Source organism: Caulobacter sp. GW821-FHT10E02, assembly GCF_059415225.1.
This window is the reverse complement of the sequence record NZ_JBWKMV010000004.1, coordinates 109511-222391: the sequence shown is the minus strand read 5'-3', so window position 1 is coordinate 222391 and position 112881 is coordinate 109511. Positions and strand designations below refer to the sequence as shown.

Genomic DNA, 112881 nt, shown 5'->3' with positions numbered 1-112881 from the left:
AGGATCGCAGAACACCCTTCCTGAGATCAGGATGGGGCGGGGTGACATCGCAGCATGGGCAACGGCCCAGATCTGTGCTGGCGAGAAAGTTCAAGCCGGCGGTCGAGTCGCCTTCGGCGTAGAAGCCTGTCCGCCCGTCGATCCGTACGCGAGCCAGACGCTGGGGCGAGGCGGCGACCAGGTATCGTCGGGATACGGCGACCACGGGCGAGAGCTCCACCTCCCCATCTTCGGCCTCCTCGCCGAATGTCTCGTCCAACTCAAGGGTCTGCTCGAACTCGTCGTCCTTTCCGGGTTCGGTCCATTGCGCTACCCGAGCGCCGCCGTCGTACTCTTCCGCCTTCAATGCACCGTCGCCGCAATGTCCGCAGAAGGCCCACTCAAGCACCATGGATTCGCAGTGGGAGCATCGCGTCCGCTGTTCTGCGAATACGGCGCCGTAAGGCCAGTCCGAGGTATCCGACCCGGCATCGGGCCGTTCTGGACACTGCGGATTGATACAGGCCCAAAGACCCGTCAGCGTGCCGTGGAACAGATGTACCCGAACCGGCAGGATGTTGTCGGCACCAGCGAGCGCGAGCGAAGCCTCAGCATTCGGATCTTGAGCTCGCGCGCTTTCCACGAGAAGGCCGACGACCTCACCATCCGACGCCGGTCGATCCAGGATCTCCTCACAAGTCTGGGTCCAGGCCGACCACGACATCACCTCGCCGCTGCGCAGCCGCTCGCGCACCGCGCGCAGCGGTTTCGAGGCGGCGAGGTGTCGGCCAGCCTCGATTTCGGAGAGATCACGCAGCGCGATGGGTGGTTCGGTGGCGTGCGTCGCCTCGGGAGCTCGTGGAAGCGGCGCCCGGCGCCCGTTCACGACGAAGACCTGGTCGTCGGGCGCGCCCGACAGGTCCTTCAGGAATCCTCGCAGCTGTTCGTCGGCGCCGTCGCCGATGGTGGCCGACGTCGCGACGTAGCGAAGTTGATCGGGGCTCCGGCCAAAGGCCAGCGCCACCCGGCGCAACAACAGGGCGATTTCCGCAGCCTGTGCTCCGACATAGGAATGGGCTTCGTCCAGCACGATGAAATCGAGCGTGTCTTGCGACTTGCGAAGGATCGGTGCGTCCTTCTGCCGGATCAGCATGTACTCCAGCATCGTCACGTTCGTGACTAGCACCGGCGGTGGGGAATCCCGAAGCGCGCGACGATTGTCGACCTTCCAGGGAAACCGCCGCTCGCCGCTGGTCGGCGCGTCTTCGGGAGTCTCGCCGTTGTAAAGCGCGTAGCGCAGGGCACCGCCGAACGGTTCGAACCAGCGTGACAGGCGCTCTTCCTGGCTGCTGATCAAGGCGTTTAGCGGATAGAGCATGAGGGCGCGCACACCCTCCAACCTGGTCCCGCCGCCACCGGACTTCCTGACGAGACGGTCGAGGATCGGGGTGAAAAAGCACTCGGTCTTCCCCGACCCGGTGCCGCTCGATACGATGACGGAACTCGGATCGTCACGACAGAGGTGACGCCAAGCTTCCAATTGATGCTGGTAGGGCGGGCGCGAAACACTCCGCAACACCTCCAACGTTCGAGGGTGGAGAAGGCCGTCCGGAAGGCTGTCCCATCCGCCAGGATAGGGCAGCCAGGGAAAGGCGCCCTCTAGGAAGGGCTCGGACAAGACCGAACCCTCGGCGCCGGCGGGTCCGCCGAGCCGGCCCCGGAGGGTCGCGTTCAAGGTCGCGGACTTCAGGCGCGCCATGCCCACCACGGCGTCCGCGGCGTCGATCGGCACCCGTCGCAGCAATTGTTCGAGATCGATCAAGAGGTGGTCTCCAAGCGGCGAGGTGGTCCGGTCGCACCCCAGGCCACCAAGGCCGCTGCGGTCGTGGACTCGAAGTGCTCCGGATCAAACAGCCAGGCCTCGCGACAGGCGGACACCGTCGCTGCATCGGGTCCGGCCCGGTCAAAGGCGCCGCTGGCGGCAGCCAGGGGCGCTGCGATCACGTCGGCAAAGCCTTCGCCGAACCGGTCGATCAAGAGCCGCGCGCTGTGCGTCGCCGCCGCCAGACCCAGCCCCGAAGGCGGCGACGGTCCGTCCACATGACGCTGCACGAAAAGATTCGTCCGTCCGGCAAGATCGACTTCGTTGGCGTCCGAATAGATTCGGCGGAGACGATCGGCGAGTGCTGCGGTGGCCGCTAGCGAGGTTGCGCAGCCGGCCGCGACGCAGACGAGGAGAACTGATCGCACCTGAACGGCGAGACACGGCGCTAAGTCCAGGATTTGTGAAAGCGCTGCAGCGATCATGGATGGAGCCATGGCCGCGTCAATGCCGGCCTCCTCCATGCGAGCCACGAGGAACGCGGCCCGCGCCTCGAACGCCTCCACCCATAGCTCTATCGGGGTCGCCCCCCATAGGAGCGACAGATCGCGTTGAATGGCGAGAACCGCGCTCCGCTCTTCGATAGTCTCGCAAAACGCCAGCAGCCAGATAGCCGCGCCGGGATGCTGAGCCAGCATCCGCAGTGGATCCAAGGCTGCGTAGGGAAGGCCTTCGGTCGCCGCGAGTTTGACGAGATCGAGCAATCGCCGACGATCCTCCGGCGACCAGGCGGATGGTGACTTGGCCAGCTCGTCGAGACGACGCGCCCGAGCTTCCATCTGAGGGGTTCGAACCGCCGCGACCAGGGCGCTATCCATTCCGCTCGCCCCCGTCGCCGAGGCGAGCGTCCTGGGCCGTAGCACTTGCCCGGTGCGAGTTTTGCCAAAGATTAGCCAAGGTCCGCCGCCGATGGCCCGGTCCAGCTCCTGCGGGAGGGTTGCGATCTCCGCCGCGGCGACGCCGGTCACGCCATGGGCTGGATCGGCTATCGAAAACGCGCGAACGGACTCGATCCCCAGGAGCGCCAATCTCGACGCCCCGAACACTGTCCGATCGAGATTCTCATAGGGTTGCGGATCGAGGTCGTACCATCTGATCTCGCAGAGCCAGTCGCCGCCACCGATCCACGACAGTCTGACTGCGGCATCGAGGGAATCCGAGCTGCCCAGCAAATTTCGTAGGTCGTCGAGGTAGGCGATCAAGGGCACCTCGCCGTGAACACCTCGCGAGAACGATCGTAGCCGCCCGAACTTGGTGACGAGCTCGAATACGAGCCGCCCCCTTTCGGCGGTCATCAGGTGATATCCGTGCAGCCGGTCGATCGACAGCGCCAGGTGCCGTGGCGCCTGCCCACCCTCCGGCAAGATCAGGGCTTGGCGCGTCACGGGATTGCAGAGCGTGATCTCGGTGCGGGCGTCCCAGGAGAGCTTGAGCGTCACCGTCTGTCCGGGCTCGATACCTTGGAGATCGACGAAATCGCCGTCTGGCTCAAGGGAGATTCCCAGAGCTCGTCGCGCTTGCGCCAACAGCCTGGCGCCCTCGGCTCCTCGCACTATCAGGCCTGTCCTGGACCGTGATGGAACCAGTTCGAAATCCGGAGGTACAACGGTCACCCCACTGAACGCGACCAGTGCACCCGACGAGAATACACCGATCGCGATGTTGCCGAACGGCACCCCCTCCCCGAGAGGTCGCCATTGCCCCCGTCCTCGGGGTCGCCACTTGAGATCCTGGCGGGGTGCTTCTCGACAGACGTCGCCGGTTTCCAGCCAAACGCGAGGCAGGCCACGAAACACCGTTTCTCGCGTCTGACGGATCGTCGGACCGACCAACACCAGTCGAGGATTTTCGGTCGTGTCGCTTCCCGTGCGCCATCGCATGGTCGCGCCGTCCTCGGCTGCCAGGCTCGCTGTTCCCGAAAAGGCGATCAACACTCGCCCGTCGGCGCACCTTCCGAGGTCCGATCGGGTGCCGTCGAACCGGATACGCTCCAGCGTCTCCGGCGACATTGCGAGCGCCAGCCAAGGACGCTTGCTTCTGACAGGCGAAATTCCGAGTACGAGCAATTCCTCGATCTCATCCGGTTCACCGGCACCTGCCGGCTCCAGGACAACGACTCCGGAAGCGAGGCCCTCCCCGGCATAGGCTAGGAATTCGCCGAGCAACCGATCGCCAGCTACGGCGCCGAGTCTGACATCAACGTCGAGGTCCATGGCAACCTCGAAGCCGTTGAGCAACGGACGCAACGCCCAGGTGGCTTCCGCTTCCTGCTCGTCGTCTCCCAACCGTTCGAGGGCGGCGAGCGCGTTGGTCCGCCCTGCCAGATCGCCACGCGGGACGATGCGGACCCGTAGGGCGGAGGTCAGTTGCCGAGCGAGCGAGGGCGGCAATCTCCGTTGCTCTAACTCGCCCGTAAGCCCCACGGCGGCTGTAGCCCGCCAGATTCCCTTCGACAGTCGGAGGCGACGCGTGACGAAGAGGGCTGACGAGCGGTCTAGCGGCGACCTCAACACGGTTTCGACGACCGCGACGATGTCCTGCGCCTCAAGCTCGAAGGGCAGCCGCGCTCTCCAATCGGGCTCTGTCGCATCGAGCATGGCGATCGGGTCCACGGCGACGTCGCCGCGCTCCCTGATCATTGTCCTCAACCGGACCAACGCCTCGCTAAGTTCTATTGCTGCCGCAACGGTGACCTGAACGATGGAGTCGGCATGAAGGCGCCAGGCTTCGCTGCGGACCGCGTCGGCGGCGGTGAAGCCGCGTTCGATGAGGCGGACGGCGTTGCGCAGCCAGTCTGCAACCCGGCGATTGTCACGCATGGCAGCCGCAGGGAAACCCGCTTCTTTCACGATTGCCAGAATTCTCCCGCCGTCAGTGAGGGGCGGCCGTCTCCACCAGCGAAGTCCGTTTTCGACGGCCGCGCGGACTTCATCGTAGGTAATATTGGCCCGGGGTTCGTCCTGGCCGTAGGTCAGACCGATCTCCAGGAGCGGACGTTTCCAATCCCAGTGACCGCCCGTTCGATCCCGCCTGAACCATTCGGCGGCGAACGCCACGAACAGCGCGCCACCATGCAAGGTCGTCAGGGCGGAAGCGCCGGCCGCTTTCAGCGCCTCGCGCGCCAGTTCGAAATCATCGCGGTCAAACCTGTAGGCGTAGAGTGGCCGGCCGTCGGGTTGATCACCCGTCCTCGGCAAGGTCAGTCGTCCTAAAACTGCTCGCAGCGCGATGTTCGCACTGTCCATTCCGCCCCCCGGCCGCAGTTCACCCTTCGTGTTTGAAGGCGGTCCCTGTTCCCTGACTTTAGCGTGAATGCGGTTGAGGACAACACGCATCGATTGCGCGGACGGCGAGATCACATCGGTCTTGAGGTCGAGGTGGCAGCTTCATCGATCCGCGACCACGTCGCACGACTGCGACACCGTCGCCGCCCGTGCCAATCACGCGACCTAGTTGGGCTCCAACGTACACCGGACGAGCTTGCAGCGGTTTGCTGCTCTCGGGCACGGACCGTGCGCATCACCTGCGGGTCTGGCGCTCGATGTGGTGGGCGAGGTCAGCCTCCAAGAGCTCCTCGTAGCGGAGTGAGCTCTTGAGCAGGCGAGCGTGAAACCCAGTGGTTGCCTTGGCAGAGAGAGGATGCGGATTGCGTGTAAGGAATCCCGCGAGATGAGGTCCTGCCACCGCCACCGGCCACTCGGATACCTCGGATCGGCTCCGTTCGCCGCGATGACCCCAGGCTGCCGACGGCCAACTTCGGTCACGTGGAAGGCCTTCAATCGCTCTAGAGTCGAACTCGGTGACTTCAAGGGACAGTCGCTCGGCGACCCACTTCGCCATTCGCACGCTCACCGCGTTGCCGACCATCCGCCAGTGTCATATGTCGGCGGCCGACAATGCCCCGACAGCCAATCAGAAATGTCTCGATGCCTGAAATGCGCGAGGAAACAGGCTTGCGCCGCCTCGTCATCAAGTCCCTCGATCTGGCTCGCCAGGGCCAACTCCGCAGGGGGCGCGTCGATAAATGTAAGCAATCTGCCCCCCGAAGGGCCGTCGGGTCGCAGAGTGCGCGACGAGTTTGTCTTCCCACTGGGCGGAAGTCAGCAACCCATTCGCTGCGGCGCTCGGCAGCGACGACAAATGAACCTACTCCCGGCGAGCCCGGGTGCTTCCCAATCCGGTTCACATTCAACGGTTGAGCTTGCGACTGCAAGCAGCCTTTATAGCTCGGGCGGCAGTCTGGGTGACGATTTCGGGCGGGTTAGGCACCCGCAACCGGAGTGATAGGCTTCCCGCGACCACGAAACTGATGATTCGGTCCTGTCCCGATCTCTCACCGGCCTTGGAATGCTAACCGATGTCGAACCTTCTGCTGCAACTAGCCGATCCCAATGAAGTGGCGATGGTGGTCGACGACGTGCGCCGGGAGGCCCGCTACGTCGTGACGGACTTCACTGTGGAGCTGGTTGTTTCGAAGTTCCGCGACCAGGGCGAAGCCGAGGGGGACATCTATGTGCCCGACTATCAGCGCAGTCTCGCTTGGAACGATGAACAAAGCTCCTACTTCATCGAGAGCTTGATCCTGCGCGTGCCGGTTCCGCCTGTGTTCCTTTACGACGTGGATGGTCGGCTTGAGATCGTTGATGGATCACAGCGCTTCCGTACGCTCGTGCGTTTCCTGAAGAACGATTTCGGATTGAGCGGGCTGGAGAAGCTCGACATCTTGAACGGCTATCATTTCGGCGACCTTCCGCCTTCGGTCCAGCGGCGGCTAAATAACACTCCGATCCGGTCATTCGTTCTCGATCAGGGAACCGACGAGAGCACTCGGGTCGAGTTGTTTCGACGGTTAAACACCTCGGGCAAACGCCTGGAGGACGCCGAGATCCGCAAAGGCGTCTATCGCGGCGCCTTCCTAGACTTGGTCGTAGAGCAGGCCGCGTCCGACCTGTTTAAGAGCCTGACGCCGGACATGGCCAAAGGCGTTGACCCGCGCAGCGAACGGCAAGAGCTTGTCACGCGGTTCTTCGTCTACTGCGATCGTTTCATGGACTTCCGTCACGATGTGAGGAAATTCCTCGACGCCAACATGAATGAGTTCAATCGGACTCTCAGCGAATCCCAGCTCGCAGCGATGCGGGACGAGTTCATTCGAACGATGTACTTCATCAAGGCGAACTACCCGACTGCCTTCTATCGTCCGGACGGGGGACGTCGCGTCCCTCGTGTCCGCTTTGAGGCGATCGCGGTCGGTACGGCGCTAGCTCTGCGCGAGAATCCGAACCTAACGGCTCCGTCTTCAACCTGGCTCAAATCTGAGCAGTTCGAAGAGTTGGTTCGGACAGACGCGAGCAATAGCGCACCGAAGTTGCGGGGGCGTATCGGCTTCGTCCGTGACAGCCTGCTTGGGATCGGCCGTGAGCGTTGAAGGCCGCTTTCGTGTTCGTGCCCGGGAGGTTTCGGAGTATCTGAAATCACTGCAGTCGCTGGAACATCTGAATTACGATCCGGGCAGAGGTTTCTACCGTGCAGCAAGCGCGGTCACCGCCTCGCGGGCGGCAGCATTCATTATGATCTACAACTGCGTCGAGTCAGGGACGCGAGAGGCGCTGACGAGCTTGCGACAAGAAATCCTTGATAGCGGAGAGAGCTTTTCCGCGCTCAAGGACTACTGGCGCGAGGAGATCGTCCGCGCTCATTTTAAGGATCGCCTCGCCCAAGGTTCAAGCCATGACGCCCTCATTCGGGACATCGCCAGCTTTGCCCCCGGCGTGCTCGATTGGAAATCCGACTTGCATCGTCTCCCCTTCATTGGAACCGTCGATCACAGAGAACTGATGCGGTTCGTGGCGCGGATCGATAGTCAATGGCGTCCGCCACGCTCCTGTCTGGGCGGGTCAGATCTAGCGCTGGTTAGGGAGATGCGAAACGTTCTGGCGCATGGCGCCGAAACATTCGAGACTGTCGGCTCCCAGTTCAGTACTCAAGACATGGTGGAGAAATTCCGCCGCATCAGGGTCTTCATGATCTCCCTGATCAAAGGTCTAGAGCGATACCGGGCGCACCGCCAGTTCCAGCGGGTCTAGGCCGGGACCTCGGACAGGCCGCAGTGCGTTGCAAGTGCTTGTGCGAAGGCAAGGTTCTTTTTCAGATTGCTCTTCATGTATCGGCGCAGGAAGCCTTCCGCTGCGCGAACTGATAGCGGTTTTGCGGCAGCGAGCTGGAAAGCATCGACGGTCATACGCCCGCCCGGCCCCTCGCATACCGAAGGGAGGTAATGGGTCGTCTCTTTTGGTCCGCCCCATGCGGCGTTGTGCTGGCAACGGGTTGCTGTGCCAAGGCCCTGGAATGCTGGGGCGCCGCTGCCCGGCGAGACGAGACGTTGGGCGAGCCAGGTCGAGACGGGGACGCTGACCGCGTTGCCGACCAGTCTCCAGCGTAGACGATCGGCCTTGGCGACGTCCCGTGCGGCGGACGTCCAGCCGGCAGTAAAGCCCTGAAGGCGCTCGGCATCTTCGATGCCCGGCGTCCTAAAGGCACCCGTGGCGATATTCCAGATGGCGGGCGGCGACGGAATGCTCAGGCCAGACCCCCCCTTCAGGGGTGGAACGGCATCCACTGTCCAGCCGACCCCCCGATTACCCTCGGTCCAATAGAAGCCGACATCGGTCGGATCGTCTTCCTTCGAGGCTACGCCGTCGATCCCTGCAAACAAATGATCGGTCGGATCGCCGTCTAGCATCGCGACGATGAAGACGCGTCGACGCCGGTGAGGGAGCCCAAACTCGCGGGTGTCGAGCACGCGATAGGCCCACCGATAACCCCGCTGGGCGAGCTCGTCGGTGACGTATTGGATCGCCTTGCCCTTCTCCAGGCTGAGCGCGAAGGCCACGTTTTCGAGGACGACGGTGTTCGGCTTCTTCGACGAGGCGTCGATTAGCCGGAAAACATGTGACACAAGACCGGACTGACTACCGCCGAGTCCCGCGACCCGGCCTGCCTGGCTAAGATCCTGACAAGGCCAGCCGCCGACGACGATGTCGCACTCTGGCAAGCCCTTCATCTCGACCACATCATCCATGAGGGCGATGTCTGGAAAGTGGGCGCGCAAGACCGCCTGAGCCGATGGATCTTTCTCACACATCAGAGTCGTGTGCAGGCCGGATTGAGCGAAGCCGCTTTCGAAACCCCCGATGCCCGAGAACAGGCTGACGACCGTCTGATTTGCCATTGTGCGTCAGCTAGCAGGCCTTGGCGCGAAACTCGAGCGATTATTTCGGGCGTTCTTTGTTCGCATCATCGCATGTACGACCCGGTGGCAGTTTGCGCACAGACACTGAAGGTCTTCCAGGCGCGTGTTGTCTCCGATTTTCATCTCGCTCAGGGCGCGTGACGCGTGATGTACTTCGATGCAGGCGGCTCCATGATCCGGACCGTACAGGTTCGCGGGATCTAGGCCGCAACGCTCGCATCGCAGCGCGCCAAACTCCCGGATGAAGGCCGCTCGCTTCGCCGCCGCCAATCCGGGCGCGCGCTCGCGTCTAAGGTGGAGTATGCGTGCACGGCTTCCCTCGGCCCAGACACGATCCTCCTCGTACGCCGGAAAATCATCATGGCGAGACTCGTCAGTCGCAGCCAACGACATGATGGGCGTGACTATGCCGAGCTGTCCTGCCGCGACCGGAAATCCGCCCACATCTCCCAAGGCCAGGCGAACTCGTTTAACCCGGCTGCCTCCGCGAGGCGCGCCGCAGGGCCGACCATATGCCTGCATACGATCCGACATCCGTCGAAATTGGAGAATCGGGTCTAGATCGAACTCGCCTTCGAACAAAATGCGCCTATCGTCGCGCGGCGTCGCTCGGGCGTCTCGGCTATCGAGCCAGGCACCGACAAGGTGAAGCCTTGCATCCTGTATTCGCCGCAGCAGAAGGCGCAGGCCGAGGCCATAGTCCATATTGCGCGCATCTGGCCGCCCTCTAGTGCCGCCGCGGCTATGGAATATTAGTTCCGCGCCATCGAAGTCGATTGTGGTGTCTAGAAGTGTCGCGTTGTCGGCCTGCAGCCCATGCATTAATGGCTTTCCCAACTGTGACCCTGGCAGCGCTCTCAGGCCGCGAACAGAGGCATTGTGGCGTGCTCAGCAACGCGGCCACGTCCACCTTCCCTACTGTGCGGAATGATGATCACCCGATACGCTTTGAAGCACAACGGCTGGTCGCGAGCGCGGCAGGAAGGGCGTTTTCGTTAGACTCTTCAGATGCGCCGGAGGGACTCCGTAAGGGCGGCTTCGCAAGAAGAGCGAGCGGCGAAGTTTCTAAGCGCGCGCATCTACGAAAAGGCGGAAGGCCGGAGTTTCGCCAGGCAACGTATTCTTGCCATCGCGTCAGATGTTGTCGCGAGGAATTGCAGACAATTTCTGAATTTAAAATCATCTGAGATGGCCTAAATTGGGTTAACGGTCGCATATATTAGAGCATGCCTGATATGGCATAAATATACCTGCGCCACAGCATCAGCATATGTCGCGCTACGCACTTGATAAGACTCGTTTTTTCGATCTGAATAGCGATTAGCCATTTCGGCTATTCAGCTTGCGGGCCCTTAGCGCGCAGGGCGGCGAAGCTTTGCCTGATTGTCAGGCCTCGCCACCGCAGATCGAAAGGAATGAAAATGAGGCTCAGCTAAACCACACCGCCATCTGGCGGAGAAGCTGACCTCGGGAAAGCGCCAACCTTCCCGAGGTCGGTTCCGGAGCGAATCCGAAACTCGTTTCCAAGCGAGCGGAACTCTCCCCCCACAAGCCGACGGAGTCAACGGCCCCTGCCGGGCCGATCGACGAGACGCGCCTGTGCTCCGCCTTCCCAAAACAAGGAGAGACACATGAACAAGCACACAAATGACTGGGCGAGCGCACAGACGCCGCTCGCCTTTGAACGACGCTCCAAACTGCTCACGCTGCTCGATGCGATCCTCGCGCCGCTGAAGAAGCGAAAGCACGGCGACCATGGCGCCGTCACGCCAAGCTCGGCGACGATCGTCATGACACCGGACGGCAGCCCCATCCGTAGCGTGATCACCGGCCGCCGCGTCATCGTCACGGGCTTCTACAGCAGCCGCAAAGCCGGTCGAGCCTTGCCGTTCGAGAGCATGAACGAAGCGGCCATGCTCAAGCACTGCGAGGTCGATACGCGGGTGGTGGACTACCGGTCCCAACCTTTCCGCTTCGAATTCGTGCTCGACGGCACGCCACGCACCTACATCGCCGATTGTGCGAGGCTCCTCGACGACGAGACCATCGAAGTTGTCGAGGTCAAAGGCGCGCGCAATAGCCTCGGTGACGCCGACTACCTTCAGAAGCTCGACCGGGTGCGAGACATCTGCAGTGAGCTTGGTTGGCGCTTCACGGTCATGACTCAAGAGCGGCTGTTCGAACCACCTGCCACCTACGCGAACATCGACCTGATCCAGTCACGGCGGCTCGTCGCGGTCGATCTTCCGCGAGCCTACGAAGTGCTTGATCTCCTCGATCAGGAAGGAGGTGGCAGCTCGCTGGGCGCGATATCCCGGCTGTTGAGCCCTGGCCCGCTCGGGAGCGCCATGGCGCAAGCGATGATGGTCCGGCGTTGGATCAACATCGACATCACTGCCCCGCTCACCGACCTAAGCAAGGTCACGCTCGTCCCGACGGCTCGGTCCATCCGCCTAGGAGGGCTGTCATGAACCCCTCCATTCTCTTCAAGGCGGGCGATTGCTGGTCGTACTGCGGCCAGCGCATCAGGTTTGAATGCGAGATGGGGAACGGTCGCCTCTTCTTCCGCGACGAACGAACGCTCAGTGCATTCCAGGTTGAAGATGAGGAAGGCAACCCGTGTGCTCCTGATCTTGAGTGGGCTCTGCGGGCTTTTGCCGCCGGCGACCTCAAGGGGGAGCGGGATCCGAACGGTCCGCCCGAGCGTCGCCAAGCCGCCCTGCAGGAGATCGACCCTGAAACAGCCCGCCGGCGCGATCCGGAAGCGGAGATGCGCCTATTTGTCCTTAAAGCCCTGGATGCCCTTCCGGAGCTGCCCAGGAGCGATCGGGCTTTCCGTATAGCTCTATCCAAAATCTGGGGCGAAAAGCCGGAGGCTGTGGCGAAATTTCCGAAAAGGCCAGCCCCCTGCACGGTGCGGCGTTGGATCGATACGCGTGGCGCGCCAGGTGATCGACCGCTCAATCAGATGGTCTCGATGTCTGGCCGGACCGATCGCAAGAAGCGTCTTTGCTCTGAAATCCACGACGAAATCCATAGAGCAGCGCTTTGGTATTGGTCAGCAAGAAGATGGTCGATCACCGACGCGCATGCGCGCCTGCGTTCGGCCCTTGAAGGGATCAACAAGGAACGCGCTTCGTTCGAGTTGCCGCCACTCTGCCTAGCCTCGCGGGAAATACTTCGACGGACGATTCGCCGCCTGGAGTGTGCAGAGACCGTTCGGGAAAAGTTCGGCGCCCGAGTAGCTGATGCTCGGTTCAAGCCTACTGGACAGGGCCTTCGCGCAACGAGAATCCTGCAGCTTGGCGCGATGGATCATACGCTGCTGGACGGCGTAGCCGTATTCGACGCCGCCTATATGCTTCCTCTCGGGCGCCCGTGGCTTACGGCCCTTTTGGACGTCCATAGCGGCTGTATCGTCGGCTTCTTTATCTCTTTTGAGCCCCCGTCCATCTACTCAGTGATGGAGTGCATCAAGCGCGCCAATCGACCGAAAATAGAGCTGCCGAACTCTGCCAGCAAGTACCCGATCCTCATGTTCATCTTCGGCCGGTTCGACGAGATCATCACCGACAATGCGATGGAGTTCGCAGGGGTGGCGATGCAAGACAGCCTCGTCGATGCGGGCCCGTCGTTGCGGCTTCCCCCGGTCGGAGCGCCAACGTGGAAGGCGCCGATCGAGCGGTTCTTCGGCGCGCTCAATACTCTGCTAAACCAGAAACTGCCCGGTGGGACGCTCAAACCGGAACTCCTGAGAGAACTCGGCTACGACCCGTACAAGGATGCAGTTCTCACGCTCGCGGAACTTGAGACTCTCATCTGGGAGGCCCTCGTTGTCCGCCACATCACACCTAGTGAGGGGGAGAGCTCACCCCGCGCTCAAATCTGGGAAGAAAGCGCGAAGAAGCACGGCATCGCCGTCATCAAGGACGATAGCCAGCTCGACAAGATGTTGGGGAAGGCCGAATACCCGCGCGTGCTTACGCGCTCCGGCGTCGAGATGTTCGGGCTGTCGTATAGCGATGAAGCCCAGGTTGCCGGGCTACTCGAAGACCTTTTGCCATCGGAGCCGGTTCGGGCACGCCGAAAAGGGTCCGCCACCGCGCGGGTGAAGATCAAGTACAACCCCGCGAACATCTCGGAAGTACATGTCTGGAATAAAATCCGCGGCTGCTACGTCACACTCCAGTGCGTAGACGACAAATATGCCAAGGGAACTTCTCTCTGGCATCACCGCAAGATCCAGGAGTGGGCGAAGCAGAAGGGCTTCGAGTTCAGCACCGAGGCCGACCGGCTTCAGGCGAGAGTCTCGCTAATTGAAACGCTTGAAGAGGCCGCGCCTAGCCTTAGGGGCAAGGAACTGCGCGCATTCGCGCGCCTGAGCGCCTCACCGAAGATCCAGGCAAAAATCGGATCGGACGTGGGGCTTGCCTATGCGCTCTCCCGCCACGACGGGATGGCGCCGCTGATCGTGCCCTACGACACCCTGGCCGCGGAGCGAACCGACGAGGGGCAAAAGACGTCACGCCCGGCCCGAAAGAAAAAGCCTACGCCCAAACCCAAGCGAAGGAAGGAAGTTCACCAACACAGCCATCTCAAACCCGAGACAGGTCAGCTCGCGGACTTCTCCGTCGACCTCTCGTCCTGGAAGGAGGTCGAGCTGTGAGAATCGACCCGGTCATCTCGAAGCTGGCTCTGTTCGAGCGCCTCTACATTCCCTACCCGCCGCACATCGAATTCCACCAGCAGTGCGCCTACCTGGTCCAGATGGGACGTATCAGTCGCGGGCAGCCCCAGAAGGGGATGCGCGTTCTAGCGCCCTCAGGCTCTGGGAAGACGGCGGCCGCTTCAGCCTTTGTGAGGCAGTTCCAAGCCCAGAATCCCAGGACCGACGACTTCGTGCCGATCGTCCACGTGGCGCTGGAACGGGCGGCAACCGCGAAGAAGTTGATGATGTCGATCCTTGAGTATTTCGGAGATCCACACTCCTCACACGGAAACGAGCAGATGCTCAAGAAGCGGGTGAAAATCTGCTTCGAGCGATTTGGGACTGTCTTGCTGATCATCGACGAGGTTCAGCATCTCAACTACCGAAGCTACGAAAAGAACGATGTGACCGACAGCCTCAAACGGCTCTTGGATGATGGGGGCGTGCCCATCGTCTTCATGGGCACAGAAGAGGCCGAGGACCTATTCACCAGAAATATCCAGCTTGCAGGGCGCCTCATCGCGCCCTGCGACTTCCACCGGCTCGATCTTCAAAACAAGACCGACCGCAGCCTGCTGGCGGGTTATGTCGCCAAGCTCGACCAAGCCATGCTGGAAAAGAAGATCCTTCCAGAGTCTAGCGCTCTCCACGACCCGTGGACCTTGACCCGATTGCACCTGGTCACGGACGGGATCGTCGGGAGGATCTCCCGTTTGCTTGCCATCGCCCTCGAGATCGCTCTCCGGAGAGGAGCGACCAAGATCGAGCGATATGACTTGGCGCTCGCTGTCGATCGCTGGGCCATCCCGAACGGCATCACCAAGCAAAACCCCTTCCTGCAGGAGGCTGAGCAGTGAGCGGGCATGCCAGTGGCGCCGTGACGACCAGCATGGCGAGGGTTCTCTTCCCGCTAAAGCCGCATGAGGACGAAAGTTATTTCGGCTTCACGGCGCGTCTAGCGAGTTGGAATGGCTTTGAGCATCGGAGGGACCTTCTCCGAGCTCTCGGCCTCCAAATCCTGCACACGAGCGACATCTATCAAGCGGCGAACGACACCGGCCGGCTTGCGCGGCAGCTTGGGATCTCTTCGGAAGAGTTAGGGCGCCTCACGGCGCCCCAACTCGACCCAGAATACAGGAAGGAATTTCATCTCCGAAGGCGGCGGGTGTCCGCGAGGGGCTTGAACAAGAGCCTCCACCATCGCTTCAGCTGGACGATATCGCGCCTGCCATATTGTCCGCAGAATTGGGACTTTCTTGCGGGAAGATGTCCTGACTGCGGGCACGAGTTAGGTTGGTCGTTTGTCGTCGATCTGCATCTTTGTGAGAGGTGTGGATACGACATGAGGCGCCTAAAGGTGACCTCCATTCCCACCGACTACCGGCGGAATCTTCAGTTCCTCGCCGATTTGGTCACCACCAACGCTATGGGGGAGGTTTCACCGGATCTGAAACTACCCGCAGTCCTCACAGGCGAGGCGCGATTACGGGTTTTCCGACTAACATGTCTCATTGGCAGGACCCTCGCCCTCCAGAACACCAAGTTCAGGTACTCGAAGGCCTCGCCTTTAGTGCGGGTGAAGTACCTGGCGAAGGGGGTGGAGGTGCTTCTCCGGTATCCGGAGTCGTTCGACGACTTGTCCGTAGGCGGCAATGGGCCTCTGCCCAAGCAGTTGATGCAGCTGCGGGATTTCACCGGGAGCGTCCCCGAGTGCGGCCGGCTATTCAACCGGCTGCTCACCGACTGGGAGCCTTGCCGTCATGGTTTGAAACGGCTCAAGCGAGAGCGCGAGCGTACGGATTGCATGACCGTCCGAGAGACGGCGAAGGAGCTCCATGTCGAAAACCTGGCCGTTCGGTCGATCGAGGGCTTATTGAGCCGCTGGATTCCCGCGGCTCGGAACGGCGATACGATTGGCTGCGCCGAGAGGATGTCCTCCGTATCGCCGACAAGCTGGCGGGCCGCTTGTCGGTCCGCGAGTTCTCCCGCAACCACCATATCCCGCTGTATGGAGCGCTACAGTTGGTCGGCTCAGGGCTTCTTGCCCTGAATGACTGCCACTTCGTCACAGAACTGTATGGGCGGCCCCAGTTGATCCGTGCTGACGCGGACGCCTTCATCGCCAGGCTTCGGTCGGTCGTGCATTTTCCCGCCTACGATAGCGAGACCGTGTCGTTGGAAGACGCCTTCCATGGCATAGGTGATCAACCCAAGCCTTGGAGCGCGATGATCAGGGCTGCGCTTGAGCGTCGCCTAGAGCTCTATTGGAATGGCGCCCCCCACGAGACGTTGAGCGTGAAGGATCTCCACATATCCAAGCGCGTCGCGTGGGATTTGGCTGCGAAACGGCGACCGGAGTTGCTTGAGGTGCCCGCGAGCTACGAAGACTGCCTTGTTCAGGCCAATCTCAGCCGTGGCGAGGCGGAGCAGTACCTGAACTGCTTCCCTCGAGACGTGGCTTGGCTGCTGTGCAATGGCCGTATGAGCGCCGAATTTCCCTCTGACCAAATCTTGCGGCTTGGCCACGAGTTGATCTCGTCGCGGGAAATTTCGTGGAGGTGGAGGGTTTCACCAGCCCTTCGCGACGCGCTTCCCACCAAGCATGGCATCGCGCGCTGTGCCGGACCTTTCTGGCCTCGGGCGGAAATCGAAGCCTTCTTCGGTCGGAGATTTCCGTTGGGAGGACCGGCCGAGTGATAGGGCGGAGGAGCCGGGCTTTCGGTCGGGCTCCTCCGCAGCGTTGCGGATCCATGAGCGGCGCCGTTTTGGCTCGCCTACTACGCAGCTATCGCTGCGACCGCCAGTGACGTAGCCGGCGCCTATTCGCTAAGGGCGAGATGGCGAGGTCGTGACCATGGTGCGGGTGAGATCGGCTGGGCGACTACTGCTTCCACAATGGCGTTCGGTTCAGCAGGGCTCTGAGCTTCAGGCCTGGCTCCGGTGGGGTGTTGAGCGCTTGCACGAACGCGTCAAAGTGATCGGGAGCGAGCCTGAAAAGGCGTTGGTCGAGCAGCACATCGACCGCCTGCAGCCGTGCGCTCTCGACCATGAATTCTGTACGCGTTTTGCCGAGCACCGCCGCCGCACGGTCAATGAGCTGGCGGGTGTCCACGTCGATCCGCAAGCTAACGCTACGTTTGGCAACAGCCGCGTGGGCCGGGCCCGCGGGGCCTTGAGAGCGGGCAGATCCGGCCGGAAGGGAGCGTATCTTCGTCATGACTGGAAATCATGGGCCGGTGGGCAACAAGGTCAACACACAAGCGTGTCGGCAGCCCTATTCAGCTGACATGGCTCAGACCAAGCGACCACGCCAGTTTGCGTGAAGATCGAAGGACCTGGGGCGGTGTTAGATTGCGGATATACCGCTTTGGGGCGGCGTTATGTTGTCAGGCTTAAGTTGTCAAAATCGGCCGTTTGAGCGTAGTCAGCCACTTAGCCGATCGCTCCTAGCGAGCAGCGATACTAATGCACGCATTGATTGAGTCTGGGCGCTCGGGCAAGTATGGCCAAGCCTCCAAGCAGGCTAGGGGAAGGGGAACGTTATGAATTCGAAGATGGCGCTGGCGCGTAGAGCGGTGCTGGTGGCGGCGGTTCTTTCGGTCGCGGCATTCAGCGCGGGGAACGCGGCTGGCAGCGGCGTGGCGGAACTGACGGGTCCCCAGAAGAATGCCGTCAGGTCCGCGAGGCAGTATCTCAACCTGTCGGGCTTCTCGCGGGACGGCCTTATTGAACAACTCTCGTCGGATGCTGGCGATGGTTACGACGTCGCCGACGCCACCGCGGCCGTTGATAGTCTCAACGTCGATTGGAACGAGAACGCGGTCAAATCCGCGAAGCAATATCTTAGCCTCACCGGCTTCTCGTGTAAGGGGCTCATCGAGCAACTGTCTTCCGACGCCGGGGACAAATACACCGTAAGTCAAGCGACTTACGGCGCGCGGCAAGCCGGCGCTTGCTCGTGAGCTAGACCACCACCGGCATCCCCTCCAGCAACTTATCCAGCGTCACCGGATAGTCGCGCACCCGCACGCCCGTGGCGTTGTAGACCGCGTTCGCCACCGCCGCGCCCACGCCGCAGATGCCGAGCTCGCCGACGCCCTTGGCCTTCATCGGCGAGGACATCGGGTCGGTTTCGTCCAGGAAGATCACCTCCTGGTGTGGAATGTCGGCGTGGACGGGCACTTCGTAGCCGGCCAGGTCGTGGTTGACGAAGAAGCCGATGCGCTTGTCGACGACCAGTTCCTCCATCAGGGCCGCGCCGGCGCCCATGGTCATGGCCCCGATCACCTGGCTGCGGGCGGCCTTGGGGTTGAGGATGCGGCCGGCGGCGCAGACGGCCAGCATGCGGCGGATGCGGATCTCGGCCGTGGCGCTGTCGACGGCGACCTCGACGAAATGGCCGCCGAAGGTCGACTGCTGGTGGGTCTTGGTGAGGTTGCCGTACTCCATGGCGTCCTCGGCCACGACGGGCGCATCGGCGGCGGCCTGGGCCAGGGGCAGGCTCTGGTTGCCCAGCTTGACGCGGCCGTCGGTAAAGTCAGCCGTGGACGGATCAAGGCCGAGCTTGGTCGCCACCGCCTCGCGCAGCTTCACGCAGGCGGCATAGACCCCGGCGGTCGAGCTGTTGCCGCCCCACTGGCCGCCGGAGCCGGCCGAGACGGGGAAGGTCGAGTCGCCCAGCTTCACCGTCACCTGGTGCAGCGGCACGCCCATCATCTCGGCGGCGGTCTGGGCGATGATCGTGTAGCTGCCGGTGCCGATGTCGGTCATGTCGGTCTCGACGACGATCTGGCCGGTCTTCTCCAGCCGCACGCGGGCGGCGGACTTCATGACGAGGTTGTTGCGGAACGCCGCCGCCACGCCCTGGCCGATCAGGCAGCGACCCTCGCGGACCTGGCCGGGGCGGGCGCTGCGCTTTGCCCAGCCGAACTTGTCGGCCCCGGTGCGCAGGCACTGGACCAGCTGGCGCTGCGAGAACGGCCGGCCGGGCTTTTCCGGATCGACCTGGGTGTCGTTGAGGACGCGCAGCTCGATCGGGTCCATGGCCAGTTTTTCGGCCAGCTCGTCGATGGCGATCTCCAGGGCCATCAGGCCGGGCGCCTCGCCCGGCGCGCGCATGGCGTTGCCCTCGGGCAGGTCCAGAGTCGCCAGCTTCATCTTCATCAGGCGATTGGCGCCGGCATAGAGCAGGCGGGTCTGCTGGGTGGCGGTCTCGGGGCCGCCGCCGGGCAGGTCGCCGGACCAGCTCTCGTGGCCGATGGCGGTGATCTTGCCGTCGCGGTCGGCGCCCAGGCGGATGCGCTGGATGGTGGCCGGGCGGTGGGTGGTGTTGTTGAACATCAGCGGCCGGGGCAGGGCGATCTTCACCGGCCGGCCGGCGGCCTTGGCGCCCAGGGCCGCGAGAATGGCGTCGGCGCGGACGAACAGCTTCCCGCCGAAACCGCCGCCGATATAGGGCGAGACCAGGCGGACATTGTCCTTCGGGATGCCGAGCGTCTTGGCGACGTCGCCCCGGCCCCAGGCGATCATCTGATTGGCGGTCCAGACGGTCAGCTTGTCGCCCTTCCAGGCCGCGATGGTGGCGTGCGGCTCCATCATGGCGTGGGCTTGGTCGGGGGTGGTGTAGGTGGCGTCGAGTTTGACCGGCGCGTCGGCGAAGGCCTTGTCGAAGTCGCCGATCGCGGTGTCGGGATTGTCCTTGCCGGCCGGCGGGGCGTCGTCCTTGGCGAAGGCCAGGTCGAAGCGGCCTTGGGCCTTCTGGTAGTCGACCTTGATCAGGGCGGCGGCGGCGCGGGCCTGCTCGAAGGTCTCGGCGACCACGACGGCGACGGCCTGGTGGTAGTGCTGGATCTCGGGCCCGCCCAAGAGGTTGGCGGTGTTGAAGTCGCCCTTGGTCAGCTTGCCGGCGCTGGCCGCATTGACGATGGCGATCACCCCCGGCGCGGCCTTGGCGCGGTTGAGGTCCATGCCGTTGATGCGGCCCTTGGCGATCGCCGCGCCCAGCACATAGCCGTAGGCGACGTTCTCCAGGGCGTCGTGGCGCTCATAGGCGTAGGGCGCCGTGCCGGTGGTCTTCAGCGGCCCGTCGATGCGGTCGGTCGGCTTGCCGATGACCTTCAGCTGATCGATCGGGTTGGTGGTGGCGGGCGTGTCGAACTTCATCGGATCAGGCTCGCGCTTGAGTGATCGCCGCGCCCAGGGCGCGTTCGGCCAGGGTCAGCTTGAAGGCGTTCTGCGAGGTGGCCTTGGCGCCGGCCAGCAGCAGCTCGGACACCGACTTGACGCCTTGCGGCAGGTTCGCCTCGGCCGCTTCGACCCGCCAGGGCTTGTGGGCGACGCCGCCCAGGGCGACCCGGCCCGAGCCGTCCTTGTGCAGGATGGTCGCCACCGAGACGAGGGCGAAGGCGTAGGACGCCCGGTCGCGGACCTTGTGATAGGCGTGCGTCCCGCCGACGGGCTTGGGCAGAGTCACGGCGGTGATCAGCTCGCCCGGCGTCAGGGCCGTCTCGAGATGCGGCGTGCTGCCTGGCAGGCGGTGGAAGTCGGCGATCGGGATGGTGCGGACCTGGCCGTCGGGGCGGACGGTCTCGACGCCGGCGTCCAGCACCCGCATGGCCACGGCCATGTCGGACGGATGGGTGGCGATGCAGGCCTCGCTGGTCCCCAGCACCGCGTGGCCGCGCGTGAAGCCGCCGATCGCCGAGCAGCCCGCGCCGGGGGTACGTTTATTGCAGGGCATGTTGGTGTCGTAGAAGTATGGGCACCGGGTCCGCTGCAGCAGGTTGCCGGCGGTGGTGGCCTTGTTGCGCAGCTGGCCCGAGGCCCCGGCCAGCAGGGCGCGCGAGAGGACGCCGTAGTCCTTGCGCACGCGCTTGTCGGACGCCAGGTCGGTGTTGCGCACAAGGGCTCCAATGCGCAGGCCGCCGTCCTTGGTGGCTTCGATCTTGTCCAGCTTGAGCCCGTTGACGTCCACGAGGCGGCGTGGCGTCTCGATCTCCAGCTTCATCAGGTCGAGCAGATTGGTGCCGCCGGCGATGAAGCGGGCGGTGGGGTCCTTGGCGACGGCGGCAGCTGCCTCGGCGGGCGTGCGCGCTTTCTCGTAGCTGAAGGCTTTCATGCCAGGCCTCCCGCGACGTCGCCGATGGCCTCGACGATGTTGGAATAGGCCCCGCAGCGACAGATGTTGCCGCTCATCCGTTCCCTGAGTTCGGCCTCGGTCAGCTTGGGGTCCTTGGTGATGTCCTCGGTGACGTGGCTGGGGACGCCGGCCTTGATCTCGTCCAGCATGGCCTTGGCCGAGCAGATCTGGCCCGGCGTGCAGTAGCCGCACTGGTAGCCGTCGTGCTTGACGAAGGCGGCCTGCAGCGGGTGCAGCCTGTCCGGCGTGCCCAGGCCTTCGATCGTGGTGACCTTGTCGCCCTCGTGCATGACCGCCAGGGTCAGGCAGGAATTGATCCGACGGCCGTCGACGATGACCGTGCAGGCCCCGCACTGGCCGTGGTCGCAGCCCTTCTTGGTGCCGGTCAGCTTCAGGTGCTCGCGCAGGGCGTCCAGCAGGGTGGTGCGGGTGTCCAGCGTCAGGGACCGCTTGTGGCCGTTCACCTCGAAGGCGACCTTGACCAGACTTGGCGCGTCGGCCGGAGCGGCATTGGCCGCTGACGGCGCGCCCGCCAGGGTCGCGGTGGCCGCGCCGGCGGCCATCAGATCGCGCCTCGACAGGCTGAGGTCTTCCGTGTCGGCCATTGCATCCTCCGATCCTCCAACGACGCCCAGCCCTATAAAGCGTAGGAGCGCGGTGGTGGTTGCGACGCGGGCGCGTCACTTCGCAGGTTAAAGCCCCGATGGCCGTGGGATTATAGAATTTTCCTACGCGAGCTGGTGAGCTGCGTTCATCAGTCAGGTAGGGCGGCTGGGATCAGTGGAAGACGTTGTACCAGCCGACGATCGCGATCATCACCCATCCGCTCAGCAGGCTGCCCGCGAAATGACGCGACAGCCAGTTCCTGGTTTTGTTCAACGCTGACATGGAACGCCCCTGACTAAACTGAGCAGCAGGCTGACGACTGATTCTATCCACAGGCAATCTTGTTCGCGACCTGTCATCAAAGTTTTGCTGAATCTCACCGTTAGGGCGCCCGTTTTCAAAGCATAGCGGCTTGGTGATTCATGAGTTAATCGATGGTTAACGCGCAAATATAGAGTTCAACATCCGACATTTCATCAAGCTTAAGCATAAAAAGTTCTTATCGTTCAGTATTTTTGACGCCGAATTCAAAATCTTAATGCGATAACCTGACGCATTACGCTTGTCGCACGCTCCGGATACATATGGATTAACCATACGGGTCTGTATCCATCGTTCTATGGGGGCGTGCTTGAGTATCGATTTCGCCGGTCGGGCTGCGTTGCTTGCCATGGCTGCGATCTGCGGCGGTCTGCTTGCCGGGCCCGCCCAGGCCCAGGTGCTGGAGATCGGCGCCGACGGCGCGGTGACCCGTTTCGACGGTCCGGCCGTGTTCACCGCCGACGGCGCCAAGACCCTGATCGAAGAGACGCCCGTCGCCGACGCCACCCTTGGCGCGGACTCGGTGCGCCAGCAGATCTCGACCGCCGCGACCGCCTACGCCCTCGATCCGAAGCTGGTCGAGGCGGTGGCCTGGCGCGAGAGCCGCTTCCGCTCCAACGCGCTTTCGAACAAGGGCGCGATCGGCGTCATGCAGCTGATGCCGGGCACCGCCCGCGACCTGGGCGTCGATCCGCACGACCCCGCGCAGAACATTCGTGGCGGCGCGCTCTATCTGCGCCGGATGATGTCGACGTTCGGCGGCGACGTCCGCCTGGCGCTGGCCGCCTACAACGCCGGCCCCGCCGCCGTCCGCAAGCACGGCGGCGTGCCGCCCTACGCCGAAACCCAAGCCTACGTGACCTCGATCCTCGGCCGCATGGCCGCGACCGGGGCCTCCCTCTCCGTTCCCGCCCTTGGAGCTCCCCAGTGATGCGTAAGTTCTTCCAGCCGAAGGCCGCCGCGCTCGCGACCGCCCTCATGGCCGCCGCTTCCCAGGCCCACGCCCAGGCCGTCCAGTCCGACCCGCAAGGCTCCAGCGCCTTGCTGGCCGGCGTGATGTGGCTGCAAGGCTCGCTGATGGGCAATGTCGCCACCGCCGTGGCGGTGATGGCCGTGGCCGCCGTCGGCTTCATGATGCTGACGGGCCGCCTGAACTGGCGCTACGGCGCGACGGTCATCCTGGGCTGCTTCATCCTGTTCGGCGCCACGACGATCGTCAGCGGCATCCGCGCCGCCTCGGGCGCGGCGTAGGTCATGGCCGCGCCGCTGGATCGCGACGTGGTGTTCGGCGCCCTGACGCGCCCGCAGATGTTCGCGGGCGTGACCTACAGCTACTTCGTGCTGAACGGGGTGGTGACGGCCGAACTCTTCCTGATCACCAAGTCGTTCTGGGCCATCGCGGCCGCGCTGGTGATCCACGCGATCGGCTACGCGGCGTGCCTGCGTGAACCGCGCATCTTCGACCTGTGGCTGACCAAGGTCAGCCGCTGCCCCCGTGTTCCCAACTTCCGGGCCTGGCGATGCAACAGCTACAGCGCGTGAATCCTCGCAAAGAGATGACGGCCGGCAAGCGCCTGCCGTACGCCCGCCACCTGGACGACGTCACGCTGGAGACGCGCGACGGCCTTTTGATGCAGGTCATCCACCTGGCCGGCCTGCCGTTCGAGACGGCCGACAGCGAGGAGCTGAACTACCGCAAGGCCGTGCGCGACGTGATGCTGCGCGGTCTGTCCAGCTCGCGGTTCGCCATCTACCACCACGTGGTCCGCCGCCAGGTCGACGCCCGCACGCAAGGCGCGTTTCCGGACGCCTTCAGCGCCGATCTCGACGCCACTTGGAGCGAGCGCCTCGCGGCGCGGAAGCTCTACGTCAACGACCTGTTCCTGACGATCGTCCGCCGCCCGCTGCAGGGCCATGGCGGGGTGATCGACGGCTTCCTGCGCGCCCTGAAGGGCACCGGCAAGGCCGAGGCCGCCGCCGTCCAGGCCGCCGATCGCCGCGAGTTGGACAGCGCCCGCGACAGCCTGATCTCGGCGCTCACGCCCTATGGAGCGCGGGTGCTCGGGACCTATGACGGCGCGACCGGCCGCTGCTCCGAGCCGCTGGAATTCCTGTCCTGCCTGTACAACGGCGAGATGCGCCCGGTGCTGGTCCCGCAGGGCGACGCCGGCGAGTACCTGCCGTACCGCCGCGCCAGCTTCGGCCTGGAGACGCTGGAGCTCTCCCGCGCCGGCGCCCTGGCGCGCGGCTTCGGGGCCATGGTCTCGATCAAGGACTACCCCGCCCAGACCACGCCGGGGATGCTGGACGACCTGCTGCGCCTGCCGTGCGAGATGGTCGTCACCCAGAGCTTCGGCTTCGTCGACCGCCAGCCGACCCTGGAGCGGATGAACCTGGCCTTGCGCCGCATGAAGGCGGCCGACGACGACGGCATCAGCCTGCGGGCCGACCTGACCCGCGCCAAGGACGACGTCGTTTCGGGCCGCGCCGCCTTCGGCGAGCATCACCTGACCGTGCTGGTGCGCGGCGAGAGCCTCGAAGGCCTGGACCGCTCGGCCGCCGAGGTGATGTCGGCCTTCACCGAGATGGGCGCCATCGCCGTGCGCGAGGACATCAATCTGGAGCCGGCCTTCTGGGCCCAGTTCCCGGGCAACTTCAAGGACATCGCTCGCAAGGCGCTGATCTCGACCGCCAATTTCGCCGGCTTCGCCAGCGGCCACAACTTCCCGGTCGGCCAGGCGCAGGACAACCACTGGGGTCCGGCCGTGACCTTGCTGGAGACCACCTCGGCCGGTCCGTACCACTTCAACTTCCACAAGGGCGACCTGGGCAACTTCACGGTCATCGGCCCGTCGGGCTCGGGCAAGACCGTGGTGCTGAACTTCCTGCTGGCCCAGGCCCGCAAATACAGCCCGCGCATCGTGTTCTTCGACAAGGATCGCGGCGCCGAGATCTTCCTGCGCGCCATCGGCGGCCGCTACGAGGCCCTGCGCCCGGGCCAGCCGACGGGCTTCAACCCGCTGGCCCTGGCCGACAACGCCGCCAACCGCCGCTTCCTGACGGAGTGGGTCGCCAAGCTGGTCGTCGTCCCGGGCGAGACCCTGTCGGCCGACGATACGGCGCGGATCAAGGACGCTGTCGACGCCAGCTTCGACCAGGCCCCAACCCTGCGCCGTCTGCGCTATTTCGCCGAGCTGTTCCGGGGCGCGCGCCGTCCCGACGCCGCCGATCTCGCCGCGCGCCTGGCGCCCTGGCACGGCACCGGCGAGCACGCCTGGCTGTTCGACAACGAGGCCGACGGCCTGGATCTTGACGCCCTGACCCTGGGCTTCGACATGACCCAGCTGCTGGACGATCCGGCGCTGCGCACCCCGGCCATGATGTATCTGTTCCACCGCGTGGAGCAGCGCCTGGACGGCCACCCGACCCTGATCGTCATCGACGAGGGCTGGAAGGCCCTGGATGACGACGTCTTCGTCGCCCGCATCCGCGACTGGGAAAAGACCCTGCGCAAGCGCAACGGCGTGGTCGGTTTCGCCACCCAGAGCGCCCAGGACGCGCTCGAGAGCCGCATCGCCAGCGCCATCATCGAGCAGGCCGCGACCCAGATCTTCATGGCCAACCCCAAGGCCCAGGCGAAAGACTACTGCGAAGGCTTCGGCCTGACCCAGCACGAGTTCGAGCTGGTGAAGACCCTGCCGGACACCTCGCGCTGCTTCCTGATCAAGCACGGGACCGACAGCGTCGTGGCCCGCCTGAACCTTGCCGGCTCGCCCGAGCTGCTGACCGTGCTGTCGGGTCGCGAGACCAGCGTGCGCAAGCTCGACGCCCTGCGCGAACAGCTGGGCGACGATCCGCAGGCCTGGATGGCCCAGCTGGTGAAGGCCGCGTGATGGCGACCTGCGCGCAGCTTCCCGTCGACGCGCCGATGGTCCCGGGCCTGATCGGCTCGGTCGACTGCCGGGTGCACGACCTGGCGCAGAGCGGCTTCGCGGCTTTGGCCGGACCGGGCTCGCCGGTCGGCCTGCTGCTGACCGGGCTGCTGACCCTCTACATCGTGTTCATCGGCTATCGCCTGATCCTGGGCCGAGGCGGCCTGCGCGTCGGCGACGCCGCCCTGTCGATGCTGAAGATTGGCCTGGTCGTGGCCCTGGCCACCAACTGGGGCCTGTTCCAGACCCTGGTCTATGACACCCTGACCAAGGCCCCGACCGAGCTGGGCGGTATCCTGCTGGACGGCCAGGCGCCGTTCGCCCGTCTGCAGGACGCCTTCGACGGGCTGCAGCAATCGGCGACCCTGATGGCCAGCCGCGCCAGCGTCGGCGCCGCCGCCACCCAAGGCGGTCCGGGCTTCGGGGCCTTCGCGGTCAATACCGGCGGCATGACCCTGGTGCTCTCCACGCTAGGTGTGCTGCTGGCGTCCAAGGTCGTGCTGGCCATTCTGCTGGCGCTCGCGCCGCTGGTCGTGGGTCTAGCCCTGTTCGAGGCCACGCGTGGCCTGGTCGAGGGCTGGCTGAAGGCGATGATCGCCCTGGCTTTGGTACCGCTGGTCGCGACCCTGACCCTTTCGCTCGAACTGGCCATGCTGGCCCCGTCGCTACGGGCCCTGGCCGAAGCGCGGACTGCCCAGCAGTTCGCCGCCTTCGACATCAATCCGGCCGTGACGGTGCTGGTGCTGACCACGGTCTTCGCCCTGGTCATGCTGCTGGCGGTGATCGCGCTGGGCGTCATCGCCGCCGGTCTGCGGCTTCCGCGCGGCCTGGCCGGCGCGGCCTGGTCGGACAGCAACGCCGCCCCCGGCGCGACCCGCTACGCCAGCGCCCAAGTCGAGCCGATGAGCCGCGTCGCCACCATCGCCGCCGCCGCCGTGGCCATGGACCGTCGGGATACGAACGCTCCGTCGTCCGACCCGATCAGCACGCGGATGCTCACCGTCGTCTCGGATCGCAGCTCCACCTCCACCGTCCAGACCGCCGGCCCCGCCGCGCCGCTGGGCCAGACCTATCGCCGCACACCCGCCCCCCGCCGCGCCGCCTCCAGCGCCCGGAGAGACCAGTGACCTTCGCTTATCCCCGCACCCTTCTCGCCGCTTTGGCCCTGGGCGTCGCTCTCGGTGGCCCGGCCTTGGCGACCGAAACGCCGCGCCCCGGCGCGATCGACTCGCGCATCCGCACGGTCGCCTACGACCCCGACCAAGTCGTGCGCCTGACCGGCTATTTCGGCATCCAGACCATGCTGGAGTTCGCGCCCGACGAGCGGATCGAGAACGTCTCGATCGGCGACGCCATGGGCTGGCAGGTGACGCCGAACAAGAAGGCCAACCTGCTGTTCCTGAAACCCCTGGACCGCACGGCCGCCACCAACATGACCGTGGTCACCGACCGTCGACGCTATGTGTTCGAGCTGGTCGTCGCGGGCCCGAAGGCCTCGACCAAGGACCTGGCCTATGTGGTCCGCATGCTGGTCCCGGCCCCCGCGCCGGTCGCCGTGATCGCCCCGCCGCCGGCCCCACCCGCCGCGCCGGTGGCCAAGAACAGCGCCTATGCCGTGAAGGGCGACGGGGCCATCCGGCCTTCGAGCATCTTCGACGACGGTGTCGCGACCTATTTCGCCTGGCCGGCCCAGGCCGACCTGCCGGCGGTGTTCGTGGTCAACGCCGACGGCGTCGAGGGCCTGGCCAACGCCGTGGTCCGCGATGGCTACCTGGTCGTCGACCAGCTGGCCCCGCGCTTCGTCCTGCGCTCGGGCAAGTCCAGCCTGACCGTGACCAACGCCGCCTTCAGCCAGCAGGCCGCCCGATGACCGATCCCTGTCAGTCCGCCCAGGTCCAAGAGGACCTCGCCGCCGCCGACGCGCAAGTCCGCCCGGTCGTGGCCCGCACCCATGCCGGCCTGCCGACGCCCGTGATCATGGCCGGCTTCGGCGTGCTCGGCGTCGGGGTCTTCCTGTGGATGGCCGGTCATCGCGCCGACGCCCAGCCGCGCGCGCCGCGCAAGGCCGAGGTCATCGCCGCCACCGCCATGACCGCGCCCGCCGCGCCGCCGGCCGTCATTCCCGGTCCGCAGTTCACCGAAAACAACAGCCTGCCGCCGACCCCGGCCCAGGTGGCGGCGATGAACGCCGAGCCGCTGCCGCCGACCCCGCCGGCCGATCTCGATCAGCGCCGCCGCGCCCCGACCCTGGTGGTCGACTTCGGCGGCGCGCCGACCCTGATCAAGGCCAGCCTGCCGACCGACCAGGCCGCGCCGATGGCCGGCAAGACCGCCGACACCGGCCTGAACGCCGACGAGAAGTTCGCCGACCGCGTCGGGACCAGCGACGCCGAGCCGGCCAAGGCCACGGCCATGCGCAATCTCGACGCCGTCATCCCGCAAGGCGCGGTGATCCCGGCGGTGATGGAGACGGCGATCAATTCCGACCTGCCGGGCCTGGCCCGGGCCATGGTCACCCGCGACATCAAGAGCTTCGACGGCTCCACCGTGCTGATCCCGCGCGGCAGCCGGGTGATCGGTCAGTACAAGTCGGGCGTGGCCATGGGCGCGTCGCGCGTCTTCGTGGTCTGGACCCGGGTGATCCGTCCCGACGGCGTCTCGATCCAGATCGCCTCGCCCGCCGCCGACCCGCTGGGTCGTGGCGGCCTGGAGGGCAAGGTCGACCGCCACTTCTTCAGCCGCTTCGGCGGCTCGATCCTGATGTCGGTGCTGAACGCCGGCGTCGCGGCCGTGGGCAACGCCCGCTCGACCTCGCAGATCTATATCGGCTCGGCCTCCGAGGCGGCCAACCTGGCCGGTACGGTGATGAAGAGCGACCAGGTCGCCCCGACCATCCAGACTCCGCAGGGCGCGCCGGTGACGATCTTCGTGGCCCGCGACCTCGACTTCTCGGGCGTGCGCAAATGACCGCGCCCGCCAAGCTCGGTGTGTATCTCGAGGCGTACCTCGCCCCGCTAGCGCCCTGGCTGGCCGAGCCGGCGGTGACGGACCTCTATGTGAACCGTCCCGGCGAGCTGTGGGTCGAGCGCCTGGGCGGCGTCGCCGAGCGCGTCGAGGTCCCGGCCCTGGACGAGACCAACCTGTGGCGGCTGGCCCGCCAGGTCGCCAGCCTGTCCAGCCAGGGCGTCAGCCGCGAGCATCCGCTGCTGTCGGCCGTGCTGCCCGACGGCGCGCGGGTGCAGGTCGTGGCCCCGCCGGCGACGCGCGAGGGCCTAGCCCTGGCGATCCGCAAGCACGTGGTCAGCGACCTGTCCCTGACCGACTACGCCGCGTTCGGCGCCTTCGACCAGGTGCTGGCGCCGAAGACCAATTCCGACGCCGTCCTGCGCGCCTTCCTGGACGCCGGCGACATCCGCAACTTCCTGGCCGCCGCCGTGCGGGCCGGCAAGAACATCGTGGTCAGCGGTGGCACCTCCACCGGCAAGACCACCTTCCTCAACGCCCTTCTGAAGGAGGTCCCGCTCGACCAGCGCCTCGTCCTGATCGAGGACGCGCCTGAGATCCGCCTCGTCCATCCCAACGCCGTCGGCCTGGTGGCCGTGCGTGGCGAGCAGGGCGAGGCCCGGGTCACGACGGAAGACCTGCTGCAGGCCTCGCTGCGCCTGCGGCCCGACCGCATTATCCTGGGCGAACTGCGCGGGGCCGAGGCCTTCTCGTTCCTGCGCGCGGTGTCCAGCGGTCACCCGGGCTCCATGACCACCGTCCATGCCGACGATCCGGCGGGCGCGGTCGACCAGCTGGCGCTGATGGCGCTGCAGGCCGGGGCCAATCTCCGTCGCGCCGACGTCGTCGACCATGTCCGGCGCGTCGTCGACATCTTCATCCAACTTCACCGCCAGAACGGCGTCCGAGCGGTCAGGGAGGTTGTCTTCCAGGACCGCTAAACCCGCTCATCCTTTCAACTTTTCCTGGTTTTCCAGCTTAAGGCGCGCCGGCCCCTGCCGCGCGTCAGGGACCTTGTCATGCGTAAACAGTACTTTGGCTCGGCCGCGGCGCTGAGTTTGGCCTTCTTCCTCACCGCCTGTGGCGGCGGCGGCTCCAGCGGCGGAAGCGGCGGCGGAGCAGCCTCCACCCCCGCCGAGAAGTCGACCTCGATCAACACCGGCGGCCTTGGCGGCACCTCGCCGCGCGAGTTCACCCGCGAAATGGCCGCGCGGCTGGCCAAGCAGGCCAGCTTCGGCCCGACGCCGGAACTGATCGACCACATCTACGCCCTGGGCAGCGAAGAGGCCTGGCTCAACGAGCAGCTGGCGCTGTCGAGCAGCAGCTATGCAGACATGGTCGCCAACCCGGTGCTGGCCACGTTCTGCTCGACCCTGACCGGGACGGAAAAGACCAACTGCACCCGCGAGAACTTCTCGGCCACGCCGATGCAGATGCGGTTCTACGCCAACGCCATCGGCAAGGACGACCAGTTGCGCCAGCGCGTGGCCTTCGCCCTGTCGCAGATCGTCGTCGCCTCGGCGGTCGAGATCAACAACACCTCGGGCCTGGCGACCTTCAACCAGATCCTGCTGAGCAACGCCTTCGGCAACTACCGGGACATCCTGGCGGCGGTCACCCTGAACCCGTACATGGGCGACTACCTGGACATGGCTGACAGCAGCAAGGTCCAGCCCAACGAGAACTATGCGCGCGAGCTGATGCAGCTGTTCTCGGTCGGCACCGTGCTGCTGAACGCCGACGGCACGCCGCAGACCGACAACACCGGCGCGACGATCGCCACCTACAGCAACACCGACGTCAAGGAAGTGGCCCGGGCCCTGACCGGCTGGACCTATTCGCGGCTCAACACCGCCACGCCGGACTCCAACAATCGCGACTGGACCAAGCCTTTGGCCCTGTACCCCGCGCGGTACGACACCGGCGCCAAGACGTTCCTGGGCAAGACCGTCCCGGCCAACGCCACCCAGCAGGCCAGTGTCGACGCCGTCGTGGACGCGGTGTTCAACCACCCCAACACCGGCCCCTTCATCTGCAAGCGCCTGATCCAGCAGCTGACCCTGGCCAACCCGACCCCGGCCTATGTCGGGCGCGTGGCGGCCGTCTTCGCCGACAACGGCGCGGGCGTGCGCGGCGACATGAAGGCCGTGGTCCGAGCCATCTACCTGGACAGCGAGGCGCGCGTCGTCTCGCAGCTGCCGGGCAAGGTCAAGGAACCGGTGCTGCTGGCCACCTCTCTGGCCCGGGCGATCGGCTACACCACCGACGGCTACGCCTTCACGACCCGCGACGCCGGCATGGGCCAGGCCCCGTTCCGCGCGCCGTCGGTGTTCAACTACTATCCCTACGACTTCCCGCTGCCGCAGGGCGCGGGTCTGGTCAGCCCGGTCAGCAAGCTGATGACCGCGCCCACCGTCGTGGCCCGCCACAACCTGATCTACGACTGGACCGTCGGCGGCGACGGCACGCGCGGCGAGTTCCTGAAGCAGGCGACGATCACCTACGCCACCGGCACGGTCCCCAACTGGGCCAGCTGGGAAGCCAATGGGACGGACGACGGCAAGACCATCGACCGCATCAACCTCGTCCTGATGAACGGCACGATGACCACGGCCCAGCGCCAGGCGCTGCTCACGGCCATGGCCGCCATCAAGAACAACGACCCCGCCCTGCAGGCCCGCAAGCGCGCCCAGGTCGCCCTGTACATCGCGGCGTCCTCGCCGCTTTTCCAAGTGGATCGGTAAGCGTAGCCATGACCGTCTCTCGTCGTGAAATCATGCAGATGGTCGCCGGTGGCTCCGCCGCCGCGGCCCTGACCCAGCTGGGCCTCTCCAGCGCTCTCGCCGCCGATGGCGGCAACTACCGCGCCATGGTCGGCGTCTTCCTGCTGGGCGGCAACGACGCCTGGAACATGGTCGTGCCCAGCGACAGCCGCTATGCCGACTACGCCAAGCAGCGCGGCACGAGCCTCGCCCTGCCTCAGTCCAGCCTCGTGCCGCTGACCGGCACGGGCTTTGGCCTGCACGGGTCGATGACGGCCCTGAAGTCGGTCTGGGACGAGGGCGGCCTGGGTGTCGTGCTCAACACCGGCACCCTGTTCGCGCCGCTGACCAAGGCCCTCTACACCAGCCGTCCGGACCTGCGTCCGGTCAACCTGATGTCCCACGAGGACCAGCAGAACCAGTGGCAGGGCATGCGCATGCGCGCCCACAACGCCGACGGCTTCCTGGGGCGGATCAATGACCGCGCCGGCGTCCCCACCGGCCTGCCGCCGCTGATCTCGGTCGCCGGTTCCAGCCTCGCCCTGATCGGCGACCAATCCTCGCCGCTGATCCTGCCGTCCAGCGGCGGCATCGTCCGCAACGGCTACAACGCCGCCAGCACCGACGCGGCGGTCAAGGCGCGCCAGGCGGCGCTGGACGTCTTCGCCGACGGCTCGTCCTACGGCGCGCTGACCGACCTGACCGGCAAGGGCATGTCCTCGGCCTACGCCCAGGCGATCCAGGCCAATGCCGCCATCACCGCGACGACCTCGGTGGTGGACAAGTACTTCGTCAACCCGACCACGGGCGTGGCCCTGACCTCGGAGCTGTCGCGCCAACTGCTGCGCGCGGCCCGGATGATCGAGGCGCGCAACACCCTGGGTCACAACAAGCAGAGCTTCTTCGTCAGCCAGGGTGGCTACGACACCCACACCGGCCAGCTGGCGTCGCACACCAACCTCTATACCGACCTCGCCAACGCCCTGGCCGGTTTCTACAACGCCATGAAGGCCCTGGGCCTCCAGGACAACGTCACCGCCTTCACGATGTCGGACTTCGGCCGCGTCTACAAAGGCAACGCCAGCGGCGGCACCGACCACGCCTGGGGCTCCAACCACCTGGTGATCGGCGGCGCCCTGGCCGACGGCAAGGTGCACGGCCGCTATCCGGACCTGACCTTCGGCGGACCGGAAGACGCCTCCAACGACGGCCGCTGGATCCCGTCGATCGCCACCGAGGAATATATCGGGGCCATTGCCCAATGGTACGGCGTCGCCGCCGCCGATCTGCCCTACGTGTTCCCCAATTGGGGCGCCTGGAACGGCGGCGGGCGCGGACCCGTACCGTTGTTCGGCTAATCGCTTGTCAGGCCGGGACGGGCGCCCTTAAGCAAGGTGTGTGTCCCGGCCAAGCTCAGCAGCGAACGGCTTCGATCACCTCCGGCTGATCGCGGCCGCGCTGGTGCTGGTCCATCACGCGCGGGTGCTGAATGGCATGCCGCCCTGGATGATCGGATGGGGACCTGATCCTGGCGCGCTAGGCGTCGGGATCTTCTTCGTGATCAGCGGCTACCTGGTGACGGCCAGCCTGCGCCGGACGCCGGGCGTCTGGATGTTCATGGCCAAGCGGGTGCTGCGCATCGCGCCGGGCCTGCTGGCGGCCCTGCTGCTGACCGCCCTCGTGCTCGGCCCGCTGGTCAGCGGTCTGCCGGTCTCGGCGTATTTCGGCGGCGCGGCCCCGTGGCTCTATGTGCTCAAGAACCTCAGCCTCTACGCGGTCACCTACGACCTGCCGGAGGTCTTCGAGCACGCGCCGTATCCGAATGTGGTCAACGGCTCGCTGTGGAGCCTGCGGCTGGAGTTCACCGCCTATCTGGGCCTGGCGCTGCTGGGCGTCTTGCGGCTGGTCCGCGCGCCGGTGCTGGCCGGGCTGGCGCTGCTGGCGGCGGGCGCGTTCCTGGCGGTGCACTTCACGGGTCTGGACGCCCGCAGCGACCTGGCGCGGCTGGCCTCGCTGGCGACCCTGAACGGCTGGCTCTTCCTGTGCGGCGCGGCGTTGGAGGCCTTCGAGGTCAAGCCGCCGGCCTGGACGGCGGTGGCGGGGCTCGTGCTGCTGCCGACCCCGCTCTGGTTCTTAGGGACGCCGCTGGCCGTCATCGCCCTGGGCCGGATGACCGCGCCGAGGCTGCCGGCCGACGTGTCCTACGGCCTCTACATCTACAGCTTCCCGCTGCAGCAGGTGCTGGCAGAGCATGATCGCCTGAACGTGCTGACCTCGCTGGCCCTGACCCTGCCGTTCGCGGCGGCGTCCTGGTTCCTGGTCGAGAAGCCGGCCCTGAAGCTGAAGGCGCGGCTGCCCGGCGCGTTGAGCCCGGCCCCCGCGCCGATCAATCAGCCGCTTTAGGCCTTCGGCTTCTTCTTCTTCGGAGCCAGTTCTTCCGGCGTCAGCTTGCGGATCGCGGTGATGGCGTAGGGCTGAGGGCCGATCGGGCCGGGCGCGACGACCGTGGCGTCCGCGGGCTGACAGACCCAGGAGCCGGTGCGCGCCACGACGGAGATGTTCAGGGCCGTGTCGATGTCGCGGGCCTTCGAGAACAGGGTCAGACGCCACACGTCGCGCGGACCGATCGAGACGTCGACATTCCGGTTGTCGATGACGTTGAAGCCGTTGACCTCGTCGGCCCGGAAGCACGCGCTGCGGTCGGGCTGAGGCTTTTCATCGGCCAAGGCCGGGGTGGCGCTGAGGACGGCCAGCACGGCCGCCGAGGCGATCAGGATCCGCATGAACTCTTACTCCTAGGGGCGCCCGCCGCCCGTATTTTCGCGCCAAACCCGGCCAAGCTCAAGCGTCGACCGTCTCGCCCTCCAGCGCGGTGGCGCGCATCGAGGGACGCTGGCTGAAGGCGTCGTACCAGGCGGCCAGGCGAGGGCAGGTCGGACGGAAGTCGTGGACGGCGCGGAAGTCCAGCCAGCTCAGCGCCGTGGCGATGGCGATCTCGGCCAGGCCCGGTGTGTCGCGTGGCTGGAACGTGCGCTCCAGATAGGCGCAGCCCTCGGCGACCTTGGCCAACTGGCCGTCGCCGAAGGGCGGATAACGCAGCTCGGGCGGGCGACGCGTGGTCTCCCAGCGGACCAGGACGCCGGCTTCCGACAGGCCGTCGGCCACCGCCTGCAGGCGCAAGGTCGCGATGCGCTCCGCGGCCGGGATCAGGGGCCGGCCGTCGTGCAGGCCATCCAGATATTGGCAGATGACGCCGGAATCGAAGATCGCCTCGTCGTTGTCGGTGATCAGCACCGGCACCTTGCCCAGCGGATTAAGGGCGAAGACTTCGGCGTTGCGGGCGGTGGGGCTGGTCTCGTGGTGGATCACCTCGATCCGGTCGGCCAGACCCGCCTCGTGCGCGAAGACCAGGGCCTTGCGGGCGAACGGCGAATGGGTCTGGTAGAGCAGCTTCACGCGGGTCTCCTTCGCGCGGCGGACCATGCTCTAGGTGGCGCTTGGCTTGGCGACCCGCAAGATCGCCATGCCGACCAGCGCCGAGGCCAGGGACCCCACCAGCACCCCGATCTTGGTCTCGTCGATCAGCAGCGGATCCTTGAACGCCAGGCCGCCGATGAACAGGCTCATGGTGAAGCCGACGCCGCACAGCACCGCCACGCCATAGAGTTGGCCGAAGCTGGCCCCGCGCGGCAGGCGCGCCCAGCCCAGCTTGACCAGGCCGAAGGTGACGCCGAACACGCCGACCTGCTTGCCGAGGAACAGCCCCAGGGCCACGCCCAGCGGCACCGGGTCCAGCAGGGCCGAGAGCCCGACGCCGGCGAACGACAGCCCGGCGTTGGCGAAGCCGAACAGCGGCGTGATGACGAAGGCGACCGGCTTGTGCAGGGCGTGCTCCAGCCGGTGCAGCGGCGAGTGGTCGCCCTCGCGCAGCGGGATGGTCAAGGCCAGGGCGACGCCGGCCAGGGTGGCGTGGATGCCCGACTTCAGCACCAGCACCCACAGCACCGCGCCCAGCAGGAGGTAGGGCCAGAGCACCAGCACCTTCAGCCGGTTCAGGGCGATCAGGACCAGCAGTACGACCCCCGCGCCGGCCAGGGCCAGCAGGTGCAACTGCGCGGTATAGAACAGGGCGATGATCACGATGGCCGCCAGGTCGTCCATGATGGCGATGGCGGTCAGGAACACCTTCAGCGAGGTCGGCACGCGCGGGCCCATCAAGGCCAGGACCCCGAGCGCGAAGGCGATGTCGGTGGCCGACGGAATGGCCCAGCCGGCGATGCTGTCGGGATGCTTGAGATTGAAGGCCAGGTAGATCGCCGCCGGCAGGATCACCCCGCCAAGGGCCGCCGCGCCGGGCAGCAGCACGTCGGCGGGCTTGGACAGCTGGCCGTCCAGGACCTCGCGCTTGATCTCCAGCCCGACCAGCAGGAAGAACAGCGCCATCAGCCCATCATTGATCCAGTGCTGAGCGCCCATCGGCCCCAGTTTCAGGTGCAGGGCGTGGAAATAGGTCTCGGCCAGCGGCGAGTTGGCGACGATCAGCGCCAGGGCCGCGGCGGCCATCAGGACATAGCCGCCGGCCGCCTCGTCTTTCAGGAAATCCATGAGCGCGCGCCGGGCGCGAAGGCTGATGGCCCGCATGTCAGAGCGTCCTCAGGAAGCGATTGGCGAAGAATAGGCCGATCAGGCCGAGGCCGCAGGCGCCATAGGCCCCGACGGCCAGGAACTGCGCCCAGGCGATGTCGAAGTGGCCGAACGACTTCACCAGCAGCAGCGAGATGCTGCCGAGGTAGCCGAACGAGTCCGCCACATAGATCAGAAACCCCGCCGTCCCAACCTTGCCGGTGGCGGCGATCATCCGGTCGAACAGCATGGCGTTGAACGGCGTGTAGCCCATGTAGAGCCCCGCGCCGGCCAGGATCATCCACCAGACGGGGCTCAGCACATGCAGCTGGAACGCCAGGGTCGAGGCGCCCAGCAAAGCAAAGCCCAGCGCCACGAAACCGATATTGAAGGCGACCGCCCGGCGGTTGTCCTTGACCCCCATGAGAGCGGCGAGGCCCACCAGCACGATGGCCGCGACCGGCAGCTCCGACAGGGTGAAGATCGCGGCGGCGTTCTTGAAGCCCAGCTCGGCCCAGATCTCGGCCGAGAAGTTGTCGCGGAAGTCGCGCAGGGCGGTCAGCATCACATAGACCGCGATCAGCAGGATCAGGGCCGGTGCGTGGGCGGCGAACAGGGCGATGCGGTCCTGGCGGGTCATCGGGGCGCGCTTGACCCGCTCGGCCTCGTCGGCGGCGTTGGGCGGCGGCAGCTGAGCCAGGGCGACCACGGCGATCAGCATCAGCGGCGCGAACACCAGGCCCGAGATCGCCGGCATCCACTTGTCGTCGACATGGGACAGCAGCAGCATCTTGCCGACCGACTTGGCCACGCCCGACGACAGGATGAAGCTGGCGCACAGCATGGCGCCCAGCACTTCGGTCAGGCGGCGACCCTCGAGGAAGCCGAACACCAGGCCCCAGATCATCCCCAGGCACAGGCCGTTCAGGTACATGGCCATCGGCCCGATCACCGTCGGCAGGGTGCCGAACAGCAGCAGCGACATCTGCGCGCCGAAGATCAGGGTCAGGATGGCCATGGCCCGGTGGTTGGCCCGCATCTCGGAGATCACCTTGACCCCGATGAACTTGGCGGTGGCGTAGCCGGCGACCTGGGCGATCACCAGGGCGATCTTGAAGTCGATCGCGAACGGCCAGCCGTCCGGGTGGTCGTAGGCGGCGGCCGTGAACGGCTTGCGATAGCCGAACATGGCGAAATAGACGGCGAACGACGACAGGCCGCCGTACAGCGCGAACACCCAGGGCGGGGCGGTGGTGAGGAAGCGGGTGACCGCGCCTTGCCGGGCATTGGCGTCGTTCATCCGGTCTCGTCTCCTTGGACAACCTCCAGCTAAGCCGCTTCGTCCGGTCAGGGCAAACGAAGGTCATATAAGGATATCTTTATATCATTCTTGACGGGCGCGCCGTTCCAGCGCCTATTGCCTGTGTCGTGGTCTGCGGGCGTTCGCGCCCGGAGCTAAGAGGGAAGTCGGTGAGGGCGTGAAACCCCGAATCCGGCGCTGCCCCCGCAACTGTGAGCGGCGAGCCGCTGTCCGTTACGTGTCACTGACGCGCCGAGCTGGATCGGTGGCGTGTCGGGAAGGCCAGGGCAGGGGCGACGACCCGTGAGCCAGGAGACCTGCCTCGACAGATAACGTCCTCCGGCGGGGTGTCCGGTCTGGTCGCATGCTTTACGGCGTGACCGGACTTCCGTCCGTGCGCGCCCACCTGCGCGCGTCCCGATCAGCCTCGCCACAACACCGGCAGAGGCTTTTCAAGAATGACCGTCACCGTCGCCACACTCGGCTTCCCCCGCATTGGTCCCAGGCGCGAGCTGAAGACCGCCCTCGAACGCTACTGGTCCGGCCAGAGCGACCAGCCCTCGCTGCTGGCCGTCGCGGCCGAGCTGCGCGCCAAGACCTGGGCCTGCCAGGCAGCCCTGGGCGCGGACCACGTGCCGTCTGGCGACTTCTCGCTCTACGACCAGGTGCTGGACACCAGCGTCCTCGTCGGCGCGATCCCGGCCCTCTACGGCTGGACCGGCGGGTCGGTGTCGCTGGACACCTATTTCGCCATGGCGCGCGGCAGCCAGGGCGTCGAACTCGCCGCCTGCGGTCACGACCACGGGCCAAAGACGGGTGTCCCGGCGCAAGAAATGACCAAGTGGTTCGACACCAACTACCACTACCTCGCGCCCGAGGTGTCGCGCGGCCAGACCTTCGCCCTGTCCTCGACCAAGCCGGTCGATGAGTTCCTGGAAGCCAAGGCGCAAGGCATCCACACTCGCCCGGTGCTGCTGGGTCCGGTGACGTTCCTGAAGCTGGCCAAGACCAAGGACGCCGACTTCGCGCCGCTGTCGCTGCTGTCGGCCTTGCTGCCAGTGTATGCCGAAGTGCTACAGCGTCTGGCCGAAGCCGGGGCCGACTGGGTGCAGATCGACGAGCCGTGCCTGGCCCTGGACCTCACCGACTTCGAGCGCGGCGAGCTGCGCCGGGCCTATGGCGCCCTGACCCATGCCGCGCCCGACCTGCGGCTGATGCTGACCAGCTATTTCGGCGGCTATGGCGAGAACCTGTCGACCGCCGTGAACCTGCCTGTCGCTGGCGTCCACCTGGACCTCATCCGCGCGCCGCGAGAGCTGGAGTCCGCCCTGGCCGCCAGCCGCGAGAGCCTGGTCCTGTCGCTGGGCGTGATCGACGGCCGTAACGTCTGGCGCGCCGACCTGGAAAAGCTGCTCGACCGCCTGGAGCCCGTCGTCGCCCAGCGCGGCGCGGATCGGATCGTGCTAGCGCCGTCCTGCTCGCTGCTGCACACGCCGATCGACCTGGCCCTGGAGACCGCGATCGACCCCGAGGTCCGCCAGTGGCTGGCCTTCGCCGTGCAGAAGATCGAGGAGCTGGCCGTGCTGGCCAATGCGCTGAACGCCGGCCGCGCCAGCGTCGCCGCCGAACTGGAGGCTAGCGCCCAGGCCGCCCAGGCCCGCCAGGTCTCGCCGAAGATCCACGACCCCGCCGTCGCCGCGCGCCTCGCCGCCACGACCGAGGCCATGGCCAAGCGCCACGCCGCGTTCGATCGCCGCCGCGCCCAGCAACTGGACCTGCCGGCTTTCCCGACCACCACCATCGGCTCGTTCCCGCAGACCGAAGAGGTCCGCAAGGCCCGCTCGGCCCACGGCAAGGGCGAGCTGACCGACACCGCCTACGAGGCTTTCCTGCAGGAAGAGACCGAGCGCGCCATCCGCTGGCAGGAAGAGGCCGGTCTCGACGTGCTGGTCCACGGCGAGTTCGAGCGCAACGACATGGTCCAGTACTTCGGCGAGCAGCTGTCGGGCTTTGTCTTCACCAAGCACGCCTGGGTGCAGTCCTACGGCTCGCGCTGCGTGCGGCCGCCGATCCTGTTCGGCGACGTCTCGCGGCCCAAGGCGATGACGGTCGCATGGTGGCAGTACGCCCAGAGCCTGACCGGCCGGCCGGTGAAGGGCATGCTGACCGGGCCGGTGACGATCCTCAACTGGTCGTTCGTCCGTGATGACGTCCCGCGTGAGCTGGCTTGCCGGCAGATCGCCCTGGCCATCCGCGACGAGGTCGTCGACCTGGAGGCGGCCGGCGCCAAGATCATCCAGATCGACGAGGCCGCCTTGCGCGAAGGCCTGCCCCTGCGCCGCGCCGACTGGCAGGCCTATCTGGACTGGGCCGTCGAGGCCTTCCGCCTGACCGCCTCGGGCGTGGCCGACGCGACCCAGATCCACACCCACATGTGCTACTCGGAGTTCAACGACATCATCGCCGCCATCGGGGCGATGGACGCCGACGTGATCTCGATCGAGACGGCGCGCTCGAAGATGGAGCTCTTGGACGCTTTCGCCGGCTATGCCTACCCGGCCGAGATCGGCCCGGGCGTCTACGACATCCACTCCCCGCGCGTGCCCTCGGTCGAAGAGATGGCCGAGCTGCTGACGGCGGCCCGGGCGCGGCTGTCGAGCGGCCAGCTGTGGGTCAATCCCGACTGCGGCCTGAAGACCCGCAAATGGCCCGAGACCAAGGCCGCCGTGGCCAACATGGTCGAGGCGGCGCGACGGGCGCGGGTGATCCAATAGCTTCTCAGCGATAGCCAATGAGCAAATACTACCACTAGATATGTTGAGGCATGGGGTGGAGCCTGCGATTGCGAGGTATTTTGCAGTTGCAGGTTTCAGCGCAGCTTCAGCGGCGAGTATAGGGATTCAGTATTGGAGAGATATTTTGAATTTATGTAATTTTTGGAGGTGGCGTTAAATAATAAAATATGTGTTTTGGAGAATTCAACATATTAATGATTGGGAATGAAAAAATGACTGATGAGTTTAGCATCGTCACGATGATTGAAGTTCCTAATATATGGCCAGTAAAGTCTAATTTTGTATTTCTTAGCAAGAAGCTGGAAAATTTTGAGTTTAAGGCAATGTTTTCAATTTCGGGGAGAATTTGCGCATTTGTAGAAAACGATGAAGGTAAGATAATATTTGCCAAAGAAACTCCTTTAATTCGCGTGATTAGCGCTGGTCAGGTTTTGGCGATATTATCTATTCGTGTAAAAATTAGAGAAAAAATTATTCGTATTAATGTTAATGGCTCTGAAGTCGATTTTGGCAGTGATGAAATAGAATTGAAGGCGACGAATCAGTCCTATTTATACAGTAATAATACCTCCGATGGGCCGGCAATTACGAATGCGCTCAAACGGAGAGAGCTGCAAAAGGTTGAATATCTGGGGAGGGGAATATCACTTGCACAGATCCAGCAGCGTTGGGGGGATCTCGCTCGGGAATGTCGTCTTTTGCGGGGCGCTCTAGAGCGTCTATTGGGTGGCAATTTGGACGAGGTTGTAACCGTCAGTTTGCATTTGCGTAAGCTAATCGGTGGTGGTCGGGGAAATCACGTCCTTTAGGACTGTGCGGCCTTCGATGGAAAGCCGCTTATAGTTTGGGTGCGCCCGCCAATTGATCCGACTTGGTGGACGCCTGAACAGTTGAATGGTGAAGGGAAGCTTAGCCTCTGGATGGAGGGGGGATTTTCCGGAAGTCCGGGGCAGTTCCATACTCACGAAACTGATTTGGATGAGTGGTTGTCCCAGTCTGCGGGAATCTTTGGGGGCAAGAAATTGAGCAATCAGGACTTCCTGCATGCGATAGCTGACAAAATTGGCGCACACCTGGATTTGCAGGATCGGAGAACGGTTGAACTCCTCGAGGCGACAAGCTTTTCGGGCCTATCGAATTTGGCTCATGCCTTAGTGCAGCTTGGAGCCGGTGTTGAGTTCTTAGGAAAGCGCCTGATCGCTGAGCATGAAGCTTCGGAAGGCTAGTGGCGACTAGGTGAGCCAGCGTTGAGTTGGCTGTACCTTTCGGCGTGCAGGCAAACAAAAACGCCCTCCGCGGGGCGGAGGGCGTCTTCGTGTTCCGAAACCGGAAGAGGCTGCCTTAGGCGGCCTTGACCAGCGACTTGGTCAGGATGCCGATGGCGGCTTCGCGGTCGATGCGCTCGATGGCGGCGACTTCGCGGGCCATGCGGTCCAGGGCCGATTCATACAGCTGGCGTTCCGAGTAGGACTGTTCCGGCTGGTTCTCGGCGCGGTGCAGGTCGCGGACCACCTCGGCGATCGAGATCAGGTCGCCCGAGTTGATCTTGGCTTCGTATTCCTGGGCGCGACGCGACCACATGGTGCGCTTCACGCGGGCGCGGCCCTTCAGGGTGGTGAGGGCTTGGCTGACCGTGCCGCCTTCCGCCAGCGGACGCAGGCCGGCCGTCTTGGCCTTCTTGGTCGGGACGCGGAGGGTCATCTTCTCGTGGTCGAAGGTGATGACGTAGACTTCGAGCGAATAACCGGCCACTTCCTGGGTCTCGACCGCCTGAATAGTGCCCACGCCGTGCGCGGGGTAAACGACGTGATCGCCGACCGAGAATTCCAGACCAGTCTTGCTCATGTTCGTCCTCATCTATGCGGGTCCTCGGGACCCGAACGCCGTGATCATCCCCCAATCAAAAACGACAGGTCCTTGCTCCGCGAAATGATGTGCGCGGGGCTAAGCCTGTCAGGATTGGGAATAGATCTCTAAGACACCTTCGCCTTCGATCGGGCGGGCCGGCTCGAATAGCTTCTCGAACCGACTTCTTCGACAAGACGGACCGTCGCGAAGAGCCGCAACCGTCACGTCGGCAGCGACAATAGCATAAAATTCAGCCCTATGAAAGGGTTGCGTCCGGCAATGCACGGCGCACCGCCAAGCTTTCGTAGCCTGGCGGGGGATCAAGCTTGAGAAATCGCGCTAGCCCTTACGAGCCCTTGCCCGGCTTTTCGCTGAAGTACTTCTCGAACTTGCCAGTCTCGCGCTCGAACTCCTCGCGGTCGGCGGGCGGCTCGCCCTTGACCGTGATGTTCGGCCAGACCTTGGCGTAGTCGGCGTTGATCCGCAGCCACTTGCCGTCCGCCTCGTCCTCGGTGTCCGGCTTGATGGCGTCGATCGGGCACTCGGGCTCGCAGACGCCGCAGTCGATGCATTCGTCCGGATTGATGACGAGGAAGTTCTCGCCTTCGTAGAAGCAATCGACCGGGCACACCTCCACGCAATCCATGAACTTGCAGCGGACGCAGGCGTCGGTGACGATGTAGGTCATCGAAAACTCGGGAAGAGGATCGGGACGGGTTAAGCGCGGGCGTTTTCGGAGCCCCGGCCCGGCTTGTCAATGCGGCTTGGCCGCCCGCGCGCTCAGGAATTCTCTAGGCGTGGCCATTGTGGGTCGTCTTTCTGTACCCGCGCGTTCCCTAGAGGGCGACAATGCGTCCTGACGCTGTGTCGTCGTCGCAAACACTTTCTTATCGAACGAACACCAATATGTGGGATTGGAAACGCTCAATAAAAACAAAGTCGGAAAGCCGACACGCATGAAGATTGAAGCCTTGGCTATCCAACCGATCCTGGAGGCCGACACCGCCACGCGCGCCCTGTCCAAGGCGCGCGCGCGGGCGTTCGGCGAATTCATCCGCGAGATCCCGTTCGCCGCGGCCCTGCTGGACCGCGACCTGATGCTGGTGGCCGTCAGCCGCGAGTGGGCGGCGCAGGGGATCGCGCCCAGCCTGGCGATCGGCGGCGACGCCGGAGCGGGCGGCCTGGTGGCGTCCGAGGACGTGGGGGTGCTGCTCGCCTGCGCCGAGGAAGGCGTCGCCTTCTCGCGCTACCTGCCGACCCTGGACGCCGAGGGCGTCCAGCACGTCTGGCGCACCGAGTTCAGCGCCTGCCGGGACGGCGAAGAGAGCTATGCGGTGATGATCACCGCCCGCGACGTGACGGGCTATGCCGAGAGCGTGCTGCGCGCCGAGCGCGACAAGCAGCGCCTGACCATGGCCCTGGAGCTCGACGACCTGCTGGTCCGCGAATACGACCTGCGCACCAAGGAGCTCTATTTCTCGGGTCACGCGCCCGAGCTGCAGAAATACTGCGTCTTCAAGGACGATCCGCTGGAGATCGCCCATCCCGACGACCGCCAGCGCTGCGCCGACCTCGTCGCCACCCGCAAGATCGGCGAGGCCAAGGTCTTCGAGTTCAAGCTCAATCGTCCCGACGGGGTCGAGACCTGGGTCCGCTCGGTCGGCAAGGTGTTCGTCGGCGCCGACGGCAAGCCCGAGAAGCTGGTCAACCTGTTCAAGGACATCACCGATCGTCGCCGGCAGACGGAGGCGATCGAGACCCTGGCCTTCCGCGACGCGCTGACCGGCCTGCCCAACCGCGCCCTGTTCCAACACCGCTTCCAGGAGGCCGTGCTGGCGTCCGAGAGCCTGGGCGAGATGTTCGGCCTGATCATGATCGACGTCGATCACTTCAAGGACATCAACGACACCCTGGGCCACGACGCCGGCGACGAGCTGCTCAAGCGCCTGGCGGCCATGCTGCAGCACGCCTTCCGCAGCAACGACACGGTCGCGCGGCTGGGCGGCGACGAGTTCGCGGTGATCCTGCGCGGCCTGCACGGCGAGGCCGACATGCTGCGGCCGATCGCCAAGCTGCAGGACCTGCTGCGCCGGCCGATCGAGCACGGCGGCCGCAGCTTCACGGCCAGCGCCAGCATCGGAGCGGCCCTGCACGGGGACCCGGACGCCGATCCGGCCCACATGATCAAGAACGCCGACATCGCGCTCTATCGCGCCAAGGCGGCGGGCCGGAACCGCAGCATCGTGTTCGAGCCGTCGATGCGGTCAGAGGTCGAGCAGCGGATCGAGCTGCTGCGCGACGTGCGCATGGCCCTGGCCGACAACGAGTTCACGCTGTTCTACCAGCCGGTCGTCGACATCCGCGAGAACCAGGTCGCCGGCTTCGAGGCGCTGATGCGCTGGATCCATCCCGAGCAGGGCGTGCTGACCCCGGCCCGCTTCATGCCGGCCTTCGAGGACCAGGACCTCTCGCTGAAGCTGGGCGACGTCGCCTTCGAGGCGGCGCTGCGCCAGATGCGCGAATGGCTGGACCAGGGCGTCGAGTTCGGCCGCGTGGCGGTCAATATCAGCTCGGCCCAGTTCCGCTCGGGCCGCCTGGCCGAAGAGATCCAGGAGCGCCTGGCTCGCTGGAACGTGCCGTGCGAGCGGCTGACCATCGAAGTCACCGAGAACGTCTATATGGGCTGGGGCTCGGACCTGGTCAGCAGCACCGTCAAGCAGCTGCACGACGCCGGCGTGATGATCGCGCTGGACGACTTCGGCACCGGCTATGCCTCGCTGGCCAACCTGCGCCAGTTCCCGATCGACCGCCTGAAGATCGACAAGTCCTTCGTCCAGAACACCGAGGACGAGGCCATCGTGAAGGCCGTCATCACCCTGGGCACCTCGATGGGCATGAAGGTGGTGGCCGAGGGCGTCGAGGACGCGGCGCAGCTGAAGGCGCTGGAGCACTATGGCTGCGACCAGGTGCAGGGCTACCATTTCGGCCGGCCGATGCCGGCGGACCAGGTGGCGGGCTTCCTGAAGGGCTTCGGGGCCAACCCTTAGTGGCCTAGCGCCCTCCGCTTCGTTAGCCTCGCGGCATGACATTGACGGTGCGCAAGGTTCTGGGCCGGTCCCGCGGCTTCGTGGGGCGATCCATCTGGGTGGTGGTCGCCATCGTGCTGCTGCAGCTGTGCGCCAGCGTGGCCTTCTACAGCGCCATCGATCGCCAGACCCTGCGCGAGGACCACGCCCGGCGGATCGGCGAGCTGCTGGTGGTCGGCGAGCGCGTCGCCAGGCTGGGCCAGGCCGATTTCGACAAGGTGATGACCTCGCACTACATGGAGGCCGAGGTCGTGGCCCTGCCGCCGGAAGGGCCGCCGGTCACCCAGGTGCAGAAGGCCGAGGCCGACGCCATCGCCGACTATGTCCGCCGGTGGGAGCCGATCCTGGCCAACCGGCCGCTGCGTCTGTGGTCCGAGAGCCGGCCCGAGGGCGGCCGTGACCTCGTCGGGGTCATGGGGCTGGAGGACGGCCGCTGGCTGACCTTCCGCTCGCGCAACTTCCCCCGGCCCTGGCCGATCGCCCTGCGCGCGGTGGCCACGACGCTGGTGTTCTCCCTGGCCTGCGTGGCCCTGGGCGCCTACGCCCTGCGCCAGCTGGGCGAGCCGCTGCGCCGTCTGACCGAGGCCTCGCGCCACGTCGGCGAGGCGCCGCCGTCGCCGATCGTGGTCGAAGGGCCCAACGACATCGTTGAGCTGGGCCGGGCCTTCAACGACATGCAGCGCCGTATCGCTGGCCTGATCGAGGACCAGGCCAAGGCGATGGAGGCCCTCAGCCACGACCTGCGCACGCCGCTGGCCCGCATGACCCTGGCGGCGGACTATATCGAGCCGGACGACATCAAGGAGTTGGTCGCGAACAATGTCGGCGAGCTGGACGCGATGCTGAAGTCGCTGGCCGACTGGCTGCGCGCCCAGCACTCGGCCAGCACCGCCGAGGTCGTCGACCTGCCGTCCCTGATCCAGGGCGTCACCGCTCGCTGGCCTGAGGCGGTGCGCTACGAAGGCGACAAGGCTTTGGAGGTCACTACCCATCGCGGCCCGCTGGAGCAGGCGCTGATCCGGCTGATCGACAACGCCGTGCGCTTCGGCGGCCAGGCGAAGGTGCGGCTGGTGGCGGATGGTCCGGACGGTCCGCTGATCGAGGTGCTGGACCAGGGACCGGGGCTCACCGCCGACGCCATGGCGCGGATCTACGAGCCGTTTTTCCGAGGCGACGCGGCGCGGGCGCGAGACACCGGCGGCTTCGGCCTGGGCATCCCGACGGCGGAGCGACTGATCAAGCGGTTCGGCGGGAGACTAGTGATCGGCAACCGCGAAGGCGGCGGGGTGAGCGCCCGGATCTGGCCGCCGGTGGCGCTGTCGGAGGGTTAGCCCTCCACCGCCTCGTACAATCCGCGCGCCTCGGTCGCCGGTCCACGCCGCTCCCCGCAGTCCAGGACGCGGATCGAGATCAGGCGGCCGGCGAGGCCGAACACCAGCTGGTCGCCGGGCTTCACGGTGCGGGACGGCTTGTCGACGCGGCTTTCCGCGCCGGAGCGGGTCAGGCGGATGCGGCCTTCATCGACGAACTTGGCGGCTAGGGAGCGGGTCTTGAAGAACCTCGCCCGCCACAGCCAGACGTCGGCGCGGACGGCGTCACCATGAGTATCCGTCATGACGCGGCTTTCTGGGCGGCCGACTTCTTGCGGCGCGGTTTCTTCCGCCTCGGCGGCGGTTCGGTCAGCTTGGCCAGGGCCGCGAACGGCGAGTCCGGACGGGCCTTGACCGGCTTCTGGTCCAACTTGGCGGCGCCGCGGCGTTTCCAGACGATCGGCTGGTCGGGTTTGGCGCGGATGGCGGGGGTGTAGTCGAGGGCGCGCAGGACGTTGGAGGCCTGCTTGGCCGTCCAGCCCAGTTTCTCCAGCGCCTTGTCCGTCAGGATCACGCCGCCGTGGTGCTGCTCGGCGCGCAACAGGGCGTCCAGCTCTTCCAGCGCGTCCACCGGGATGCTGAAGCCGGCCACGGCGCGCAGGCCGCTGGCCGACAACTCGCGGGCCGAGGGTTCGGGCGAGGGCAGGGGCTCCAGGGTGGTCAGCGCCCCGCGCCAGCCGGTCGGGTTCAGGGCGCGGGCGCAGGCGATGGCCTCGGCCTTGATCGCGCCGGGGCAGTAGAGGCTGAACGCGCCGATGCGCACACCAAGTCCCTTGAGGGTGCGACGCTCGGCCTGGCTCAGGGCCTTCAGCTCCGGATCGACGGGACGCTTGTCCAGAACCCCACCGGCTTCCAGCAGGCGGTGGGCGATGCCGCGCGGCAGGCCCTTCAGCTCGCCGCCGCCCAGGGCGCGCTCAAGCTTGCGCAGCGGGGCCAGCTGGGTGTCGACCTGGCTGGCCAGGAAGGCGTCCAGCCGCCGCTCGGCCCGCTCGCGCACGGCGGCGGGACCCAGCTCGCCCAGCAGGCGGGCGCGAGGGGAGAGGAGGGGCAGGTCGCGGCGCACGGCTCCGGCCGCCTCGCCGCGCCACAGGATCGCGCCGTCGGGCGTCAGGGCGAAAGCGTCGTCGGCTTCGCTGGCCAGCAGGCCCAGGCGCTTGGCGATCTCGGGCCCGACCGCGCGCTGGGCGGCGTTGCGCAGGGCCTTCTCCTCCAGCGGCGAGGCGGCCTTGACCGGGGTGAAGGCCACGCCCGCCAGGTGGCCGACGATATGGCCCTCGACCGTGACCTCGCCGTCCTGGCCGACGCCGGCATAGAGGGTCTCGCGTTCGCCCAGCTGCTTCATCAGCACGCTGGTGCGGCGGTCGATGAACCGCGCCATCAGCTTTTCGTGCAGGGTGTCGCTGATCCGGTCCTCCAGCTGGCGGGTCAGGCCCTGCCAGTGGGCGGGATTGGCGACCCAGTCGGGACGGTTGGCGATGTAGCTGAGCGTGCGCACGCCCGAGAGGCGGCCGGCCAGGCTGTCGATCTCGCCATCGACGCGGTCCAGCGCCTTGTATTGGCTGTTGATCCAGTCCTCGGGCAGGCGCTTGCGGCCGGTGGTCAGGTCATCGAACAGGGTGCGCGCCATGCGCTGGTGGTCGTCGTCGGTGGTCTTGCGGAAGTCCGGCGTCTGGCAGACGTCCCACAGGCGCAGCAGGGCCGAGCGGTCGGTCTTGCAGCGCTTGATGACGTCCTCCTGCTGGGCCAGGGCTCGCAGGGTGCGTTCGTCCAGGGCTTCCTGCGACAGCGACAGGCCGTTGCGCTTGGGCGTCTCGTTCAGCGAGCGCAGCAGGCCGGGCAGCGAGCCGAAGTCCAGGCGGGGGTTGCGCCACTCGGCCTGGGTGATCGGCTCGAAGGTGTGGCTCTCGACGGCCTCGACCAGGTCGTCGTCGATCTCCTCGCAGTCGCCGGTGACGCCAAAAGTGCCGTCGCGGGTGTAGCGGCCCGCCCGGCCGGCGATCTGGCCGACCTCCTGCGGATAGAGCCAGCGGGTGCGCTTGCCGTCGAACTTGCGCAGGCCGGCGAAGGCCACGTGGTCGACGTCCATGTTCAGGCCCATGCCGATGGCGTCGGTGGCCACCAGGAAGTCGACCTCGCCCGACTGGTAGAGCGCGACCTGGGCGTTGCGGGTGCGGGGGCTCAAGCTGCCCATCACAACCGCCGCGCCACCGCGCTGGCGACGGATCAGCTCGGCAATCGCGTAGACCGCGTCGGTGGAGAAGGCGACGATGGCGCTGCGGCGGGGCAGGCGGGTCAGCTTCTTGGAGCCGGCATAGGACAGGTTGCTGAACCGCTCGCGCGAGACGATCTCGCCGTCGGGCAGCAGGCGTCGGACCAGCGGGGCCATGGTGCCCGCGCCCAGGAACATGGTCTCGAACTTGCCGCGCGCATGCAGCAGGCGGTGGGTGAAGATGTGGCCGCGCTCGGGATCGGCGCACAGCTGGATCTCGTCGACGGCCAGGAACTCGACCTCGCGGGCCAGCGGCATGGCCTCGACCGTGCAGACGAAATAGGCCGCGCGCGGCGGGGTGATCTTCTCCTCGCCGGTGATCAGGGCGACCGAGGCTTTGCCGCGCAGCTTGACGATCCGGTCGTAGATCTCGCGGGCCAAGAGGCGCAGCGGCAGGCCGATCATGCCCGAGCCATGGGCCAGCATCCGCTCGACGGCCAGATGGGTCTTGCCGGTGTTGGTGGGGCCCAGGACGGCGGTCAGCTTCGAAGGGGCCAGGCCGGTCGAACGGTCACTCATGGTCCAAAGGTGGGGCGGGAATCGTGGGGAGGCAAGTTCGCATGCTATGATGCAGCCAGAGAGATGATTCTCGCCGAGTTTGCTTAAGCTCTACTGGAGTGAACGCATGACCTCAGTTGTCCGAAGCTGGCGCAGTCTCAAGAGTGCCAATATCAGCTCGGCCGGGAGCTCGCCGATGCTCGAGCTGGTTTGGCTTGTCGAGCGTATCGTAAGGGAGCCTGGTGCTTTGGTTTTTGGCGGCGGTGACCGAGGGTTCGACGAGAGGCGCCGGACTAGTGAGAGCAGGGAGCTAGTTCCGTGGAGCAAGGAGCTCTACGACGCGTGCAATGACGCCGATCGTCCGATGCCGGAAGACCAAGTGTTGGAGCTGCTTCGAAAGAGCGCCTAACTTTAGCTCGTCATCCCGCGCTTCAGCGCGGGACCCATTTGTCCTTCACACGTGGGGAGCAGGATAAGGCTCTTGCGTTGAAGCTGAACTTTGGGTCCCGCATCGGGATGACAGGGAAAAGGGGTAGCGAGTAGGAGCTACCGCGAGAACACCACCTTGCCGTCGACCACGGTCAGCACCGGCTGGGCGGTGAGGATTTCCTTGGGCTCGACGGTCATGAAGTCCTTGTCGAAGGCGGTCAGGTCGGCCTTCTTGCCGGCCTCCAGCGTGCCCAGCTCCTTGTCGCGGAACACGGCATAGGCGGGGGCCAGGGTCAGCATCTTCAGCGCCTCGGCGCGGGTGACGGCCTCTTCCAGGTGCCAGTCGGCATTGGCGAAGCCGTCCAGGCTGTGGCGGTAGACGGCGGCGTAGAACTCGATGCGCGGGTCGCCGACCTCGACCGGGGCGTCGGAGCCGGCCGCGACCACGACGCCGGCCTTCAGGAAGTCCTTCCAGCGATAGCCCTCGTGCAGGCGGGCTTGGCCGAGGCGCGCGGGGGCGAAATAGAGGTCGCCGATGGCGTGGCTGGGCTGCATCGAGGCGATCACTCCCAGCTTGGCGAAGCGCGGCACGTCGGTGTCGGCGACGATCTGCGAGTGCTCGATGCGCCAGCGGGCCTTCGCATCCCCGCCCAGGCTCTGCTCGAACCAGTCCAGGGTCATGCGGTTGCCGCGATCGCCGATGGCGTGCATGGCGACCTGCGCCCCCGCAGCCTTGGCCTGCTTCATCAAAGCGAGGCCTTTGTCCTGCGGGGTCAGCTGCAGGCCCAGGCCTTCGGCGTCGCTATAGGGCTCCAGCAGGGCCGCGCCGCGCGAGCCCAGGGCGCCGTCCATGTAGAGCTTGACGCCCCGCACACGAATAAGACCCGTGGGATCGGTTTGCGGGCCCTTGGCCAGCACCTCGGCCGCGCCGCTGGGGTCCATGTAGTTGTCGACGCGGATGTGGAAGGCGCGCTTGGCCGCCTCGTCGCGTAGCAGGGCCAGGTCGTCGGCCATGACGCTCATATTGTCGAGACCGGTCCAGCCGCGCGAGGCGTAGAGCTGACCGGCCTTGCGCAGGGCCTCACGCTTCAGGGCCTCGCTGGGCGGCGGGATGACATTGGCGACCAGGGCCTGGGCGTGGTCGATCAGCATGCCGTCGGGCTGGCCATCGGCGCCCATCAGGATCTTGCCACCGGCCGGGGCGGTGGTGGTCGCCGTGACGCCAGCCTTGGCGAGCGCGGCGCTGGAGGCGATGCTGGCATGGCTGTCCGAGCGGCCCAGCACGATGATCCGGCCGGGCGCGGCGGCGTCCAGGTCGGCCTTGGTCGGGAAGCGCTTCTCGGGCCAGTGGGTCTCGATCCAGCCTCGGCCGTAGATCGCGCCCTCGGGATGGGCGGCGGCATAGGCCTTCACCGTGGCCACGAGGTCGGCCAGCGACTTGGTCTGGTCGAGGTTCAGCGTCAGCTCGCGCAGGCCGATGCCGGTCAGGTGGGCGTGGGCGTCGACGAAGCCCGGATAGGCCGCCGCGCCCTTCAGGTCGATGTCGCGGACGTCCTTGGCGGCCTTGCTCTTGGCCGTGGCCAGGTCGCCGACGAACAGGATCTTGTCGTCGCGGACCAGCACCGCCTGGGCGGTCGGCTTGGCGTCGACGCCGGTGTGGATCGGGCCGCCGTGGATGAGGATGTCGCCGGCGTTCGCGACGGTGAAAGAGGTCGCGGCGAGCAGGGCGGCGAGCAGGATCCGGCGCAAGAGCGACCTCCGAAGCTTAGCAAGTTTCGGAAAACGTACGCGGCGCCCCTCGCAAGTCGCAACGGTCCTGCTATTTTTTCGTCATGAGCGCCCAGCGTTTCACCTTTTTCGACACGATCATCGGCCGCTGCGGCATCGGCTGGGGCGCGCACGGCCTGATCGGCCTGCAGTTGCCGGAGAGCACGCCGGGCGCGGCGTGGGCCCGCCTGCGCAAGCGCTTCCCCGATGCGGTCGAGGCCGAACCGCCCGCCGAGATCGAGGCGGTCATCGAGCGCATCCGCGACCTGATGGCCGGCGGCAAGGACGACCTGGCGGACATCCCGCTGGATCTGGATGGCCAGCCGAGCTTCAACCTGCGGGTCTACGAGATCGCCCGGGCCATCACGCCGGGCGAGACCTCGACCTATGGCGAGGTGGCCAAGGCCATGGGCGAACCGGGCGCGGCGCGGGCCGTCGGCAAGGCCCTGGGCGAGAACCCCTGGCCGATCGTGGTGCCCTGCCACCGCGTGCTGGGCGCGTCGGGCAATATGGGCGGTTTCTCGGCCCCGGGCGGGGCGGAGACCAAGGCCAAGCTGCTGACCATCGAGAAGGCGCGGACCGATGCGGTGCCGACGCTGTTTGATCTGGAGTTCTCGGTCGCGCCTCGGCGCGGGCACTAATCCCTTCTCCCCTTGCGGGAGAAGGTGTCAGCGAAGCTGACGGATGAGGGTTTGATAGCCCGATCCACCGCGAAACCCCTCACCCGACCCGCTACGCGGGCCACCCTCTCCCGCAAGAGGAGAGGGGAGGCAGGCCGTGAATTTTGAAGAGAGAGAAGACCGTCCGCCCACGCCTCTTAACGCGCGGTAACGCTTCTTCGAACAGGGGCGAAACGAATCAGGACCGAATCGGCGACGTTGGCCAATTCAGTGTTTGTTCCCTACAAGCTATTGTATCTTAAAGTCGATTAACCACAAATTGGTTTCGCGAGGGGCGGCTACTTCGCCGCCGTGTCCGCGCTCTTTTCCACCGGCTTCTCTTCCGGTGCGCACTCGGCCGAGATGCGCTTGGCGTCCATGCTGCCGGCCAGGTTCATGCCGCTGATGGTCTTGAGGTGGATGTCCATGCGGAAGCTTTCGGGCGTGTAGGTCCCGTTGGCCGACACCGGCGAGACGCGGTCCTTCTTGTCAGTCCACGTGCCCTTCAGCTGGATTTTGCCGTCCTTGACCACATTGGTGGTGTAGTCGCAGCGATAGCGCTTGGTGCAGATGCCGCGCGAGAACTGCTCGGCGTCGGCCGGCTTGAGGCACTTGCGCTCGCTGCTGACCGGGATGACGCCGACCTTGTAGTCGTACTCCCACTGGCCCGGCAGAATCGTCGACTTGGCGTTGGCGGCCGCGGCTGTCCGGACCACGGGTTGGGCCAGGGCGACGCCGCCTACAACGAGGGCCAGAACAGAAGCGGCGAGGGCGGTCGAACGCATGCGGCGGGTCTCCTTCATACCGCTCCTATATAGAGTGGCATATGAACCGTGCTTGAAGGCGGAGGTTGGGCGGCGGGTTCCGCGCAGCCTTGATGCACCAGTCTTGACTCAGGGGCGACCCTTCGCCTATATCGCCCGCTCTCGCGCGGTCGGCCTGGTCCAACCGTGTGTCCGAATTCATATCTTATCGGAGCCAGGCTCTTCACCGAGCCAGACGGTTTCGCCCAAGCCAAGGTAACCACCATGTCGCGCCGTTGCGAACTTACCGGTATCGGTCCGATGGTCGGCCACAATGTGAGCCACTCGAACATCAAGACCAAGCGCCGCTTCCTGCCGGCCCTGTCGCCTGCCACGCTCCAGTCGGAGTCGCTGGGCCAGACGTTCCGTCTGCGCATCAGCAACGCCGCTCTGCGCACCCTGGACTTCAAGGGCGGCCTGGACGTGTTCCTGCTGGGCGCCAAGGACGAGCAGCTGTCGCCGCGCGCCCTGAAGATCAAGACCCAGGTGAAGGCGAAGGCCAAGGCCGCCGCCCTGCAAGCCGCCTAAGGCTTTCGGCCCTTCCAAGGCTGATCCTACGAAAGCCCGCCGGGGTCATTCCCGGCGGGCTTTTCGTCGTTCTCGCTTCAAGCCCGAACACGGGTTGACAGCTGCTTATGCTCAAAGTTAGCATAAGCCTGTCGCTGGATAGACCGGCGGCGTCAACCAGCGTGAGGGAGCCTCATGCGCTACGACTATCTCGTCCTGATCGGACGCTTCCAGCCGTTCCACAACGGCCACCTGTCGGTGCTGAGCCACGCGCTGCGCCTGGCCGACAAGGTCATCGTCCTGGTCGGCAGCGCCGGCCAGCCGCGCACCACCCGAAATCCCTTCAACGCCAGCGAACGCGCCGTGATGATCCGCGCCGCGGCTGGGGACGCGGCCGGACGGCTGATCGTCAAGCCGCTGCGCGACCGGCTCTATAACGAGACCGTCTGGGTCGCCGACGTCCAGCGCCTGGTCGCCGATACGCTCGAAGCCGAGGGCGCGGCCCCCGACGCCAAGGTCGGCCTGATCGGCCGCGACAAGGACGGGGCCACCGGCGCCTATCTGGCCGCCTTCCCGCAATGGCCGCTGGTCGACGTGCAGCACACCGACGTGCTGTCGGCCACCGAGCTGCGGGCCTGGCTGTTCTCCGGCGAGACCGGGGCCCTGCGCCTGGTCGAGGCCAACACCCCGCCGGCCGTGTTCGAGATGCTGGAGGCCTTCCGCGCCGGCTCGCCCGCCTATGCCCAACTGGCCCGCGAGGACGCCTTCATGCGGACCTATCGCCAGAGCTGGGCCGCCGCGCCCTATGCGCCGACCTTCGTCACCGCCGACTCGGTGGTCGTCCACTCCGGCCACGTGCTGCTGGTCCGCCGCCGGGCCGAGCCGGGCAAGGGGCTGTGGGCCCTGCCGGGCGGCTTCGTCGAGCAGGACGAGACCGTGCAGGAGGCCGCGATCCGCGAGCTACACGAGGAGACCCGCCTGAAGGTGCCGCCGGCCGTGCTGCGCGGCTCGATCAAGGCCCGGCAGGTGTTCGACTATCCGGGACGTTCGCTGCGGGGCCGGACGATCACCCACGCCTTCCACTTCGACTTCCCGACCGGCGACCTGCCCAAGGTCCGCGCCGCCGACGACGCCGACCGGGTCCGCTGGGTCCCGCTCAGCGAGGCGATGCTGATGGAGGAGCAGTTCTTCGAGGATCACTTCCACATCCTCGAGCACTTCGTCGGCGGCGCCTGATTTCCTGCTTTTTGTTCGTGTCCGCGTGAAGGAGCTTCCGCGATGTTCGGCAACCTGGTCCTCAACACCGACAGCTACAAGGCCAGCCACTGGCTGCAATATCCGCCCGGGACCACCGGCGCCTTCTCGTATGTCGAGAGCCGGGGCGGGCGCTATGACCGCACGGTCTTCTTCGGCCTGCAGGCGATCCTGAAGAGCCAGCTGGCCCAGCCTGTCACCCACGCCATGATCGACGAGGCCGCCGCGCTGCTGGCGCTGCATGGCGAGCCCTTCAACGAGGCCGGCTGGCGGCGGATCGTCGATGTCCACGGCGGCCGCCTGCCGGTGCGGATCCGCGCCGTGCCCGAGGGGACGGTCGTGCTCACCCACCAGGCGCTGATGACGATCGAGAGCACGGACCCGGAGTGCTACTGGCTGCCGTCGTACCTGGAGACCCTGCTGCTGCGGGTCTGGTATCCGGTGACGGTCGCCACGATCAGCTGGCATGTGAAGCAGACGATCAAGGCTGCGCTGGAGAAGACCAGCGACAACGCCGCCGCCGAGCTGCCGTTCAAACTCCACGACTTTGGCGCACGCGGTGTCTCCAGCCAGGAATCGGCGGCCCTGGGCGGCCTGGCGCACCTGGTGAACTTCCAGGGCAGCGACACGTTGAGCGCCGTGCTGGCCGGCCGCGCCTGGTACAACGAACCGATGGCCGCCTTCTCGATCCCGGCCGCCGAGCACAGCACCATCACCAGCTGGGGGCGGGAGAGCGAGGTCGAGGCCTATCGCAACATGCTGACTCGCTTCGGCAAGCCGGGGGCTTTGTTCTCGGTGGTGTCGGACAGCTACGACCTGTTCCACGCGGTCCGGGACCTGTGGGGCGGCGAGCTGAAGCAGGCGGTGATCGATAGCGGCGCGACCCTGGTCGTGCGGCCCGATTCCGGCGACCCGGTCACCGTGGTCGCCGAGACCCTGAAGATCCTCGACGAGACCTTCGGTTCGACGGTGAACGGCAAGGGCTACAAGGTGCTGAACCACGTCCGGGTGATCCAGGGCGACGGGGTCAATCCGGTCAGCATCGGCCAGATCCTCGATCGCATCGTCGCCGACGGCTTCAGCGCCGAGAACCTGGCCTTCGGCATGGGCGGCGGCCTGCTGCAGCAGCTGGACCGCGACACCCAGAAGTTCGCCCTGAAGTGCTCGGCCGCCAAGGTCGACGGCCAATGGATCGACGTCAGCAAGGATCCGGCGACCGATCCGGGCAAGAAGTCCAAGGCCGGCAGGCTGGCCCTGCTGGTCGACGGGGCCGGAACCTACCGCACCGTGGCTCTGGCCGAGGGCCAAGCCCCCGACCCCGGTTGGCGCGACGCCATGGTCACGGTCTGGGAGAACGGCCAGCTGCTGGTCGACCAGACCCTGGCGGACATCCGCGCCCGCAGCGAGGCCTGAACAAGCAAAACCCGCCGCGACCTATGCCGCGGCGGGTTTTGAACGCTTGGTACTAGGTAACTTCGTCAGCGCTTAGCGCGCGACGACGGCGCCCGACGACGGGTTGGCCGAGTTGTAGGCCGACAGAGCCGGGTTGTTGATCTTCGACACGGCGTCGTTGACCGAGGCGCGGATGCAGGCCGGGTACAGGTAGCCGGCGAGGGCTTCGCCGCGGATGTCCTGCCAGCAGACGGTCGAGGCGGCCTTGACGATGTCGGCGCGGACTTCGGCGGCCGACTTGCCGGCGACCTTGACGCGGACTTCAGCGGCCGAAGCGGGAGCGGCGGCGAACAGGGCGATGGCCGAAGCGGCCAGAACGATGGAGCGGATCATGTCGATGTTCCGAAAGAGGGTTGGGTTCAACCCCCTCCAGACGCGTTCCTCTGACGGCCCGTCCCCGGTCTATCGCCTGCTCAGCCCGTCGCGTTGCATATAGCAACGTTCTCGTGGGTTATCAACGATTATGTTGCGGCGCACCTAAGGTGGAGCTGGGCGGTTGTTTCGCGTGCGAACAACCGATTGCAGGCGCGAAAAAGCCCGCGAAACCTGAGTTTCGCGGGCTCTGTCGTGAAAGCGCTGACCGCTCTTAGCGGGTGGCGACCTTCAGGAAATAGACGTCGCGGCCCTGGGCCTTGTCGTAGGCGATCAGGTCGCGGCTGTGGGCGCGGCTGATGGCGTCACGGGCGACGTCGCGCACGCAGTAGGGGGCGATCTGGACGGCGTAGGGGTTGCCGACGAGGTCTTCCTGGCACAGCTGCTTGGCGGCCTGGACGATTTCGGCGTGCACGGTGGCGGTGTCGCGACCGGCGACCTTGACCTTGATTTCGCCAGCGCTGGCCGAGGTGGCGGCGGTGGTGGCCATCAGAGCGGTAATGGCGATAACGAGCAGACGGATCATGTTGGTAGTCCCGGAAAGGAGGTTGAGTTCAACCGCCTCCCGACGCGTTCCTCTGACGGCCGCAGGTTCTCGCCCTCGTCGCCCCGTCGAGGTCTTGAATAAATGGTACCGGTACCTACTGCAAGTGCGAAATCGCTATGTGCGACAAAAAGTTCAATATAATCATATAGTTGGTAATGAAACCGTCTCGTTTGAAACGAAACCGTCTTAGCGCTTGCGAACAGACTTGCGCGGCGGCTTGGGCGGCATCGGCGGAGGAAGCGGCGGGGCCACCCAGTCGAAGGCCAGCAGCAGGGTGCGCTGGCTGTTGCTGACAGCGCCGTCGTCCGAGATCAGATAGATCCGCGTCGAGCCGGCCGGCGCGCCTGGGGGCGGGCCGGTCAGGGACACGCCCTCGAAGTTGTCGCGCGGCATGGCGCCCTCGATGTGCAGGGCCGCCGTGGTCCGCTGACGGGCGGCGGGCAGGGTAGGATCGGAGATGAACCGCACCACCGAGCGCCAGCCGCGCACCGGGTCATAACCGCGGTGGAGCGTGGCGATGGCCGCGCCCTGGAAGGGGGCGAAGCCGGTCAGGCCCCAGGTGAAGTCCGGACCCGACTGCGGCGGCAGCGACTTGCAGTCGGCCGACAGCTTGCACAGCCAAACCTCGCCCTCCTCGCCGCCGACGAGATAGGCGTCGGGGCCGGCGGCCGGATAGGCCGAGATCGCCTCCATGCCCTCGTTGTCGGGGAAGATGGTGGCGGGCTTGGGCGCGGGGGCGGGCAGGCTCCAGGTCCCGTCGGGGCCGACGGCGTAGCGCCAGATGCGGTGGTCGCGCTCGAAGCTGACCAGGCGGTCGCCGTTGGGGAGCACGGCCAGGCCCTCGGCGTCGGTGTGCTGCTTGTTCTGCAAGGCCTGGCCGTCGGGACCCTTCAGCGGCCACAGCTTGGTCTCGGTCAGGCCGAAGAGCTTGCCGGCCGCGTCCAGCGCCACCTTGGCCTCGAAGACGTCGCCCTCGTCGCTGATCGCCGTCAGGCGGCCGTCGCCGGTCACCGACAGGTCCGACAGGCCGTGCAGGCGCGTGGTGGTCGTGCTGGTCAGCCACAGGCCGCCGGCATAGGTGAAGCCGCCGCCGACATCGACCTTGGCCGGATTGGCGGCGTCCAGCGGCACGGGCGTGGCGGTGACGGTGATCTCCGGCCCGGCCTTCACCGGCGCGGGCGGCGCGGCGACCACGGGCGGCGGTTTGCGCGGCGTGCACTGGGTCGCCATGCCGGACAGACCGCCGATCATGCCGAAGACGAGCGCGGCGCGCAGACCGATCACGCGGGGACCTTGCCGGTCTTGGGGACTTGCGGGGTCACGACCGGCGGCGGAGCCAGCAGGCCGCGCGCGCGGGCGATCTGGCGCGGCTCTTCCTCGAAGAGCGCCGCCAGCTGCTCGACCAGCACCCCGCCCAGCTGCTCGACGTCGACGATGGTGACGGCGCGGCGGTAGTAGCGCGTGACGTCGTGGCCGATGCCGATGGCGATCAGCTCCACGGGGCTCTTGCCCTCGATCTCACCGATGACCTGGCGCAAGTGACGCTCCAGATAGTGGCCCGAATTGACGCTGAGGGTGGAGTCGTCCACCGGCGCGCCATCGGAAATCACCATCAGAATGCGGCGGGCTTCGGGCCGGCCGATGATCCGCTGGTGCGCCCACATCAGGGCCTCGCCGTCGATGTTCTCCTTCAGGAGCCCTTCGCGCATCATCAGACCGAGGTTCTTGCGGGCCCGACGCCAGGGGCTGTCGGCGGCCTTGTAGATGATGTGGCGCAGGTCGTTCAGGCGGCCCGGCGCGGCGGGCTTGCCCTGCTTGATCCACTCGTCGCGGCTGGTGCCGCCCTTCCAGGCGCGGGTGGTGAAGCCCAGCACCTCGGTCTTGACGCCGCAGCGCTCCAGGGTCCGAGCGAGAATATCGGCACAGATCGCCGCCACCATGATCGGCCGGCCCCGCATCGAGCCGGAATTGTCGATCAGCAGGGTCACGACCGTGTCGCGGAACTCCTGGTCCTCTTCCTGCTTGAAGGAGAGGGGGGCGGTCGGGTCGATGATCACCCGCGTCAGGCGGGCGACATCCAGCATCCCTTCCTCGAGATCGAAGGTCCAGGCGCGGTTCTGCTGGGCCAGCAGGCGGCGCTGCAGCTTGTTGGCCAGGCGCGAGACGACGCTGGAGAGCGCCGACAGCTGCTGGTCCAGATAGGCGCGCAGCCGGGTCAGCTCCTCGGCGTCGCACAGGTCCTCGGCGTCGACGACCTCGTCATGGGCCGTGGTGAAGATCTTGTAGAGCGGCTCGCCGCCCTGCGACGCGCCCGGGTCGGGACGGGCGGGCTTGGCGCCGTCGCCCATCTCGGGCTGCTCGTCGCTCTCTTCCGGTTCGCCTTCCTGGTCCGACTGGACCATCTCCTCGTCGCCGGCCTCGGTCTCGCGGTCGGAGCTCTCGCTTTCCTGCGGCGAGGAGCCCTCGGGCTGTTCGCCTTCGCCCTCGCCTTGATCCTCGTCGGAATTCTCGGTCGCGCCTTCCTCTTCGCCGTCGTCCTCGTCGGCGCTCTCGGTGGCGTCGGACATCTCCTCGCCGAGGTCGAGGTCGCGGAGGATCTCGCGGGTGACGCGGGCGAAGGCGGCCTGGTCGTCGATGGCGGCGGCCAGGCGGTCCAGGTCCTTGCCGGCCTTCATCTCGATGTCGTTGCGCAGGATGTCGACCAGGGCCTTGGCCCCGTCCGGCGGCGCATCGCCGGTCAGGCGCTCGCGGACCAACAGGCCCAGGATCTCGGCCATGGGCGCGGACTGGCGGTCGGTGGCGACGGCGCGGGTCAGGCCCTGCCGTTCCAGCCGGGCCTCCAGCGCGGCGGTGAGGTTGCCGCGCACGCCGCCCAGGGCGTTGGCGCCGATGGCTTCCAGCCGCGCCTGCTCGATCGACTCGAAGGCCGCCTGGCCGTCGGGCGAGCTGGGGCGGGCGCGGGCGTGGGCGATCGGATCGTGGTGGGCCAGGCGCAGGGCCATCTGATCGGCCAGGCCCCGGATGCGCGCGGCCTCCTTCGACGACAGGTCGCGCGGCGGATGTGGCAGGATCGCCCGCTTGCCGAGCAGCTGTGGACCATCGCCCGAGAACACGACCTCGAGGTCGGGGGTCTCGGCGAGCGAGCGCGCGGCGTGCGCCAGGGCGCGCTTGAAGGGTTCGGTCGGGCTTTCGGGCTTGGAGGCCATGGCTTTCGAGTTAGCGGCGCCGGGCGGCGAAAACAAGGAACGCCGTGCGCGGACGAGACGTTGATTTTCTAACGGCGCCGTTTCGGCGCCTTTGGGATTTTCCAACGGCGCCGAAACGGCGCTCCTCGAAGGAACCGCAAATGCTCAAGTGGGCTCTTATTCTCGCCGTCGTCGCCATCATCGCCGGGGCCCTGGGCTTCACGGGCATCGCCGGCGCGGCCGCCGGCGTCGCCAAGATCCTGTTCTTCCTATTCCTCATCGGCTTCGTGATCTTCGCCCTGCTGGGCGTGACCGTGTTCAAGGCGGCGGCCGGCCCGAAATAGCCGCCGCGCGCCTTGCGCGGGCCGGAGCGGACGTCGACCCCGCCGCCGGCACGAGTGTGGCGCTAGGACCCCGTGGGAGAGGTCCTAGCGTCCCGCGTTATTACTTGGCCGCGTACGCCTTGGCCTGACGGGCCACCAGGGCGTTCAGGTCGCCCATCTCAACATTCACGTCGATCAGGTGCAGGCCCCAGTCCTTCAGGACATTGCCGGCCACCATGACGTCGCCGGTGATCTCGTCGGTGCGAGCGTCGGCCGGATCGGCGTTCACCTTCACCGACAGATAGGTGAAGTCGCCGGCGCTGACGCACTGGGCCGAGACCAGGCCCGGCAGCGACACGAACGGGGTTGTGACCTTCAGGTCCTTGGCGAACGGCTTGGGCTCGCCGCTCGACAGGAAGCTCTTGCTGCTCAGGTAGGCGTGGACGGGTGCCTCATCGGTCGAGGCCTTGCCGGCCACCAGGGCGGCGGGGTTCACGCAGCCGGCGCGGCGGCCCTGCTCGTCGGTCTTGCCGAAGCGGCTGTTGGCCGGCGGCGGGCTCGACGCGCGGAACGAGACATAGGTCACCAGGCACCCGGCCTGGTCGGCCTTGTCGCACAGCGGGATCGAGCCGAACTTGCCGTCGGTGACCGGCGTGTTCATGCCGATCACATAGGCCGAGATCATCTGCTTCTGGGCCGGTTTGCCGTCGATCTCGTTCTTCAAGAGGTCCAGCAGCATCCGCGAGCCCTGGCTGTGGCCCAGCAGGACGACGCCGCGGCCCTTGTTCTCGTTGGCCAGGTACCAGCGCCAGGCGTCGCGCACGTCGCCATAGGCCAGGACGCCGTTGCCCGGCGAGGGCTGGCCCATCATCACCGCGCGCAGCGCCGCCAGGGTCACCTGGCGGTACATCGGGGCATAGACCCGGCACTGGCCGCCGAAGCGGGCCAGCTGTTGCTCGACCACGCGGCGCTCGGCCTCGTCGATGACCATGTCGCTGTTGCCGCCCGGATCGGTCGAGACGGTCGGGTAGATGTAGAAGCAGTCATAGGCGGGGTTGGCGGCCAGCTTGAAGGCCTCGGTCGAGGTCTTGCCGTCGGCCTGGACGATGGTCGTGGTCTGGTCGACCGCGCAGGCGTCCGCCCGACCCGGCAGGCACAGCCAGTTGTCCTTCTTGCCGTAGTCGTTCGGCGCGATATTGGCCGGCGCCTGGGCGCAGGCTGCGCTCGTCAGGGCCAGGCCGGCCGTCAGGATCATAGCGGCTAGAGTTTTCGCCATCGTCTTCCCCTCCAAACACTTGTTTGGCGCGGACAATGGCCGAGAGAACGGCGCTCGCCAAGGGGGCTTGGCGCCGGCTTTGCGACGTTGGCGGTGACTGTCCCGTCCAGGGACGTTCCGTATTTCGTATCGAGGCCGGCCATGAGCCCCAAGACCCTTGTCCGCATCGGCATTCTGGCCGCTTTCGCCAGCATCACCCTGGCTTCGCCCGTTCTGGCCGACGGCTATGAGCGCGCGCCGGTCCACGTGAGCCATGCGCCAAAACGGGTCACGACGCGCACCAAGGTCGTCTATGTCGACCGCGTCGTGGAGCGCAAGGTCCCGGTCTATGTCGACCGCCCCACCACCCAGATCGTCGAGAAGGTGGTCGAGAAGCCGGTGATCGTCGAGCGCCCGGTCGTGGTCGAGAAGCGCATCGAGGTGCCGATCGAGAAGCTGGTCGAGGTCCCGGTCGAGAAGATCGTGGAGCGGCCCGTCTATATCGACCGTCCTGTCGAGAAGATCGTCGAGAAGCGCGTGGAAGTGCCGGTCGATCGTCCGGTCTATGTCGACCGTCCCATCCCGGTGGATCGCCCCGTGCCTGTCGAGCGTCCGGTTCCGACCCCGGTCCCCGCGGTCACGCAATGCCAGCAGGGCTGTTCGGGCCCGGGCGGCGAGGTGGTCGACCGGATCATCCAGGTGCCGGTCTATGTCTATGTCGACCGCCCCGTGGATCGCCCGGTCCCCGTGGATCGTCCGGTCTATGTGCCGGTCCCGCAGCAGGGCGGCTGCCAGCCGCGCGTCTGCGGCGGCGCGGTCTATCAGCAGCAATGCAGCCCCTGCGGCGGCCAGCGCTATGAGGATAGCTATTACGAGGAAAGCCGCGAGCGCTCGTCCTATGACTATTCGGGTTCGCGCTACAGCGCCGGCGGCGGCTGGAACGCCGGTTCGGCCGGCAGCTCGGCCTGGGGCAACTATATCGAGCCGCCGCCGCTGCCGATGGGCTATATCGGCGCGCAGTCGGGCGGACGCGGGGGCGGCTACGGCGGTCCTGGCCTGGCCGGCGGTGGCGGCTATGCGGGTGGTTACGCCGGCGGCTATTCGGGCGGCTATGCCTCGAGCTCGGCTTCAGCCTCGGCTTCTGCGTCGTCCTCGATCCGCATCGGCGGCGGCTATCATGGCGGCGGTGGCGGCAAGGGCGGCTGCAGCGCCTGCGGTGGCGGCGGCAAGCACCACTAAGTCAGAGCGAAAGCCAGCGCCTGGGGCTCTTGTCGCCCAGGGCGCGGGCTTCGCCGGGCCGCAGGCCCAACTCACGCATCCGATAGGCGACGATCTCGCGCAGGGCCTCGACGGGCTCCTTGCCGGCGACGGGGCTCGAGGCCACCGAGCCGGCGCTCATCGCCATGTCCACGGCGCTCCACTCGGCCTGAGCGCGATCCGCTTTCCCGACGGCGAAGTAGTGGCGGACGGGCACGCGCTCGCCCGGGACCTCGACCATCACGCCGATGACCCAGCCTTGAACGATCAGATCGGCGTCGGGGCGTTGGCGGAACATGCCAGCGCATGTAGCGCTCGCCCGGCCTCGCGGATAGGGGGCGCTAGCCGATCAGCTGGAATGCCGCCTGGCTGATCAGGCCCAGCACCAGCCAGGCCGAGACGCCGATCACCACCAGATTGGTCCGCGAAGGACGCCGGCGACGATGGGTGGAATACAAACGCACGAACGACATTGAAGCCTCCATGCCCTGAAACGTGAGCGAGAGGTTAACGCCGATGCTCCACCTTGGATGCATGGTCTTTTCGCTCGTCACGGGAGTGTGAGACCGTCGTTATGCGGACAAAGAAAAAGGGCGGAGCCTCCCGGCCCCGCCCTTGGAATACCAGGCGTTGCGCCGGGCTATTTCTTGGGCGTGGGCTTGTCCCAGAGGACCCTGTGGACCTTCTGCGTCTTCGCGTCGATCACGGCGGTGCAGGCCACGTCCGCCACCAGCATGTGGGTCTCCCGGAAGATCTTGTGCGGCTCATCGAAGGTTGGCGTCGTCACGGTCCGGGAGGGGAAATAGAACGGCGCTCGAGGACGCGCGACGATCAGGAGCATCCCGTTCTCCTTGAAGGAGCGCGCACCTTCCGGGGGCTGGAAGACGGTCGCCAGGGTGCCGGCCCTGTACGAAAGGTCGGCGTTGTAGCCCAGCACCGGATCGTAGGTGCCGTCGCCCATGCCGAGATAGACGCCTTCGATGAACCGACGCTCGACGTCGATATTGACCTGGGCCCCCAGGGCGTTGGTGGCCGTGTAGCCGGGTTCGCTCTGAACCGAGATGGTCCTGTTCAGGCAGACCGACTGAGAGTTGCCGGAGCGGCGCGCCTTGCCGACCGTGAACCGCGCGTTCTCCGGCGGGTTCGCCACGTAGTAGGAGCACCCCTTGAAGAGCGTGGGCGTGATGAGGAGTTGCTGGGTGTCGGCGTTGTAGGTGATGTCCTGCGTGGGAATCTTCCAGGCGAAGGTCATTTCCGTGACGCCGCCCACGGCCTGAGCCTGGGTCGCGGCGATGCGCTGGTTGTAGGCGTCCGTGGTCTCGAACTCGTCCTTGACCGGCGTGGCGGCCCGGATCTTCGCCAGCGTAGCGCCGAAATCGGTGATCGTGGGGATCGTGCCGGCTTCCAGGGCCTCGCAAGCGCCCGCTTGGGCGAGCTGCGGAACAAGGGCGATGGCGCAGACGGCGGCCGCGAGTGCGTGCTTCAAGACTTTCCCCCAAAGAGTTCGATGTCGCGCATCAGCGCTACCTTGGGTGTTTCTGGCACGCGCTGGGGAGCGCGCCAAGCAGCCAAGAAAAAGGGCGAAGCCTCGCGGCCCCGCCCTTCTCATTCTCAGCTGTGAGCTGACTTGGTCTTCTGAATTAGAAGTCCATGTCGCCCATGCCGCCCGGCATGCCGCCGCCCGGAGCGCCACCGGCGTTCTTCTTCGGGGCTTCGACGATGGCGGCTTCCGTGGTGATCAGCAGGCCGGCCACCGAAGCGGCGTCTTGCAGAGCGGTGCGGACAACCTTGGCCGGATCGATGACGCCGTCGGCGACCAGATCGACATACTGTTCGGTCTGGGCGTTGAAGCCGAAGGTCGCGTCGTCCTTTTCAAGGATCTTGCCGACCACGATCGAGCCTTCGACGCCGGCGTTTTCGGCGATCTGACGGATCGGGGCCTGCAGGGCGCGACGGACGATGGCGATGCCAGCGGTCTGGTCGTCGTTGTCGCCGGTGACGTTCGCCAGGGCCTTGGAGGCCTTCAGCAGAGCCGTACCGCCGCCCGGGACGATGCCTTCGTCGGCGGCCGCGCGGGTCGCGTTCAGGGCGTCGTCAACGCGGTCCTTCTTTTCCTTCACTTCGACTTCGGTCGAGCCGCCGACGCGGATGACCGCAACGCCGCCGGCCAGCTTGGCCAGACGCTCTTGCAGCTTTTCCTTGTCGTAGTCCGACGTGGTGTCTTCGATCTGGCGCTTGATCTGGGCGATACGGGCCTCGATCGCTTCCTTCTCGCCAATGCCGTCCACGATCGTGGTGTCGTCCTTGGTGATCGAGACCTTCTTGGCCTTGCCGAGCATGTCGAGCGACACGTTCTCGAGCTTGATGCCCAGGTCTTCCGACACGACTTGCGCGCCGGTCAGGATGGCGATGTCTTCCAGCATGGCCTTGCGGCGATCGCCGAAGCCCGGAGCCTTGACGGCGGCGACGCGCAGGCCGCCACGCAGCTTGTTGACGACCAGCGTGGCCAGGGCCTCGCCTTCGACGTCTTCGGCGATGATGACCAGCGGGCGGCCCGACTGGACGACGGCTTCCAGCACCGGCAGCAGCGGCTGCAGCGACGACAGCTTCTTTTCGAACAGGAGGATCAGCGGCTCTTCCAGCTGAACTTCCATCTTGTCGGCGTTGGTGATGAAGTACGGCGACAGGTAGCCGCGGTCGAACTGCATGCCTTCGACGACGTCGAGTTCGGTTTCGGCGGTCTTGGCTTCTTCGACGGTGATGACGCCTTCGTTGCCGACCTTGTCCATGGCGCGAGCGATCATGTCGCCCACTTCCTTGTCGCCGTTGGCCGAGATGGTGCCGACTTGCGCGATTTCAGCGTTGGTCGTGACCTTCTTCGACGACGCCTTGATCTCGGCGACGACGATGGTGACGGCCTTGTCGATGCCGCGCTTCAGGTCCATCGGGTTCATGCCGGCGGCGACCGACTTCAGGCCTTCTTGCACGATGGCTTGGGCCAGGACCGTGGCGGTCGTGGTGCCGTCGCCGGCCTTGTCGTTGGTCTTCGAGGCGACTTCGCGGATCATCTGCGCGCCGAGGTTCTCGAACTTGTCAGCCAGTTCGATTTCCTTGGCGACCGACACGCCGTCCTTGGTGGTGCGCGGGGCGCCGAACGACTTTTCGATGACCACGTTGCGGCCCTTGGGGCCCAGGGTCACCTTCACGGCGTTGGCGAGGATGTTGACGCCGCGCAGCATCTTGTCGCGCGCGTCGGAACCGAAATAAACGTCTTTAGCGGCCATGGAGGGCGCCTTTCTGATCTAGAAAATTCTGGAAGAAGGAAGCGTCTGGAAGACGGGAGGGATTAGCCCTCGACCACGCCCAGGACGTCGCTTTCCTTCATGATCAGGAGGTCCTGACCGTCGACCTTCACTTCCGTGCCCGACCACTTGCCGAACAGGATGCGGTCGCCAGCCTTGACGTCCAGAGCGACGACGTCGCCCTTGTCGTTACGCGCGCCGGGGCCGACGGCGACGACTTCGCCTTCCTGCGGCTTTTCCTTGGCGGTGTCGGGGATGATGATCCCGCCCTTGGTCTTGGTTTCTTCTTCGACGCGCTTCACGAGGACGCGGTCGCCCAGGGGACGAAATTTCATGGGTGTTCTCCGTCGGAACGGTTTCAAATAAAGGCTGAGCTGGACCGGGGAGCTGCGCTGTTAGCAGTCGCTCCCATCGAGTGCCAACGTCAGGCGTGAGTTAGGCAGGGGGCTCGGGGGAGTCAAGGACGACGCCCGCGAACTTTTCGCGAAGGGTTAACAGGAGGGAGGCTTCGATGTTCGACCACATGGGTCTCGGGACGAGCGATTACCAGCGCGCGACGGCCTTTTATGACGCCGCCCTGGCGCCGCTGGGCATTCGCCAGCTGTATGTCGTGCCCAAGGAATTCACCAACGGCGTCGACGTGGTGGGCTACGGGCGCGAGCGGCCGATGTTCTGGGTGGCGGGCCAGGACCCGACCTCGGGCAAGCTGCACATCGCCTTCGCGGCGGAAAACCGCGCCCAGGTCGACGCCTTCTACGAAGCGGCGCTGAAATCCGGCGGAAAAGACAACGGACCGCCCGGACTTCGCCCACATTACGATAAGGACTATTACGGCGCGTTCGTTCTGGACCCGGACGGCTTCAACGTCGAGGCTGTCTGCCGCGCGCCAGAATAGCGACAAAGATAGCAGGAGTTCCAAGGCCTATGTCGAGCTACGTCCTGTCGCTGTTCCTGGCGGTCCTGGCCTGTGTCATCGGCGGGAGTCTGGGCGGCATGATCCTGGCGCGGCCGCAGACCATGCTGAGCCTGGCGGGTCTGGCCGACGACGATGCCCCTCGACCCGCGCTGTTCGCCGAGGGCCGGGCGCTGGGCGGGGTGCTGATCGCTTCGCACGGCGTGGCGGCGCTCTATCTCGGCTACCAGCCGCGGATCGGCTCGGCCATGGCGCTGGCGCTCGCGGTGGCCTGGCTGGGCGCTGCGGCGGGCCGGGCGATCTCGGCGGCGCTGGACGGCGAGGCCGGGCGCTACAATAGCGGTGCGATGGTGTTCAACGCCCTGATCGGGATCACCTTGAGCCTGCCGTTCTTCAACATCGGCCGTGTGGTGATCGAAGGCGCACGGCTGGCCTAAAGCGCCTTCTCGTGGGTCAGAAGCCAGCGCTTGCGCTCGATGCCGCCGCCGTAGCCGGTGAGGGCGCCGTCCATGCCGATCACCCGGTGGCAGGGCGCGACGATGCTCAAGGGATTGGAGCCGTTGGCGTGGCCGGCGGCGCGGACCGCTAGTGGACGCCCGGCCCGACGGGCCAATTCCGAATAGGTGATCGTCTGGCCGGCGGGGATCGCGCACAGCGCTGTCCACACCGCGTGCTGGAAGGCCGTGCCGTTGGTGGCCCAGGCGATGGTGTTCAGGGTGTCGAGCTCGCCGGCGAAATAGGCAGCCATGGCCTCGCGGATCGTGGCGGGGGCTGAGCCAGGCTCGGGCCGCAGCGGGCCGTAGTGGGTTTTCAGCAGGCGGTCGAGGCGGGGCTCGTGATCGTGGAAGTCCAGCGCGCGCAGGGCGCCGGTCTCGTCGGTGACGATCAGCAGCTCGCCGATGGGCGAGGGCGCGCGGTCGAGGACAAGGCGGGCGGGACGACTCATCGGGCGATCATCGCCCGGACGCGATGAGCCGTCCGCCCGTTTGTTGCTAGCGAATGCCCGGTACGTGCAGCGCGGCTTCCTTCTCGGCCTTCTGCTTGAAGACCAGGTCGCCGTACTTGCCGTATTCCATCCGCGCGATCGTGCGCTGGTGCACCTCGTCCGGGCCGTCGGCCAGGCGCAGGGTGCGGATGCCGGCATAGGCCTTGGCGAGCCCGAAGTCGGTGGTCACGCCGCCGCCGCCGTGGGCCTGGATGGCGTCGTCGATGATCTTCAGGGCCAGGCGCGGGGCCGCGACCTTGATCATGGCGATCTCCAGACGGGCCGACTTGTTGCCGGCCTTGTCCATCATGTCGGCGGCCTTCAGGCACAGCAGGCGGCACATCTCGATGTCGATGCGGGCGTCGGCGACGCGCTCTTCCCACACCGAGTGGTCCGAGACGTACTTGCCGAAGGCTTTGCGGCTCATCAGGCGCTTGCACATCTTCTCCAGCGCGACTTCCGCCGTGCCGATGGTGCGCATGCAGTGGTGGATGCGGCCGGGGCCGAGGCGACCCTGGGCGATCTCGAAGCCGCGGCCTTCGCCCAGCAGCAGGGCGTCCTCGATCGGCACGCGCACGTCCTTGAGGATGACCTCGGCGTGGCCGTGCGGGGCGTCGTCATAGCCGAACACCGGCAGCATGCGGACGATCTCGATACCCGGCGCGTCCAGCGGCACCAGGACCTGGCTTTGCTGCTGGTGGCGGCTGGCGTTGTCGGGGTCGGTCTTGCCCATGACGATGGCGACCTTGCAGCGCGGATCGCCCACGCCCGAGGACCACCACTTGCGGCCGTTGATGACGTAGTGATCGCCGTCGCGCTCGATGCGGGTCTCGATATTGGTGGCGTCCGAGCTGGCCACGGCCGGTTCGGTCATCAGGAAGGCCGAGCGGATCTCGCCGTTCATCAGCGGGCGCAGCCACTTTTCCTTCTGCGCCAGCGTGCCGTAGCGCATCAGCACTTCCATGTTGCCGGTGTCGGGCGCCGAGCAGTTGAAGACTTCCGAGGCGAAGCCGACCTTGCCCAGCTGTTCGGCGATCAGGCTGTATTCCAGGTTGGTCAGCTGGACGCCTTCGAACTGGAAGGTGTCGTCGACATGGGTCTGGCCGCTGTGCGGCGGCATGAAGAAGTTCCACAGGCCGGCGGCTTTCGCCTTCGCCTTCAGCTCCTCGACGACCTGCACGACCTTCCAGCGCTCGGCGCCGAGGACGTTCATCTCGGTCTCATAGACCGGGATGGCCGGAACGATGTGCTCGTCCATGAACGCGGTGACGCGGTCCAGGAAGGCGCGCTGCGTGGGGGAGATATCGAAGTCCATGGTCGTTCCCTCTGCCCGGTTCTCTATGTGTCAAACGCTTGTTTGAAGTGTTTGTAGACCGGCTTGACGCGGGCGGCAAGCCTGTCGGACAACGGGACCATGCTGAACCTGACCGCCGACATCCTGCAGGGCCGCTACGTGCGTCTCGAACCGATCACCATCGATCACCGCGACGAGCTGAAGGGCGCCATCGACTGCGATCCCGCCAGCTGGGAGATCATGTCGGTCAACGGCTGCGGCGAAGGCTTCGAGGACTTCTGGGGTTCGTTGCAGGGCGAGACCGACCGGGGCGAGCGCATCGGCTACGCCATTCGCCGTCTGTCGGACGGCAAGATCATCGGCACCTCCAGCTACCTGAACATCCGTCGCCTGCATGGCGGACTGGAGATCGGCTCGACCTTCCTGAACCCCGACGCCCGCTCGGGTCCGGTCAATCCGGAGAGCAAGCGTCTGCTGCTGGCTCACGCCTTCGAGAAGGCCGGGGCCATCCGCGTCGAGTTCAACATCGACGTCCGCAACGCCCGCAGCCAGGCCGCCGTCGAGAAGCTGGGGGCCAGCAAGGAAGGCGTCCTGCGCAATCACAAGGTCACCTGGACCGGCCATATCCGCGACACGGCGGTGTTCTCGATTACCGACTACGACTGGCCGGCGATCCGCGAACGCCTCGAATTCCGCCTCAGCGAGACGTTCGTTTAAGGGGCGTCTAAAAAGGTTCCCGGGATGGCGAAATAAAACGTCGTTATCCCGACGGTTGTAACCGTTCAAAAAGCTTCGGTCGCTATGGTCGGACCTCATGACGGCCATCTGTTGCCTGCGTATCCTGTTCACCGTCGGCGAAAGCCAGCCGGGTGAAGTCCCTAAGCACAAGGCTCAGGGCGTCGCTGACGCGTTCCTGAAGGCCCGCTGGCGCAAGCCGCGCAAGTGCGGGGCCGTGGCGCCGATGGCCTTCGTCCTGGCCGACAACCGCGTCGAGACCCTCGATCCCACCGAGATGCAGGCCCTGGCCGCCGAGCTGGAGAAGGTTCTCTTCCCCGGTCGTCCGATCGGCCAGATCGCGCTGATGACCTTCGAGGGCGACGAGCAGGCCGTCCTGAAATTCGCCGCCCTGACCCAGGCTGAACTCGCGGGCCTGATGGCCGGCGAGGGCTATGAGGGCCCGGCCGGCCGCGTCCACGTGGTCACCGCCGACAGCGTCGAGCCGCGCCCCAGCACCCGCGAGGAAGCCAAGACCTTCGCCGAGGACAAGGCCAGCGCCAAGAAGCAGGGCCTGACCGCCGCCACGACCGTCGCGCCGGACCGTCCGGCCAAGGCCGCCGCGCCCGTCTCCACCATTCCCGTCGTCGAGCCGGCTCCGCCGGTCGCCGTCGAGGCGCCGCCGCCGATCGTCGCGCCCGTCGCGCCGGAACCGGCCAAGGCCGAACCCGCGCCGGTCGCCAAGCCCGCCGCCGCCAAGATCTCGGCCCCGCCGCCGCCGGCCGAGACCGGCTGGTGGGGCGTCCACGACCTGGTCCAGGGGACCTTCGTCGGATCGGCCATCGCCATGCGCTCGGACCTCATCGGCCCGGCCCCCGAGGACGACGCCAAGCTGCTGAAGCGCGACCTCGTCTGCCTGACCGACACGCAAGCCGCCCTGAAGGGCGCCGCGTACGGCGAGATCTTCGTGCCGTTCGGCTTCTGGAACCTGACCACCCCGGCCTCGCAGGAGGCCTATAAGAGCCGCCTGTCGCGCTATCCGCTGGACCAGCAGCCGCGCCTGACCGCCACCATCTACGCCACGCCGCGCGAGGCCTCGATCGGCATGCTGCAGCAGATGCGCCTGTTCCTGAAGGGCAGCTTCTCGCGGATGGACGTCCAGGTCACCGACCCGACCTTCCCGATCGCGGGCCTGCCGCCCGAGCTGGTCGACACCATTACCCTCGTCCTGAACGGCGAGACCGAGCACGACCGGCTGAAGCAGATCCTGAAGTTCGTCGAGCGCAAGGCCGCCTACGTCGCCAAGGAAGTCGGGCAGGCGGTGGCCAATGTCGGCTCGGCGGTCGAGCTGGAAGCCTGCAAGGCGGCCGGCATCGCCCTCGTGCGCGGCCCGGCGGTCACCGAATTCCTCGACAAGCCGGTCGCCAGCCCCGACGGCGCGGTTCTGGCGGCGGCGAACGCGGCTTAGGCCTTCGGCATCTCGAAGGTGAAGACCACGCTCTCGGCCGAACGCTCGCTAGGCCCGTGGAACACCGCCTCGATATTGTTGCCGTCCGGATCGTACAGGAAGGCGGCGTAATAGCCCGGATGGTAGGGCCGCTCGCCCGGTCCGCCATTGTCGCGGCCGCCGGCCTCCACGCCCGCCTTGTGGAAACGCTCGACCGTCTCGCGGTCCTTGGCCTGGAAGGCCAGGTGGATGTGCGTGGCCGGCTCGCCCGCGTCGATCCAGATCTCGTCGGCGTCCAGGTGGGCAGCGTCCTCGTTATAGGGCACGCCCAGCACCTCCAGCACCGCGCGGTAGAAGCGCTTGGTCGCCTCCAGGTCCTTGGCGCGCAGCTGGATGTGGTCGATCAGTCGGCCGCGACGGACTTCCATGGGAGAGCCTCCGGTTTCGGGTCCGAACGCCTCGGATGCGGAATTTGTTGCGACCCGCTTGACCCTCACGCCGCGTCAGACCTGACTGATCCGTCCATCGAAGAGGGAAGGTTCAAGGACACCTGAATGAGCGTCTACACGGTCAAACAGATGGCGAAGCTGTCGGGCGTCTCGGTGCGGGCTCTGCACCATTACGACGCCATCGGCCTGCTGCGGCCCCGCGCCGTCGGGGCCAACGGCTATCGCTACTATGACCGCCAGGACCTGCTGCGCCTGCAGCAGATCCTGTTCCACCGCGCCCTGGAGACTCCGCTGAAGGACATCCAGGCCGCGCTGGACGACCCGCGCTTCGACCTCGCCGCCGCGCTTCGCACCCATCGCGAACGCCTGGCGGCGCAGGCCGAGCGCTACGCCAAGCTGGTGGACGTCGTGGACCGCACCCTCGCCGACCTCAAAGGAGACGAGACGATGGAAGACAAGAATTTGTTCGCGGGCTTCGACCCGGAAAAGCAGGCCCGGCACGAGGCCGAACTGGTCGAGCGCTACGGCGACGGCATGGCCGAGAAGATCGCCCACTCGAAGGCGGGCATGAAGAGCTGGGGAAAAGGCGACTGGGCCGGCTTCCAGCAGGAAGCCGCCGCGATCGAGCACGACATGGCCAAGGCGCTCAGCCAAGGCCTGCCGGCCGACAGCGACGCGGTGGCGGCGATCATGCGCCGGCATTGGGCCTGGGTGGCCAAGTCCTGGAACCGTGAGCCGACGGCCGACGCGTTCACGGGTCTGGGGCGGCTGTACGTGGACAGCCCGGAGTTCACAGCGCGCTATGAGGCGATCGCGCCGGGGCTGACGGAGTACCTGGCGACAGCGATGCGGCTGTTCGCGGAGAAGCGGGCGGCTTAGCGCCGCCCGAACAGCTTCTCGATATCGGCCAGCTTCAGCTCCACATAGGTCGGGCGGCCGTGGTTGCACTGGCCTGAGTGGGGCGTGGCTTCCATCTCGCGGAGCAGGGCGTTCATCTCGGCGCCGTTGAGGCGGCGGCCGGCGCGGACGCTGCCGTGGCAGGCCATGGTCGAGCAGACCTCCTCCAGCCGTTCCTTCAGCGCCAGGGCCTGGCCGTTCTCGGCCAGGTCGTCGGCGATGTCGCGGACCAGGGCGGCGGCGTCGGTCTTGCCCAGCAGGGCCGGCGTCTCGCGCACCAGCACCGCGCCGGGGCCGAAGCTTTCGAGGACGAGACCGAGGCTGGCCAACTCCTCGGACCGGGCGATGACCCGCTCAGCCTCGGCGGGATCTAGGTCCACCACCTCGGGCAGCAACAGGGTCTGACGGGCTACGCCGCCAGTCGCCATCTCGCCCTTCATGCGCTCATAAACGAGGCGCTCGTGGGCGGCGTGCTGGTCGACGATGACCATGCCGTCGCGGGTCTGGGCGACGATATAGGTCTCGTGCACCTGGGCCCGGGCCGCGCCCAGCGGGAAGTCGACCGGGTCGAACGGCGCGGCGTGGGCGTAGTCCTGGGCCGGGCGGTCCTCGAAGGCGACGGAGGTGTAGGCCTCGCGCACCACCTCGGCCAGTTCGCCGCCAAAGCTCGGCTCGACGCGAGCTGAGACCTCGTTCAGCCCCGGCAAGTCCATCGGCCGCTGCGTCGGCGGCGTCCAGCCGCCCTCGCGCCAGGCCGAGAAACCCGCTGGCGACGGCCCAGGCTGGTACCCCGGGAACGGGCTCTGCTGGGCGCGGATGCTGTCCAGCGCCTGGGTCGCCACGGTGGTCGAGGCGCGGTGGCCGGCGCCGGCGAGCGCATGACGCAGGGCTCCGACGATCAGGCCACGCACCAGGGCCGGATCGCGGAAGCGCACCTCGGCCTTGGCGGGGTGGACGTTGACGTCGACCTCGGACGTGTCGAGCGTGACGTACAGCGCCGCCGTCGGGTGACGGTCCCGCGCCAGGAAGTCCGCATAGGCCGCGCGCAGGGCGCCTTGCAGCAGGCGGTCGCGCACCGGCCGGCCGTTGACGAACAGGTACTGGTGGGCGGCGTTGCCCCTGTTGTAGGTCGGCAGGCCGGCGAACCCCGACAGCCGCACGCCGTCGCGCACCTGGTCGATCTCGATGGCGTTGTCCTGGAAGTCGCGGCCCAGCACGGCGGCCAGGCGCGCCAGACGCCCCTGCGGACCCGGATGCTCCGGCGGCAGGCGCAGCACCCGACGCCCGTCGATGTCCAGCGAGAAGCCGACGCTCTCATTGGCCATGGCCTGGCGCTTGAGCTCCTCGGTGATCGCCAGGGACTCGGCGCGCTCGGACTTCATGAACTTCAGGCGCGCGGGCGTGGCGTAGAAGAGGTCGCGGACCTCGATCCGCGCCCCGTGCGGGCCGGGGAAGGCGGCCGGCGCGACGTCGCCGACGCTGCCGCCCTCGACCAGGATCGAGTGGGCGTCGGCCGCCCCCTTGGCGCGCGAGCTGATCGTCAGCCGGGCCACCGAGCCGATCGACGGCAAGGCCTCGCCCCGGAAGCCCATGGTGTGGATGCGCAACAGGTCCCAGAGGCCGTCCTCGTCAGGGGCCAGCTTGGAGGTCGCGTGGCGCTCGATGGCGACGGGCAGTTCCTCGGCCGACAGGCCGCAGCCGTCGTCGGCGACGAGGATACGGGTCAGGCCGCCGCCGTGGGCCTCGACCTCGATCCGCGTCGCGCCGGCGTCGATAGCGTTGTCGACCAGTTCCTTGATCGCGCTCGCGGGCCGTTCGACCACCTCGCCGGCGGCGATGCGGTTGACGGTTTCGGGCGGCAGGCGACGGATAGGCATGGACACGGACTTTCACGAGGCAGGCCGGAGCCGAAGCTCCAGCATTGCAACTCCTTAAGTTGACCGGGCGGACCGATCGGCCAACGACAGGGAGATCGCGGAGTTTATCTCGATTCCGCCGCCGTTCGAGGAAGACAGATAGTGACCCTTCGCCGTTTCGCCGCCACAGGCCTTGTCCTTTCGCTGCTTTGCGGGGGCTCAGCCTTGGCTCAGGCGAAAAACGAGGTCTCGATCCACCAGACCGCGCCCGTCGCCCTCACGCCCGTCGACCCCAACGCCAACCTGGTCGAGGAACTGATCGTCAACGCCCGCGTGCCGGGCCCGGCTTGGTGGAAGGTCACCGACGCCGACACCACGGTCTATGTCCTGGGCGTGCCGGCCCTGGTGCCGTCGAAGACCAAGGCCGAGGAGAGCGTGCTGCGCCGCCGCCTCGACGGGGCCAATGTGCTGATCATGGGCCAGGAGGCCGACATCAGCATCGTCCGCATCATCGGCCTGGCCGTGGGCGGCCGGAAGCTGTTCATCGTGAAGCAGCCGATGCGCCAGACCCTGCCCGCCGATCTGCGCGAGCGGCTGGACGCCCGGCTGAAGATCATGAAGGAAAAGCCGGACGCGATGGACGACATCAAGCCCGCCTTCGCCGGCTTCCTGGTCGGCAACAGCCAGGACGGCGGCGACGTCTCGATCAGTCTGGGCGGGGTCACCGACCGCGTCCGCCAGATCGCCAAGAGCAAGGACGTCGCCAAGCATCCGCGCATCCAGAACCTGTCCGACTACAGCCTGGTCGACGCCATCAAGGCCCTGGCTAACGCGCCCCAGCCGCTGCAGGAGCTGTGCCTGGACGCCGGCCTGCGCCAGGCCGAGAACGGCCAGGGCGGGATCCAGGTCACGGCCGAGCGCTGGGCCCAGGGCCAGGTGCGTGAAGTGGTCTCGGCCGATCGCGGCTTCCAGCGCTGCCTGGACTCCACGCCCTCGATCGCCCGCGAGCTGCGCCAGGGCCGCGACGAGGCGGTCGACGCCATCGCCAAGGCTCTGCAGAAGCCCGGCAAGGCCGTGGCGGTGATCGAGCTGCGTTCGCTGCTGGCCCAGGACGGGGTGCTGGATCAGCTGCGCGCCAAGGGCTTCACCGTGGTCACGCCGGGGGATTGACGCGCGCGCCGCAACCACCGAGCTTGACTTGAGGTTGAGCGGAGGGGCGGATGAAAGCGGCTTTGATGGCGGTCTTGGCGATCCTGGCGACGCCGCTGACGGCGTTCGCCCAGAACGAGCCGAACATGGTGGAGGCGCTGGTCGTCAACGCCAGTACGCCCGGGCCGGCCTGGTGGAGTGTCTCGAAGGGCGACGCCAAGGTCTGGGTGCTGGGCCTGACGAGCGGCGGCTTTCGCGACGATGACCGTTGGGACACCAAGGTCTTTGAGCGACGGTTGGGTAGGGGCGGCCGGCTGATCCACGCGGAAACGTCGCCGATGGCGCGCATGACCCACGAGGAGATGACGACGAGCCGGCGTTGGGTGGAAAAGCTGAACTCGGAAGATCTCGAGCGTTTCGCGCGCGCCATGGACATCACGCGCGCCGACCAGGCCGCCATGGTCTCGTCGACGCCGAATGCCGCGGCGCTTCAACTGGGCTATGTGGCCTTTCCGCCAAGGCTGTCGCCCAAGCTGCGCCTGATGATGCGGGCCAAGGCGCTGGACGCCAGGACCGCCCCGGTCGGTGAGAGCCTGGCCTGGCCCTTCCGCGTGTCGCTGAAGGAGGCCTCGATGGACGACTTCACCTGTCTGAATTCGGTCACCCGGATGGTCACCCAGCCGGAGGCGATGCGCGCCAATGCCGAGGCCTGGATGAGGGGCGATATCCGTCACCTGGTCCGGGGCAAGATGGCCTATGATCCGTGCCAGAGCAGCCTTCCCAAGCTCAATGCGGCCTTCCTGCGCCAGGACGACGCCCTCGCCGCCGCGATCGCCGAGACCCTGGATGCTGGCCAGAACGCCGTCGCGCTGGTCGATCTTGTGCCGCTGCTGCGTCAGCAAGGCGTGCTGGACCAGCTTCGGTCGCGCGGCTACGTCGTCCGCACCCCGGCCCAGCTGGACGAGGACTGAAACGAAAACGGCCCGGAACCGCGAGGTCCCGGGCCGTTCGATTGTCTCGGCGTGTCGAGCCCTAGAGGCCCGGCAGCTTGATGCCGGTCTTCTTCTCGCGGCTGATGACCACGCCACCGGCGCCCACCAGCTTCTTCAGACGGGCTTCCTCGGCGGCGGCGTCGACCTCGGTCGGGGCGTTGGCGCCCGACTCGGCGGCGGTGGCCACGTTCGTCGTCTTGGGCTGGCCCTTCTTCCAGAACATCACCTTGCTGGCGAAGCTCTCGTCCTTGTGGGCCAGGTCGCCGTTCTCGTCGTCGACCACGAAGCGGATCAGCGGATCGGCCTTGTCGGTGCCGGCGCGGGCGACCAGCAGCTTTTCACCTTCCGAACGGCCGGCGGCGTTGCTCTGGCCGATCAGGGCGGCGCGAGCGGCGCTTTCCGGCTGCAGTTCCTGCGGACGCGGCTCGCCGGGCGCCGGCGGGCGCAGGGCGTAGTCCGGCGGCACGGCCAGAGGGGCCTTGCTGACGACGCGGAATTCGTCGGGAACCACCTTGTTCATGCCCAGGGCTTTCTGGGTCGAGGTGCAGCCGGCCATGCCGATGGCGGCAACGGCGGTCAGGGCGCTCACGGTCGCGACCCGATTGAAACTCATCAAACCATGCTCCAGCAGGCCGACCCCCGGCCCAAATTTTGGACGCTCTCGATACGACATCCTCGCCCGGGCGCCAATCTCCCACGCGAATGCGGCGTCATTCAGTCTCGCCTTGGCGGCCCTAACTACTCGGCGGGCTCAGCAAGTTTCTTCTCGCCGTACAGGAAACTGTCGATCAGCAGCAGCGCCACGCCGATGTTGATCCCCGAGTCGGCGACGTTGAAAACCCACGGGAAGTTCAGGCGCGAGACGTCGATGAAGTCGACGACATAGCCGTACAGCACCCGGTCGATCAGGTTGTTGCCGATCGCCGCGCCGATGATCATGCCCACGCCGATGGCCGGCAGCAGCTTGGCGGACTTGCGGACCCACCACGACAGGCCGACCACCACGAGAATCGAAAAGCCGATCAGCAGCCAGCGACCCCAGTCGTGGTCCTTCAGCAGGCCAAAGCTCATGCCGTAGTTATGGACCATGGTCAGGTAGAGCGGGCCGACGGCGTGCACGGAGGCGCCTTGCTCGCGGCCGAGCAGGCCGAGGATCCAGAGCTTGGAGATCTGGTCCAGCACCAGGGTGGCGGCGGCGACGGCGTAGGCGGTCCAGCCGAGGCGGGTGATCGATTTCATTCCGTTACCTAAGCCACGTTCCTAAAACTTGTCATCCCGGCCGTAGCGCAGCGGAGAGCCGGGACCCAGGGGCACCGCGTTGCGCCGGCCCCTGGGTCCCGGACAGCCTCTGCGAGGCTTCCGGGATGACAAGGAGGGTTAGGCGGTCGCGTGCGTCGCGTCCCAGTACGCCACAGCTTCAGCGTCGCGAAGGCTAAGCTCCGGATAGCGGGGATCGGTTCCGACTTCCGGCAGGATCCGCCACGAGCGGGCGCACTTGTTGCCGTCGGCCAGCTTGGGATCCACCGACACGCCCTTGACCTCGTCGGTCGTGAACGCGCCGCCTTCACCGGCGACCAGGCTGGCGGCCGACGTGCGGAACACCTCGGCGGCGTCCAGGCCGTCGAAGGCGGCCAGCAGGTCGGCGTCGGCGACGTGGACGACCGGAGCCGCCTCCAGCGCCGAGCCGATGCGCTTTTCGCGGCGCTCGACTTCCAGGGCGCCGGTCACCACCGACATCACCGTCTCGACCTTGGTCCAGCGCGCGGCCTCGGCGTCGTTCCGCCATTCCGCCGGCGTTTCCGGGATCACCCGCAGGCTGTTGGAGCCGGCGTCGGGGAAGCGCGTCTGCCACGCCTCTTCCATGGTGAAGCTGGTCAGCGGCGACAGCCAGATGGTCAGGCGCTCGAAGACGTAGTCCAGCACCGTGCGATAGGCGCGGCGGCGCAGGGCCGTCGGCGCGTCGCAATAGAGGCTGTCCTTGCGGATGTCGAAGAACAGGGTCGACAGGTCGCCCTGGCAGAACTCGATCAGCGGCCGGACCACGTCGCTGAAGCGATAGGCCTCATAGGCGGCGCGCACGTCGCGATCCAGCTCCCACAGGCGGTGCAGAATGTACTTCTCCAGCGGCGGGAAGTCGGCGTAGTCGGTGACCCGTTCGGCCTCGTCGAAGCCGGCCAGGGCGCCCAGCAGGTAGCGCGTGGTGTTGCGCAGCTTGCGATAGGCGTCGGTGGTGGTGGCCAGGATCGTCTTGCCGATCCGCTGGTCTTCCGAATAGTCGACCATCGCCGCCCACAGACGGAGGATCTCGGCGCCGCTTTCCTTGGTGACCGACTGCGGCTCGACGGTGTTGCCCTTGGACTTGGACATCTTCTCGCCGTTCTCGTCCTGGGTGAACCCGTGGGTGAGAACCGCCTTGTAGGGCGCGCGGCCGCGAGTGCCGCAGCCTTCGAGCAGGCTGGACTGGAACCAGCCGCGATGCTGGTCCGAGCCTTCCAGATAGAGGTCGGCCGGCCAGTGGCTGTCGTCGCGGCCTTCGATCGTGAAGGCGTGGGTGCAGCCGCTATCGAACCAGACATCCAGGATGTCGCCGACCTTCTCGAACTGGGCGGCGTCATAGGCCTCGCCCAGGAAGTCGGCGTCGGGGCGCGAGAACCAGGCGTCTGCGCCGCCCTCGCGGATGGCCGCCAGGATGCGGGCGTTGACGGCCGCGTCCATCAGCGGCGCGCCGGTCTCCTTGTCGATGAACATGGCCAGGGGCGTGCCCCAGGCGCGCTGGCGGCTGACCAGCCAGTCGGGGCGCGTCTCGACCATCGAGCCGATGCGGTTGCGGCCGGCGTCGGGGTGGAAGGCGGTGTCGGCGATGGCCTGGATGGCCGTCTCGCGCAGGGTCTTGCCGCTGTCGAGCGGCTGATCCATGCGGATGAACCACTGCGGGGTGTTGCGGAAGATGATCGGGGCCTTCGAGCGCCAGCTGTGCGGATAGCTGTGCTCGACGCGGCCGCGCGCCAGCAGGTTTCCGGCCTCGATCAGCTTGTCCATGACCGCGCCGTTGGCGGGGCCGAACTTGCCGGCCTTCTTGCCCTCGGTCTCGATGACCTTGAGGCCCGCGAACAGCGGCACATGCGGGAAATAGGCGCCGTCCGGATCGACGGTGTCGGGGATGGAGTCCAGCGCGTAGCCGCTCTTCAGCCACACCAGATAGTCGTCCGCGCCGTGGCCCGGAGCGGTGTGGACGAAGCCGGTGCCGGCGTCGTCGGTCACGTGGTCGCCGGCCAGCAGCGGCACGTCGAAGCCGAAGCCTTCGTCGAACTGGGCCAGCGGATGCGCGCAGACCAGGCCGGTCGGATCGACGGGCTCGACCCGGCGCCAGGTCGCGACCTTGGCGGCCTTGCGCACGTCCTCGGCCAGCTTGTCGGCGATGATCAGGCGGTCGCCGGCCTTGGACCACGGGGCGAACTCGAGGTTCTCCTCCATGGCTTCCACCTCATAGAGGCCATATTCGACCTTGGGGTTGAAGCTGATCGCGCGGTTGGCGGGGATGGTCCACGGCGTGGTGGTCCAGATCACCACACTGGCGTCGTTGGGCGCCAGGCGGAAGACGTTGTCGCCGGCCGCATTGCCCGAGAGCGCGTAGTGCTCCTCGTCATAGACCTTGACCGGGAACTTCACCCAGATCGTGGGGCTGACGTGGTCGTGGTATTCGATCTCGGCGTCGGCCAGGGCCGTGCGCTCGACCGGGCTCCACATCACCGGCTTGGAGCCGCGATAGAGCTGGCCCGAGGCGGCGAACTTGTGGAACTCGGCGACGATCGTGGCTTCCGAGGTGAAGTCCATGGTGGCGTAGCGGTTCCACCAGTCGCCCAGGATGCCCAGGCGCTGGAACTCGGTCTTCTGGGCCTCGACCCAGCCGCCCGCATATTCGCGGCAGCGGGTGCGGAATTCCTCGGCCGGGACCTCGTCCTTGCGGCGGCCCTTGGCCCTGAATTCCTCTTCGATCTTCCACTCGATCGGCAGGCCGTGGCAGTCCCAGCCCGGCACGTAGTCGACGTCGTAGCCCAGGGCGAAGCGCGAGCGGACCACGAAGTCCTTCAGCGTCTTGTTCAGGGCGTGGCCGATGTGGATCGCGCCATTGGCGTAGGGCGGGCCGTCGTGCAGCACGAACAGCGGGGCGCCGTCGGCCTGACGCTTGGCGCGCACGGCGCCGTACAGGCCCTTGGGCGAGAGGGCGGCCCAGCCCTCCAGGATCTCGGGCTCCTTCTTGGGCAGGCCCCCGCGCATCGGGAACGGGGTGTCGGGAAGGAAGACGGTTTCGCGATAGTCGCGGGCGGTCGTGGCGTCGTCGGCCATGGATAGGTGTCCGGCTTTTAGGGTGTCGGAAGAGGGCGGGAAAACCCGGCGCGCGCTGGAGGATCGTCCGGCGGCGTCACGCCGGGCGGATAATTCGCGAAATCTTCCGAACGAAATTCATGGCCAGCGGGATAGCAGAGGGCGGGCCGACGCGCAAAGGCTTCGGCTACGCCCCCGGTTTCCGCAGCTTGGGCGTCACCGTCACGGTCATCAGGCGGGCGTTGCGGATGACCAGGAAGTCGGTGGGCCGGCCGATGCTGTGGTGGTCCAGTGCGCGCAGCAGGTCGTCCAGGCCGGTCAGCACCTGACTGCCGGCCGAGACCAGCAGGTCGCCTTCCTTGATCCCCGCCTTGGCGGCCGGGCCGCCGGTATCGACATGGGCGACATAGACCGCATAGGGCTGGTGCAGGCCGGTGGCCTTGGCCAGGGCCACCGGGATCGGGGCCTGCTGGGCGATCAGGCCGATCGAGCCGCGCCGCACGTGACCGTGCGCCAGCAGTTCGGCGATCACGAAGCGGGCGGTGTTGGCCGCCACCGCGAAGCACAGGCCCTGATAGCCGGCGATGATCGCCGTGGCGATGCCCACGACCTCGCCGGTCGAGTTCACGAGGGGCCCGCCGCTGTTGCCGGGATTGAGCGCCGCGTCGGTCTGGATCAGGTCCTCGACCAGCCGGCCGCGCTCGCCCCGCAAGGAGCGGCCTAGTGCCGAGACGACGCCGGTGGTCACCGTGGCCTCGAAGCCCAGCGGCGCGCCGATGGCGATGACCAGCTGGCCGCGCCGCAACCGCTTGGAGTCGCCCAGCCTAGCCACCGGCAGATCGACGGCCTGGTCGATCTTGATCACGGCCAGATCGGTGTCGGGATCGTCGCCGACGCAGCGGGCGGTGAAGCTGCGGCCCTCGGCGGTGATGACGATGTAGCGGCTGGCGCCCTGGATCACGTGGCTGTTGGTCAGGATCAGGCCGTCAGGGCCGATCGCGAAGCCCGAGCCGACGCCGGACATCCGCGGGTCTTCCAGCATCGGGTGGATGCGCACGACGCTGGGTCCGATGCGCTCGACGGCGCGGACCACGGCGTTGGAATAGGCGTCCAGCAGATCGCCGTCGGGCAGGGCGCAATAGCCGCCCTCGACCTCGACGGCCTTGCCCGTGTCGAACACGAACTGCGCGCCCTCGGGATAGGCCAGAATCTCGTGCGAACGCCGAGCGACAGGCCGCATGGCGCGCGCGAAATGTTGGTACTTGCGCCCCTTGAGCATGCGGTCCCCACCCAGCCGTTAAACAAGGTTAACGGGACCGGGGAGAACGCGAAAGGGTTTCGCTTGCCGCTAGAACCCCGGCGCGACAATCGCCCGCGCTTCCTGCTCGTCGCGGCGGATCTGCTCGATCATCAGCTCCAGGCTGTCGAACTTCAGTTCCGGGCGCAGGAAGGCGATCAGGTCGGTCTCGATGATCTGGCCGTAGAGGTCCTCGTCGAAGTCGAACAGCCAGGTCTCCAGCCGCGTCTCGACGATGCCGGTGGTGGGGTTGTTGCCCAGATTGGCCACGCCAGGCACCTCGCGGCCGTCGGGCAGGCGCGTGCGGGTGGCGTAGACGCCGAGTTTCGGCACCACATAGTCCTCGACCTCGACATTGGCGGTCGGGAAGCCAAGCTGGCGGCCCAACTGCTGGCCCCGGCGGACCACGCCCTCGATGGCGAAGGGGCGACCCAGGATGCGGGCGGCCTGGTCGGGCTGGCCGGCGCGCAGGGCGTCGCGGACGCCGGTCGAGGAGAACTTGTCGCCGTCGCGGCTGGCGACCGGCTCGGCGATCGAGACGGTGAAGCCGTATTCTTCGCCATAGGTCCGCAGCAGGTCGGCGCTGCCCGTGCGGCCCCGGCCGAACGAGATGTCGAAGCCGGCGGCGACGTGCTTCACGCCGAGGCCCTCGACCAGCACCTTTTCGACGAACTCGCGGTCGCCGAAGCTGGCCATCTCGAAGTCGAACGGCAGCAGATACAGCAGGTCGACGCCCAGCCCGGCCAGGGCGCGGGCCTGCTGGGCGTGGGTCATCAGCTTGAAGGCCGGCTCGGTTGGCCGGAACAGGCGGCGCGGGTGCGGGTCGAAGGTGATGACGCCAAGCGGCGCCTTCAGCTCCAGCGCGGCCTTGGCCGCCTGGGCGATCACCTGCTGGTGGCCGCGATGGACGCCATCGAAATTGCCCAGCGCCACGGCGGCGCCGCGCTCGTCGGCGGGGAGGTCCTTCCAGGCGTTGACGGTCTTGAGCGACATCAGGCGGCCTTGCGCGGAACCATGACCACGGCCTCGCCGTCGACCACCGCCTTGCCGTTGACCTTGCAGACGGTGGCGAGGGTGACCTGGGCCTTGGCTTCGTTGATCTCGGAGATGGTGACCACGGCGGTGACCTCGTCGCCGATCTTGACCGGGCGTTTGAACTTCAGCGCCTGCGACAGGTAGATCGCGCCGGGGCCAGGCAGGGTCGTGCCCAGCACGGCCGAGATGTAGCCGGCCGACAGCATGCCGTGGGCGATGCGCTGGCCGAAGCTGGTCGTGGCCGCGTAGTCGGCGTCCAGGTGCACCGGATTGGTGTCGCCGGTCACTTGAGCGAACGCGACGATGTCGGCCTCGCCGACCGTGCGGACCAGCTCGGCCGACTGGCCGACGCTGAGCTCTTCCAGAAACTTGCCCCGCATGACGCTCCCCTTGTTCTTCTTGTTACCAGACCAGATCGCCGATGGCGTGGGTCGCGCCCACGGCCTCGGCGTCGAGCAGGGCCTGGACGGCGTCCGGGATCAGCTGGCCGTCCGGACCGACGGCGGTCTCGCCATGGATGCCCTTGGCGATGAATAGGCAGGCCAGCTTCTGGTCGTGGGCGCCCTTCACGTCGGTGATGACGCCGTCGCCGATGCACAGCACGCGATCGCGATCGACGGGACGGCCCAGCAGCTGCGCGGCCTCGGCCACGGCCAGGTCGTAGATCGCCGCATAGGGCTTGCCGGCCATCACCACCTTGCCGCCCAGGCTCTCATAGAGATCGGCCAGGGCGCCGGCGCAGAAGATCAGGCGATCGCCGCGCTGCACGACGCGGTCGGGATTGGCGCAGATGAAGAGCAGACCCCGGTCGGCGGCGACCTTCAGGCGGTCGCGATAGTCCTCGGGGACCTCGTTCTCGTCGTCATAGAGGCCCGAGCTCAGGATGAAGTCGGCGTCCTCGGGGTTCGCCAGGGTCAGGTCGAAGCCGGCCCACAGCGGACCGTCGCGCTCGGGACCGATCTTCCAGACCTTGGTCCCGGTGTGCGGCGTCAGCAGCGCTCGCGTCGCGTCGCCCGAGGTCACGAACCCCTGCCACGCCGAGCGCGGCACGCCCAGGCTGTCGAGCTGGGCCACCACGTCATACGAGGGACGCGGCGAGTTGGAGATCAGCACCACCGGACCCTTGGTCTCGCCCCAGGTCGTCAGGGCCTGGCAGGCTTCCGGGAAGCTGCGGACCCCGTTGTGGATCACGCCCCAGACGTCGCACAGCACCACGTCGTAGCGGTCGGAAAGGGCGGAAAGGCCGGCGGGGAAGTCCATCATGGATTGGGCGGTAAAGCTCGCAAGGAGGGGCGTCAACTGCGACGCCATCTAGGCATCCACGCCGTCCGCCGCCAGGGCCAGGGTCATCTGCTTGTCCAGCCAGTCGTTCATGCGGGCGTCGATGACCAGGTGAACGCGGTCGGTCTGGCCGCGATTGGCGACGGTGTGGGGATCGGAAAGCCGCAGGTACCAGGTCTCGCCCAGGGCCAGCGGCACGGCGACGCCATTGACCTTGAACTCGACGTCCGGGTTGCTGGTGACGGGGATATGGATCCGCGCCTTGCCGTCCTCGGCGGCCAGGTCGTGGTCGCTGTGCTCCTTGATCACCGAGCCGGGCGTCAGCTTCATCAGCCGCACGCTGGTCAGCGGGCACTGGAACGCGGCCAGGACCGCTTGGAAATAGGGGCAGGCCTCCAGGAGCGGCGTGTCGACATAGTCGGTGCGGATCGGGTCGGAATAGATCATCCGGATCGGATGGGTCTCGCCGGCCAGGCCGCGCAGCGCGACGGCGCTCCAGTCGCCGTCATAGTTCTGGCGGACGAAATGCGAGGTCCAGGTCGTGTCGGTTTCCACCCGCGCGAGGTCCGCGCGCAGCCGGTCCGGATCGAAGGCGAAGGGCAACCGCAAGCGGTCTGGAAAGCGCATGGGTTCAGCTTATGCTGGTCTCTCTCCATGTCACAAGCGACGGACACCGCATGACGCGCGCGCCGCAAGGCCTGATCTTCCACATGTCGCGGTGCGGCTCGACCCTGCTGGTGCGGATGCTGGCGGCGGACCCGGCCAATACGGCGATCAACGAGGATCCGGGCGTCGACCAAGCGGCGCTGAGCGGTGATCCGGCGGCGCTGCGGGCCGCCGCCGCTGCTTTGGCCGGTGACGGGCCGCTGTATCTGAAGCTGGATTGCTGGGCGGCGCGCGAGTTGCCGCTGTACCGGGCGGCGTTTCCGGATACGCCGTGGATCTTCGTCTATCGCGATCCGGTCGAGGTCATGGTCTCCCACGCCCGCCGGCCGGGCAGCCAGATGGTCGGTGACCTGGTCGCTCCGGCCCGTCTGGGACTGGCAGAAATCGGTAACCCGCTGGACCCGGCCTACCACGCCGCCGTGCTGACCGGAGTCTGCGAGGGCGCGCTGGCGCATTGGGACCTCGGCGGCGGCCTGGCTGTCGACTATCGCGACCTGCCCGACGCGCTGTTCGATCGCATCCTGCCGCACTTCGGCGTCAGCCCCGACGACGCGACGGTCGCGCGGATGCGGGAGGCCACGCGTCGCAACGCCAAATATCCCGAACAGACCTTCGCGCAGGATGCGGACGACAAGCGCCGTGAAGCCGGGCCGGCCATCCTCGCGGCCTGCGAAGGGCGGTTGGCCCAGGCTCACACCCGTCTGCGTCAGCTTTCGGAAATCGGCGTTCCGTGACTATCCTCCCCGCCAGACAGGGGAGGGGCCGATGACGATACTGATCCTGGGGCTGGTGCTGTTCCTGGGCATCCACTCGGTGCGAATCCTGGCCGCGCCGTTCCGCGCCGCCCAGATCGCCGCCAATCCGGGGCGCTGGAAGGGGCTCTATTCGCTGGTCTCGGCGGTGGGGCTGGGGCTGATCATCTGGGGCTGGATCCAGTTCCGGCCGCTGGCCCCGCAGCTCTACGACCCGCCGCCCTGGGGGCGTCACGCGACGATGGGCCTGGTGTGGATCGCCTTCGTGCTGATGGCGGGCTCGAACGGGCCGGTCGGGCGGATCAAGGCGACCGTGCGCCATCCGATGCTGCTGGGGACGATCGCCTGGTCGGCGGGACATCTGCTGGCCAATGGGGATCAGGCGTCGGCGTTGCTGTTCGGGAGCTTCCTGGTGTGGGCGATCGTGGACCTGGCTTCGGCGCTGGGACGTGGGGAGCCGGCGCCGGTGGTGACCAAGCCGATCGCGGACGTGATCGCGGTGGTCGCGGGGACGGTGCTGTATCTGGTGTTCCTGCTGTTCCTGCACCGGGTGCTGTTTGGCGTTTCGCCGTTGGGGTGAGGCGCTGAGCGCCCCCTCCGTCACGGCGCGTATCCGCGCCGCGCCACCTCCCCCGCTTCGCAGGGGAGGATAAAGCTCCGTGAAACGGGGGAGGTGGATCGCTGCGGATACGCAGCGAGACGGAGGGGGCGCTCTACGTCGCGTCGTGAAAGATCACGCCCAGGGTCCTTCGACGGCCTGACCTGATCTCACTCACCCCGTGCCGTAGCACTCGCCGGTGCACACCCCGCGTCCCCTCCGCCGGCCGCTCGCGCACCGCGAAGATCACGCCTTCGCCCTGCTTCAGCGGCACAACCTGCGGCGCGCTCTGCTGCCGGGGCCGCTGCTCGACGATCACGAACTCGCCGCCGTCGAAGTCGCGGCCGGGCTCGTCCAGCAGGAACGCCGCCTGGAGCGGGAAGACGTGCTCGCCGTAGAGGTCCTGGTGCAGGCAGTTGTAGTCGCCCGGCCCATAGGTCAGCAGCAGTGGCGTCGGCCGGACCTGCCCGGCCTCACGACACCGCGCCAGCATGTCGTCCAGCGCTTCCGGGAAGCGGCGGTCCTCGCCCAGCCGCTCGGCCCAGGCGTTGGCGATGGTCGACAGCGGGCCGTAGAGACCCTGCCGGAGTCGCTGGACGACGTCCGGCAGGGGATAGCTGAAGTACTTGTACTCGCCGCGCCCGAAGCCGTGGCGGGCCATGACCACCCGGCTGCGAAAGCCGGCGTCCTGCGGGTACAGGTCGGCGATGGCCGCGCAGGTCTCGGGCTTCAGGATCGGGCCGGTCAGGGCCCAGCCGCGCGCGTCGAGTTCGGCGGTGATGCGGGTCCAGTCGAGAGTCACGCCGCCTCGCGGGCCAGCAGGGCCGCCTTGCGCTCGACGCCCCAGCGGTAGCCGGACAGGCCGCCGTCGGCGCGGACCACGCGGTGGCAGGGCGTGATCACCGCCAGCGGATTGGCCCCGCAGGCCTGGGCCACGGCGCGTGAAGCGGTGGGCCGGCCGATGGCCTTGGCGATGTCGGCATAGGAGGCGGTCTGGCCGGCCGGGATCTCGCGCAGGGCGGCCCAGACGGCCTTCTGCAGGTCGGTGCCCTGGGCGTCGATCGGCAGGTTTGCCGCGTGGTCCGGGTGATTGACGAGATTGGCCACCGCCTTCAGGTCCGCCGCCAGGCCTTCGTCATCCGGCACGATGCGGGCGTGCTTGAAGCGCTTCTCCAGGTCCGCCCTCAGGGCCTCGACGTCGTCGCCCAGGGTGACCAGGCGCAGACCGGCGTCGGAGCGGGCGACCAAAGCGAGGCCCAGGCTGGTCGGGGTGACGCCCCAGCGCAGGGTCTCGCGGTTGAGGTCGGGCTTGCAGCGCAGGCAGGCGCGCAGGCCGGCGGCGCGGGCCTGTTCGCGGGTGTCGTAGAAGGCGACGTTCTTGCGCAGCGGGCGGCCGCCGCAGCTGGCGACGCAATAGACGCCGGTGGTGCGCACGCCGATATAGAAGGCGCCTTCGGTGGCGCGGTCCTTGGCGCGCATGGCGTCCCAGCGCGCGTCGTCGGTGAGATAGGTCGGAGCAGTCATCGGTAGGTCTCCTTTCGTGGGGAGACCATGCGTCAGACCGCGCGCCGGATCATTCCGATGCTTGCGGCCGGGCGCCCAAACCTGTCAGCAGTCTTACCAGCCGACCGCGCGACGGCGCAGGGCCCCGCGCATGAAGTCCTGCGGCGGTTCGGCCTCGGCCAGGACGGCGTCACGGATGGCGCGCGGCTCGCCGAACAGGTGACCCTGGCCATAGCCGATATCCAGGTCGAGGATGTCGACGATCTGCTTCTCGGCCTCGACCTTCTCGACGATGACCTCGATGCCGTAGCGGCGGGTCAGGGCGGCGAAGTCGCTGGCGTTCAGGTCGGGCAGCGAGGCGATGACCAGCTTGCCGTCCTGCTCTTCCAGCTGGTCCAGCATCATCTGGGCGCCGACCTTGATGTAGCGCACGTCGGCGCGGGCCAGGTCCTGGAAGTCCAGGTCCAGGTCGTTGACCTTGTCGAGGCTGAAGCTGAAGCCCAGGCTGGCCAGGCGGGCCATGTGGCGGGCCTCGACCGCGCCACGGCGCTCGAACGCGGCCTGGCCCAGCTCGAAGATCACCGAACCGGCCAGGTCCTTGTTGCCCTGCATGAACTCGAGGAACTGCGGGAAGAAGCTCTCGTCGCCCAGGCTGGCCAGCGAGATGTTGCAGAAGATCCCGACCTTGCGGTCCTGCTTGCCCAGGCGGCGGACGATCTGCACGCAGCGGAACAGCAACAGGTTGTCGATGGCCGTCATCAGGCCTTCCGGCTCGGCCACGGCCAGGTACTCGGCCGGCATCATCACGCGGCCGGTCTCGTCGCGCAGGCGCGAGAAGCTTTCGTAGAAGACGGTCCGGCGCTGGGGCAGGCTGACGATCGGCTGCAGGTAGAGGTCGACGCGGTTCTCGGCGAGAGCGTCCTGCACGACCTGCAGCATGTGGCTGGCCTGCGGGGCGCGCTCGCGGCCCAGGCTGTGGCTACGGGCCGAGGCGGCGGCGACCTGGTGGCTGAGCTGCTGCTCCATCCGGTCGCTCATCTGGGAGATCATGTCTTCCAGCTGGTGGACCTCGGTCGACAGTTCCTCGGTGCGGCGCTGGGCGTCGGCGGCGACCGACTCCACCAGGTCAGACACCCGGGCGTCGACCTTCTCGATCTGGTCCAGGAGGATGGCGTGGGCTTCGCGTACGGTGTCGATGTCGCCGCGCAGGGCGGCGGCCAGGAAGGTCTGGCCCAGCAGGCCGTGGAAGGCGAAGGCCAGTCCCAAGGTGCCGATGAAGGCCGAGACGCCGACAGCCGGGGTCGCGCCCATCCTCCAGAGGAAGAGGGAGACGATCAGAGCCAGACAAAGATAAGCCCCCGTCAGGAGCCCCAGCATCAGCCTACGCATCATTCGCCCATACGAATCGTAAGTCGTAATCAGACCGACCGGCGGTCGAAGAGTCGAATCTATTAACGACCCTGCGCCATTCGGTCCCAACAGCCCTTAAGCAGTCATCATAACCCAAACTACGCGGATCGTTGAATCGACATCGGTGTCTTCGACTGATAATCGTTCGCAATCTAATCGGAGCCATTATGTCCGAAGCGTACGCGTTGTCCTCCCCATTCAACCCAGCCGAGACTCCCGGCGTGCGTCCCCTGGCCACGGCCGGGCGGGGCGATCGCGGCGTGATCGTCAAGGTCACCGGCGTGTCCGGCGCGGACGAGTCCGTGGCCGCCGAGGAACTGGAGCGACGCCTGCTGGAGATGGGCTTCGTGGAGGGCGCGGCCATCGAGGTCCTGCACGAGGGCCTGTTCGGCCGCGATCCGATCGCCGTGCGTGTCGATGACACCCGCGTCGCCCTGCGTCGGCGCGAAGCCGCCGCCGTCACCGTGAAATTCGACGGACATTAAGACCTTGGCCCTAGATACCGCCGTCGCTCCGTCCGACACGACCAAGCCCGTTACCGACACGGCCCGGATCGCCCTCGTGGGCAATCCCAACTCCGGCAAGACCGCGCTGTTCAACGCCCTGACCGGCAGCCGCCAGAAGGTGGCCAACTACGCCGGCGTCACGGTCGAGCGGAAGGAAGGCGTGCTGACCACGCCGTCCGGCCGCCAGATGCGCGTGCTGGACCTGCCCGGCACCTATTCCTTGCGCGCCCGTAGCCCCGACGAGGTCGTCACCCGCGACGCCGTGATCGGCAAGCTGGAGGGCGAGATCGCGCCCGAGGCGCTGATCTGCGTGGCCGACGCCACCAACCTGCGGCTCGTCCTGCGCCTGGTGCTGGAACTGAAGCAGGTGGGCCGCCCGTTCGTGCTGGCCCTTAACATGTTCGACATCGCCCAGCGCCAGGGCCTGCGCATCGACCTGGAGCGCCTCTCCCAGGAGATCGGCGCGCCGATCGTCACCACGGTGGCGACCCGCAAGCGCGGCCTGCCCGAGCTGCTGGACAAGGTCGAGGCGCTGGTCGCGGCCCGCAAGGTCGAGGCCGAGAACGTCTGGCACGAGCCGACGGCGGGCGAGATCCGCGCCGCCCACGCCGAGGCCCAGCGCATCTTCAAGGCGTGCGTGAAGCCGCCCGAGCGTCCGGACACCATCACCGGCAAGATCGACGGCGTGTTGCTGCACCCGGTCGCCGGCCTGCTGATCCTGGTCGCCCTGATGTTCATCATGTTCCAGGCGGTGTTCACCTGGGCCGCCCCGATCATGGACGGCATCGACGCGGCGTTCGCGGCCATCGCCGGCTGGACCAACGCCAACTTGCCGGCCGGCCTGCTGACCAGCTTCGTCGCCGACGGCCTGATCGCCGGCGTCGGCAGCGTGCTGGTGTTCCTGCCGCAGATCCTGATCCTGTTCTTCTTCATCCTGGTGCTGGAAGACAGCGGCTACATGACCCGCGCGGCCTTCCTGCTGGATAAGCTGATGGGGGTGGCGGGCCTGCACGGGCGGGCGTTCATCCCGCTGCTCAGCAGCTTCGCCTGCGCCATCCCGGGGATCATGGCCACGCGGGTGATCGACAACAAGCAGGACCGGCTGACCACGATCCTGATCGCGCCGCTGATGACCTGCTCGGCGCGGATCCCGGTCTACACCCTGATCATCGGCGCCTTCATCCCGCGCGCCAAGGTGTGGGGCGGGCTGTCGCTGCAGGGCCTGGTGATGTTCGGCCTGTTCGCCGCCGGCATTGTCAGCGCCCTAGTGGTGTCGACGGTCATCCGCCGCATCTTCTGGCGGGGCACGGTCGAGCCCTTCATGATGGAGCTGCCGACCTATCGCTGGCCCGAGCCGCGCAACGTCCTGATGAACCTCTGGACCCGCGCCCGCATCTTCCTGAACCGCGCCGGCCGCATCATCCTGCCGCTGATGGTGCTGGTGTGGGTGCTGTCGACCTTCCCCTATCCGCCGGAAGGCGCGACGGGCCCGGCCATCGACTACAGCTTCGCCGGCCGCATCGGCCAGTTCATCGCCCCGATCATGCACCCCATCGGCTTCAACTGGCAGATGACGGTCGCCCTGATCCCGGGCTTCGCCGCGCGTGAAGTCGCCGTGGCCGCCCTGGGCACGGTCTACGCTGTCGGCGGCGAGGGCGACGCGGCGGCAACGACCCTGGGCTCGCTGCTGGCCCACCAGTGGTCGCTGGCCAGCGCCCTGTCGTTCCTGGCCTGGTACATCTTCGCCCCGCAGTGCGCGGCGACGCTGGGCGTGGTCAAGCGCGAGACCAACGGCTGGACCTGGCCGGCCGTGATGTTCGTCTACATGACCTCGCTGGCCTACATCGCCTCGTTCGCGACCTACCACATCGCCGTGGCGATGGGCGCGGGCTAGGCGCTCAGAGCCCCTTCACCCAGGCGAAGACGTCGTCGGGGCGTTCCTGGGCCGACAGGCCTTCCTGGCGCGCGGCCTCGCCGACCTTGCGCAGGCGGCCCGGCGTGACGCCGAACCGCGCCCGGAAGGCGCGGCTGAAATGGGCGTCCGAGCGGAAGCCGTGGTTGTATCCGACCTCGGCCAGGGTCAGCTGCTCGGCGCCGTCCTGCAGGATGACGTCGAAAGCCCGGTCCAGCCGGCGCTGCTGGATGAAGGCGCTGACCCCGCCCGCCGGCTCGAAAACCTTGTAGAGCTGGCTGCGCGAGACGGCGAGGTGGCGGCGCACCGTTTCCGGGGAGAGGTCCGGATCGTCCAGGCGCTGGTTCACGAACTGCTGGCCCGAGATCAGCAGCACCTTCTCCAGCGGCCGCAGATCGGCGCCCATGGGATCGCCGCAGGCCAGGATGAGGCCGCTCAGGAGCGCGGCCGTGGCCTTGGCGACGAGCGGCGCCTCGGCCGGGCTGATCTCCTCGACCGACGCCCAGAGCGTGCGCAGATGCGAGCCGAATATCCGTCCCGTCGGACTGGTCTCCGACATCACGCGGCCATGGAAGTCGAGCCCGGCGGTCTGCGGGTCCAGCAGGTTGCGCGGAACGATCATGTAGAGGGTGCAGTAGTCGGTCCGGCTGGTCAGGTCGGAGGGCCGCGCCATGTCCACGATCCTGATGTCGCCCATGTCGCTGGCGGCCTCGCGGCCATCGTAGTCGGCGCGCCAGTCGGCCTTCTCGAGGTCCAGCACCGCCATGACGGTGTCGGTGGGGTCGGCCATGATGTGGGTCAGCTTCCGCTCGAAGCGCTGGGGCACGCCGACGCATCGCATGATGACCACATGGCCCAGCTGGTAGCCTTCCAGCCGATTGTGGAACGCCGTCTCGGGCGACAGCAGCGTCACCTCGAAGAGATGCGCGCAGGCCTTGCGGTACTGTTCGACGGCGTCGGGCTGCTCGCGGGCGTCCAGCACCCATAGATCCCGATTCAGACGCTCACTCACGCGGAAGCCTCGACCAACGGCCGAGACTCATCCCGGCGAAAACCCCAGAGCAATAGAATGTGGATCGTCGGTCAATGACAGAGCCGCGACGCCGCGCGAGAACAAGGGGCATGTCGCGCGCCGGTGGGGTATTGGCGCGCCTTGTCCTGGCCTCCGTGCGGAATCAGGGAGGCTGTGGGGGCGGATCGTCGGCGCGTATCCTGATCGCGCCGACGATACGTCTGGACCCTTAGCGGGTGGGAACCGGCACTTCGCCGCGATAGTCGTAGAAGCCGCGGCCGGTCTTCTTGCCCAGCCAGCCGGCCTCGACATACTTCACCAGCAGCGGGCAGGGGCGGTACTTGCTGTCGGCCAGGCCTTCGTAGAGCACGTTCATGATGCTCAGCACGGTGTCCAGACCGATGAAGTCGCCCAGCTCCAGCGGGCCCATCGGATGGTTGGCGCCCAGCTTCATCGCCGTGTCGATGGCGTCGACGGTGCCGACCCCTTCGTACAGGGTGTAGATCGCCTCGTTGATCATCGGCACCAGCACGCGGTTGACGATGAAGGCGGGGAAGTCCTCGGCGTTGCTGGTGATCTTGCCCAGCGACTGGGCGAAGGACACGGCGCGCTCGTAGGTCGGGACGTCCGTGGCGATGCCGCGGATGATCTCCACCAGTTTCATCAGCGGCACCGGGTTCATGAAGTGCAGGCCGATGAAGCGCTCGGGACGGTCGGTGACCGAGGCCAGGCGCGTGATCGAGATGGACGAGGTGTTCGAGGCCAGGATGGTGTCGGCGCCCAGGTGCGGCTGCAGGCTGCGGAAGATCGACTTCTTGATCTCCTCGTTCTCGGTCGCCGCCTCGATGGCCAGGTCCGTGGCGCCGATGGCCTCCAGGCTCTCGGCCGGCGAGATGCGGGCCAGGGCCGTCTTCATGGCCTCGTCGTCGATGATGCCGCGGCCGACCTGGCGCGCCATGTTCTTCTCGATCAGGGCCAGGCCCGCGTCGATCCGCTCGCGCGAGACGTCGTGAAGGCGCACGTCATAGCCGCCCAGGGCGACGACATGCGCGATGCCCGACCCCATCTGGCCGGCGCCGATGATGCCGACCGTCTTGATTTCACTCATAAAAGCCAAGCCTTCGCTTGATGTCGCGCCAGGCTTACGCGCCCGGGCCTTTGGATATGCCGACTTTTCTAGCACGAGAAACCCCGCGCTCGCCAAGGCTTTGCTGCGATGCAGCGCGAGCGGCGCCGCAAAGCCTTGCAGCGGTTGGGCTTACGGCGCGTCAGTTCTGGGGCGGATAGGGGTGAGCGGTCCCATTCGGGTCTTCGACCGACCCGTCGTCGACATAGGTCGGGCCGACCGGAACCTTGCCGTGGCCGCCGGGGATGTCGAGCACATAGGTCGGCTGGGCCAGGCCCGAGACCGTCCCGCGCAGGGCTTTCATGATCGCCTGGCCCTCGGCCAGGGTCGTGCGCAGGTGGGCCGTGCCCGGGGCGTGGTCGCCGTGGTGCAGGTAGTAGGGCCGGATCCGCAGCTCGACGAAGGTCCGCATCAGCTCGCCCAGCACCTGCGCGTCGTCATTGACGCCGCGCAGCAGTACGGTCTGGCTCAGCATCGGGATGCCCGCATCGATGATCCGGGCGCAGGCGGCGCGGGCCGCCGGGGTCAGCTCGCGGGCGTGGTTGGCGTGCAGGGCGACATAGACGGTCTTGGTCGTGCGCTTGAGGGCGGCGACGAGGTCGTCGGTCACGGCCGCCGGATCGACGGCCGGCACGCGGGTGTGGAAGCGGACGATCCGGACGTGCGGGATGGCTTCCAGCCGGTCCATCAGGTCGGCCAGACGGCGGGGCGACAGCACGAACGGGTCGCCGCCGGTGACGATGACCTCCCAGATCTCCGGGCGGCCGGCGATATAGGCGAAGGCGGCGTCCAACTGGGCGGGCGACAGGTTCGACAGGCCCTCGGGCCCGACCATCTCGCGGCGGAAGCAGAACCGGCAATAGACCGCGCAAGTGTGGGTCGGCTTCAGCAGCACCCGGTCGGGGTAGCGATGCACGATTCCATCCACAGGGCTGTGGATATCGTCGCCGATCGGATCGCCGCTCTCACCGGGGCTGGCGACCAGCTCCTCGGAGGAAGGGATGAACTGCCGGGCGATCGGATCATTGGCGTTGGCCGGATCGATCAGCTCGGCCATCGCCGGCGTGATCGCCACCGCATAGCGCGCCGCCACCGCCTCCAGCGCCGGCAGGCGCTCGGGCGGGACCAGCCCGGCCTCGGTCAGCGACCGGGCGTCTCGGAGGGTCTTGGTGACGGGAGCCATGAGGCGCGGGGATATGCGGGATTTCCGGGGCGGAGGCAAATTACGGGTCTGTTCAACTCTGGCCCTTAACCCTGTTTCGGAAGGGGAGAGGACCATCGTGACCCAGGAGCGCAACATCGTCCCGCTGGCCGCGGCGCTGCTGATGGCGGTGGTCATGCTGTTCGCGCCACAGGTGCTGAACGACGGCGACACCTACTGGCACATGGCCACGGGCGAGTGGATCCTGGCCCACGGCCGGGTCCCCGACCACGACGTCTTCTCCTACACGCAAGCCGGCCGCCCCTGGGTGGCGCACGAGTGGCTGTCCGAGGCGCTGATGGCGCTGGCGGCGCGCGCCGCGGGCTGGACCGGGGTGACGGCGCTGTTCTCGGTAGCCGTCGGCGGTGCGACCTGGCTGCTGGTCCGGCGGCTAGCTCTGAGCCTGGGCGGTCTGACCCTGATCACGACGACCGTGCTGGCTCTGGCCTGCATGAGCGGCAGCCTGCTGGTGCGGCCGCACCTCTTCATGCTGCCGATGCTGCTGATCTGGACGATCGAGATGCTGGCGGCCCGCGATGAGGACCGCGCGCCGCGCCTGTGGTTCGCGCCGCTGATGATCCTGTGGGCCAACCTGCACGGCAGCTGGGTGTTCGGCTTCGTGGTCGCCGGAGCGTTCGGGCTGGAAGCCCTGGCCGCGCCGGGCGCCGACCGCCTGAAGGTGCTGCGTGGCTGGGGCCTGTTCGGGTTGGCGAGCCTGGCCTGCGCCGCGATCACCCCGCATGGGCCGGCGGCGCTGCTGTTCCCGTTCCAGGTGACCAGCATGGCGGTGCTGCCGCACATCACCGAGTGGCGGGCCGAGGATTTCTCACACGTCTCGACCTTCGCCATGGTGCTGCTGGCGACCCTGTTCGTCTGCCTGGGCCGGGGCGTGAAGGTCCCGACCTTCCGGCTGTTGCTGCTGCTCGCCTTGCTGCTGATGGGCCTGCAGCACGTCCGCCACCAGCTGGTGCTGGCCGCCATCGCGCCGCTGCTGCTGGCCGGGCCCTTGGCCGAAGCGCTGGGGCATGAGTCCGCGAAACCCAAGCTCTCCCGCGCCCTGTTGGCCGGCTTCGGCGTCGCCTGCGTCCTGCTGCTGGGCGTACGTCTGGCCTTGCCGCTGCAGCGCGTCGACGGCCTCAACAGCCCGGTGACCGCGATCGACAGTGTGCCCGCCGACCTCAAGGCGAAGCCGGTCCTGAACGGCTACAGCCTGGGCGGCTACCTCATCTACAAGGGCGTGAAGCCCTTCATCGACGGCCGCGCCGACATGTACGGCGACGCCTTCAGCGCCCGCTACTTCACGGCCGTCGAGCCCGACCCCGTCGCTCTGCGCAAGCTCTTGGCAGACTACCACGTCGCCTGGACGATCTTCACGCCGGACGACCCGGTGGTGACCCTGCTGGACAAGGACCCGGCCTGGCGACGGATCCACGCGGACCCGTACGCGGTGGTCCATCAGCGGGTGAACTAGCTCTCAGCCACCGGCGTCCAGACCACGTCCTCGATCCGGCGGGCGCCGGTGGCCAGCAGGACCAGACGGTCGAAGCCCAGGGCCGAGCCGGAGGCTTCCGGCATGTGCTCCAAAGCCGCCAGGAAGTCCTCGTCGATCGGATAGCGCTCGCCGTAGATGCGGGCCTTCTCGTCCATCTCGATCATGAACCGGCGGCGCTGTTCGGCCGGGTCGGTCAGTTCGCCGAAGGCGTTGGCCAGCTCGACGCCGCAGGCATAGAGCTCGAACCGTTCGGCCACGCGCGGATCGGCGTCCTTCGGGCGGGCCAGGGCCGCTTCCGAGATCGGGTATTCGCACAGCACCGTGGCCCGGCCTTCGCCCAGGCGGGGCTCGACCTTCTCGACGATGATGCGGCTGAAGACGTCGGCCCAGCCGTCGTCGTCGGCCACCCGGATACCGGCCGCGCGGGCGGCGGCGGCCAGGGCGTCGCGGTCGGTCGAGCCATCCGGAGCGACGCTGGCCAGCAGATCGACACCGGCGTGGCGCTGGAAGGCCTCGGCCACCGACAGCCGCTCGGGCTCGGCGAAGGGGTCACAAGCCATGCCCCGGAAATCGAAGCGCTTGGTCCCCGCCGTCTCGGCCGCCAGGGCCAGCAGGGTCGCGCAGTCGTCCATCAAGGTCTGGTACGGCGCGCCGGCCCGGTACCACTCCAGCATCGTGAATTCCGGATGGTGCAGCGGCCCGCGCTCGCGGTTGCGCCACACCTTGCCCAGGCTGAAGATCTTCTCCTCGCCCGCCGCCAGCAGCTTCTTGCAGGCGAACTCCGGCGAGGTGTGCAGGTAGAGCGGACTGGCCTCACCCGAGATCGTCAGGGCCTCCGTCGCGTAGGCATGCAGGTGCGCCTCGTTGCCCGGCGAGACCTGCAAGGCGGCCGCCTCGACCTCCTCGAAGCCCTCGGCCTCGAACCAGGCGCGGAAGGCCTTGGTGATGCGGTTGCGGGCCAGCAGGAACGGGCGGCGGTCGGCGTGGACGTCGCGGCGCCACCAAGTCGTCGAAGGTGAGGGCAAGGGCTAACAACCGAAGAGACTGGAGATTTCGGCCCGATCGCTATACGAGGGCGCTCACGGATCAATAGCACGATAGCGCCCGCGGCCTCGCGCGCGCTTTCATCCAAGGAACGTAACTACGTGAAGGTCGCAGCCAGCTCGCTCCGCAAAGGCGCCGTCGTCGACATGGACGGCAAGCTCTATGTCGTCCTGACGGTCGACAACATCCACCCGGGCAAGGGCACGCCGGTGACCCAGCTGAACATGCGCCGCATCTCGGACGGCGTGAAGGTTTCGGAACGCTACCGCACGACCGAGCAGGTCGAGCGCGCCTTCGTCGACCAGCGCAACCACACCTTCCTGTACCAGGACGGCGACGGCTTCCACTTCATGAACCCGGAAAGCTTCGACCAGCTCGTCGCGACCGAAGAAGTGATCGGCGACGCCGCGCCCTACCTGCAAGAGAACATGACGGTGCAGCTGTCGACGCACAACGACGTGCCGATCGCCATCGAACTGCCGCGCACCGTGATCCTCGAGATCGTCGAGACCGAACCGTCGGTGAAGGGCCAGACCGCCTCGTCGTCGTACAAGCCGGCCATCCTCAGCAACGGCGTCCGCACCACCGTGCCGCCGTACATCTCGGTCGGCACCCGCGTGATCATCCTGACGGAAGACAACAGCTATCAGGAACGCGCCAAGGACTAAGGTTCTTCGGCAGCTCCGAAACGACGAAGGCCCGGTGGTTTCCCACCGGGCCTTTTTCTTGGTCCGCCCTCGTCCTTCGACAGGCTCAGGATGAGGACTACTGTTAGGGCCGCTCAGTCGGAAACCTCACCCTGAGCTTGTCGAAGGGCGAGGTTTCCGGTGCTCGGCTTTAGAAATCAGCCGACAGTGTCAGGTAGCCCATGCGCGGCGGTTGCGGGAAGGCGCCGTAGCCGCCCGAGTTGCCGGTCACGGTGGCCGTCGAGACGCCCTTCTTGTCGAACAGGTTCGTCACGTTGCCCGTCAGGCGCAGGCCCTTCACGAAGCCCTTGTCCGTCATGTCGAAGGTGTAGCCGGCCTGCAGGTCGACCAGCATCATCGACTTGACCGACATGTCGTTCAGGTAGGTGACGTAGCGCTTGCCGACATAGTCGCCGCTGATCTGGGCGTCGAAGGCGCCGTAGTTGAAGCGGGCGATCGTCTTGTTCAGCCACTTGGGCATCAGCGGCACGTACTTGCCGCCGGTGGCGACCGTGACCGGCGTCGAGACGCCGCCGACGATGGTCGTGCCCGACTGGTAGTCCTGATCGTACTTGGACTCGTTGTACGACAGGGCGTTGTAGAGCTGGAAGTGCGAGCCGAACTTCAGGGTGCCGGCGACGTCGATACCCTTGGTCGTCACGCCGCCGACGTTGGCCAGGATGGCGGGCGCCGGGTTGATGAAGTTGAACGGCGCGATGTTCAGCAGGCGGTTGCTGAACTTCACATTGTAGGCGTTGATCTGGCCATCGACGCCCGTGATCGGACCCCAGGCCACGTCGCGACGCGTGCGCAGACCGGCTTCATACGTCCACGAGGTTTCCGGCTTCACTGTCGTCTTGAAGAGATCGAAGGCGGCCTGGGTGCCCAGGCTCCAGGCCGAGAAGCCGTAGAAGCCGCTGCCGGCGCCGTACGGGATGAACTGGCGCATGTTCTGCTGGACGTTGACGAAGACCTGGTCGTTCTCGCTGACATCCCAAAGCAGGCCGGCCTGCGGCAGGAACCACTTGTTCGAGGTGATGCTGCCGGTCGGATAGTGGACCGGCACGGCCGTCGTCGGCAGGTTCACCTGGTTGATCGGGAACTTGCCGGTGGCGTCCTGCAGGCTCGACTTGAAGCCGGCTTGCAGCAGCAGCTGCGGGGTGATCCGCCACTGGTCCTGCAGGTGCAGCTGGATGTCGTTGGTGAAGAACTCGGCGGCGTACTGCACCAGGGCCTTCTTGCCGCGCGGCACGTCGTACGGCGTCAGGTCGTTGTTTTCGGCCGTGAAGGGGTACCAGGCGCGCTGCTGGGTCGGTTCGTTGTGTTCGAACCAGACGCCGCCCTTGATCTGGTGATCGCCCAGGGTCCACTCGACCGTCGAAATCGCGCCCGGACGGTTGATGTGGTACTCGGTGGTGCGCACTTCGTTGCCGCTGCCGCCGAACAGGTTGACCAGGTTCTGCAGGCTGCCGGTGCTGGTCGGCGAGCCGCCGACGATCAGGTTCGGATAGTAGGCGGCGAACAGCGCGGGCAGGCCGGCGTTGTTGACCGGGCCGGCGACGATGCCGCGGCCGAAATTGTAGTGGAAATAGACCTGGTTGCTCCAGGTGAAGCCCTCGACCGGGGTCCAGTCGTACTTCACGTACGACAGGATGTCCTCGCGCTGGGCGGCGCTGAAGCAGTTCGAGAAGTTGTTGCCCTGGGCCGGATTGGGCGTGCCCGGGCCGCCCGTCAGGGTGCTCGTGCAGGCCGCCAGGTTCGGATACAGGAACGGGCGGCTATAGGGCGTGAAGCCGGCCGCCGCGGCGGTCTGCTGGTTGCCGAAGGCGGTGGCGTCTTCGTTCGGCTCAACCTTCATCTGCCAGTCGGCGTAGAAGGTGAACTTGCCGTGCTCGCCTTCCTTGACGATCTTCAGGTTCACCTGGTGGCCGCGCTGGTGGCCTTCGAAGTCCCAGGCCTTGGCGTCCTGGCGCAGGTACGAGATGTAGCTGCGGAAGCCGTTGCCCAGATCGCCGCTGTCGAGACGCACGAAGGTGCGGCTGGCGTCGTGGCTGCCCACGGTCTGGCGGATGTTGAGGCCGCGCTCGGCCGACGGGTCGCGGCTGAAGGTTTCGATGGCGCCGCCCAGGTTGCTGGTCGAGGCCACGCCCAGCGAGCCGGCGCCCGACGACAGGGTCACGCGGCTGACGTTTTCACTGGTGACGGCGCGCGAGACCGACAGGCCGTTGTAGTTGCCGTACTGCTGGTCGCCCAACGGCACGCCGTCCATGGTGAAGCCCAGTTGCTGGGTCGAGAAGCCGTGGACGAACAGCGACAGGTTCTGCTCGTTGTTGCCCCACGGATCGGCGGTCCGATAGACGACGCCGGGCAGGAACTGGATGGCCTTCAGCGGGCTGGCGCCGGGCAGGACGCGCTGGATCTGCTGGGCTTCCATGGCCACGGCCGAGCGCGTCTCGCGCTGGCTGGTGATGATGACCTGCTCGACGCTGGTCGATTCGGTTTCGGCCGGAGCCGGCGCGGCGGCCGTCTCGGCGGCGTGCGCGCTAGTGGCCAGCAGGGCCAGCATGGCCGCCCCGCACCAGAGTCCGGTCTGGCGCTTAGAAGTCTTGGTATTCTGCATTGTCCCCTATCCCCACCAAAGGATGCGATGGGGCGGGGATAGGGACGCCTCAAGACGGCTCGGCGACAGAAGTACGACGCTCGCGTGATGGTGGCGCCGGCGCCACAGTGCTCCAGAGTTTAGAGGCCGATCGCCTCCAGTTGGGCGACGGACATGGCGTCCAGCTGGGCGGCGGTCAGCTTGTTGACCTGGGCTCGCGATAGGCCGCTGAGCTGGTTGGGGCTGAAGGCGGCGATCTGTTCGCTGGTGAAGCCCGAGATCTGGCTGGGCATGATCTGGCCGATCTGCGTGCCGTTGAGGCTGCGGATCGCCACCGCCGGCAGCTGGCCGACCTGGGTGGTGGTCAGGGCCCCCAGCTGGGCGCCGGACAGGCGGGCCAGGCCCTCGGCCCCGAACGCCGTCAGCTGCTCGCCCGAGAAGCCGCGCACCTGGGTCGCCGAGAGGCTGCCGAACTGGTCGTCGCTCATGCCGTTCACCGCCGGCAGCGACAGGGCGCTGATCTGGGTGTTGGTCAGGGCGGCGATCTGGGTCTTGTTGAACTCGCCGATGTCGACAGGCGTCAGGCCGCGCACCTGCACCGGGGTCAGGGCCGAGATCTGGCCGGCCGACAGCGCCGCCACCTGGGTGACGCTCAGGGCCGAGATGTCGGCGGCCGAGAAGCCTTCCAGCTGGCCCGCGCCCAGGGCGCCGATCTGGGTGGCGGTGAACTCGCCGATGTCGGCGGGGCTGAACTGCTCGATCTGGCTGGTCGTCAGGCCGCGCACCTGGCTGGTGGTCAGGCGGGCGAACTGGGTGGCGTCGAGGGCCGAGAGGATCTCGCCCCGCACCGCGCCCATCTGGGTCCCGGACAGCACGGCGACCTGGGTGGTGGTCAGCGCGCCGAAGGCGTTGGCGTCCAGGCTGGCCACCTGGGTCGTCGACAGGCCGGTGATCTGGGTCGTGGTCAGGCTGGCAAGGCGCGTCGCGCCCAGCGCCGCGAAGGCCTGGGTCGACAGAGAGCCCAGCTGGGTCGGGTTCAGGTTGGCGACCTCGGTCGAGGTCAGGCCGGCGATGAAGGTGGGCGACAGGCCCGCCATCTGGGTGGCGCTCAGGGTCGGCAGGCGGCCCTGGAACACGCTCTCGGGCAAGGTGGCCAGCTGGGTCGGGGTCAGGCCCGCGAACTGGGCCGACGACAGGTCGGCGATCTGGGTGGTGGTGAGGCTGTCGATATTGGTCGTCGACAGCGCGCCCAGCTGCGAAGCGGTCAGGCTGTCGACCTGGGTGGTGGACAGCTCGCCGAAGTCGGTGGTCGACAGGCTGCCGATCTGGGTGGTGCTGAGGTTCTGGATCTGGGACGTCGACAGGCGCGCGACCTGGGTGGCGGTCAGGGCGGCGAAGGCCGTCGGCGTCAGGGCCGACAGGAAGGCGCCGGACAGGCTGCCGACCTGGGTCACGGCCAGGGCGGCCAACTGCTCGCCGACCATGGTGCCGGCCTGGGTGGTCGACAGGCCGGCCAGCTGGGCCGAGGTGAAGCCGGCCACCTGGGTGGCGCTGAGCGCGGGCAGGGCGTCGGGCGCCAGGGCGCCGACCTGGACCGAGCTGAGCGCCGCCAGCTGGGTGGCCGACAAGCCGCCGACCTGGGTCGATTGCAGGGCCGAGATCTGCGACGGGGCCAGGGCCCGGACCTGGTTGGTGCTGAGCGCGGCCAGCTGCGTGGGGCTGAGGACCGAGACGTCGGTCGCCGACAGGCCGGCCAGCTGCGAGGCGGCGATCGAGCCCACCTGGGTGGCGCTGAACTCGCCCATGTCCTCGGACGCCAGGCCGCGCAGCTGAGTAGCGGTCAGGCCGCCGATCTGGGTGGTGGTCAGGTTCGCCACGTGGGTGGCGTCCAGGGCCGAGAAGGCGGTGGCCGAGAAGCCGCCGATCTGGCTGGCGGTCAGCAGGGACAGACGATCGGTGGCGATCGACGCCACCGCCGTTCCGTTCAGGCCGGCCAGCTGGCTGGGACGCAGGCCAACCCACTGGGTGGTGCTGAGATAGCCGAGGTCGGTGGCGTCCAGGCCCGACAGCTGGGTGGCGTTCAGCCCCTGGATCTGGGTGACGGCCAGGCCGGCCCACTGGCTGGCGTTGAGGTTGCCGATCAGCTCGGGCGTCAGGGACGCGATCTGCACGCCGGTCAGCGCCGCGATCTGGGTCGGGGCCAGGACGCTGAACATCGTCGTGGCGAAGCCCTTGAGCTGCGTCGACGTCAGGCCGCGCACCTGGGCGGTGGTCAGCTGGCGCAGGCTGTCGGCGTTCAGCCGGCCCAGATTGGTAACCGACAGCTGCCCCAGCTGGCTAGCCGACAGGCTGGCCATCTGGGTGGCGTTGAGGCTTGAGGCGATGTCGGACGGCAGGTTGGCCATCTGGTCGGCCGTCAGGCCGCGCAGCTGGTTGGCGCCCAGGGCCGCGATCTGGGTGGCGCTGAGGCTGTCCAGCATCGTCGTCGACATCTTGGCGACCTGGGTGCTGCCCAGGCTGCTGATCGCCGTGGTCGACAGATGCGGGACCAGGACGCCGACCTGATTGCCGTCCAGGGCGCCGATCTGGGTGGTGTTCAGCTCGCCGACGTCCTCGTCCGTCAGGCCCTTCAGCTGGGTCGTCGTCAGGCCGCGCATCTGGTTGATGTTCAGGCGGGCCGCCTGGGTGGCGTCCAGGGCCGACAGCGCCTCGGGCGTCAGGCCGCCGATCTGGGTGGCGCTGAGCGCGGCCACCTCGGTGGGGGTCAGGCGGCCGATGTCGGTGGGCGTCAGCACCTTCATCTGGGTGGCCGTGACGCCCTTCAGCTGCAGGCTGGTCAGGGAGGCGACGCTGCGCAGGGTCGCGAACTGCGTCCCCGACAGGGCGCCGATCTGGTCGAAGGTCAGGGCCGCGACCTGGGCGGTCGTCAGGGCCGCGATGTCGCTGGTCGACAGGGCCTTCAGCTGCAGCGGCTGCAGGGCCTTGATCTGGGTCGGGGTGAACTCGGCGAAGTCCTCGTCCGACAGCGCCGCCAGCCGCTCGGGCGGCAGTTCGCGGATCTGGGCGGCGGTGAAGGCCTTCAACTGGGCGCGGGTGAACTCGTTGAAGTCGTCGCCGCTCAGGGCCTTCAGCTGCGCGGGCAGCAGGCGGGCGATCTGGGCGGCGCTGAGCGCGCCCACCTGGGTGGCGTCGAGGCTGGCGAAGGCGGTGGCCGACAGGCCGCCGATCGCCACCGGATCCATCGCGGCCAGCAGCTCGGGACGCAGGGCGTCGATGTCTGTCACCGACAGGCCGCCGGTGTGGTTGCCGCTCAGGCCGCTGATCTGGTTCGGCCGCAGCTGGTTCAGGAAGTCGGCGCCGGCCTTGCCGATCTCCGCCGACGACAGGCTGCGGATCTGGGTCGCGGTCAGCACGCCGACCCGCTCGGGACCCAGGGCCTTCAGCTGCGTGGCGTTGAGGGCCGACAGTTGCAGGGCGCTGACGCCGGCCCATTGCTCGGGCGTGGTCTTGGCGATCATCTCGGCGCTCAGGCCCTTGATGGTCGGCACCGACAGGCCCGCGAACTGGGCGGGGCTGAACTCGGCGAACTGCTCGGGCGACAGGCCCGCGATCTGGGTCTGGGTCAGGCCGCCCATCTGCACGGCGCTGAGGGCCGAGAGCTGCTCGTTGCTGAACTCGCCGATGTCGGACGCGGGCAGCAGGCGCAGCTGGCCGGTGGTCAGGGACCGCACCTGGGCCAGGGACAGGCTCTGGACCTGCTCGCGCGACAGGGACGAGACGGCGGCGGACGACAGGGACGCCACCTGGGCCAGGGACATATCGTCCAGCGCGTCGGTGGAGAGCCGCGACACCGTCGTGGCCGACAGAGCCTGCACCTGCGAGTTGTTCAGCAGCTTCAGCTGGTCGCCGCTGAAGGTGACGCCCGCCGACAGGCGCGGCAGCTGGGCCGTGGTCAGGGCCGACAGCTGGGTCTTGTCGAACTTGGCCAGCTGCGCGGCGGTCAGGCCGCTCATCGCGGTGGCCGAGATCGCCGCCACCTGGGCCTTGGTCAGCTTGGCGAACTCGGACGGCGGTGCGTCGGCCAGGGCAGCGGCGCTCAGCGTCGCGATGCGGGACGCGGGGAGGCTGGAGAGGCTCTCGGAAACGCCGGCGACCATCGCTACTCCACGAACTCAACACGCCCCCGAAAGGCGCCGCCGGTGCGATTGCACGAATCGCCAGTCCACTTTAGGTGGAAAAGTGTACAGTTTAAACTATATTTCCAACTCTAGCGTAGCGCGTCAAGCCGTCGACCAGGGCGTCGAACACCAGACGGACCCGGCGGACGTCCTTCAGGTCCTCGTGGGTGACGACAAAAGTCTCCAGATCGAAGGCGAAGGTGTCGGCCATCACCCGCTCCAGCATCGGGTCGCGAGCGGCCAGGCCGACCTGGCAAATCCCCAGCCCTAGCCCCGCCCGGATCGCCTGCAGCTGGGCCACGTCGTTGTCGGTGCGGAAGGCGAAGTCCTCGACGCGCAGGTCCAGGCCCATGGCCTTCACGGCGCGCACGCCGATGGTCTCGCTCTCATAGCCGATCAGCGGCATGCGGCGCGCCTCGTCCATCGTCGTGGGCCGGCCCCAGGCGTCCAGCACGCGCTTGTGGGCGAACATGCCCAGGCTGACGTTGCCGATCCGCTTGGCGACCAGCGCCTCCTGGGTGGGACGGACCATGCGCACGGCGATGTCGGCCTCGCGGCGCAGCAGATCCTCGCTGCGGTTGGTCAAAGCGAGCTCGAACACCAGGCCCGGATGGGTCTCGCGCAGGTCGGCCAGCATGGCCGGCAGCACCTCCATGCCGATCACCTCGCTGGCGGTGATCCGCACCACGCCCGAGGCCGCCCCCGCCTCGGCCGAGGCCGCGCGGGCCAAGGAAGCGGCGGCCAGGGCCATGGCCCGGGCGTGCTGGGCCAGGTCCTTGCCCAAGGCGGTCGGCGTCAGACCCGAGGGCGAGCGGGTGAACAGGGCCACGCCCAGTTGGGCCTCCAGGTCCTCGATCCGCCGGCGCACCGTGGGCTGGGCCGCGCCCAGCTGGCGGGCGGCCGCCGACAGGCTGCCGGTGTCGATCACGGCCAGGAAGGCGCGCTGGCGTTCCCAATCGATGGCGGAGGGGAGGTCGAAGCTCATCTATTTTTGATAAGCTGATCGATCATTCTCGGCAATTTCTATCGAAGTCACCGCACCGCATCTTCCGGTCATCGCAATTCACGGAGACGCCCGATGACCACCTCCCCCCAAAGCGCCACTGGCCGCATCGCTCTCGTCCTCGGCGCCAATGGCGGCGTGGGCGGCGAGACCGCCGCCGCCTTGGTCCGCCACGGCTGGACCGTCCGCGCCCTGGTCCGCGACCCGAGTAAGGCCACGCGCTCGGACCTGGAATACGTGCAAGGCGACGTCATGGACCGCGCCGCCGTGGTCGCCGCCGCCCAAGGCGCGTCGATCATCGTCCACGCCGTCAACCCGCCCGGCTATCGCGGTTGGAAGCAGTTGGTCCTGCCGATGATCGACAATTCGATCGCCGCCGCCCGCGCCAGCGGCGCTCGGATCCTGCTGCCCGGCACGATCTACAACTACGATCCCGCCGCCCACGCCCTGATCGACGAGACCACGCCGCAGCGCGCCTACACCCGCAAGGGCAAGATCCGCGTCGAGATGGAGGCCCGCCTGGAAGCCGCCGCCGCCAGCGGTGTCCGTTCCGTGATCCTCCGCGCCGGCGACTATTTCGGCCCGCGCTCGACCCTGAACAGCTGGTTCGCCTCGGGCCTGGTCACGCCCGGCAAGCCGGTGAAGTCCATCCTCTATCCGGGCGACAGGGATGTCGGGCACGCCTGGGCCTATCTGCCCGACGTCGGCGAGACCTTCGCCCGCCTGGGCGACCGCGAGGCCGAGCTGCCGGCCTTCGCCCGCTTCCACTTCGACGGCCAGTGGGACGCCGACGGGACCGTCATGGTCCGCGCCATCGCCCGCGCCGCCGGCCACAAGCGCGCCAACGTCCGCCGCCTGCCCTGGGGCCTGCTGCCGCTGGCCGCGCCGTTCAGCGAGACCCTGCGCGAACTGCTCGAGATGAAACCCTTCTGGCAGGACCCCGTCCGCCTCGACAACCGCCGCCTGGTCGCCTTCCTCGGCGAGGAGCCCCGCACGCCCTTGGACGTGGCGGTGGCGGCGACGATGCGGGGACTGGAGGTGCCGGTGGTGGAAAGCGCGCCGATGCTGCGACTGGCGGCCTAGTCCTCGGCGATCGAGTGGATCACCCGCGCGGGATTGCCGCCGACCAGCGTGTTCGGCGGCACGTCCCGAGTCACGACCGAGCCGGCCGCCACCACCGAGTTCTCGCCCACCGTCACCCCGCCGATGATCGTTACATTGGCGGCGATCCAGACATTGGCTTCGATCCGGATCGGCGCGGCGGTCACCCCGTCGCGCCGCCGCGAGGGCTCGATCGGGTGGCCGGAGGTGATCAGGCTGACATTGGGTCCGATCATCACATCGTCGCCGATCTCGACCCCGCCCAGGTCGTAGATCGTGCAGTTCTGGTTGATGAACACGTTGCGCCCGACGCGGATGTCCGGCCCGCCGGTCGTGTAGAGTGGCGGGATCAGCAGGAAGGTCTCGTCGACCGGCTGCTGGATCAATTCGGCGAACAGGGCGCGGACTTCGCCGGCCTCGTTGAAGGTCAGCCGGTTCAGCGCGGCGGTGATCGTCGCGGCCCGCTTCAGCTTGGCGGTCATGGCCGCCGACTCCGGCGTCCGCCTGGCGATGAACTGGCTGTGTGGCATCCGAGACCTCCGTGGAGAATCGAGTCTACCGCGCCCGTTCGCCCTCGGTCTCCTTCAGGAACCAGTCTCTGAGCTTCAGCAGCCGGGGCAGCTTGGGGTTCTCGGCCCGCCAGACGAAGTTGTGGCCGGTCTCGACCTCGACCTGGCCGGGGAGGGGGCGGACCAGGCGGCCGTCTTCCAGGTCACGCTTGGCGTAACCGCTGCGGGCCAAAGCAAAGCCCAGGCCTTGCGCGGCGGCGTCCAGCATCATGGCCGAGTTGTCAAAGCCCAGGGCCGGCGACAGCACGGGCGCCTCGACGCCCATGGCCCGAAACCAGGTCGACCACGGCAGGTCGGTGTGGCGCAGCAGCGGGGCGCTCACCAGGTCCTCGGGCTTGTCGATCGGGTGGCGCGCCAGCAGGGCGGGGCTGCAGACCGGGAACATCACCTCGTCGATCAGTCGCACCGCCTCGGTGCCCGGCCAGGGGCCCGTGCCGAACCGCAGGGCCACGTCCGAGCCGTCGGTCGACAGGTCGGCCAGGCGGTCCTCGACGCGGATGGTCAGGTCGAGCTCGCCGGTCTCGGCGGTCAGGCGGGCCAGTTGGGTGACCAGCCAGCGGGTGGCGAAGGCCGTGCCGGTCGAGACCACGATCGGACCGCTGGCCGCGCGGCGGGCGATGTCGACGCCTTCACGCAGGCTGGCCATCGCCTCGCCGACCCGGGCCGCCAGGGCCGCGCCGGTGGGCGTCGGCTCCATCTGGTTGCCGCGCCGGGCGAACAGCTGGACTCCCAACTCCTCTTCCAGCTTGCGGACCTGCTGGCTGACCGCGCCATGGGTCACGAACAGTTCGTCGGCCGCCCGGCTGTAGGACCGATGGCGGGCGGCGGCCTCCAGGGCGACCAGGGACGAGAAGGGCGGCAGGCGCATGGTTGGGTGGCCTGGTTGTTAGCCAGGCTCACAACTTCCCGCAATTAGCATCGTTCGTAAAGCACCGCTGGCTTTGGCATGGTCCTGATCGCGGCGCCGCACTGCCCCACACGATTTCAAAGGACGAAGACGATGAAGACCCTGCTTCTGGCGGGCGCGATGGTGCTCGCCCTGGCCACCGGCGCCGTGCGCGATCCCAGCTCCCTGGCCGACCCCAACGCCCCATGGGCCCGCATCATCCACACCGCGCGGTGAGCGGCGCTCACATGACCAGCTCAACAAGAAAGGCCCGGAGTTTCCTCCGGGCCTTTCCGCTATTCAGAAGCCTGTAGAGGCTGGGCTTACTTCCCGGCCGCCGTCAGGGCGTCCATCAGTTCCGGCACGGCCGTCTTGTAGTCGGCGACCAGGCCGAAATCGGCCACCTGGAAGATCGGCGCGTCGGCGTCCTTGTTGATCGCGACGATCACCTTGGAGTCCTTCATGCCGGCCAAGTGCTGGATGGCGCCCGAGATGCCGATGGCGACATAGAGCTGCGGCGCCACGACCTTGCCGGTCTGGCCGACCTGGTAGTCGTTCGGGGCGTAGCCGGCGTCGACGGCCGCGCGCGAGGCGCCGACGGCGGCGCCCAGCTTGTCGGCCAGCGGCTCGATCACGCGCTGGAACTCCTCGGCCGAACCCATGGCGCGACCGCCCGAGACGACGATCTTGGCCGCGGCCAGTTCCGGACGGTCCGACTTGACCATCTCTTCGCTGACGAAGCGGGTCTGCTGCGCGTCCGCGCCGCCCACGGTTTCCACCGAGGCGCTGCCGCCTTCACCCGCCGCCGGGAAGGCGGTCGGACGGACGGTGATCACCTTCTTGGCGTCCGACGACTGGACGGTCTCCAGCGCGTTGCCGGCATAGATCGGGCGCGTGAAGGTGTCGGCCGAGACGACCTCGACGATGTCGGAGATCGGGGCGACGTCCAGCTTGGCGGCGACGCGCGGCGCGAAGTTCTTGCCGCCCGAGGTGGCCGGAACCAGGATCGCGTCGTAATTGCCGGCCAGGGCGAGAACCGCGTCGGCCTGGGCTTCGGCGATCCCGTGACCCAGGGCGTCGGACTCGGCCAACAGGACCTTGCGGACGCCGGCGATCTTGGCGGCGGCGTCGGCGACGCCCTTGGCGCCCTTGCCCAGGACCAGCACGTCCACGTCGCCCGAGATCTTCAGGGCGGCGGTGACGACCTTGTGGGTGCCGTCGCGCAGGTGCGCGTTGTCGTTATCAGCGACGACGAGAACAGCCATTACAGCACCCCCGCGGTGTTGAGCTTGGAGACCAGATCGGCGGCGGTTTCGACCTTGATGCCGGCCGAACGCTTGGCCGGCTCGGTGACCTTGATCACCTTCAGGCGCGGCGCGATGTCGACCCCGTAGTCGGCGACCGTCTTGCTGACGATCTCCTTCTTCTTGGCCTTCATGATGTTGGGCAGAGACGCGTAGCGCGGCTCGTTCAGGCGCAGGTCGGCGGTGACGATGGCCGGCAGGTCGACGTCGAGGGTCTGCAGGCCGCCGTCGACTTCACGGGTGACCTTGGCGCTGGTCGCCGAGACCTCGAGGGCCGAGGCGTAGGTGGCCTGCGGCCAGCCCAGCAGGGCCGACAGCATCTGGCCGACGGCGTTGTTGTCGCCGTCGATCGCCTGCTTGCCCATCAGGACCAGGTTGGGGTTCTCTTCAGCCACGACGGCCGCCAGCAGCTTGGCCACGGCCAGCGGCTCGGGATCGGCGTCGGTGGTGATCAGGACGCCGCGGTCGCCGCCCATGGCCAGCGCCGTGCGGATCGTTTCCTGGGCTTGCGCCGGACCGATGCTGACGATGACGACCTCGGTCGCCACGCCTTTTTCCTTGAGACGCACGGCTTCTTCGACCGCGATCTCGCAGAAGGGGTTCATCGACATCTTGACGTTGGCAAGGTCGACACCAGTCTGGTCCGCCTTCACGCGGGCCTTGACGTTGTAATCGATAACCCGTTTGACCGGGACTAGGACCTTCATCGGTTTCCACCGCCTCCAGGCTGTTTTTTATCCATGCTTGGCCTCCGACTTACCGCTTGTGCGGCGCAATGCAAGTTTCCCTTTGCGTAAGCGTAATGCGTAAGTGGGGCTATCGTTCAAACAGTTGTACGATTTCCTTGGCTTCGTGGCGGGACGGCGCTGTTCGCGCCAATTCCCTTACGCGCGGAAAGACGGTAAGGGGCGCCCATGAACAAGACTTTCACCCGCCTGAAGTACATCTTCCTGGGCCTGTTCGTGCTGCTGAGCGGCGCCGCCCTGACTTACCACGTCGTCTGGGTGTGGCCGAAGGAGAAGTGCGAGCAGCAGGGCCGTCCCTGGGCGGGCAAGTGGCTGAAGTGCGGGCGGGTCTATTCGATCGAGACCCTGACGCGCCGCCCGCTGAACGTGCCGCCGATCAATGGGGAGAAGCCGGCTGCTCCGGCGACGCCTCCGGCCGCTCCGGAAAAGAAGTAGGCCCTAGCGGGTCGCGCCCGGCTTCCAGAGCACGTCGGCCTTGCCCTTGTCGTTGCTCCAGCGCGCGGCGACGAACAGCAAGTCCGACAGCCGGTTCAGGTACTTGATCGCCGGCTTGCCGATGATCTCGCCGTCCATCTCCGACAGCGCCACGCAGGTCCGTTCGGCCCGGCGGCAGACGGTGCGCGCCACGTGCAGGGCGGCCGCCGCCGGCGACCCGGCGGGGAGCACGAACGACGTCAGGGGACTCATCTCGCCGTTCAGCAGGTCGATCTCCTGCTCCAGCCGCTCGACCTGGCCGTCGAGGATGCGCAGCGGCTCCCACTCCGGCTTGCCGTGCTGCTCGGGGGTGGCGAGGTCCGCGCCCAGGTCGAAGAGGTCGTTCTGGATCCGCTCCAGCATGGCGTCGAGCGTCGCATCATGCGCCGTGTGCTGTCGCGCCACGCCGATCGTGGCGTTGGTCTCGTCGACCCCGCCATAGGCTTCCACCCGCAGCGAGGCCTTGCTGACCGGCGCGCCGGTGGCCAGGCGCGTCGAGCCGCCGTCCCCCGTGCGGGTATAGATGCGATTAAGCGTGACCATACGTCGCGGACTCCCGTTCGACGAAGCAGTCTACCTACGCGCCACCACGCCGCCACCAGAACGCGGCGGCCACCAGCACGATGATGGCGATGAACTGCAAGAGCACGCGCAGGCGCATCAGCTTGTTGGAGTAGGAGCGGCCGAAGTCGCCCCCGCGGAACAGGGCGTAAAGGCCCGCGCCGAGGGCGATCAGCACGGCGCCCAGGGCGATCGGGACGAGGAAATCGAACAGGTGGCTCATGGGCGCGGAGAATAAAGCTTCGCGGCACACCGCGCCATAGAGGCCGGAGCCGTAAGGGCGGTGGCGCGTTGACCCGCCTTAAAGCGGCGACTCGGTTCGATGACCACTGTCCGTTGAGTCAATTCGCCGAACCTGTTCGTTGAGCGCATTTGTCGCAGTGACGCTTTGAGAGCGCTCCCATATCTATGCCGTACGCCTTCGTTCGGCGAT

General features: G+C 67.1%; 101 protein-coding genes, 1 pseudogene and 1 riboswitch (1 of these 103 running past the window's edge). Of the genes and pseudogenes, 46 read left to right on the top strand and 56 right to left on the bottom strand.

Annotated elements, in window-relative coordinates; genetic code table 11:
• Together AC07NI_RS20840 and AC07NI_RS20835 are read right to left on the bottom strand one after the other, a co-directional pair.
• Positions 1-1801, bottom strand: the beginning of a protein-coding gene (locus AC07NI_RS20840; protein WP_494622652.1) for a DEAD/DEAH box helicase. Its footprint begins 4346 nt before the window's first position; 1801 of the gene's 6147 nt are visible here — the first part of the coding sequence; its start codon is at positions 1799-1801; its stop codon lies beyond the left edge, outside the window.
• Entirely contained in the window at positions 1798-5106 is a 3309-nt protein-coding gene (locus tag AC07NI_RS20835) for an STY4851/ECs_5259 family protein (protein WP_494622650.1), read from the bottom strand. The genes AC07NI_RS20840 and AC07NI_RS20835 overlap by 4 nt, the downstream gene beginning before the upstream one ends.
• Positions 5107-6218: 1112 nt before the next feature.
• Between AC07NI_RS20835 and AC07NI_RS20830 the strand changes: the two genes are divergently transcribed.
• Together AC07NI_RS20830 and AC07NI_RS20825 are read left to right on the top strand one after the other, a co-directional pair.
• Positions 6219-7289, top strand: a complete 1071-nt coding sequence (locus AC07NI_RS20830; RefSeq protein ID WP_494622648.1) for a GmrSD restriction endonuclease domain-containing protein — start codon at positions 6219-6221, stop codon at positions 7287-7289.
• Positions 7279-7947 (top strand): MAE_28990/MAE_18760 family HEPN-like nuclease, encoded by a 669-nt coding sequence (locus tag AC07NI_RS20825; protein ID WP_494622646.1) that lies wholly within the window; start codon positions 7279-7281, stop codon positions 7945-7947. The genes AC07NI_RS20830 and AC07NI_RS20825 overlap by 11 nt, the downstream gene beginning before the upstream one ends.
• Here the strand turns inward: AC07NI_RS20825 and AC07NI_RS20820 are convergent.
• Together AC07NI_RS20820 and AC07NI_RS20815 are read right to left on the bottom strand one after the other, a co-directional pair.
• Positions 7944-9092, bottom strand: a complete 1149-nt coding sequence (locus AC07NI_RS20820) for a DNA cytosine methyltransferase (RefSeq protein ID WP_494622644.1) — start codon at positions 9090-9092, stop codon at positions 7944-7946. The two genes, AC07NI_RS20825 and AC07NI_RS20820, sit on opposite strands and share 4 nt — an antisense overlap.
• Before the next feature lie 6 nt (positions 9093-9098).
• The gene (locus AC07NI_RS20815) at positions 9099-9935 is read right to left on the bottom strand and encodes an HNH endonuclease (RefSeq protein WP_494622643.1); all 837 of its coding nucleotides are present in this window, start codon (positions 9933-9935) and stop codon (positions 9099-9101) included.
• An 809-nt stretch (positions 9936-10744) separates the two neighbouring features.
• Between AC07NI_RS20815 and AC07NI_RS20810 the strand changes: the two genes are divergently transcribed.
• From AC07NI_RS20810 to AC07NI_RS20795, 4 genes are all read left to right on the top strand, one after another.
• The gene (locus AC07NI_RS20810; RefSeq protein WP_494622641.1) at positions 10745-11584 is read left to right on the top strand and encodes a Tn7 transposase TnsA N-terminal domain-containing protein; all 840 of its coding nucleotides are present in this window, start codon (positions 10745-10747) and stop codon (positions 11582-11584) included.
• Positions 11581-13779: a TnsB C-terminal domain-containing protein gene (locus AC07NI_RS20805; protein WP_494622639.1), complete on the top strand. Its 2199-nt coding sequence runs from the start codon at positions 11581-11583 to the stop codon at positions 13777-13779. Before AC07NI_RS20810 ends, AC07NI_RS20805 begins: the two co-directional genes overlap by 4 nt.
• Complete coding sequence (locus AC07NI_RS20800) at positions 13776-14678, top strand: TniB family NTP-binding protein (protein WP_494622637.1); 903 nt, start codon at positions 13776-13778, stop codon at positions 14676-14678. The genes AC07NI_RS20805 and AC07NI_RS20800 overlap by 4 nt, the downstream gene beginning before the upstream one ends.
• 1108 nt (positions 14679-15786) lie before the next feature.
• Complete coding sequence (locus tag AC07NI_RS20795; protein WP_494622635.1) at positions 15787-16518, top strand: hypothetical protein; 732 nt, start codon at positions 15787-15789, stop codon at positions 16516-16518.
• Positions 16519-16702: 184 nt separating this feature from the next.
• Here AC07NI_RS20795 and AC07NI_RS20790 read toward each other — a convergent pair whose 3' ends face one another.
• Positions 16703-16945, bottom strand: a complete 243-nt coding sequence (locus tag AC07NI_RS20790; protein WP_494622633.1) for a type II toxin-antitoxin system TacA family antitoxin — start codon at positions 16943-16945, stop codon at positions 16703-16705.
• Between the two features lie 418 nt (positions 16946-17363).
• Between AC07NI_RS20790 and AC07NI_RS20785 the strand changes: the two genes are divergently transcribed.
• A complete protein-coding gene (locus AC07NI_RS20785; RefSeq protein ID WP_494622631.1) occupies positions 17364-17783 on the top strand; it encodes an Ltp family lipoprotein in 420 nt (139 codons plus the stop codon).
• A 1-nt stretch (position 17784) separates the two neighbouring features.
• Here AC07NI_RS20785 and paoC read toward each other — a convergent pair whose 3' ends face one another.
• From paoC to paoA, 3 genes are read right to left on the bottom strand one after another with little or no spacing between them, the layout of a single operon-like run.
• Positions 17785-19983, bottom strand: coding sequence for an aldehyde oxidoreductase molybdenum-binding subunit PaoC (gene paoC / locus AC07NI_RS20780; RefSeq protein ID WP_494622629.1), 2199 nt, complete (start codon positions 19981-19983; stop codon positions 17785-17787).
• A 4-nt stretch (positions 19984-19987) separates the two neighbouring features.
• Entirely contained in the window at positions 19988-20938 is a 951-nt protein-coding gene (locus AC07NI_RS20775; protein ID WP_494622627.1) for an FAD binding domain-containing protein, read from the bottom strand.
• Positions 20935-21564 carry an aldehyde dehydrogenase iron-sulfur subunit PaoA gene (gene paoA / locus AC07NI_RS20770; RefSeq protein WP_494622625.1) on the bottom strand — a complete coding sequence of 210 codons (630 nt, stop codon included), beginning with the start codon at positions 21562-21564 and terminating at the stop codon, positions 20935-20937. Before paoA ends, AC07NI_RS20775 begins: the two co-directional genes overlap by 4 nt.
• Positions 21565-22235: 671 nt before the next feature.
• Between paoA and AC07NI_RS20765 the strand changes: the two genes are divergently transcribed.
• From AC07NI_RS20765 to AC07NI_RS20715, 11 genes are all read left to right on the top strand, one after another.
• Positions 22236-22817, top strand: a complete 582-nt coding sequence (locus AC07NI_RS20765) for a lytic transglycosylase domain-containing protein (protein ID WP_494622623.1) — start codon at positions 22236-22238, stop codon at positions 22815-22817.
• A complete protein-coding gene (locus AC07NI_RS20760; protein WP_494622621.1) occupies positions 22817-23137 on the top strand; it encodes a TrbC/VirB2 family protein in 321 nt (106 codons plus the stop codon). The genes AC07NI_RS20765 and AC07NI_RS20760 overlap by 1 nt, the downstream gene beginning before the upstream one ends.
• Positions 23138-23140: 3 nt before the next feature.
• Complete coding sequence (locus AC07NI_RS20755) at positions 23141-23428, top strand: VirB3 family type IV secretion system protein (protein ID WP_494622619.1); 288 nt, start codon at positions 23141-23143, stop codon at positions 23426-23428.
• Entirely contained in the window at positions 23407-25779 is a 2373-nt protein-coding gene (locus AC07NI_RS20750; RefSeq protein WP_494622617.1) for a VirB4 family type IV secretion/conjugal transfer ATPase, read from the top strand. Before AC07NI_RS20755 ends, AC07NI_RS20750 begins: the two co-directional genes overlap by 22 nt.
• Positions 25779-26945: a TrbL/VirB6 family protein gene (locus tag AC07NI_RS20745; protein ID WP_494622615.1), complete on the top strand. Its 1167-nt coding sequence runs from the start codon at positions 25779-25781 to the stop codon at positions 26943-26945. The genes AC07NI_RS20750 and AC07NI_RS20745 overlap by 1 nt, the downstream gene beginning before the upstream one ends.
• The gene (locus tag AC07NI_RS20740) at positions 26942-27688 is read left to right on the top strand and encodes a TrbG/VirB9 family P-type conjugative transfer protein (RefSeq protein ID WP_494622613.1); all 747 of its coding nucleotides are present in this window, start codon (positions 26942-26944) and stop codon (positions 27686-27688) included. The genes AC07NI_RS20745 and AC07NI_RS20740 overlap by 4 nt, the downstream gene beginning before the upstream one ends.
• On the top strand, positions 27685-28785 hold the full coding sequence (locus AC07NI_RS20735) for a TrbI/VirB10 family protein (RefSeq protein ID WP_494622611.1): 1101 nt from the start codon (positions 27685-27687) through the stop codon (positions 28783-28785). Before AC07NI_RS20740 ends, AC07NI_RS20735 begins: the two co-directional genes overlap by 4 nt.
• Positions 28782-29762 (top strand): P-type DNA transfer ATPase VirB11, encoded by a 981-nt coding sequence (virB11, locus tag AC07NI_RS20730; RefSeq protein ID WP_494622609.1) that lies wholly within the window; start codon positions 28782-28784, stop codon positions 29760-29762. The genes AC07NI_RS20735 and virB11 overlap by 4 nt, the downstream gene beginning before the upstream one ends.
• Before the next feature lie 78 nt (positions 29763-29840).
• Entirely contained in the window at positions 29841-31565 is a 1725-nt protein-coding gene (locus AC07NI_RS20725) for a DUF1800 domain-containing protein (RefSeq protein ID WP_494622607.1), read from the top strand.
• Positions 31566-31573: 8 nt separating this feature from the next.
• The gene (locus tag AC07NI_RS20720; protein ID WP_494622605.1) at positions 31574-32941 is read left to right on the top strand and encodes a DUF1501 domain-containing protein; all 1368 of its coding nucleotides are present in this window, start codon (positions 31574-31576) and stop codon (positions 32939-32941) included.
• A gap of 40 nt (positions 32942-32981) precedes the next feature.
• The gene (locus AC07NI_RS20715) at positions 32982-33986 is read left to right on the top strand and encodes an acyltransferase family protein (protein ID WP_494622603.1); all 1005 of its coding nucleotides are present in this window, start codon (positions 32982-32984) and stop codon (positions 33984-33986) included.
• Here the strand turns inward: AC07NI_RS20715 and AC07NI_RS20710 are convergent.
• From AC07NI_RS20710 to AC07NI_RS20695, 4 genes are read right to left on the bottom strand one after another with little or no spacing between them, the layout of a single operon-like run.
• Positions 33983-34366 carry a DUF6491 family protein gene (locus AC07NI_RS20710; RefSeq protein WP_494622601.1) on the bottom strand — a complete coding sequence of 128 codons (384 nt, stop codon included), beginning with the start codon at positions 34364-34366 and terminating at the stop codon, positions 33983-33985. The two genes, AC07NI_RS20715 and AC07NI_RS20710, sit on opposite strands and share 4 nt — an antisense overlap.
• Before the next feature lie 58 nt (positions 34367-34424).
• The gene (locus AC07NI_RS20705; protein WP_494622599.1) at positions 34425-35039 is read right to left on the bottom strand and encodes a glutathione S-transferase family protein; all 615 of its coding nucleotides are present in this window, start codon (positions 35037-35039) and stop codon (positions 34425-34427) included.
• A gap of 30 nt (positions 35040-35069) precedes the next feature.
• Positions 35070-36224, bottom strand: a complete 1155-nt coding sequence (gene nhaA, locus AC07NI_RS20700; RefSeq protein ID WP_494622597.1) for a Na+/H+ antiporter NhaA — start codon at positions 36222-36224, stop codon at positions 35070-35072.
• Between the two features lies 1 nt (position 36225).
• The gene (locus AC07NI_RS20695) at positions 36226-37506 is read right to left on the bottom strand and encodes a DUF5690 family protein (RefSeq protein ID WP_494622595.1); all 1281 of its coding nucleotides are present in this window, start codon (positions 37504-37506) and stop codon (positions 36226-36228) included.
• A 112-nt stretch (positions 37507-37618) separates the two neighbouring features.
• Positions 37619-37845: riboswitch (cobalamin riboswitch) on the top strand.
• A gap of 119 nt (positions 37846-37964) precedes the next feature.
• Here AC07NI_RS20695 and metE point away from each other — a divergent pair.
• From metE to AC07NI_RS20680, 3 genes are all read left to right on the top strand, one after another.
• Positions 37965-40280: a 5-methyltetrahydropteroyltriglutamate--homocysteine S-methyltransferase gene (gene metE, locus AC07NI_RS20690; RefSeq protein ID WP_494622594.1), complete on the top strand. Its 2316-nt coding sequence runs from the start codon at positions 37965-37967 to the stop codon at positions 40278-40280.
• A gap of 233 nt (positions 40281-40513) precedes the next feature.
• Entirely contained in the window at positions 40514-41110 is a 597-nt protein-coding gene (locus AC07NI_RS20685) for a hypothetical protein (RefSeq protein ID WP_494622592.1), read from the top strand.
• Positions 41111-41323: 213 nt separating this feature from the next.
• Positions 41324-41527, top strand: a complete 204-nt coding sequence (locus tag AC07NI_RS20680) for a hypothetical protein (RefSeq protein WP_494622590.1) — start codon at positions 41324-41326, stop codon at positions 41525-41527.
• A 115-nt stretch (positions 41528-41642) separates the two neighbouring features.
• On the opposite strand, the gene AC07NI_RS20675 is transcribed toward AC07NI_RS20680, so the two are convergent.
• Complete coding sequence (locus AC07NI_RS20675) at positions 41643-42146, bottom strand: CarD family transcriptional regulator (protein WP_454714006.1); 504 nt, start codon at positions 42144-42146, stop codon at positions 41643-41645.
• A 349-nt stretch (positions 42147-42495) separates the two neighbouring features.
• A complete protein-coding gene (gene fdxA / locus AC07NI_RS20670; RefSeq protein WP_494622588.1) occupies positions 42496-42837 on the bottom strand; it encodes a ferredoxin FdxA in 342 nt (113 codons plus the stop codon).
• A 268-nt stretch (positions 42838-43105) separates the two neighbouring features.
• On the opposite strand from fdxA, the gene AC07NI_RS20665 reads away from it, so the two are divergent.
• Both AC07NI_RS20665 and AC07NI_RS20660 read left to right on the top strand, forming a co-directional pair.
• Entirely contained in the window at positions 43106-45196 is a 2091-nt protein-coding gene (locus tag AC07NI_RS20665; protein WP_494622586.1) for a putative bifunctional diguanylate cyclase/phosphodiesterase, read from the top strand.
• 47 nt (positions 45197-45243) lie between these two features.
• Entirely contained in the window at positions 45244-46566 is a 1323-nt protein-coding gene (locus AC07NI_RS20660) for an ATP-binding protein (RefSeq protein ID WP_494622584.1), read from the top strand.
• Here the strand turns inward: AC07NI_RS20660 and AC07NI_RS20655 are convergent.
• The 3 genes from AC07NI_RS20655 to AC07NI_RS20645 all read right to left on the bottom strand — a co-directional run bounded on the left by AC07NI_RS20655 (position 46563) and on the right by AC07NI_RS20645 (position 51550).
• The gene (locus AC07NI_RS20655; protein ID WP_494622582.1) at positions 46563-46850 is read right to left on the bottom strand and encodes an RNA-binding S4 domain-containing protein; all 288 of its coding nucleotides are present in this window, start codon (positions 46848-46850) and stop codon (positions 46563-46565) included. The two genes, AC07NI_RS20660 and AC07NI_RS20655, sit on opposite strands and share 4 nt — an antisense overlap.
• Positions 46847-49393 carry a helicase-related protein gene (locus tag AC07NI_RS20650; protein ID WP_494622581.1) on the bottom strand — a complete coding sequence of 849 codons (2547 nt, stop codon included), beginning with the start codon at positions 49391-49393 and terminating at the stop codon, positions 46847-46849. The genes AC07NI_RS20655 and AC07NI_RS20650 overlap by 4 nt, the downstream gene beginning before the upstream one ends.
• A gap of 525 nt (positions 49394-49918) precedes the next feature.
• Complete coding sequence (locus AC07NI_RS20645; RefSeq protein WP_494622579.1) at positions 49919-51550, bottom strand: amidohydrolase; 1632 nt, start codon at positions 51548-51550, stop codon at positions 49919-49921.
• An 83-nt stretch (positions 51551-51633) separates the two neighbouring features.
• On the opposite strand from AC07NI_RS20645, the gene AC07NI_RS20640 reads away from it, so the two are divergent.
• Entirely contained in the window at positions 51634-52209 is a 576-nt protein-coding gene (locus AC07NI_RS20640; protein WP_494622577.1) for a methylated-DNA--[protein]-cysteine S-methyltransferase, read from the top strand.
• Between the two features lie 317 nt (positions 52210-52526).
• Here the strand turns inward: AC07NI_RS20640 and AC07NI_RS20635 are convergent, their stop codons facing one another.
• Positions 52527-53012, bottom strand: coding sequence for a DUF3617 domain-containing protein (locus tag AC07NI_RS20635; RefSeq protein WP_494622575.1), 486 nt, complete (start codon positions 53010-53012; stop codon positions 52527-52529).
• 243 nt (positions 53013-53255) lie between these two features.
• Between AC07NI_RS20635 and rpmB the strand changes: the two genes are divergently transcribed.
• The 3 genes from rpmB to AC07NI_RS20620 all read left to right on the top strand — a co-directional run bounded on the left by rpmB (position 53256) and on the right by AC07NI_RS20620 (position 56204).
• Positions 53256-53558, top strand: coding sequence for a 50S ribosomal protein L28 (rpmB, locus tag AC07NI_RS20630; RefSeq protein ID WP_494622573.1), 303 nt, complete (start codon positions 53256-53258; stop codon positions 53556-53558).
• 174 nt (positions 53559-53732) lie between these two features.
• Positions 53733-54773, top strand: coding sequence for a bifunctional nicotinamide-nucleotide adenylyltransferase/Nudix hydroxylase (locus AC07NI_RS20625; protein WP_494622571.1), 1041 nt, complete (start codon positions 53733-53735; stop codon positions 54771-54773).
• A 42-nt stretch (positions 54774-54815) separates the two neighbouring features.
• Positions 54816-56204 carry a nicotinate phosphoribosyltransferase gene (locus AC07NI_RS20620; RefSeq protein ID WP_494622569.1) on the top strand — a complete coding sequence of 463 codons (1389 nt, stop codon included), beginning with the start codon at positions 54816-54818 and terminating at the stop codon, positions 56202-56204.
• Between the two features lie 72 nt (positions 56205-56276).
• Here the strand turns inward: AC07NI_RS20620 and AC07NI_RS20615 are convergent, their stop codons facing one another.
• The 4 genes from AC07NI_RS20615 to cobT all read right to left on the bottom strand — a co-directional run bounded on the left by AC07NI_RS20615 (position 56277) and on the right by cobT (position 60368).
• Positions 56277-56576 (bottom strand): hypothetical protein, encoded by a 300-nt coding sequence (locus AC07NI_RS20615; protein WP_494622567.1) that lies wholly within the window; start codon positions 56574-56576, stop codon positions 56277-56279.
• 253 nt (positions 56577-56829) lie between these two features.
• Entirely contained in the window at positions 56830-57141 is a 312-nt protein-coding gene (locus AC07NI_RS20610) for a hypothetical protein (protein ID WP_494622565.1), read from the bottom strand.
• Between the two features lie 207 nt (positions 57142-57348).
• Complete coding sequence (locus AC07NI_RS20605; RefSeq protein WP_494622563.1) at positions 57349-58446, bottom strand: esterase-like activity of phytase family protein; 1098 nt, start codon at positions 58444-58446, stop codon at positions 57349-57351.
• Positions 58443-60368 (bottom strand): cobaltochelatase subunit CobT, encoded by a 1926-nt coding sequence (gene cobT / locus AC07NI_RS20600; RefSeq protein WP_494622561.1) that lies wholly within the window; start codon positions 60366-60368, stop codon positions 58443-58445. Before cobT ends, AC07NI_RS20605 begins: the two co-directional genes overlap by 4 nt.
• A 140-nt stretch (positions 60369-60508) precedes the next feature.
• Between cobT and AC07NI_RS20595 the strand changes: the two genes are divergently transcribed.
• Positions 60509-60691: a DUF1328 domain-containing protein gene (locus tag AC07NI_RS20595; RefSeq protein WP_494622559.1), complete on the top strand. Its 183-nt coding sequence runs from the start codon at positions 60509-60511 to the stop codon at positions 60689-60691.
• Positions 60692-60791: 100 nt separating this feature from the next.
• Here AC07NI_RS20595 and AC07NI_RS20590 read toward each other — a convergent pair whose 3' ends face one another.
• Positions 60792-61946, bottom strand: coding sequence for a DUF3089 domain-containing protein (locus AC07NI_RS20590; protein ID WP_494622557.1), 1155 nt, complete (start codon positions 61944-61946; stop codon positions 60792-60794).
• Between the two features lie 141 nt (positions 61947-62087).
• Between AC07NI_RS20590 and AC07NI_RS20585 the strand changes: the two genes are divergently transcribed.
• A complete protein-coding gene (locus AC07NI_RS20585; RefSeq protein ID WP_494622555.1) occupies positions 62088-63164 on the top strand; it encodes an IMCp domain-containing protein in 1077 nt (358 codons plus the stop codon).
• A gap of 1 nt (position 63165) precedes the next feature.
• On the opposite strand, the gene AC07NI_RS20580 is transcribed toward AC07NI_RS20585, so the two are convergent.
• From AC07NI_RS20580 to groES, 5 genes are all read right to left on the bottom strand, one after another.
• Positions 63166-63480, bottom strand: coding sequence for a hypothetical protein (locus AC07NI_RS20580; protein ID WP_494622553.1), 315 nt, complete (start codon positions 63478-63480; stop codon positions 63166-63168).
• 43 nt (positions 63481-63523) lie between these two features.
• Complete coding sequence (locus AC07NI_RS20575; protein ID WP_494622551.1) at positions 63524-63655, bottom strand: hypothetical protein; 132 nt, start codon at positions 63653-63655, stop codon at positions 63524-63526.
• Between the two features lie 167 nt (positions 63656-63822).
• Positions 63823-64668: a hypothetical protein gene (locus AC07NI_RS20570; protein ID WP_494622549.1), complete on the bottom strand. Its 846-nt coding sequence runs from the start codon at positions 64666-64668 to the stop codon at positions 63823-63825.
• 154 nt (positions 64669-64822) lie between these two features.
• The gene (gene groL / locus AC07NI_RS20565; RefSeq protein WP_494622547.1) at positions 64823-66466 is read right to left on the bottom strand and encodes a chaperonin GroEL; all 1644 of its coding nucleotides are present in this window, start codon (positions 66464-66466) and stop codon (positions 64823-64825) included.
• Positions 66467-66528: 62 nt separating this feature from the next.
• Complete coding sequence (groES, locus tag AC07NI_RS20560; RefSeq protein WP_172270611.1) at positions 66529-66819, bottom strand: co-chaperone GroES; 291 nt, start codon at positions 66817-66819, stop codon at positions 66529-66531.
• A gap of 176 nt (positions 66820-66995) precedes the next feature.
• Between groES and AC07NI_RS20555 the strand changes: the two genes are divergently transcribed.
• Together AC07NI_RS20555 and AC07NI_RS20550 are read left to right on the top strand one after the other, a co-directional pair.
• Entirely contained in the window at positions 66996-67379 is a 384-nt protein-coding gene (locus tag AC07NI_RS20555) for a VOC family protein (RefSeq protein ID WP_494622545.1), read from the top strand.
• Positions 67380-67408: 29 nt separating this feature from the next.
• The gene (locus AC07NI_RS20550; protein WP_494622543.1) at positions 67409-67834 is read left to right on the top strand and encodes a DUF4345 family protein; all 426 of its coding nucleotides are present in this window, start codon (positions 67409-67411) and stop codon (positions 67832-67834) included.
• Here AC07NI_RS20550 and AC07NI_RS20545 read toward each other — a convergent pair.
• The gene (locus tag AC07NI_RS20545; RefSeq protein WP_494622541.1) at positions 67831-68343 is read right to left on the bottom strand and encodes a methylated-DNA--[protein]-cysteine S-methyltransferase; all 513 of its coding nucleotides are present in this window, start codon (positions 68341-68343) and stop codon (positions 67831-67833) included. The two genes, AC07NI_RS20550 and AC07NI_RS20545, sit on opposite strands and share 4 nt — an antisense overlap.
• Positions 68344-68389: 46 nt before the next feature.
• Positions 68390-69697 (bottom strand): acyl-CoA dehydrogenase family protein, encoded by a 1308-nt coding sequence (locus AC07NI_RS20540; RefSeq protein ID WP_494622539.1) that lies wholly within the window; start codon positions 69695-69697, stop codon positions 68390-68392.
• A gap of 99 nt (positions 69698-69796) precedes the next feature.
• Between AC07NI_RS20540 and AC07NI_RS20535 the strand changes: the two genes are divergently transcribed.
• Together AC07NI_RS20535 and AC07NI_RS20530 are read left to right on the top strand one after the other, a co-directional pair.
• Positions 69797-70393 (top strand): GNAT family N-acetyltransferase, encoded by a 597-nt coding sequence (locus AC07NI_RS20535; protein WP_494623329.1) that lies wholly within the window; start codon positions 69797-69799, stop codon positions 70391-70393.
• Positions 70394-70490: 97 nt separating this feature from the next.
• On the top strand, positions 70491-71858 hold the full coding sequence (locus tag AC07NI_RS20530) for a hypothetical protein (protein WP_494622537.1): 1368 nt from the start codon (positions 70491-70493) through the stop codon (positions 71856-71858).
• On the opposite strand, the gene AC07NI_RS20525 is transcribed toward AC07NI_RS20530, so the two are convergent.
• Entirely contained in the window at positions 71855-72265 is a 411-nt protein-coding gene (locus tag AC07NI_RS20525; RefSeq protein ID WP_494622535.1) for a VOC family protein, read from the bottom strand. The two genes, AC07NI_RS20530 and AC07NI_RS20525, sit on opposite strands and share 4 nt — an antisense overlap.
• Positions 72266-72391: 126 nt before the next feature.
• On the opposite strand from AC07NI_RS20525, the gene AC07NI_RS20520 reads away from it, so the two are divergent.
• On the top strand, positions 72392-73165 hold the full coding sequence (locus AC07NI_RS20520) for a MerR family transcriptional regulator (protein ID WP_494622533.1): 774 nt from the start codon (positions 72392-72394) through the stop codon (positions 73163-73165).
• On the opposite strand, the gene mutL is transcribed toward AC07NI_RS20520, so the two are convergent.
• Positions 73162-75060, bottom strand: coding sequence for a DNA mismatch repair endonuclease MutL (mutL, locus tag AC07NI_RS20515; RefSeq protein ID WP_494622531.1), 1899 nt, complete (start codon positions 75058-75060; stop codon positions 73162-73164). The genes AC07NI_RS20520 and mutL overlap by 4 nt on opposite strands.
• A gap of 204 nt (positions 75061-75264) precedes the next feature.
• On the opposite strand from mutL, the gene AC07NI_RS20510 reads away from it, so the two are divergent.
• Both AC07NI_RS20510 and AC07NI_RS20505 read left to right on the top strand, forming a co-directional pair.
• The gene (locus tag AC07NI_RS20510) at positions 75265-76209 is read left to right on the top strand and encodes a TraB/GumN family protein (protein ID WP_494622529.1); all 945 of its coding nucleotides are present in this window, start codon (positions 75265-75267) and stop codon (positions 76207-76209) included.
• Positions 76210-76259: 50 nt separating this feature from the next.
• Complete coding sequence (locus AC07NI_RS20505; RefSeq protein ID WP_494622527.1) at positions 76260-77159, top strand: TraB/GumN family protein; 900 nt, start codon at positions 76260-76262, stop codon at positions 77157-77159.
• Positions 77160-77220: 61 nt separating this feature from the next.
• On the opposite strand, the gene AC07NI_RS20500 is transcribed toward AC07NI_RS20505, so the two are convergent.
• Both AC07NI_RS20500 and lspA read right to left on the bottom strand, forming a co-directional pair.
• Entirely contained in the window at positions 77221-77793 is a 573-nt protein-coding gene (locus AC07NI_RS20500) for a DUF3035 domain-containing protein (protein WP_494622525.1), read from the bottom strand.
• Between the two features lie 125 nt (positions 77794-77918).
• A complete protein-coding gene (gene lspA / locus AC07NI_RS20495) occupies positions 77919-78419 on the bottom strand; it encodes a signal peptidase II (RefSeq protein WP_494622523.1) in 501 nt (166 codons plus the stop codon).
• 29 nt (positions 78420-78448) lie between these two features.
• Here lspA and AC07NI_RS20490 point away from each other — a divergent pair.
• A pseudogene (locus AC07NI_RS20490) lies at positions 78449-78561 on the top strand (hypothetical protein); the annotation flags it as partial.
• Here AC07NI_RS20490 and ileS read toward each other — a convergent pair.
• From ileS to AC07NI_RS20460, 6 genes are all read right to left on the bottom strand, one after another.
• Complete coding sequence (gene ileS, locus AC07NI_RS20485) at positions 78558-81527, bottom strand: isoleucine--tRNA ligase (RefSeq protein WP_494622521.1); 2970 nt, start codon at positions 81525-81527, stop codon at positions 78558-78560. The pseudogene AC07NI_RS20490 and the gene ileS sit on opposite strands and share 4 nt — an antisense overlap.
• A 166-nt stretch (positions 81528-81693) precedes the next feature.
• Entirely contained in the window at positions 81694-82785 is a 1092-nt protein-coding gene (locus AC07NI_RS20480) for a S1C family serine protease (protein ID WP_494622519.1), read from the bottom strand.
• A 69-nt stretch (positions 82786-82854) separates the two neighbouring features.
• Positions 82855-83796: a bifunctional riboflavin kinase/FAD synthetase gene (locus AC07NI_RS20475; protein WP_494622518.1), complete on the bottom strand. Its 942-nt coding sequence runs from the start codon at positions 83794-83796 to the stop codon at positions 82855-82857.
• On the bottom strand, positions 83796-84218 hold the full coding sequence (locus AC07NI_RS20470; RefSeq protein ID WP_494622516.1) for a MaoC family dehydratase: 423 nt from the start codon (positions 84216-84218) through the stop codon (positions 83796-83798). Before AC07NI_RS20470 ends, AC07NI_RS20475 begins: the two co-directional genes overlap by 1 nt.
• Positions 84219-84240: 22 nt before the next feature.
• Complete coding sequence (locus tag AC07NI_RS20465) at positions 84241-85101, bottom strand: TIGR01459 family HAD-type hydrolase (RefSeq protein ID WP_494623327.1); 861 nt, start codon at positions 85099-85101, stop codon at positions 84241-84243.
• Positions 85102-85149: 48 nt separating this feature from the next.
• The gene (locus AC07NI_RS20460; protein WP_494622514.1) at positions 85150-85746 is read right to left on the bottom strand and encodes an aspartyl/asparaginyl beta-hydroxylase domain-containing protein; all 597 of its coding nucleotides are present in this window, start codon (positions 85744-85746) and stop codon (positions 85150-85152) included.
• A gap of 50 nt (positions 85747-85796) precedes the next feature.
• On the opposite strand from AC07NI_RS20460, the gene AC07NI_RS20455 reads away from it, so the two are divergent.
• Together AC07NI_RS20455 and AC07NI_RS20450 are read left to right on the top strand one after the other, a co-directional pair.
• Positions 85797-86519, top strand: a complete 723-nt coding sequence (locus tag AC07NI_RS20455; protein ID WP_494622512.1) for a sulfotransferase family protein — start codon at positions 85797-85799, stop codon at positions 86517-86519.
• 31 nt (positions 86520-86550) lie between these two features.
• On the top strand, positions 86551-87117 hold the full coding sequence (locus AC07NI_RS20450) for an NnrU family protein (protein WP_494622510.1): 567 nt from the start codon (positions 86551-86553) through the stop codon (positions 87115-87117).
• A 133-nt stretch (positions 87118-87250) separates the two neighbouring features.
• On the opposite strand, the gene AC07NI_RS20445 is transcribed toward AC07NI_RS20450, so the two are convergent.
• From AC07NI_RS20445 to tipF, 3 genes are all read right to left on the bottom strand, one after another.
• Positions 87251-87937 carry a 2OG-Fe(II) oxygenase gene (locus AC07NI_RS20445; RefSeq protein WP_494622508.1) on the bottom strand — a complete coding sequence of 229 codons (687 nt, stop codon included), beginning with the start codon at positions 87935-87937 and terminating at the stop codon, positions 87251-87253.
• Positions 87934-88659 carry a methylated-DNA--[protein]-cysteine S-methyltransferase gene (locus tag AC07NI_RS20440; protein ID WP_494622506.1) on the bottom strand — a complete coding sequence of 242 codons (726 nt, stop codon included), beginning with the start codon at positions 88657-88659 and terminating at the stop codon, positions 87934-87936. Before AC07NI_RS20440 ends, AC07NI_RS20445 begins: the two co-directional genes overlap by 4 nt.
• A gap of 93 nt (positions 88660-88752) precedes the next feature.
• A complete protein-coding gene (gene tipF / locus AC07NI_RS20435; RefSeq protein ID WP_494622504.1) occupies positions 88753-90027 on the bottom strand; it encodes a flagella assembly cyclic-di-GMP phosphodiesterase TipF in 1275 nt (424 codons plus the stop codon).
• A 188-nt stretch (positions 90028-90215) separates the two neighbouring features.
• Between tipF and AC07NI_RS20430 the strand changes: the two genes are divergently transcribed.
• Positions 90216-90533 (top strand): FeoA family protein, encoded by a 318-nt coding sequence (locus tag AC07NI_RS20430; protein ID WP_494622502.1) that lies wholly within the window; start codon positions 90216-90218, stop codon positions 90531-90533.
• A 4-nt stretch (positions 90534-90537) separates the two neighbouring features.
• Positions 90538-92448 carry a ferrous iron transport protein B gene (gene feoB, locus AC07NI_RS20425; protein ID WP_494622501.1) on the top strand — a complete coding sequence of 637 codons (1911 nt, stop codon included), beginning with the start codon at positions 90538-90540 and terminating at the stop codon, positions 92446-92448.
• A 4-nt stretch (positions 92449-92452) separates the two neighbouring features.
• On the opposite strand, the gene AC07NI_RS20420 is transcribed toward feoB, so the two are convergent.
• The 3 genes from AC07NI_RS20420 to AC07NI_RS20410 form a co-directional block, all read right to left on the bottom strand.
• On the bottom strand, positions 92453-93478 hold the full coding sequence (locus AC07NI_RS20420) for an AraC-like ligand-binding domain-containing protein (protein WP_494622499.1): 1026 nt from the start codon (positions 93476-93478) through the stop codon (positions 92453-92455).
• A gap of 229 nt (positions 93479-93707) precedes the next feature.
• Complete coding sequence (locus tag AC07NI_RS20415; RefSeq protein ID WP_494622497.1) at positions 93708-94586, bottom strand: 3-hydroxybutyryl-CoA dehydrogenase; 879 nt, start codon at positions 94584-94586, stop codon at positions 93708-93710.
• 160 nt (positions 94587-94746) lie between these two features.
• Complete coding sequence (locus AC07NI_RS20410) at positions 94747-95787, bottom strand: lysine-2,3-aminomutase-like protein (RefSeq protein WP_494622495.1); 1041 nt, start codon at positions 95785-95787, stop codon at positions 94747-94749.
• A gap of 97 nt (positions 95788-95884) precedes the next feature.
• Between AC07NI_RS20410 and AC07NI_RS20405 the strand changes: the two genes are divergently transcribed.
• Entirely contained in the window at positions 95885-97276 is a 1392-nt protein-coding gene (locus tag AC07NI_RS20405) for a hypothetical protein (protein WP_494622493.1), read from the top strand.
• On the opposite strand, the gene epmA is transcribed toward AC07NI_RS20405, so the two are convergent.
• Entirely contained in the window at positions 97273-98322 is a 1050-nt protein-coding gene (epmA, locus tag AC07NI_RS20400) for an EF-P lysine aminoacylase EpmA (protein ID WP_494622492.1), read from the bottom strand. The two genes, AC07NI_RS20405 and epmA, sit on opposite strands and share 4 nt — an antisense overlap.
• A 120-nt stretch (positions 98323-98442) precedes the next feature.
• Between epmA and efp the strand changes: the two genes are divergently transcribed.
• Complete coding sequence (gene efp, locus AC07NI_RS20395) at positions 98443-99009, top strand: elongation factor P (RefSeq protein ID WP_494622490.1); 567 nt, start codon at positions 98443-98445, stop codon at positions 99007-99009.
• A 169-nt stretch (positions 99010-99178) separates the two neighbouring features.
• Here the strand turns inward: efp and AC07NI_RS20390 are convergent, their stop codons facing one another.
• From AC07NI_RS20390 to AC07NI_RS20380, 3 genes are all read right to left on the bottom strand, one after another.
• Positions 99179-101647, bottom strand: coding sequence for a TonB-dependent receptor (locus AC07NI_RS20390; protein ID WP_494622488.1), 2469 nt, complete (start codon positions 101645-101647; stop codon positions 99179-99181).
• Positions 101648-101766: 119 nt separating this feature from the next.
• Complete coding sequence (locus AC07NI_RS20385) at positions 101767-105783, bottom strand: beta strand repeat-containing protein (RefSeq protein WP_494622487.1); 4017 nt, start codon at positions 105781-105783, stop codon at positions 101767-101769.
• Between the two features lie 91 nt (positions 105784-105874).
• Complete coding sequence (locus AC07NI_RS20380) at positions 105875-106789, bottom strand: LysR family transcriptional regulator (RefSeq protein WP_494622485.1); 915 nt, start codon at positions 106787-106789, stop codon at positions 105875-105877.
• A gap of 93 nt (positions 106790-106882) precedes the next feature.
• On the opposite strand from AC07NI_RS20380, the gene AC07NI_RS20375 reads away from it, so the two are divergent.
• Entirely contained in the window at positions 106883-107890 is a 1008-nt protein-coding gene (locus AC07NI_RS20375) for an NAD(P)H-binding protein (RefSeq protein ID WP_494622483.1), read from the top strand.
• Here AC07NI_RS20375 and AC07NI_RS20370 read toward each other — a convergent pair.
• Positions 107887-108438: a sugar O-acetyltransferase gene (locus AC07NI_RS20370; protein ID WP_494622481.1), complete on the bottom strand. Its 552-nt coding sequence runs from the start codon at positions 108436-108438 to the stop codon at positions 107887-107889. The genes AC07NI_RS20375 and AC07NI_RS20370 overlap by 4 nt on opposite strands.
• 25 nt (positions 108439-108463) lie before the next feature.
• Positions 108464-109345: a LysR substrate-binding domain-containing protein gene (locus AC07NI_RS20365; RefSeq protein WP_494622479.1), complete on the bottom strand. Its 882-nt coding sequence runs from the start codon at positions 109343-109345 to the stop codon at positions 108464-108466.
• A gap of 132 nt (positions 109346-109477) precedes the next feature.
• On the opposite strand from AC07NI_RS20365, the gene AC07NI_RS20360 reads away from it, so the two are divergent.
• On the top strand, positions 109478-109600 hold the full coding sequence (locus AC07NI_RS20360; RefSeq protein ID WP_494622478.1) for a hypothetical protein: 123 nt from the start codon (positions 109478-109480) through the stop codon (positions 109598-109600).
• An 86-nt stretch (positions 109601-109686) separates the two neighbouring features.
• On the opposite strand, the gene AC07NI_RS20355 is transcribed toward AC07NI_RS20360, so the two are convergent.
• Both AC07NI_RS20355 and AC07NI_RS20350 read right to left on the bottom strand, forming a co-directional pair.
• Complete coding sequence (locus AC07NI_RS20355; protein WP_494622476.1) at positions 109687-110628, bottom strand: electron transfer flavoprotein subunit alpha/FixB family protein; 942 nt, start codon at positions 110626-110628, stop codon at positions 109687-109689.
• Positions 110628-111374: an electron transfer flavoprotein subunit beta/FixA family protein gene (locus AC07NI_RS20350; RefSeq protein WP_494622474.1), complete on the bottom strand. Its 747-nt coding sequence runs from the start codon at positions 111372-111374 to the stop codon at positions 110628-110630. Before AC07NI_RS20350 ends, AC07NI_RS20355 begins: the two co-directional genes overlap by 1 nt.
• A gap of 207 nt (positions 111375-111581) precedes the next feature.
• On the opposite strand from AC07NI_RS20350, the gene AC07NI_RS20345 reads away from it, so the two are divergent.
• Positions 111582-111848 carry a hypothetical protein gene (locus tag AC07NI_RS20345; RefSeq protein ID WP_494622472.1) on the top strand — a complete coding sequence of 89 codons (267 nt, stop codon included), beginning with the start codon at positions 111582-111584 and terminating at the stop codon, positions 111846-111848.
• Positions 111849-111851: 3 nt separating this feature from the next.
• Here AC07NI_RS20345 and AC07NI_RS20340 read toward each other — a convergent pair whose 3' ends face one another.
• Both AC07NI_RS20340 and AC07NI_RS20335 read right to left on the bottom strand, forming a co-directional pair.
• Positions 111852-112430, bottom strand: coding sequence for a cob(I)yrinic acid a,c-diamide adenosyltransferase (locus AC07NI_RS20340; RefSeq protein WP_494622470.1), 579 nt, complete (start codon positions 112428-112430; stop codon positions 111852-111854).
• Positions 112431-112464: 34 nt separating this feature from the next.
• The gene (locus AC07NI_RS20335; RefSeq protein WP_494622468.1) at positions 112465-112671 is read right to left on the bottom strand and encodes a twin transmembrane helix small protein; all 207 of its coding nucleotides are present in this window, start codon (positions 112669-112671) and stop codon (positions 112465-112467) included.
• Positions 112672-112881 lie beyond the last annotated feature (210 nt).

Bases quoted from the DNA above. Each gene is read 5' to 3' on its own strand.
- AC07NI_RS20835 (WP_494622650.1), bottom strand. From the start codon at position 5,106: ATGGACAGTGCGAACATCGCGCTGCGAGCAGTTTTAGGACGACTGACC.
- AC07NI_RS20830 (WP_494622648.1), top strand. From the start codon at position 6,219: ATGTCGAACCTTCTGCTGCAACTAGCCGATCCCAATGAAGTGGCGATG.
- AC07NI_RS20820 (WP_494622644.1), bottom strand. From the start codon at position 9,092: ATGGCAAATCAGACGGTCGTCAGCCTGTTCTCGGGCATCGGGGGTTTC.
- AC07NI_RS20815 (WP_494622643.1), bottom strand. From the start codon at position 9,935: ATGCATGGGCTGCAGGCCGACAACGCGACACTTCTAGACACCACAATC.
- AC07NI_RS20810 (WP_494622641.1), top strand. From the start codon at position 10,745: ATGAACAAGCACACAAATGACTGGGCGAGCGCACAGACGCCGCTCGCC.
- AC07NI_RS20805 (WP_494622639.1), top strand. From the start codon at position 11,581: ATGAACCCCTCCATTCTCTTCAAGGCGGGCGATTGCTGGTCGTACTGC.
- AC07NI_RS20785 (WP_494622631.1), top strand. From the start codon at position 17,364: ATGAATTCGAAGATGGCGCTGGCGCGTAGAGCGGTGCTGGTGGCGGCG.
- paoC (WP_494622629.1), bottom strand. From the start codon at position 19,983: ATGAAGTTCGACACGCCCGCCACCACCAACCCGATCGATCAGCTGAAG.
- AC07NI_RS20775 (WP_494622627.1), bottom strand. From the start codon at position 20,938: ATGAAAGCCTTCAGCTACGAGAAAGCGCGCACGCCCGCCGAGGCAGCT.
- paoA (WP_494622625.1), bottom strand. From the start codon at position 21,564: ATGGCCGACACGGAAGACCTCAGCCTGTCGAGGCGCGATCTGATGGCC.
- AC07NI_RS20765 (WP_494622623.1), top strand. From the start codon at position 22,236: ATGGCTGCGATCTGCGGCGGTCTGCTTGCCGGGCCCGCCCAGGCCCAG.
- AC07NI_RS20760 (WP_494622621.1), top strand. From the start codon at position 22,817: ATGCGTAAGTTCTTCCAGCCGAAGGCCGCCGCGCTCGCGACCGCCCTC.
- AC07NI_RS20755 (WP_494622619.1), top strand. From the start codon at position 23,141: ATGGCCGCGCCGCTGGATCGCGACGTGGTGTTCGGCGCCCTGACGCGC.
- AC07NI_RS20750 (WP_494622617.1), top strand. From the start codon at position 23,407: ATGCAACAGCTACAGCGCGTGAATCCTCGCAAAGAGATGACGGCCGGC.
- AC07NI_RS20745 (WP_494622615.1), top strand. From the start codon at position 25,779: ATGGCGACCTGCGCGCAGCTTCCCGTCGACGCGCCGATGGTCCCGGGC.
- AC07NI_RS20735 (WP_494622611.1), top strand. From the start codon at position 27,685: ATGACCGATCCCTGTCAGTCCGCCCAGGTCCAAGAGGACCTCGCCGCC.
- virB11 (WP_494622609.1), top strand. From the start codon at position 28,782: ATGACCGCGCCCGCCAAGCTCGGTGTGTATCTCGAGGCGTACCTCGCC.
- AC07NI_RS20725 (WP_494622607.1), top strand. From the start codon at position 29,841: ATGCGTAAACAGTACTTTGGCTCGGCCGCGGCGCTGAGTTTGGCCTTC.
- AC07NI_RS20720 (WP_494622605.1), top strand. From the start codon at position 31,574: ATGACCGTCTCTCGTCGTGAAATCATGCAGATGGTCGCCGGTGGCTCC.
- AC07NI_RS20710 (WP_494622601.1), bottom strand. From the start codon at position 34,366: ATGCGGATCCTGATCGCCTCGGCGGCCGTGCTGGCCGTCCTCAGCGCC.
- nhaA (WP_494622597.1), bottom strand. From the start codon at position 36,224: ATGCGGGCCATCAGCCTTCGCGCCCGGCGCGCGCTCATGGATTTCCTG.
- AC07NI_RS20695 (WP_494622595.1), bottom strand. From the start codon at position 37,506: ATGAACGACGCCAATGCCCGGCAAGGCGCGGTCACCCGCTTCCTCACC.
- metE (WP_494622594.1), top strand. From the start codon at position 37,965: ATGACCGTCACCGTCGCCACACTCGGCTTCCCCCGCATTGGTCCCAGG.
- AC07NI_RS20685 (WP_494622592.1), top strand. From the start codon at position 40,514: ATGACTGATGAGTTTAGCATCGTCACGATGATTGAAGTTCCTAATATA.
- AC07NI_RS20675 (WP_454714006.1), bottom strand. From the start codon at position 42,146: ATGAGCAAGACTGGTCTGGAATTCTCGGTCGGCGATCACGTCGTTTAC.
- fdxA (WP_494622588.1), bottom strand. From the start codon at position 42,837: ATGACCTACATCGTCACCGACGCCTGCGTCCGCTGCAAGTTCATGGAT.
- AC07NI_RS20665 (WP_494622586.1), top strand. From the start codon at position 43,106: ATGAAGATTGAAGCCTTGGCTATCCAACCGATCCTGGAGGCCGACACC.
- AC07NI_RS20655 (WP_494622582.1), bottom strand. From the start codon at position 46,850: ATGACGGATACTCATGGTGACGCCGTCCGCGCCGACGTCTGGCTGTGG.
- AC07NI_RS20650 (WP_494622581.1), bottom strand. From the start codon at position 49,393: ATGAGTGACCGTTCGACCGGCCTGGCCCCTTCGAAGCTGACCGCCGTC.
- AC07NI_RS20640 (WP_494622577.1), top strand. From the start codon at position 51,634: ATGAGCGCCCAGCGTTTCACCTTTTTCGACACGATCATCGGCCGCTGC.
- AC07NI_RS20635 (WP_494622575.1), bottom strand. From the start codon at position 53,012: ATGCGTTCGACCGCCCTCGCCGCTTCTGTTCTGGCCCTCGTTGTAGGC.
- rpmB (WP_494622573.1), top strand. From the start codon at position 53,256: ATGTCGCGCCGTTGCGAACTTACCGGTATCGGTCCGATGGTCGGCCAC.
- AC07NI_RS20625 (WP_494622571.1), top strand. From the start codon at position 53,733: ATGCGCTACGACTATCTCGTCCTGATCGGACGCTTCCAGCCGTTCCAC.
- AC07NI_RS20620 (WP_494622569.1), top strand. From the start codon at position 54,816: ATGTTCGGCAACCTGGTCCTCAACACCGACAGCTACAAGGCCAGCCAC.
- AC07NI_RS20615 (WP_494622567.1), bottom strand. From the start codon at position 56,576: ATGATCCGCTCCATCGTTCTGGCCGCTTCGGCCATCGCCCTGTTCGCC.
- AC07NI_RS20610 (WP_494622565.1), bottom strand. From the start codon at position 57,141: ATGATCCGTCTGCTCGTTATCGCCATTACCGCTCTGATGGCCACCACC.
- cobT (WP_494622561.1), bottom strand. From the start codon at position 60,368: ATGGCCTCCAAGCCCGAAAGCCCGACCGAACCCTTCAAGCGCGCCCTG.
- AC07NI_RS20595 (WP_494622559.1), top strand. From the start codon at position 60,509: ATGCTCAAGTGGGCTCTTATTCTCGCCGTCGTCGCCATCATCGCCGGG.
- AC07NI_RS20590 (WP_494622557.1), bottom strand. From the start codon at position 61,946: ATGGCGAAAACTCTAGCCGCTATGATCCTGACGGCCGGCCTGGCCCTG.
- AC07NI_RS20585 (WP_494622555.1), top strand. From the start codon at position 62,088: ATGAGCCCCAAGACCCTTGTCCGCATCGGCATTCTGGCCGCTTTCGCC.
- AC07NI_RS20580 (WP_494622553.1), bottom strand. From the start codon at position 63,480: ATGTTCCGCCAACGCCCCGACGCCGATCTGATCGTTCAAGGCTGGGTC.
- AC07NI_RS20575 (WP_494622551.1), bottom strand. From the start codon at position 63,655: ATGTCGTTCGTGCGTTTGTATTCCACCCATCGTCGCCGGCGTCCTTCG.
- groL (WP_494622547.1), bottom strand. From the start codon at position 66,466: ATGGCCGCTAAAGACGTTTATTTCGGTTCCGACGCGCGCGACAAGATG.
- groES (WP_172270611.1), bottom strand. From the start codon at position 66,819: ATGAAATTTCGTCCCCTGGGCGACCGCGTCCTCGTGAAGCGCGTCGAA.
- AC07NI_RS20555 (WP_494622545.1), top strand. From the start codon at position 66,996: ATGTTCGACCACATGGGTCTCGGGACGAGCGATTACCAGCGCGCGACG.
- AC07NI_RS20550 (WP_494622543.1), top strand. From the start codon at position 67,409: ATGTCGAGCTACGTCCTGTCGCTGTTCCTGGCGGTCCTGGCCTGTGTC.
- AC07NI_RS20545 (WP_494622541.1), bottom strand. From the start codon at position 68,343: ATGAGTCGTCCCGCCCGCCTTGTCCTCGACCGCGCGCCCTCGCCCATC.
- AC07NI_RS20540 (WP_494622539.1), bottom strand. From the start codon at position 69,697: ATGGACTTCGATATCTCCCCCACGCAGCGCGCCTTCCTGGACCGCGTC.
- AC07NI_RS20535 (WP_494623329.1), top strand. From the start codon at position 69,797: ATGCTGAACCTGACCGCCGACATCCTGCAGGGCCGCTACGTGCGTCTC.
- AC07NI_RS20530 (WP_494622537.1), top strand. From the start codon at position 70,491: ATGACGGCCATCTGTTGCCTGCGTATCCTGTTCACCGTCGGCGAAAGC.
- AC07NI_RS20525 (WP_494622535.1), bottom strand. From the start codon at position 72,265: ATGGAAGTCCGTCGCGGCCGACTGATCGACCACATCCAGCTGCGCGCC.
- AC07NI_RS20520 (WP_494622533.1), top strand. From the start codon at position 72,392: ATGAGCGTCTACACGGTCAAACAGATGGCGAAGCTGTCGGGCGTCTCG.
- mutL (WP_494622531.1), bottom strand. From the start codon at position 75,060: ATGCCTATCCGTCGCCTGCCGCCCGAAACCGTCAACCGCATCGCCGCC.
- AC07NI_RS20505 (WP_494622527.1), top strand. From the start codon at position 76,260: ATGAAAGCGGCTTTGATGGCGGTCTTGGCGATCCTGGCGACGCCGCTG.
- AC07NI_RS20500 (WP_494622525.1), bottom strand. From the start codon at position 77,793: ATGAGTTTCAATCGGGTCGCGACCGTGAGCGCCCTGACCGCCGTTGCC.
- lspA (WP_494622523.1), bottom strand. From the start codon at position 78,419: ATGAAATCGATCACCCGCCTCGGCTGGACCGCCTACGCCGTCGCCGCC.
- ileS (WP_494622521.1), bottom strand. From the start codon at position 81,527: ATGGCCGACGACGCCACGACCGCCCGCGACTATCGCGAAACCGTCTTC.
- AC07NI_RS20480 (WP_494622519.1), bottom strand. From the start codon at position 82,785: ATGCTCAAGGGGCGCAAGTACCAACATTTCGCGCGCGCCATGCGGCCT.
- AC07NI_RS20475 (WP_494622518.1), bottom strand. From the start codon at position 83,796: ATGTCGCTCAAGACCGTCAACGCCTGGAAGGACCTCCCCGCCGACGAG.
- AC07NI_RS20470 (WP_494622516.1), bottom strand. From the start codon at position 84,218: ATGCGGGGCAAGTTTCTGGAAGAGCTCAGCGTCGGCCAGTCGGCCGAG.
- AC07NI_RS20465 (WP_494623327.1), bottom strand. From the start codon at position 85,101: ATGATGGACTTCCCCGCCGGCCTTTCCGCCCTTTCCGACCGCTACGAC.
- AC07NI_RS20460 (WP_494622514.1), bottom strand. From the start codon at position 85,746: ATGCGCTTTCCAGACCGCTTGCGGTTGCCCTTCGCCTTCGATCCGGAC.
- AC07NI_RS20455 (WP_494622512.1), top strand. From the start codon at position 85,797: ATGACGCGCGCGCCGCAAGGCCTGATCTTCCACATGTCGCGGTGCGGC.
- AC07NI_RS20450 (WP_494622510.1), top strand. From the start codon at position 86,551: ATGACGATACTGATCCTGGGGCTGGTGCTGTTCCTGGGCATCCACTCG.
- AC07NI_RS20440 (WP_494622506.1), bottom strand. From the start codon at position 88,659: ATGACTGCTCCGACCTATCTCACCGACGACGCGCGCTGGGACGCCATG.
- tipF (WP_494622504.1), bottom strand. From the start codon at position 90,027: ATGCGTAGGCTGATGCTGGGGCTCCTGACGGGGGCTTATCTTTGTCTG.
- AC07NI_RS20430 (WP_494622502.1), top strand. From the start codon at position 90,216: ATGTCCGAAGCGTACGCGTTGTCCTCCCCATTCAACCCAGCCGAGACT.
- AC07NI_RS20415 (WP_494622497.1), bottom strand. From the start codon at position 94,586: ATGAGTGAAATCAAGACGGTCGGCATCATCGGCGCCGGCCAGATGGGG.
- AC07NI_RS20410 (WP_494622495.1), bottom strand. From the start codon at position 95,787: ATGGCTCCCGTCACCAAGACCCTCCGAGACGCCCGGTCGCTGACCGAG.
- AC07NI_RS20390 (WP_494622488.1), bottom strand. From the start codon at position 101,647: ATGCAGAATACCAAGACTTCTAAGCGCCAGACCGGACTCTGGTGCGGG.
- AC07NI_RS20385 (WP_494622487.1), bottom strand. From the start codon at position 105,783: ATGGTCGCCGGCGTTTCCGAGAGCCTCTCCAGCCTCCCCGCGTCCCGC.
- AC07NI_RS20380 (WP_494622485.1), bottom strand. From the start codon at position 106,789: ATGAGCTTCGACCTCCCCTCCGCCATCGATTGGGAACGCCAGCGCGCC.
- AC07NI_RS20375 (WP_494622483.1), top strand. From the start codon at position 106,883: ATGACCACCTCCCCCCAAAGCGCCACTGGCCGCATCGCTCTCGTCCTC.
- AC07NI_RS20370 (WP_494622481.1), bottom strand. From the start codon at position 108,438: ATGCCACACAGCCAGTTCATCGCCAGGCGGACGCCGGAGTCGGCGGCC.
- AC07NI_RS20365 (WP_494622479.1), bottom strand. From the start codon at position 109,345: ATGCGCCTGCCGCCCTTCTCGTCCCTGGTCGCCCTGGAGGCCGCCGCC.
- AC07NI_RS20360 (WP_494622478.1), top strand. From the start codon at position 109,478: ATGAAGACCCTGCTTCTGGCGGGCGCGATGGTGCTCGCCCTGGCCACC.
- AC07NI_RS20355 (WP_494622476.1), bottom strand. From the start codon at position 110,628: ATGGCTGTTCTCGTCGTCGCTGATAACGACAACGCGCACCTGCGCGAC.
- AC07NI_RS20350 (WP_494622474.1), bottom strand. From the start codon at position 111,374: ATGAAGGTCCTAGTCCCGGTCAAACGGGTTATCGATTACAACGTCAAG.
- AC07NI_RS20345 (WP_494622472.1), top strand. From the start codon at position 111,582: ATGAACAAGACTTTCACCCGCCTGAAGTACATCTTCCTGGGCCTGTTC.
- AC07NI_RS20340 (WP_494622470.1), bottom strand. From the start codon at position 112,430: ATGGTCACGCTTAATCGCATCTATACCCGCACGGGGGACGGCGGCTCG.
- AC07NI_RS20335 (WP_494622468.1), bottom strand. From the start codon at position 112,671: ATGAGCCACCTGTTCGATTTCCTCGTCCCGATCGCCCTGGGCGCCGTG.